This is a genomic window from Vibrio neonatus, from assembly GCF_024346975.1.
In the GTDB taxonomy this organism is placed as follows: domain Bacteria; phylum Pseudomonadota; class Gammaproteobacteria; order Enterobacterales; family Vibrionaceae; genus Vibrio; species Vibrio neonatus.
Window position 1 is genome coordinate 692,058 of record NZ_AP024886.1, and the last position, 115,343, is coordinate 807,400.

Genomic DNA, 115,343 nt, shown 5'->3' on the forward strand with positions numbered 1-115,343 from the left:
AAATCTGGGCGTAAGCTCTGTTTTCCCAGAAATTGTCGAACATCTTCTTTATGCATTTTTACTGTTTTATTGATGACATCATGATTTGGAAATGCCGCAAGAGCATTAGTAGACATACATCCATGAGGTGCATTGTGTTGCATCCAATATTTGAGTTTATTGAATATATGTATCACTGCATCCTTGCTAGGTTTCGGCGAATCTTCAAGTAAATAAGCAAGATAGCGCTGATGTCGATGCTCTAATGCTGCGACGATCATCTCTTCTTTTGATGGGTAGTGTTTGTAGAGGGTGCGTAAACTGACGCCGCACGCTTCTTTTAAAATAGCGACACTTGGCTCAGCAAACCCTAGCTCACTAAAGGCTTGTTCTAAACTGGCTGCGATGTGATCTTTTAACATAGATTCTTTTCTTTACCCTAAGGGTAGAATGATTGCTCTACCTCTAGGGTAGAGTGTTTGTTCTACCTCTGTCAATAAATTTCGTTTTTCGACAAAGCGTGCCATCAATGAAAGATAAATCGAACAACTAGGGTCTTTAAATAAACAGTCAGCAGAAGGAGTCTCAGATGCGGTTTATTATATCGGCGCTATTTTACCCCTTAGTCATGCAAATAATGATGCTAGGCACAGCTAATGCGAAAAGCGATTATCAGGTGTGGTCGCATCAAGGAAAGCCGGCGCGCATTATTGAGCTTTTTACCTCGGAAGGCTGTTCGAGCTGTCCACCAGCGGATGCGTATTTGTCGCAATTTTCTACTAGTGAGGATTTGTGGCAGGGGATTATTCCCTTGGCCTACCATGTTGATTATTGGGATTATATTGGTTGGAAAGATCGCTTTGCTCATCCCTCTTTTAGTCAAAAACAACGTCTTTATCGCAGCTATGGGGTGGTTGCGAGTGTCTATACGCCGGGTTTTGTAGTGGATGGCAAAGAGTGGCGAGGTTTTTTCAATCCACTTAATCGCACTCTGCCACAAGCGACAGGGTTATCTGCTGTTAGAGCGTCGTAATGATAATTACAGTGTCACGTTTTTAGGCGAGGGGACTTATACCGCTCAAATCGCATGGCTGGCGATGAATGAGAAAACATCGGTTAAAAATGGCGAAAATAGGGGTAAAATCTTACATCATGACTTTATTGTGCTGGAACAACAAATAGAAGGTCAGCAAGCTCAAGGTCAATCGCAGTGGACGTTTTCGCCTAATGATGAAGAGAATAATGCAGAGATTGACGCTGTAGCCGTTTGGCTGAGCAAACCGGGAGAGTTTGCTCCTTATCAAACGGTTGCTGGTTGGGTTCGATAGACTCGTTGAAATAGATTTGTTGCATTTATGACATTGTTTTGTCTTGTTAGTTTGTTACAGTGGTAAAAACACCTAATTTAAAGAGAGCAGACGGATGCAGCCAAAATTTGAAAAGTATCAAGGCCTTATTTTTGATATGGATGGAACTCTTATCGACACTATGCCCGCGCATGTGGCGGCTTGGCAGAAAACAGCCGATGAATTTGGTTTCGATTTTGATCCTACTTGGCTACATAGTTTAGGTGGCATGCCTAGCCATAAAATCGTGTTAGAGGTGAATCGTCGTTTTGGTTTAGAACTCGATCCTGTTCTGGTCTCTGGCTTTAAAATGCAGCAGTTTGCTCAAAGCGAAGTAAAAGGTGAGTTGATTGCGATCACCCATCAAGTGCTGTTAGATAATATGGATGACAAGAAAGTGGCTATCGGCACGGGCGCGCAGCAACAAGGGGCGCACGAGCTGCTAAAATCACGTGGCGTATTTGATTATTTTGATGCAGTTGTCACTGCCACTGAGGTTAATAACCATAAGCCGTTTCCGGATACGTTTTTATTGGCCGCAGAGCAGATAAAGTGTGAACCAAGTCAGTGCGTTGTCTTTGAAGATACGCTGTTAGGTTTACAAGCGGCACATGCTGCAGGAATGGATTGCTATTTAGTGACTAAGAGCGGCTTTGTATTTAAACCGGTGACTGAAGCGGCATTTACTGAATAAACTGCTGTGCTTGGCAATGTATCGGTAATGTAAGTGCCGATATGTAACTGAGCGAAAAACAAAAAGGACTTCTGTGAGGAAGTCCTTTTTTAATGCCTATTAATTATTAGCTATCAATTAATACAGCTGCGACTATTTAATATTCAGTAGCTCAACATCAAAAATAAGGGTTGCCGAACCCGGAATTGGGCCTGTGCCGCTTTTGCCATAAGCAAGGTTGCTAGGAATATAGAAGCGGAATTTGTCACCCACCACCATTAATTGTAAGCCTTCTTGCCAGCCGTGAATCACGCGATTAAGTGGAAATTCAATCGGTTCATTACGCTCAATCGTACTGTCAAATACGGTGCCGTCGATCAGTGTGCCGTGGTAGTGCACTTTGACTATGCTGGTCGGTTGTGGGTGGATCTCACCATCACCTTTGACCAATACTTCGTATTGCAGGCCGCTGTCTGTAGTGACTACGCCTTCACGTTGTCCGTTTTCTTGCAAAAATGCCTGACCAATAGCGATGTTTTCTTTACCTGTTTTATGATTGGTCCAAACGCGGTAAATCATGAATGAAGCCAATAGCACGACTATGGCAGGAATGAGAAACTTAGACATGTGAGGCATTATCCTTTAGAAATTAAGAAGTTAATTGTGTTGGCAATCGATTGAACATCATCATGAGCCGACGTGATCACCATATATTTACCGTTAATGATAAAGGTAGGTACTGAATTAATCATGCCTTTACCGGTAATATCGGCTGCGTTTGTGACTTCAGCGAACAGTTTTTCTTTCTGCGCTTGGTTTAGATCATAAGGTGAGGTCATGCCTTTGTTGTGAAATGCGTCCTCTAATTTTTGTTTTCTCTGATCAGAGGTTAAATCGTCACTGGCATGATAGAGGTTAAATAGCTCTGTCATCATCTCTTGATCAGGCTTACCCGAATCAGATTGCATGGCAGCAGCATAATAGAACATGGCCGCAGCTTGTGCGCTTTCGTTGAAGGTAACGTGAACTTTACCGATAGGTTGTCCAATGCCTTGTTCTATTTCAGGTAGAAATTTTTCCATTTGTAGGCAGTGCCCACAAGTTAAGGAAAAGACCTCGACTACAGGTTCTTGTATCAAGCTACTGATGTCGTTAGGCAGTTCAGAATATTGCTTGTTTAATTCTGGTGTTTGATTTTCACTGCAGGCCGTCAGTAAAACCAAAGAAGCAAACAGCAGGCTAAGTGTTTTGATTATTTTTATCATAGTCTGTTAAGTCTTTATTGTAGGGTGGGTTGGATGGGCGATAGAGACTATCGCCTTTAAAGTTATTTGCTTATCTGTCCCAGTACGCTTCCTCTAGGCTGTCTTCTCGCTCTGGCAGTGTTTTTGAAAGACGAGGAGAATGTTGAGTGAGCAATTCATAGCTGACACGGTTTGCGTATTTGCAAATTTGTGATAAAGATGAATAGGTTAAATACGGCGCATGATGCTTTTGTGACACCGGCACATTTCTTTTATGGTAAGTATTAGCCGCAATATCATGCAGCAGCGCAGATAACGCGCCATCGCCCGCGCCATTGGTATTTTTAATCTCTAGCGGGCCGCCTAAATACGGTGAAATGTGCGAATAAATGCGTAGCGGATCTTGGCAGTCGCTAAAGCGCATAGGGCGGCTGTACTCAAATTTATTAAACTCAGGAATGTTTCCTGGCAATAAAATTGACTCTGTTGTGCGTTTACGATCGTTTTCAGTGTAACCCGCCATATACAGGCCAACAGATCCCGCAGTGCACAATACTAAGTCTGCCCATTGTAAGGTTTTGTCTGCCGCTAACAGAGGATCAGATTCACCAGTTAAGGCTTCACCTTCTTCTTCATTCATCGCCACTATGGTGACATTGGCTTTGATAAATTGTTGCCACCAATCGCTGTTGCCTTCGATAACGTATTTGGTACCTAAGGTTAAAACCACCGGAACATTCTGCGCTTTAGCAAGTTCAACCGCTCGTTGCACCGCTTTTGGCATTGGATCTTCAGGTTTACCACGCATTAAGTAAGAAGAGACAACCAGCGCACTGGCTTTTTCAAACACATGTTCAGGGATGCTTTCTGGAAGCAGTTGATTCATGTGCCCTTCATTGATTGCAAAGGTGCGCTCGCCATCATCGGAGATCAAGGTGTAGCAACGACCAATAGGGCCGTCTACTTTTTGCAGGTGATTTAGGTTTACTCTAGAAGAAGTTCGACATAAATAGCGATAGGCATAACTGCCAACATCAATGTTCTTCGACATCACGCCCAGTAACACGGATTTACTGTCGGCTAATACGGAATAATTGTGCAAGGTATTGCCAATGGTATCGCCAGGATGTTCATGGGTAATGAGCTCTTTTTCTACCAATTCTTGATAAAGAGCGTCCGCCACTTCTTGCTCAACCACTAAAGAATGGCCTTTGCTCAAAGAGTATCTTGCCAAAAAGTCATCACTTACGCGCGCTTCAATATCTACAATCGTTTGTCCCACACCCACAATGGTTGGTCTTGATAACTTAGGGGTTTGACGGATCTGATTTACTAGTGGATCGCGAGAATGGATCGGGAAGTAATGCTTTGACTTTCTTTGACCTGGAAACTTCATAAATTCGTAATATAAAATATAGATATGCGGAGTATATCACATAGGATACCCCGCACTTATCTATAACTGGCTAATTTATAGGCAGTTAAACCTGCATAAATGAGCCTTATACTAATCACACTAAGTAAGTGATCAGAACTAGCGCAGGAAAAACGCTCGAGAACAAGGCAGAATTTTTCGATAAGTAGTTATTCTACAATCAAAAATTCTAACGCCGTTATCGAGTATTTTAACAAGCTAGAATGACTCGTTATTTAGTACGATTAGTATTAGTAGGACACATCGCTATTTTTCGCAGTGGCATCACCGACCGTCATAGGTTTGCTTGGCTCGGCAGCGCTACTTTGACTTGGTGATACTGGTGTTGGCGCTGTGCCTGCAGAATATTGATAGGCCGCCGTGCCCCACAATGGAACCGTTGATAGGCTGTGTTTATAACTGCCAGAAGTCTCTTTAGTAGAGTAGGACACATACATTAAGGTTTGTGAACTCTTATCCAAGATACGACGAATTTTCATCGTTTTAAAGAAGACACTTTTTGATTTCTGAAAAACGATTTCTCCAGATTTTGATGTATCAATTTTGGCAATCATATCTGCGGTAATTTCGCCGGTTTGTCGGCAAGAGATAGCTGAATCAGAAGGATCGGCAAGATCCAGATTGGCTTCAATGCTCGCCACATGACAGGTGACACCTGTGACAATAGGGTCAATTAAAATATCAATTTTAATATCTTTAGTGGTAAAAAGACCAAGCGAGACATCACCCACTTCGTTTCTGTCACATCCAGCAAGAGCGAGTGCAAGCAGTGGAGCTAAAAGAGCAATTTTCTTCATTGCGGTTTTCCGAGAAATTATACAGCCGATTAAGTAAATTAGAGTCTAACACATACCGTCAGTCTTGTTTAAATAAGCGTTTGTTTGATAAAGAATTGTTCAGGCGTTGTTCCAGGTGTATCCTTTAATCAAATTTCAAAACGAGCGCCATTATGAGTATTGAGAAGTCAGAATCTAACATTGAACAACTGCAACAACTAAAGAATCAGTGGCTTTTTTCTCAGGTGGACGTGGACTTTCCTACACGTGAAAGCGTATTGGGAAAGGCGTGTTATCTTGATCTCATTGAAGCGCAAAATAGTATTCAAGCAATTGAGCGAGCAAAGATTGAAGCGCAATCTGCAAGTGCACAATTAGAGTGGATAAAGGCCGACTTTCATAAATTGACGGTGCTCTTTTCACAATTCTTTGCCAGCCATAGTCAGGTTCCCGTGGCATCGAAAGAGTATCTACAAGAGTTCTTTGCGCAGATTATTTTAGATGAACAAGCCCCGCATTCTTTGTGCTTGGGTTTCTCTGGTACTGAGGTGGCAGGTGTGGCCATTGTTTCTATAGCTGAAGATCCTCAATCTCAGGTAAGTGTACTGATCTCAGATTTGTTGATTGATGACGCGTTAGACAGCCACGCTGAAGTTTCATCGATACTCAATATTTTTTCCACTGAGTTAGCTAAAGTTGAGCTTAATCAATGCATTTATGTGCACAGAGCGACATGTATAAAGTGATCTGAGTCTGTAAATGAAAAACTTATTATGCCTTAGCTAACAGTAAGTAAAATCGCCTTTTCCCACCGGACAAATTGTTGGCTATAAAGGAACATATAATCAGTAAGATGCTATGGATAGGCAATCAATGAAATGTGTGATTTTTGACTGTGAAGGGACGTTAGTTGATAGCGAAAAGCTATGTTGCCAAGCTTTGGTGAGTGTATTTAATAGCTTTGGCGCGCAATTGAGTATGGAAGAGACGCTCAAGCATTTTAACGGTGGCAAGCTCACTGATATTTTAATGGAAACCTCTGAGCGATTGGGCGTTAAAGCCGATATTGATGAATTGGCAATGATGTACCGTGAGAAAAGTAAGGTACTTTTTCAAGATCAATTAAACCCTTCTAAAAATGCCATCATGGTATTAGACAAGCTCAAACAAAAGGGCATTGAAGTGTGCGTCGTGTCAAACGGCCCGCTGAGTAAATTAGAATATAAATTAGAAATCAGTGGCTTAGCCGGTTATTTTAAAGATGCAATGTTCAGCGCCTTTGAAGCGAATAGCTGGAAGCCCGATCCTGATTTGATCCAATACGCCGCAATGGGCATGGGGTTTCAAGGTAAAGACTGCTTATTTGTTGATGACACCCTGCAAGGGGTGCGTGCAGGTTTGGCGGCCAACATTACCACCTTACATTATCGTCCCAATCACTTATCACCAAAATCGACCGAAGAAGGCGCGATCAGTATTCATGATTTAAGCGAAATTTTGCAATTTTGTACTGCAGACTCAATTAATTAGCACTTGATTGAGTACTTTATTTAGGGCTTAGCGTTCCTGTTTAAGTCGAGTATACTCAGTTAAAATTTAACTGAGGTTTCCTACCTATAATGAATCAGCCTACGCCTAAAAACCAAGTGGCTATTTTTGCGGACGTGCAGAATATCTACTACACCACTCGCGACGCTTATCGTCGAAACTTTGACTACAACGCGTTTTGGGCATTGGCGATGGAATATGGGGATATCGTTTCTGCACATGCCTACGCAATTGCCAGCCAAGATCCTAAGCAACGACAATTTCATCATATCCTTAGAGGGATTGGCTTTCAGGTAAAATTAAAGCCTTATATTCAGCGTGCCGATGGCAGTGCAAAAGGAGATTGGGATGTTGGGATCACCATAGATATTATGGAAAAAGCCCGCGACGTCGATACCATCATTTTACTCTCTGGCGATGGTGATTTTGAATTGTTAGTAAAGCACGTTGCGCAGTGTTACAACTGTAAGGTGATTGTATTGGGCGTACCACAACTGACCGCCAATGGCTTGATTGAGGTAGCAAGTGAATTTATTCCAATTAAAGATGGGCTTTTGAGGTAGGGTTATTTGCGCTAGAGCTATTTGAAACAGCTGTTGTGTAATAGAACTCTTTATAATACAGCGCAAAATAACCAGAGCGCCCGCCAAGGAATACACGGACGAATACCGCTAAATACACTTACGCATGTTTAGCGTAAGTCAGGCGCTCTGCTAGGTAATCTTTAATCTTCTTTTTGTTCTGACTGCGCGGCAGTTTCAGTAGTGCTTTGGTCTGCTTGCACTTCTGTAGCTTGCGCTGCTTCTTGTTCCATCTTCGCCCGTTCACTTTTTGAAATGTACTTTGGCTTGTTTGAAGTGTGCAGTTTAGAGTTCTGCTTCTTTATTTTCTTCTTTAGGATCTGGTTGATCTTCTTCTTACGGTTCATTTTTTAACCTTAATTCGCATGACGGCGCTAAGACTAACATAAACGGTTAATGCGCGCTGTAAATTGGTGAAAGAAGGTGAAATTTGTCTTTGGGCTTAGGGAGTGAGCCGTTAAAACCTTTGTACCTCGGTCACGGTTTACGAAAAACAAAATACACGGCAGCTGCAATTACTTTCGCATTTTGGCAATGAACGTATACTCTTAAAATACATAACAAAATTCATTAGAAGCAGGCTATATGACGAAAACGTATGCAGAAATTTCAGGCTGGGGAAAATGCTTACCACCAACAGTATTGAGTAATGATGATCTGGGTACATTTTTAGATACCTCAGATGAATGGATAAAGCCTAGAACAGGAATATCGGCGCGCAGAATTAGTCATGTACAAACCTCAGACTTGGCCACAGTTGCGGCGCAAAGAGCGATGGATTGTGCTGGTATTGAGCCAAGTGATTTGGATCTTATTATTGTCGCGACTTGCTCTCCTGACACGCTCATTCCCAATATTGCATCTAAAGTACAAAATAATTTATCGGCATTTAAAGCCGCCGCCTTTGATTTAAACGCGGCTTGTACCGGCTTTGTGTACGGCTTAGAGACTGCAACGCGCATGATTCAAGCGGGTAGTTATCAGCATGTATTGGTGATTGGCGCAGAGAGACTGAGCTTTTTCATTGATTGGACACAGCGCGACACCGCGGTGTTATTTGGTGATGGCGCAGGTGCGGTGGTGCTGTCAAAAACTGAGCAAGAAGTCGGATTACTGCAAAGCAAACTAGGTTGTGATTCTGAAGGGCGTGACATCTTAGCGGTGCCAAGCTTTGGCACATCTATGCAAAGATTCGCCGCCGATAATGGCTATTTCACCTTTAACTTTGTGGGGCGTGAGATCTTTAAACGCGCGGTCAAAGGCATGGGCAGTGCCGCACATCACGTATTAAACGAAGCGCAGTTATCGACCTCTGCTATTGACGTGGTGATTCCGCATCAAGCCAATGTGCGCATTATCCAAACTTTGTGCGATATGGCAGGGATTGAGCAAGAAAAAGCGTTTATCAACATCCAAAATTACGGAAACACGTCAGCGGCGACTGTGCCGATTGCTCTGTGTGAAGCTGCCGAGCAAGGCGTGATAAAGCCGGGCTGTGAAATATTAACTGCCGCCTTTGGCGCTGGATTGACTTGGGGAGCAGGGCGTATTCGTTGGGGTCAGCGAGTCACGCCAATAAAACAGAGCGATGCAACGCTGCCTGAGTGTGAACAAACGGCGTTACAGCTGCTAGAGCAAGCCATTTTGCATTGTAAGAACAATCCCAATAGAGGTTAATCGGCTCTCGCTGTATTCACCTTATTCCCTATCTCTGTTTATCTTGCGATAGCATTCAGCAACGCCTGTTGAATGCTATCGCTAGTGTTTTAAGCCATAGAGCAGGACAGGCCACTTCCTTCCCAGCCCCTTATTTCATTGCTTCCTTCGCTAATTTTAGTCAGTCCCAAAATGCTCATCATTGCGCGATCAATGTTATGCAATGAGTTGCGAGTGATTTGTGCAATATAAAAATGTGACCCACTTCTCAGGCTATTTGTTTGCTAACGTAACGCGCGTGCTAGAAGACTTTTCTACCACCAAGACCTAGCTTTGCTGGTTTAGATATTCTAACCGTTTTAGAGATAAACATTTTGCAAACAATATCGAAAACACCAACACCAGAGAAGAAGCTCATTCGCTCTCAGGTATTTAACGTAACAACGATTACGTTCTTTGGGCAGTTCGCCTCTTACTCCATCATGTCAATTTTCATTCTATTCCTAACCTTGCCAATGGCGCGTGATGGGCTAGGGATGACAGAGAAAGAAGCGTACGAATTCATGGGTGTAACCCAAGCTATCGGTTATATGATGCCAATTATTGGCGGTTATGTTATCGATAAATATCTCGGTATTCGCCGTGGTATTACTTGGGGTGTATGTTTAGTCGCACTGGCTTATTTGATTATTTATATCGGCAGCTCCAACGTACACACGCTAGGCACACGTGCCTTTATTATGGCGTATGCGCTGCTTCCTGCTATCAACTCATTGGTAGCATCGCCGACTTCTGCACTTGTGAGTCGCATTTATAAAGGCGATGATGCAGGCAGTAAATCAGGCATGACCTTTTACTATATGGCAATTAACGTAGGCTCACTTATTGGTATTGGTCTGGCGCCAATGCTAATGGACAGTCCTTACGGCGTCATGTCTGTGTTAGCGTTAGTGGTTTTAGGTAAATCAGCCGCCGCAATTAACTTCATTGTTAAACGCAACATCTACACCAATGTAATTGATGATCTGGATAAGCAACCAATGACGATTGGGCGTTTAATTCCAGTGGTATCTTACATCGTTGTAGGTTACGCGATTGCGTATTACTCATACCTTAATCCGCACGTAAGTACCTATTTGATTGGTATTGGTTGTACTGCTGGTATTTTGGCGTTTTGTATTCGTACTATGTTGCTAAAAGGTGTGGACCGCACTAAACAATTAATTGCCGCATTTTTGATCTTGGTCGCGATTGTATTCTTCGTATTATACAACCAAATGGCCACCACAATGATCATGTTTACTAAGAACAATACGGACTTTTCCTTGTTCGGTATTATTCTGTCTCCAGCTCAGTTCCAGTTGATTAACCCATTGGTTATCTTAGCTATTGGTTCGCAATTGCCTAAGTTCTACAACCGCTTTGTTCGCTTTAGTATTCCTTATCAATTCGCTGTAGGCGTGGTGCTTTCGGGTCTGTCTATGCTTGCGCTTTGGTATGGAGCATCAACCGGTTACGAAACAGGGATTGCTAGCGCAAACTATGTAGGTCTTTCATACCTAATCGTAACCATTGCTGAACTGTTTGTGAGTGCGGTAGGTCTGTCTATGATTGGTCTCTATTGTCACCCTAAAATGATTGCCTTTGCGATGGGCGCTTGGTACTTAGCTTCTTCTATGTCGAACCTGATCTCTGGTCAGTTAGGTAAGATCGTTGCGATTCCACAAGGTGGCGAAGACAAAATTGCAAGTATCCACGCTTACGGTGATTACTTCTACTCTATGGGTTGGAGCGCTGTGATTGTAGGTGGCGCTCTGTGTGCAGTGATGTACATGTTGCACCGCTCACTGGCTAAAAAAGGCATTACTGTCGCTTAATGTGGATTTTCTCTTATTAAGGGAAACCTTAGTGGAATAGAAAAAATGGCAGCTTAGACCAAGGTCAGCTGCCATTTTTTATGTCGTCAATTTGCTACCTTCACTTGCGCCTTTTAGCTTTGTTTGAGCGCGGCAATAATAGGGTCATCTTTTGCTTTCATAACGCTAGGATTGACGCCGTAATGACGAGTGGTAAAGGTAAAATCTTGTCCTTTAGTATCGATATTATTTTTGGCAGAGTCTCCACAGTTAAAAGAGACAGTGATCGTGCCGTCTTGGTTGGTATCCCAAGTATTTGAGCTAATGTGACGTACGCCTTCCATTAGGTATTTGTCAGAATCATAGGCGGTAATCGAGGTGAAAAATTTATTTTGTGGATCGTTAAAGGTTGCGCTGTAACAGACGTTGGCTTTTAACTTAGCGCTGTTGGCGTATTTGTTCCCCACAAAAGCCTCTGGGCTTGCGCCGCCCCAGCCAGCTGCGTTTTCTAGGTTCCACTGATGCAAGTCAGTGACTTGTTCACTGGTGCGAGGGAAGGTATAGGTGAATTTATCCATAGAGTTGACCTCTTTGGTGTAGTTTTGCACCCAAGTTTCCACTTCGTCATAGTTATACGGCTGAACTTGGTAATCTGTGGCAAAGTTAAAATCAGCGACATTGACCTTGTCTAATTGTTCAACCGCGTGCTGGATACCTTTTTCCGTGCCTGAGCGATAAATCAACATCGCATACTCTGACTCAACAGTAAGTTCATACACACCATCTTCAACCACATAGTGCTGCCCATGACCACGCTCGGTCACCACTTGCACGGCTAAATAGTTGTCTGTCTCTGGTATCGAAAAGCTCACCTTGCCATTTTCGGCTTTAACGATAGCCACGCCATATAAGGTATCGTCGTTCATCTGCACTGTTGGCGCCGCTTTGCCGCGTGGAGGCAGGTTCTGCATGATCACAAATTGAGAGTTCGCTCTTTTGCTTGTCCAGTTACGATAATTACGTGCGGTCTCAGCGTGCGAGAAGTTGTCCGCGGTGATGGTGAGTGTTTGTGCTTTTGAACTGTGCGTATTTTCAGCTGCCATCACGTTTGGTGCTAGCGATACTGCAGTAAGCACGGCGGTAGCGAGTACTACATGAGAAGAAAGTGCACGAGAAATAAATTTATTTGGGCGAGCGTTAAGCATGGTTGTAACCTCTAAAGTGAAAACAGAAAAGATGCGTTTTTAAGTCAATAAAACAATCGGTGAGTCACAAGCTCCGTTTGTCACTGTGTTGCTTTAAAGAGACTTTAAGAGGGTTTAGAAGGAATTTGAAATGACGTTAATCAATAGCAGATATTCGATATGTGGATATGGGCTTGAAATCAATGACCTAGGAGTGAACTCCTAGGTCATAAAACAATTAGGCGGTGGCGATTTTGTAGGTGCGATAGCCACCGAGCAAGTTTTTCGCTTTATAGCCATTATTGACTAGCTGGCGATAGGCAACGTTGCCACGCAGGCCAACTTGACAATAAATGATGATCTCTTTGTCTTTTGGCAATTCATGCATGCGTTGACGCAGTTGATCAACAGGAATATTGATATCCCCTGCAATATGATTGCCGTTTTTGCGCTCAGCTGGGTTTCGCACATCAAGCAGTAACTGCTCATCAGTTAAGTGTGCAATTTCATTAAAGTGAATAGGGGTTGCGTCGCCCTCTATGATGTTGTTTGCCACAAAAGCAGCTTGGTTAATGACGTCTTTAGCACTGCCAAAAGGTGGCGCATAGGTGAGCTCTAAATGTTGCAGTTGCTGTACGCTCATGCCTGCGCGTTGAGCGACCGCCATTACATCAATACGTTTATCCACGCCGTCTTTGCCCACCGCTTGCGCGCCGAAAATTTTGCCTGATTGTGGGTCAAACAACATTTTAAAGGAGACGGTTTCCGCCCCCGGATAGTAGCTAGCATGACTTGCTGTATGCACATACACTTTTTCATAAGCTGTGCCGCTTTGCTGCAATTGTTTTTCGTTCATGCCGGTTGAGGCAACGGCTAAGTCAAACACCTTACATATGGCGGTGCCTTGCGTGCCTTGATAGCTTTGCTCTCTACCTAGCATATTATCTGCGGCCATGCGCCCTTGACGATTAGCCGGACCTGCAAGGGGTACAAGGGTGGGGTTACCTGTGACAAAATCTTGCTCTTCAACTGCGTCTCCCACAGCGTATATAGAAGGGTCGCTGGTCTGCATTTGTGCATTGGTGTAGATACCGCCAGTAGCGCCGATGCGAAGCCCTGCTTGTTTAGCGAGCTGAGTTTCGGGGCGGACGCCAATCGCCATGATCAAAATATCGGTATCAAGGGACTCACCATTGCTGAGCTGAAGTTTTAGTGATTCGCTGTTTTGATGATGAAGGTGCTCGACCGATTGCAAGGCCACGCCAAGTTTAAGATCGATACCTTTATTGCGGATCTCTTCATGGACAAAGCCTGCCATTTCGCGATCTACTGGCGTCATTACTTGCTCGGCCATTTCAATTAAACTGGTTTTGATGCCAAGTTGCTGGAATGCTTCCATCACTTCAAGGCCGATGAATCCGCCGCCGACCACAGTGGCGTGCTTGGGTTTATTACTGCGTAGCGTATTTAAAATACGATCCATATCGGGAATATTACGCAAGGAGTGGGTGAGAGGGTTATCAAGCCCTGCAATAGGCGGAATTATTGGCGCAGCACCGGGACTAAGCAGTAGGAAATCGTAGCGTTCGGTATATTCACTGCTATCGATGAGATTTTTAACCGTGACGCTTTTTGCTTGGCGATCAATGGCAATCACTTCGTTCATCACGCGCACATCAACATTAAAGCGAGCTAAAAAACTGTCCGGTGTTTGCAGTAACAGTTTACTTCGATCCTTGATGTCACCACCAATATGGTAGGGTAGACCACAGTTGGCAAAGGAAACAAATTCGCCCCGTTCAAACATGATGATTTCTGCGTCTTCACTTAAACGACGTGCACGAGCCGCCGCTGATGCACCACCTGCTACGCCACCGACGATGAGAATTTTAGTCATTGCTATCACTCCAAACTTAGGGTTGATTAATGTTGTGTAGTTATAATATAAGTTAATTCTAATATTAGTCCAGCTAAATTCGCAATTACTTATTTAGGGTTGACTAATATAAGGAATTAACTAGACTAATCCAATGTTGCTATCCAACCCTAAGCTGAGTTTATCGTATGAATATAGAAGATAAATTAACCTCAGAGGCCACCTCAATGAAAGTGCTCAAAAGCAAAGCGGACAATGTCGCGTCTGTGCTAAAAGTGCTTTCACATAGTGAGCGTTTGATGGTGCTGTGTCAGTTGATGGAAGGGGAAAAACAGGTCGCTGACTTGCAAAATGGCTCTTTGCTACATCAATCTGCACTCTCTCAACACCTTAAAGTGTTACGAGATAATGAGCTTGTACAAATAAGAAAAGAATCGCAAAAAGTGTTCTACTCACTAAAGAATAAACAGGTAGAGCAACTCATTACATCCTTATATCAAATCTACTGTCGTTAGGGAGAAAATTGTGGAATTTACTGTGCCTTGGGCTTCATTGTTTGGCGGTATGCTGTTAGGTGTATCCGCTTCGATATTGCTGTTATTTAACGGGAAAATAGCAGGAATTAGCGGCATTGTGTCTGGTTTGTTAAAAAACAAAACTGGTGATAAAGGTTGGCGCTGGCTATTTGTATTGGGCATGATTGCGGGTGGATTACTAGGGACAACGGCGTTTGGCGCCATGATCCCAATCAGCTATGACAGTCAGTTGTGGGTGCTATTGCTCGGCGGTTTGCTGGTGGGGTTAGGCACTAAAATTGGCAATGGCTGCACATCAGGCCACGGCATTTGTGGCATTGGTCGTTTATCTAAACGTTCGCTAGTGGCGACCTGTGTCTTTATGCTGGCAGCGGGTGTTACCGTGTTTGTTCGTTTGCATTTGTTGGGGTAGATCATGTTTAAAATAGTGTCTTTAATCGCTGGCGTGTTGTTTGGTTTAGGTATGGCGGTATCCGGTATGGTCGATCCGGTTAAAGTGATTGGATTTTTAGATGTAGCGGGCAATTGGGACCCAAGTTTAGCCTTTGTTATGGGCGGTGCGCTTAGCGTATTTTTGCCGGTCTATCTTCTAGTGATAAAGAAACGAGAAAAATCAGTGCTTGGTTTGAGCTTTTCGTTAGCCACTAACAACGCCATTGATAAACGCTTGCTCACTGGTGCGAGTATTTTTGGCGTTGGTTGGGGATTAGTGGGGATTTGCCCTGGACCGGTTATTTCATCATTAGGCAGTGGCAATATTCAGGCAGTGTTGTTTGTGGTTGCAATGCTAACAGGGTTTGCCTTTGGTGACAGGGTCACTAAATTAAAGTGAATAATGCTAGACGCACATCAATGGCGAGACTGAGTAGTGAGCCTTGAAAATGTGAAATAAAACGTTTATTAGACAACAGCTTATGATCCTTGAGTCACACATCAAACACTACTTATGCTAAATTACCGCCTAGAAATATGATATGCGGAAAGTAGACATATCCTGATGTGTAGAGGGTTTTATGAAGTGGGATCAACACCAAAGGTTTAGGCTAATAGAGTTAATTGCCTATTGGGAAGGTCGCTTAACGACCAAGCATTTGTGTGAAAGTTTTGGTATTGGTCGTCAGCAAGCCTCAAGGGATATCAATTTTTATATCCAACATATCTCTAAAACCAATCTTATTTATGACAGCAGTCTGAAAGGCTATGTGCCCAGCGAGTGTTTTTCTGCCAAGTTTATTACTGGTCATGCTCAAGAGTTTTTGAATCTGTTGGCAAGTCAGGAAGCCAATGCCAATATCTTCGCGCCGATGGAGTTTACGGGCGGAGCGGCATGTTCGTTGCCTATCCCTGTGCGCGAAGTCAATGCTGAACATGTACGGAAAATTTTGCTAGCCGCAAAAGGGGAGCTAAGGCTAGAGATCGCCTATCGCTCTATGAGCCAACCCGTTGCCGAAAAACGTGTCATCACGCCTCATTCTATTGTGTGTACGCCATTGCGCTGGCACGTTCGTGCCTATTGTGAAAAAAATCAACAGTACCGAGATTTCATTTTAAGTCGATTTGAAGGGACATTGACGCTTCTTGATGGATCACCATATAACAAACAACAGGACACTCAGTGGCAACGCAGTGTCGATATTGTATTTGCGCCCGATCCGCGTCTTTCAGATAAGCAAAAAGCGATCATTCAATATGAATATGACATGCAACAGGGCACATTTACTGTGCCATGTCGTGTGGCGCTGCTTCGCTATACCTTGTATGCGCTGAATGTATACCTAGATTATGAGGACACGCTTGTCGGTCGCCAGCAATTGATTGTGGTGAATCGCGATGAGATCCTTCGGCATATGGGTTAGCGTATTTTTATCTTCTTTCACATCACTTGTATAAACGCCCTGTAAACAAAATAGGGCGCACTTGCTAGCCTCTATTTAATCCGGCAAAGAAAATTAATCCAGCAAAGAAAACGACACAGGACAGTGATCGCTAAGCTGGTAGTTCAGCACATCTTGCTTAGCATACACATTCTGCTTCGGCAGCGAATAGCTTAAATCCGAACTGACGATGATGTGATCAATCAAGCTTCTAAATCTATGGGTTTGATTTGGGTTACGGTTTGAGCGTATTTCACATTTAGCTTGGCTGGTTTTACTGGCAAGTTGCGCTTTGTGGGTGTGTTGGGTGAGGGTTTTCCACAACCAGTCGCCTTTATAAGCAAGGTTATGATTGAAATCCCCCAAAATAATATAAGGCTGCCCGTGACTTTCTCGTTGTACTATCCATTGGTTTAATTTTTGTGCTTGCTTTTGCACTATGTCGCAAGAGCGATTGCGGTTCTTCTTGCCCTGACAACCTGCTTTGAGATGCACTGAGAGCAGGTGAATGCTTGTAGGTGCTTTCGCGGATGAAATTGCTGATCTGATTTCGATATAGGTAGCAAATCGCAGTTTACCGCCTCGCTCCACATTTAAATCTAGGTCGGGGTGTTCAACTACATTGAGATCTTTTTTAAAGGCAACTCCAGTGTACTGATTGATATCACTAAATTGCTTGGCGGAGTGTTTGGCAAGCGCACGCTCAGAAAGCAGCACAGTATATTGCGAATCCACTACGCGCTGAATGGCCTCAATACTGTCGACTTCTTGAAAAGCGAGCAGATCGGGCTCGATGTTTTGCAGGTAACGAGAGAGGGTGGAAAAGTCACTTTTGTCACGCTGACTCTCCGCAAACTGTGGATAACTTTGCGTAGAAAGCCAAGCTAAATTCCAAGTGGTTAATTTTAAACCGGCCGCATAAGCACCTGCGGGCACACAGAATAGAAGCAATATATGGCAAGTAAATGCAAGCGCTTTTTTTCTAATTATTTTTTTCAAAAGTTGTTGTTCCCGTTCATCGCCCATCTCAAAAGCACTTTAAAAATTGCAACCCAAACTAAAAAAAAAATACGTTTTTTTTTGTTCTGTGAGTGGAGTAATTTACACGTAAAAGATCGTTCCTAAAATAGTAGACTCGACCTTTATCTTGATCTAGATCAATAAAAATAAGTGGCGCATCTCGTTAAATACGCCCACAATATGTAGTGTCGAATATTCAATTAAATACCCTATATAGTGTATCTGTGTATATACTGTGGGTAAGGAGAAATTGTGAAACCAGTTGTTTTAAAAAGAGACGGTTCTCTTGCCCCTTTCGCCAAAGATCGCATCGTCGCGGCTATCAAAAGTGCAGGATCAGATGTTGATCAAAGCTTGTCTGATTATGCTGAAGACGTAGCAGAACAGGTTGAGGGACAACTGGCGGGTAGCCAAGAAGTGGATATCCAGCAAATCCAAACGTTAGTCGAAAATGAACTGATGCAGGGTCCATATAAAGGACTGGCTCGTTCTTATATCGAGTATCGCCATGATCGCGATAAAGCGAGAGAGAAGAAAAGTGTTCTCAACCAAGAGATCCAAGGCCTTATTGAACAATCAAATGCCGATCTGTTGAATGAGAATGCCAATAAAGATGGCAAAGTGATTCCAACTCAGCGCGATCTGCTTGCGGGCATCGTGGCTAAACACTACGCCAAAACACACATTCTTCCTCGTGATATCGTACAAGCTCATGAGCAAGGCGATATCCATTATCACGATCTCGATTACGCACCGTTTTTCCCAATGTTTAACTGTATGCTTATCGATCTTAAAGGCATGTTAACACATGGATTTAAGATGGGTAACGCTGAGATTGATACACCAAAATCAATTTCTACAGCAACAGCGGTAACCGCGCAAATCATCGCGCAAGTGGCTAGCCACATCTACGGCGGCACGACCATCAACCGTATCGATGAAGTGCTTGAACCGTACGTGATGAGCAGTTACGAAAAACATTTAGAAGTGGCGCAAGAGTGGGATATCCATGATCCAAAAGCATTTGCACGCTCTCGCACGGAAAAAGAATGTTACGACGCATTCCAATCTTTAGAATACGAAGTAAACACACTGCATACCGCAAATGGTCAAACTCCATTTGTGACCTTTGGCTTTGGTTTAGGCTCTTCTTGGGCGTCTAAATTGATCCAAACTTCGATTTTGAAAAACCGCATTGCAGGTCTAGGTAAAAACAGTAAGACCGCTGTTTTCCCTAAATTGGTCTTTGGCATCAAAGATGGCTTAAACCATAAAGCAACCGATCCAAACTACGACATTAAGCAATTGGCACTTGAGTGTGCGACCAAGCGTATGTACCCAGATATCCTTAACTACGACAAAGTGGTTGAAGTGACAGGTTCATTTAAAACGCCAATGGGTTGCCGTAGCTTCTTAAACGTTTATGAAGAAAATGGCGAGATGATCCACGACGGTCGTAACAACCTTGGTGTGGTAAGCCTTAACCTGCCACGTATCGCGCTACAAGCGCAGGGCAGTGAAGAGCGTTTCTACGAGCTATTGGACGAAAAACTAAGCACCGCACGTCGTGCATTAGAGACTCGTATTACTCGTTTAGAAAACGTCAAAGCGCGCGTTGCTCCTATCCTATACATGGAAGGCGCGTGTGGCGTTCGTTTGAAAGCGGACGATTCCGTTTCTGAAATCTTTAAAAATGGCCGAGCTTCTATTTCTCTTGGTTATATTGGCGTTCACGAAACAATTAATGCCCTATACGGCACTGAGCAACATGTGTTTGACGCCGCAGAGCTACGTGAAAAAGCCGTGGCTGTTATCGCTTACCTAAAACGTAATGTCGATGCATGGACAGAAGAAACAGGCTATGGCTTTAGCTTGTACGGCACACCAAGTGAAAACTTGTGTAGCCGATTCTGCCAAATTGATACTAAAGAGTTTGGCGTAATCAAAGGCGTAACAGACAAGGGTTACTACACCAACAGCTTCCACCTAGACGTGGAGAAAAAGGTTAACCCGTACGACAAAATTGACTTTGAAATGCCATATCCAATGATCTCAACCGGTGGCTTCATCTGTTACGGTGAGTTCCCGAATATGCAGCGCAACGTCGAAGCATTAGAGAACGTCTGGGATTACGCTTATACCCGCGTTCCATACTACGGGACTAACACACCAATTGATGAGTGTTATGAATGTGGCTTTAACGGTGAGTTTGAGTGTACGAGTAAAGGCTTTACTTGCCCTAACTGTGGCAACCACGATTCAGCCAAAGTATCGGTAACTCGACGCGTATGTGGCTATCTAGGTAGCCCAGATGCACGTCCGTTTAACTTTGGTAAACAAGAAGAAGTGAAACGTCGCGTAAAACACTTATAAGTAAGTGACTATAGCAATACCATTTAAACAATTAGCACGAGCAACACACTGATGAACTACCACAATTATTACCCAGTTGACGTGGTCAACGGGCTAGGAACACGCTGCACCTTGTTTGTTTCTGGATGTATCCATCAATGTCGTGGCTGCTACAATCAATCGACTTGGTCGCCAAGCTCAGGGCATTTATTTACCCAAGAGATGGAAGACCAAGTGATTGCTGATCTCAACGATACCCGCATCAAGCGCAAAGGGTTGTCACTCTCTGGTGGCGATCCGCTTTATCCGGGTAATCTTGAAGCAATCTTTAAGCTGGTAAAGCGAGTAAAAGAAGAGTGTCCCGGAAAGGATATCTGGATGTGGACGGGTTACGTTCTCGCAGAGCTTAGTGAAGAGCAACAACAAGTCGTTAACTACGTAGATACTTTGATTGACGGCAAGTTTGAAAAAGACTTAGCCGACGCTCGTTTAGAATGGCGAGGCAGCTCAAACCAAGTCATTCACCGCTTTACATTAGATTAAGCGCCTGCAGGTTACTTAGCGTCTCGTTATGAGATGTTGAGTGATGTCTGTTATCAAAACGACCTATTAAGGGACAGATTTTATAATCTGTCCCTTATTTCATTTGGCTATGCGTTATATACTTGTTATTAATAAACAGTTAGTTAGCGCTATGAAGTATCTGATAATTGGATTTTAAATAAGCAGAGCGTGAAGACCAACTTTACTTCAAACATGTACACAGAAGCTCACTAATAAAGAGTCTATACATATTGTCATGGCGCCCAAAAGGACAGGTGAATACGAAATCATTGAGTTATAACCATATGGCGTCAACAATTGGTGTCGTGATAGCGTAGTGAGTTCCACTTTCATCTGGCGTTTAGCTTCGAGGGATTATGAAAGAACATCATTTAAAATTAAATGTATTGGAAAATAGCCAAGCATTTTTAATAGAAGCTGTAAGTAAGGCAATTGTCGCTGAAAATGATGCAAGGAACTGGCAGTTTGCAATACTTAACCTTGTGCAGTCGTTAGAGTTGAGTCTGAAGTCAATTTTGGCAAAAAAGCACCCTCTTTTCTTATACGAGAATATTGATAATCCTAAGCATACCGTTAGTGTTACGAAAGCTATTGAGCGTTTAGAAAACCCTATGATTGGAGGTGTTAAGTTTTCTGAAAAAGAAAAAAAAGGAATGTCGTCGGCGATTAAACTTAGAAATGATATTACACACCATGAATTTGATTTTTCAGTAGAATATGCAAAAGCTCAATTCCTTCGAGTTTTCGGCTTAATTGTCCATATGTTTCGTCATCACTTTGATATTCAGATTACGGATTACATTGATAGCAATTTCATTGAGAGCTTATTAGAAATAGAGAAGAGCCGTGTTGTGCTTATTGAACATGCAAATACTAGAATGCAGGAGGAAGGCGTTGATTCTTCATTAGTATGGGAATGTTCAAATTGTCTCTGTGATAGTTTTGTCGCGGATAAATCAAAGGAGACTTGTTATGTGTGCGGATACCAAACAAGTGTTGAAGAGTGTGGGAAGTGTGAGGATTATTTTTATTCTCATGACTTGAGATCCATTGAACATCTATTTGAAACTGATTTCTGTGAAGGTCAAACAATAGTTCATAATTCATTTGGTTATGAGCCTATATCTATATGCAGTGATTGCTATGTTGCGGTTCAACGTGATATTGATGAGCAGTGGCAGCAGCGCATTGAAGAAGATGAGTATTATCACTGGTCAGTCGAATAAAAATAAATTTTCTTAGTCATTGCTAGAGACTGTCCCAAGATGAGTATTAACGTTGTTGTCATATTCCCCTAAATTGCCTCGAATTTAACTGGCTTGAATGGTACGGCTAACACTCTCCAATCACCTCAATCCCAATAAATTACCCCAGCAAGCCAGTTTAACCCCGATTAACAGTTTCGATTTCTCTGCGCAAATGATAACGTGACACTATCCAAATGAATTTCAAAGGGTTGTGACTTTCATGTTCTCCAACTTAACTGCACCTAAACAGGATCCTATCCTGTCTCTTTCTCAAGCTTACCGTTTAGACCAACGTGATAATAAAGTTGATCTTGGTATTGGCGTCTATAAAAACAGTGACGGTGTCACTCCGGTTATGCAATCGGTACTTACCGCGCAAGCGCGAGTGCTTGAACAGCAAACGACCAAGGCATACGTAGGTATGGCAGGGGACGAGGAGTTTAATGCTGCGGCATTAAGCCTTGTATTACCTGATGCTGCGGTGGCTTCTCGTGCTAGCTCAATTCAAACTCCGGGCGCAAGTGGTGGTCTACGCATGTTGGCTGAATTGATAGCCTTTAGTAACCCAGGCGCCACGGTTTGGCTGAGTAATCCAAGCTATGTAAACCATCAACCTGTGATGGAAGCAGCGGGTCTAAAAGTTAAGCATTATCGCTATTTTGATGTGGCGACTAAACAAGTTGATACATCAGCACTGCTGGAAGATTTGGCAAAAGTGAAAGCAAAAGATGTGGTTCTTTTGCATGGCTGTTGTCATAACCCAACGGGCGCCGATTTAACGCCAGAGGCGTGGAAGAGCGTGACTGAATTAGCGCAAAGAAACGGCTTCTTGCCATTTATCGACATTGCTTATCAAGGTTTTGGTGATGGGTTAGCGCAAGATGCGTTTGGCGTGCAGCATATGGCGAGCAATTTACCTGAGCTACTTGTGACCAGTTCTTGTTCTAAAAACTTCGGTTTGTACCGAGAAAGAACCGGTAGTGCGATTATTGTGGCGGATCAAGCAACGCATGCCACAAATGCGCGCGGCAAATTATTACAGATGGCAAGAACAACTTATACTATGCCTCCTGCTCATGGTGCGTCTATAGTTAAAACTGTGTTGTTAGACAATGAGTTAAAAGCGGCATGGCAACAAGAGTTAGAGCAAATGCGCCTACGCTTAGTCAACTTACGCGCTAACTTGTGTTCAGAGCTTGTAGAGCGCACAGGCTCGCACGATTTTGACTTTATTCAGCAGCACAAAGGCATGTTTAGCGTGTTAGGTTTCGCGCCTTCGCAAATGCTTCGATTGCGTGAAGAGTTTGGTGTGTACGGTGTTGATGATGGACGTATTAACATTGCCGGACTAAGAGAAAAAGATTTAGCGTATGTTGCATCATCAATTGCGGCGGTGCGTTAATGTGCGACTGAGCAACTAAAAATATAACAAACTAAAATTGTACAGGTGGATAGGATGAAACATTGGAAAATTTTAAGTATCGCGTTAGCAGCAGGCTCTATGGCTGCATGTTCAACAACAGCGCCACCTGCTCAGGAAGAGCAACAAGAGGTGAAGTTTGAGCAGCCGGTTATGGAACAAGAGCCTGAAGAAGCGATTGAAGAAGTCGTAGAAAAAGAAGAGCCAAAAGCTGAAATGGTAGAGAAGGAGGTGAAGCCTGCTCCTTTACCAACTAAAACAGCCGACGGTAAGTTGATTCTTGGTGAAAGAGAATGGATTTACTTTCCTGAATTTAAAGCGACCGTTAAGGCGCGCATAGATTCAGGTGCGACGACTTCTTCATTGTCTGCTGTCGAGATAAAACAGTTTGAACGTGACGGTGACCAATGGGTTAAGTTTAAGCCGTCACACAATGGCAAAATAGGCAAAGAAATTAGCTTGCCTGTGGTACGTTTTGCCAAAATAAAACAATCGAGCACCGAGGATACGGATAAACGTCCTGTGGTTGCTGTATGGATACAAATCTCAGATCTGAAAGAAAAAACAGAGTTTACTTTAGTGGATCGTTCTCATCTTGATTTCCCTGTATTACTTGGCCGTAGTTTTGTTCGAGACGTTGCCATTGTCGATGTAAGTCGACGATATGTGCAGCCTAAAGCGAGCAAATAACTCATGATTTGGTGCCCTAAAATGGGCACCTTTACGATAAGCACATTATGTCCCGTTTCCTCACTCTTCTGTTACTGACCCTTTCTTGCAATGCATTTGCCAACTCTTCGCAAACGGTTTATGTCTATGCCGCATCGTCTATGACGCAAGTGGTGCAAAATCTGGCGCAAATTGCCGCTAAGCACAATATTGAAGTAAAAGGTGTATTTGGCTCGTCCTCATCATTGGCTAGACAAATTGCCAATGGCGCACCTGCGGATATTTTTATTTCGGCGAATACGCAGTGGATGAGTTATCTAGAGCAGCAGCAAGATAAAGGCGTTCAACCTGCGCATGTGATAGCGGGAAACGAGCTGGTGGTAATCAGTGGTGATGATTTACCGCTTATCCCGACACTTTCCGACACTATGGTTTGGCAGACGCTAATAGGTAAAGGTAGGATAGCCATTGGCGAAACCAATACGGTGCCAGTGGGGATCTATGCCAAACAAGCATTAGTGTCGCTTGGCGTGTGGTCGTCATTATCGAAAAAGACCGCACCGATGAAAAATACTCGCGCGGTATTGGCAATGGTTGAGCGCAAGCAAGTACCTGTTGGCATTGTGTATGCCACCGATGCTAAACAATCGAAGATGGTGAAGGTTCTGGCTCACATACCTGCGAAATATTACGCACCTATTCAATACCCAATGCTATTGCTGACTGACAAACCAAACGCAAGTCAGGTGTATACGATGATGCAAGAGCCACCAATGCAAGATGTATTGAGTGAGCTAGGCTTTAGTCCTGCGCCGAATACAGAGGCGCAGACGAATTAGTTTAAAGCTCCGCAGATAAACGCCTTACAAGCATTGAATTAGAGGACCCTCATGCTTACCGAGATCGAATCCATTGCTCTTATTCTTAGTTTGAAAGTGGCACTTGTGGCCAGCATTTCAATCTTGCCTGTGGGTATAGCGTTAGCATGGTTATTAGCCAAGAAAGACTTTTACGGTAAAAGCCTGCTTGATGGATTAATTCACCTGCCGTTAGTGTTGCCTCCTGTGGTTATCGGTTACGTACTGCTTATTATGTTTGGTAAGCAAGGCGCAGTGGGTCAATGGCTAGATACCTATCTGGGTATAGATTTCTCATTTAGCTGGAAGGGCGCAGCCCTTGCCTCGGCGGTAGTGGCGTTGCCTCTTATGGTGCGCTCTATACGGCTGAGCATTTTGTCTGTAGACAGCAAATTAGAACAAGCGGCGATGACGCTTGGCGCAACCCCGATCACTGTGTTTCGACGCATTACCTTGCCACTGATTATGCCAGGGGTGATATCGGGTTTGGTACTGGCGTTTGCTCGCAGTCTTGGCGAGTTTGGCGCGACCATTACCTTTGTTTCAAATATCCCCGGTGAAACGCAAACCATTCCTTTGGCGATGTTCAGCTTTTTGGAAACTCCCGGCGCCGAATTTCAGGCCATGCGCTTGTGCATCATAGCCATTATCATCGCTTTACTGTCACTATTTTTCAGTGAATGGCTATCGCGTCGCTCTCAACAGAAATTGGGGTTAATTGAATGACTTTACAATTTTCATTTACCCATCAATTCGATAGCCAGCATTTTGATATTCAAGGTGAATTGCCAGCCAAGGGCGTAACGGCTGTATTTGGGCGTTCTGGAAGCGGTAAATCAACCTTGTTGAATGTACTGTCAGGCTTGTTAACACCGCAATCAGGGCACGTGAAATTAAACCAGTTAACTATGCTCGATACGCAAAATAACACCCATATTCCGGTGTGGAAGCGTAAAGTGGCGGTGGTTTTTCAAGACGCGCGTTTGTTTCCTCATCTTTCTATCAAAGATAATTTGTTATTTGGCGCGGCCAAGCATAATGCTGATGTTCGTCTTGCAGAGCTCACGGCATTATTAGGGATCGATCATCTATTGCAGGCTAAGCCGAATACATTAAGCGGCGGTGAAAAGCAACGCGTGGCGATAGCACGCGCCTTGCTAAGCGATCCACAGTTATTGTTAATGGATGAGCCGCTTGCTAGTTTAGATATTCCGCGTAAAAGAGAGGTTATTCAATACCTTAATCAGCTTTCGGCAAAGATAGAAATCCCCATTGTGTATGTGACGCATAGCCTAGAAGAGGTGATGCATTTAGCCGATCACTTGTTGGTGCTTGAGTCAGGCAAAGTGGTGGATTTTGGTAATGTGGAAACGGTATGGAACAGTGGCACTCTTGCCTTGTGGCAAGAAGGAGAAAGACACAGCACTTTGCTTAATGCCAAGGTTGCAGAGCGACATGAAAGCTATGCGATGCGCAAAATGAAAGTGGCCGATCATTGGTTGTGGGTACCAGATCAAGGATTGGAAGACAAAGTGGGCCAGTGTATGCGTATTCGTATCAATGCGCAGGATGTATCAGTGACATTGTCACAAAATAGTGACAGTTCGATTAGAAATAGGCTACCGGTGTCAATTGTGGATATCAGCGCCATCAATGCCCATTCAAACTTGATTACATTAAGGCTCGATGAACAGTTGCTACTAAAATCAACCTTGACTCAGTGGGCTACTGAAGAGTTGAATTTGACGCTAGGAAGTCAAGTCTACGCACAAATTAAAGGGGTCAGTTTTACCCAGCAAAATTTGGCGTCATATTAGTAGTTCACTTAGGTGTAAGGGTTAGGATCTAAGAGTAAACGAGATAAGCAGAAAGGGGCAGCAAAAGCCCTAGCAGTTAGCAAACTCACTAGGGCTAGATAAGTGTTTTAATCTTTTTTAAACACGTTATTAAAGTCACGTTTCAAGATAGGGTCTCGACGCGCTTTTTTCATTTGTTTAACCATATCTTTAATGCAGTTAAATAGCACTTGGTCTAGCAACTGCGCTTTATAGTTATTGGTCTCTTCTTCGGTCATGTTTTCCGGAATGTTCAGGCTAGGAAATTCTTCCAATAGCCCCACACCTGCAAAAGATTGGCTTACCGAAGTGAGCGCATGAAATTGTTCAAAGTTATCGACAACATTTTGCGCACTGGCTGGAAGCTCATTCCACGCTTTACGCACTTCTTCTTCACCGGCCTCATGTATGGAAACAACCATTTGGAACATTTGCTCAGGCACTTCATCGAACTCGATAACCTGGCGTAATTCCGCTGAAACTTCACTTAGATCGATGGTTTGATCTTCAATTATTTCTGACATAAGTACATACCTAGTTGTAATGGTATTTTCATCGTAAAAAGTTACTGAGAAATGTCAAACTATTCGGCTCTATTGGGTGATGAATCTATAATAAATAAAGAAGCCGACAATTTTGCTGGTGGAATTGACAACTTTTTGTTTAAAAAAACATCTTATGCTGTCATTTTGTATGCTCACTCTTTCATTTTGCAAGATCAAATATTAATCAGTTAGAATTTAAAACAACTTAAAACCTTAAAATAGTTAGTGAAAGCAATGATTAAACTAGCTATTGTTTACTGCAATGGATTGTTATGTATTTTTACGGGGTAAGTTTGAATCGTTGTTTACTATGCCTGACGGCGCTGCTATTGACAGCATCGGCAAACGCAGATGAAGTATTACGCGAAATACTGGAGCAAAATTTTGCTACTGCGGTTCTGCTCAGTGATAGTGAAGCCATCTCTTTTGGTTTTCAAGATTTCGATCCTAACAGTTTTCTTTCAGACAACAACGACAATATAGGCAGTGAAGAATCGCTAGAACTGCGTAAACAAATCACGGTTTATACCATCCCATACACGCTCGATCTGCCCTCGGTATCTTTGTCCAACGGTTCGAGTATCACTCAAGATGTCACCTTTATTGGCTCGTATTTAGAAACCAAACGCAACATTTCTTATGGTGATGATCCGCTAGAGCCAGAAGACACAAGTCGAGAACAAAACTACACCTTTGCCACCAAATATGGCGCGGGTTACGCCTTTACCGATCACTTAACGTTAAACACCGGTATTGGCACCAACTTGATGTATTACCGCAACGATTACACATATCGCAACTCATTCAGCAGTAACTTTAGAGAGCAGTTAGATGGGCGTGCGTTTAATACCGATGCATGGGCGTTTACCATCAAGCCTAATATCGAACTGCATTACACCAAACCTCAGGATTGGGGGCATTGGGAAACGTTTACCGAGCTGAAATTCTTCTACGGCGTGGGTTGGGGTGAAGCAAACGACGGAGATGTGGGTAATCCTGGCGGCTGGTATTGGATCAATGGCATTAAAGGCTTTTACGATATCGGTCATTTAGGCGGATATGGACAGACGGTATTTACCAGTTTGCGCCGCATTGATGTGGGTGGCGATCTTGAAGATCCTATGGGCACCACCAATTATTATGAATGGAGTGCGGGCTGGATAATGACGGTGCCATTCTTGAAAGACTACATTGATAACATTGGCTTAGGGTTAAACATTAACTACGGAAGTAGCTTAAAGGGCGGCACTTTGGTCTTCCTGATTAACGAACATTAATCCTTTCGCTCGCGGGTTAGCGCCTGTTGTCTGCATGACACAAAGGCCATAGTTTGCACTGTGGCTTCACTTCATTATTTTTTCATTTTGTGTTTCTTCTCTTAAATTTACCCGTTCTGGGTTTTTAATCGCATAAGCTTGTGATGCATAACGACAAATTCTTACGAATAGTGCTCGCCTTTAAACTCTGTTTAACATAGATTTAGTAGCAGTAAGTCTAAGATTTTTGGAGAGTTTATGGGTTGGTTTAGTCGTCTTTTTGGTTCATCAGACACTCAGAAGCAAGAAATTGTCGAACCAGTAGAATATAAGACGTTTTTAATTTATGCAGAGCCAATTGCCGAAGGTGGTTTGTTTAGGATTGCGGGTCGCATTACTAGTGGCGAAGGTGATTCGGTAAAAACTCATCGCTTTATTCGTTCGGACGTTTTGGGCAACAAAGCGGATGCGAATGAACTCATGATTAAGAAAGCGCAGATGTTTATTGATCAAATGGGTGAGTCAATCTTCGATAAATAATCATTCCATCTAGTCTGATGAGTGCTTTATAAGACAATGATCTGTTGTTTTATAGTAAACAATGATGATAACTTTTTGTGATTGCTTGGTAACGTTTCTGCCAAACGACAGGGCAGTCGAGCCAAGATTTTTAATTTTGTATTTTTAATTTGTGCCAATAGTAGGGAATAGCTATGCAGATTGGTGTACCTAGAGAAAGTCTCACGGGTGAAACACGAGTAGCCGCCACACCTAAAACGGTGGAGCAGCTTATAAAATTGGGATTTGAAGTCTCAATAGAAGAGGAAGCGGGCGCGTTAGCCAGTTTTGATAATCAAGCGTTTGTAGCGTCTGGGGCAACCATTGTTGACCACAGTACGGTATGGAATGCTGATCTGATTTTGAAGGTCAATGCACCATCAGATGAAGAGATTGAACTGTTAAAAGATGGAGCAAGTTTAGTCAGTTTCATTTGGCCAGCGCAGAACCCAGAATTGATGGAAAAGCTTTCCAGCAAAAACATTAACGTAATGGCGATGGATTCAGTGCCACGTATCTCACGTGCGCAAGCGCTAGATGCATTGAGCTCAATGGCGAATATCGCAGGCTACCGCGCAGTGGTAGAAGCGGCGCATGAGTTTGGTCGTTTCTTTACCGGGCAAATTACCGCAGCTGGTAAAGTGCCACCGGCTAAAGTCTTGGTCGCAGGTGCAGGCGTTGCCGGTCTTGCGGCGATTGGCGCCGCTGGTAGTCTTGGCGCGATTGTACGCTCGTTTGACGTTCGTCCTGAAGTAAAAGAACAAGTGGAATCAATGGGCGCAGAGTTCTTGGAAGTGGACTTCCAAGAAGATACTGGCGCCGGTGACGGTTACGCTAAAGAAATGTCAGATGAGTTCAACAAAAAAGCTGAAGAGCTGTATGCTGCTCAAGCGAAAGACGTTGATATCATAGTCACAACCGCACTTATCCCAGGTCGCCCAGCGCCTAAGCTTATCACCAAAGAGATGGTTGATAGCATGAAAGCGGGTAGCGTGATTGTCGATCTTGCCGCGGCAAACGGCGGTAACTGTGCTTACACCGAAGCCGATAAAGTGGTGACTACGGCCAATGGCGTAAAAGTCATTGGTTATACCGACATGGTAGGTCGCCTGCCAACTCAGTCTTCACAGCTTTACGGCACCAACCTTGTCAATCTTCTAAAACTGCTTTGTAAAGAGAAAGACGGCACCATCAACATCGATTTTGAAGATGTTGTACTGCGCGGCGTTACTGTAGTTAAAGAGGGCGAAGTCACTTGGCCTGCGCCACCAATTCAAGTTTCAGCTCAGCCACAAGCTGCTCCTAAAGCTGCGCCAGCTAAAGCGGAACCTAAAGTTGAAGAGCCTACGTCTCCTGTGAAAAAACTGATTGGATTGGCGGTAGGTGTTGGCGCATTTTCTTGGGTTGCATCTGTGGCTCCAGCGGCGTTTTTAGCGCACTTCACTGTATTTGTGTTGGCATGTATTGTCGGCTACTACGTAGTTTGGAACGTAACACACGCATTGCACACGCCACTTATGTCGGTAACGAATGCCATCTCAGGCATTATCATCGTCGGCGCGTTGCTCCAAGTTGGGCAAGGGGATGGTGTTGTCACCTTCCTTGCATTTATCGCTGTATTAATTGCTAGTATCAATATCTTCGGTGGCTTTACGGTCACTAAGCGTATGCTAGAAATGTTCCGTAAAGACTAAGGAGTAACGAATGTCTGCAGGATTAGTTCAAGCCGCATATATTATTGCTGCTGTCTTTTTTATCATGAGCCTGGCGGGGCTTTCTAAACAGGAAAGTGCGCGTGCAGGTAATTACTATGGTATTGCAGGTATGGCGATTGCCTTACTTGCGACTATCTTTGGTCCACACTCTAGCGGCATCGCATGGATTCTGTTAGCCATGGTGATCGGTGGTGGTATTGGTATTCACTTTGCTCGCAAAGTAGAAATGACCGAAATGCCAGAATTGGTGGCAATCCTACACAGTTTTGTGGGTATGGCTGCAGTGTTAGTGGGTTACAACAGCCTTATTGACGCGCCAATTTTAACCACTCACGCTGAGCATATGATTCACCTCGTTGAAGTGTATATCGGCGTATTCATTGGTGCAGTGACCTTTACCGGTTCCATCGTCGCCTTTGGTAAATTGCGCGGCGTAATTTCATCATCCCCTTTAAACCTACCGCATAAGCACAAGCTAAACTTGGCAGCCATTGTTGTCTCAGCATTGCTAATGAAATGGTACCTAGGTAGCGACGGCGGCTTATTGCCACTGTTCTTGATGACGCTAATTGCATTTGCTTTTGGCTATCACTTGGTGGCGTCAATTGGCGGCGCCGATATGCCAGTGGTTGTGTCCATGTTGAACTCATACTCTGGTTGGGCAGCAGCAGCAGCAGGTTTCATGCTCGCTAACGATCTATTGATTGTAACGGGTGCATTGGTAGGTTCTTCGGGTGCAATTCTGTCCTACATCATGTGTAAGGCAATGAACCGCTCATTTATCAGTGTCATCGCAGGTGGCTTTGGTCAAGAAGTTGCAGTCTCTACAGGTGATGAAGAGCAGGGCGAGCACAGAGAATCCAGCGCTGAAGAAGTGGCAGAAATGCTGAAAAACTCGAAGTCAGTAATCATCACTCCGGGATACGGCATGGCCGTTGCGCAAGCGCAATACCCAGTGCACGAAATCACTGAAAAGCTTCGCGCGCAAGGCATTGACGTTCGCTTTGGTATTCACCCTGTAGCGGGTCGTCTACCAGGACACATGAACGTACTGCTTGCTGAAGCAAAAGTGCCGTACGATATCGTTTTAGAAATGGACGAAATCAACGATGACTTCCCTGAAACGGATACCGTGCTTGTTATCGGCGCAAACGATACTGTAAACCCAGCCGCACTTGACGATCCAACAAGCCCAATTGCAGGCATGCCTGTACTTGAAGTATGGAACGCGCAAAACGTGGTGGTGTTCAAACGTTCAATGAACACTGGTTACGCGGGTGTACAAAACCCATTGTTCTTTAAAGAGAATTCTTCGATGCTATTTGGCGATGCGAAAGAGTCGTGCATGAAGATTATTGAGCATCTTTAATGAGCTAAATGAGAAAACATAAGCCGACATTAGCGTTTATCGCTGTGTATTAAAGCTGAGTTTGCTAAAAATCCGATAAACTTTGTTTATCGGATTTTTTATTGTCTATTTAATTCCTGATCCAATTGATCACCTAAATAACTGACTAATCAACCATATCATCTATGTATGGAAAGCGTTTTGTAAAAGACTGTTCAATTTTTGTGTCGTTAAGGCAGAGATCTGTCATTTCGTTGTCAATATTGGTGTTGGATTTGGAACGCATGATGGTTTGGGAGTATAGTGACACAATTCCAGTTAAAACATGTTGTACTCTTTGAGAACTTTACTTCTATTCATCAGCTTACTGCTAGTAAGCCCTGTATTAATGGCGAAAACACTGCCCCAAAGATTAGATGCTTTGGTGGGTTTGTTCGTCTTTAAAGATGCTAAAGATGTGTACGATATGCAGGTCATCCAAGCGGATTTCCCAACCGCTTTAATTGATCCTAATTCTATGTTGCCGCAAACCAGTAAGTATCCGTTAAAGGATATTCAATTGCTGTATCGTTTGGAGCAAAACTGTAAAGGAAAGCTACCTCTTAGCCCTGCAGTTACCGAACCATTGGTATTTACGCGAGCCATGTGTCGCGGTACCAAACTGCCTTTAAAATGGTTTGCTCGTTCAAACCCTATTCACCCAGGTGGCGGTACATATGCCGCTCGCTATGTAAAAGCACATCCAGAGCGAGCGAAAGAGCTTGAGCCTTACATGCACATCAGTGAGAGAAAACTGGCTGAGCCAAGCTCGCTGCTTGGTCGCTTGCAAGTGATGCACAGTGATGGCATTGCCTCTTTGTTATCTGGCGCTCCTATGTTCTTACAAGATAAAGAGTTTTGGCTTCGTAAGGGCGATAGTTACTTTGTGTTTGATATTAAAGTGTTAGAGCAAAATGCGACTCAAGCTGAGTTGAGTTTTATGCCCATTTCTCAAGTGAGCGAATGTTTCTTCGAAAGGGGCAATATTTGTTGGAAGCAACACGATAATAGCCACCTTATCAAGAAGTTAGTCTATGTATTAGTGTTCTTGAATGTCACCTTGATTGTGGGTTGGTCTATCTACCGCTGGAACAGCAAGCGTGAAGAAATGCGTAGTCGCATGTTGATATTACAGATCCTTACCCATGAATTACGCACGCCGATTGCCAGTTTATCTATGACGGTTGAAGGTTTTCGTCGCGAGTTTGAACACTTGCCTGAATCGGTATATGACGAGTTTAGACGTTTGTGTGAAGACTCACGAAGGTTGCGCCAGTTAGCAGAGGCAAGTAAAGATTATCTGCAATCGGATAACCAAGCGCTGGCAACCGAGCATCTGCCGTCGATGCAAGAATGGCTCGAATATAAAGTAGAAAATTATCCAGGTGACGTTGAACTAAAACTGGATAAAGACATTGAAGTACAAATCAACATTTATTGGCTAGGTACGTGTATCGATAACTTGGTCAACAACGCTATTAAGTACGGTGTAGGTAAAGTAGAACTTTACGTACATAGAAGTGATAATACGCTCACTATTGAGGTTCAAGACCAAGGTCAACTCAGCGCTAAAGATTGGAAGCAAGTACGCAAACCTTTTGTTAGCGAAGCTGGCTTAGGCTTAGGCTTGACCATTGTTGAATCTATGGTGGGCAGAATGGGGGGCAAGATGAAACTTATTGGCCCACCGACAAAATTCGTGATGGAGATCCCTTGTGGAACAGACACTACTACTCGTTGAAGATGATAAAAACTTGGCCGATGGCCTATTAGTGAGCTTGGAGCAAGCTGGCTACACCTGTCTGCATTCTGAAACTATTGCTGCGACGACTGAGTTATGGTCAAAAGCAGATTTGGTTATCTTAGACAGACAATTACCCGATGGTGACTCTATTTCGCACCTTGCGGAGTGGAAAGCAATCAAATCTGTACCAGTTATTTTATTGACGGCACTGGTGACCGTAAAAGATAAAGTATCTGGCCTTGACGCTGGTGCAAATGATTACCTGACCAAGCCATTTGCCGAAGCTGAGCTATTTGCTCGCATTCGCGCAAACTTACGTGTGGTTGATGGTGAGTCTCAATTTGATGACTCAAAAGTAATCACAGACAGCTTAGTGATTGATAAAGCGACTCGTGAAGTGTATTACCACGATGAAAGCATTTCGCTCACTCGTACCGAGTTTGATTTGTTGATGTTCCTAGCGAGTAATCTTGGTCGTGTATTCACTCGTGACGAATTGTTGGATCACGTATGGGGTTACAACCATTTCCCAACAACGCGTACGGTTGATACTCACGTACTGCAACTGCGTCAAAAACTGCCGGGTATCGATATCGAAACCTTACGTGGTGTTGGTTACAAGATGAAAAGCTAATGAAGCGATTGTTAGCGACGTTATTATTATTACCGCTTGCCACGCCAGTAACGGCGAATGCTCAGTGGTTTGAAGAAAATAATATCGTCACGCAAATGCATCAAAAACTGCTAGAAGATGATCTCAATGGAATGTTTGAGCTCATGGTACAAGTGTGGCAACAGGAATCGACCGATAGCCTAGCGTCACACTTGGATTCATTGCTAAAACAAGCCACGGAAAAAGACTGTGGGAAAAGCTTAATTGCTGAGGGTTTCCCAAGTTGGATTGACTCAATCACTATCGAGAAAGTGTCACTGCAACGCCCAGGTCGATTGTCTAACAAACTGGCTTTGAATATTTTGACCGATAAACCGTTGGTTTCGGTCAAACTGATCGCATGGCCAGATTCGAGCATCTCGAATAACGTTATCGACCAACGCAGTTACGAAGAAACCACCGATGATAACCGTACCTTGCAACATACAGAAGCAACGTACAGTTTAAATAAGCCGTTAAAAGCAGGTTTGTATCAGCTTGTTTTAGAAGATAATACACAACGACTCTGGACGCATTGGTTAATTATGAGTGATGCCGATCCTGTACACGTAGTGCGATGGGATTCTCAAGACAGTTGGGCGGTCGATAAAAAACGATTGCTGAATCGTTACTGTCCATTGCCAGTGCAAAAAGTCACTGTCTATGACTATAAGGATGGTAAGTACAATACGGTTTGGAATAAGTCGTATGAGTCTACCTATCCTGTTAGACTACCTGCCAACGCAGTACCGCCTGATCGTTATGTTGTAAGTGTCTCGATGACACAATCACAATGGCAAGGGCCAATCCTATTTCAGGACAAGCGTATAATCAGTAAGACTGTCGACTTCGCAGACGAGTAGGGCAGAACCAAAGGAAACACTATGTTTGATGATTTACCTCCGCTGACTCACGAAGAGCAGCAGAAAGCGGTTGAACGCATTCAAGAACTAATGGCCAACGGCATGAGCACCGCCCAAGCGATTAAGCAAGTAGCCGAAGATATACGCAAAGAGTTCAAAAAAGACCAAGAGCAGTAATGCTCTTGTTTTTTAGATACCTAACGCACTATAACTAATTACTTTTAAAGGCGTAAATTAGCTTAATCTATGAAAAAGACAAATAATCTGCGTGAAACCAGTTGAGCTAAAGTAATGATTTATATCTAATTTAATTTATTTATCAATAGCTTATTATTTAATGCGATCATGCGGTTTCGTTCGAGGCTTTTCAATGGTTATGTCGTCAGTATTTTATGCTGTGTGAGGTTTGTTGTTCGAAATGACGATAAGAACAAGCGTAATAAAGAAACAAAACACGCGATTTGGCATGAAATCAAAGAGCGTGATAGATAAAGTGAGTTGGGTTATTGGCCTGATTTAGGTCATTGGTTACGTCTAGTCAAAGAACTGACTGTGTGACATTGTCACTAACAATGAATCGAATCCATGGGTAAACCATGCATGCGAATTCCTTTGTTATGTGCGGATAGCAAGAGCAGCCTTAAACCAAACTTGATAACTGGCTATAGTCGTTATTTCATTGTTGTTTTCAAGAGATTGTATCGAGCGATGGCATTTGATTAGCTTTTAAAGAGATAGGCTTTAGAATATGGTTGGAAAGCGACATGCAGATTTCAGATTAATGTTTATGAGATATCGGAACGGACGTAATCGAGTTTTTGTTGTATGTTGGCTTTAGTCATAAAATCCGACAGTACTGGTTGTATATACAGTAAATTTGTAGTGGAAGTACTACATTAACATTTGTACTTCATGTCAATCCAATTTAAAAATGTCTCTCTATTTTTCTAATTAGAAATGTCACTTTTTAAAGATTGACTATTCTTTGGTATTGGAGGATTTGAATAACTCAGGATTGGTTAGAACTGGATTAATAGCCCTGAGTTGTTCTTTTAAAGCTCGTTGTTGGGCTTTTCGTCTTGGTGATTTTTTACTTCTACTGCGTTTTTGTTGTTCATCAAAGTCATCTTGTTTTTGCTTAGCAAACTTCAGTACATTGCCTAAACGTTTGTTATCGACTATTTGAGCTTGATTTACATTTTCTAACTTATCGAAGATTTTGAAGTTAAGCTTTTTGTAGCCATAACAAATGGCAATATGTCCATCTGGATAGTCGAGTACTTTCACTGTTTCATGAACCAATCGAGCGTTTTCTTCAGTGTTTTCAATTAGGTAAACAACCTTGTCATACTGGAATGTCAGTGCATTTGAGAGCTTTCTTGTTTCTTGCCAACTAAAGATATCATCAAGTTCTTCAGAAGATTCGCGAACCTTACGGTGCATGTCTTTTGGGTAGTTTGCAGGCTTACTAAAACGGAGGTTAAAGTCGTCAATAAAGTAGGGCAACCATGTATTAGCTTCCTCAATGGTATTAATACCTTGTAGTCTCATTTCCTTAACTAAACGATCTTGAAGCGTCAAATTAGCTCGCTCAACACGGCCTTTAGCTTGAGAGCTATTAGCACATATTAACTCAATGCCAAGCTCTCTAAGAATACGGCCATATTGCGTTTCACCAACACGTTTATGTTTTTCTTGATTTACACGAAATATCGAGTGTTTATCGCTGTAGAACGCAACTGGTTTTCCGTGTTCATTCAGGTATTCACGAGTCGCAAGCATATAGTCAAATGCAGACTCAGTTTCACTGAAACGAAGGTTCATTAGGCGACCAGTGGCATCGTCAATAAACACCAGAAGACAACACTTATCACTGCGTCCTTCAAACCAGTCATGGTGAGAGCCATCAATTTGAATTAGTTCACCAAGGCAATCTCGACGATAACGTGGTTGGTAAACTCGGGGCTTACGTTGAGAATGAGGGATCCAGAGGCCATCAGCTATCATCCATTGCCGTAAAGTTTCAACAGATACTCGGAGGTTATGGATTTCAGATAATTTTTCATGAGCCAACGAAGGACCAAAATCAGGATAATACTGAGTAATAGTATCTAAAATATAACTTCGATAATCCGATGGGAGTTTATTATTGCTGGGTTTACCTCGTGACTTATGAGACAAACCGGCTGCGCCATATTGGCGTAGCCGATTCATCAGACGTTGAACTTGTCTAACACTAAGATTTAAAAGTTCAGCCGCATCAATACGGCGGAGTCGGCGTTCACATACATCTTGAATTACTTTAAGACGATCGATTTCATTATCACTCATAGCTATCAACATTCCTAAGCCTCCAAAACTAAGTCAGATATTAAAACGATAGTTCAAGACTCAGTTATAGTGACATTTTAACTTTGATAAAAAGTGACATTACAACTTTGGACTTACACTCTAAGTGCGCATTATCAATGTTATGTTAAATAAGGTTTATTAGAACCATCAATCTCTATTACTTCTAGTTTTGTATCCCCTTTTTATAACGCATACGTTACATAACAAGCTTAGTGGTCCCTTGAACAGTCTGTATTAGAGATTCTTTTTAAATCGTAGTGTTAAAAATTTAGATGGTATTAATTACCTACGAGCGGAAAACTTCGAATCACTATCGATCAGTCATCGCTACACTGAATTTGTATAGGATCTTATAGCGAGTCTCAATGTGATAACTTTCGGCTTTTACGCAGTTAGTTCATTAGTATCTTCTACTACGTGTAATTACAGTCATTCGAGAACCCACATCATTCAATGTTTCTTGCTCGCATGCCAGTTGCATTTGAAGTTAATAGTCCAATATTTTCGCTGATAGATGCACCTCAATGATTTAGCAGACTTGTCAGCTAATTTTAAACAGAAGTCACCCGTAGATAGAAGCAGCGCGTTTGGGTGGTTTGTTGGTAGATGTTAGCTTTAGAATAATCTGTTAGATACCATCAGGCCACTTAATGAGTTGGACTAGAAGCGTTCTCTATTATCTTTCACCACAAAACAAAGAGTTCAATCGTAAATAGCAGACTATCTACGATTGAGTATATGAAAATACTACCTACATTTTCACCTTATACTGCAAATCCCGAGCTTCATCACCTGTCATGCCACGAAATCCCCAACAATGTGCTGGTTGTTCTTTGATGGTAATTTCGATATCAATTGGAGATATGCCTAATTCGGCTTCGATATCTTTAAATAAGGTTTTGATGAGATTCTTTTTGGTATCAATTTGACGGCCTTCCATCATATTGATTTCTATCACTGTGTAAGCTGCTGTTCTTCCGCCAGGAAAGAAGAAATCATCTTGGTTCATTGGAATAAAACGATGAGCACGTTTATCATCGGGCAAACTAAGAGATTTACTCATCGCACATTGAATGATGTCTGACAGTTGTGCCTTGATTGGGTTTAAATGCTCTTTGATGCCGTAAATTACTATCATTGCGTGACCTATTTTTGATGATGTTTATGAGAAATTAAAACGTGATTCTGTGGTTGATACACGCTTATAGGTGTCGCAATCATACGCTTAATCTCAGGTCTTAGTAGTAAATCATTGTTTTTTAATGGCTTATGAAATTTTAATATAACGGACGGCGTTGGTATTTTAGTATTTTAGATTGGTAATCATATTTAGTTATAGTGCGTTAAAAGCTATTTTAAAAGCCCGATTATGATCTCGGGCTCAACGAATATACACGTATTGCCGTTAATATTAACCGCCAGCAAGCTTAACTGTATGTCCTTTCTTCTCAAGATGAGCTTTGATCTTATCTCTACTATCACCTTGTATTTCGATAACGCCATCTTTAACAGAGCCGCCACAACCACATACTTTCTTAAGTTCTGCAGCCATCAATTTCAGGCCTACATCATCAAGGTCGAGACCGGTAACTAAACAGACTCCCTTCCCTTTACGACCTTTGGTTTGTCGTTGAATACGGACAATACCATCACCTTTAGGGCGTTCAATTTTTTGTTCTTCAGGCTTAATGCGCCCTACGTCGGTTGAATATACAAGAGACATACGTCTGCCTTATCTTAGAAGTTATAGGGATGATTTTAACACTTAACCCAGCCAATATTCACTATTGGTTTTGCATTACCTAAAGAATATTTTTCACTAACTCTTTCCAATCAAGTGGTTAGCGTCTATTATTCGTTTAATTGTATTTAGTTATAGTGCGCTAAAATGAGAAAGAAATGTATCCCAATCACAGATCCAGTGCTAAAAAAGCAAAGCTGCGCCCGTTTCAATAACAAAGTGAGCATTGAAGACTTCGATACGCTGACCCAACGCCAGTACAGTCGTAATTCATTGTTATCTATGTATAACGACTGGAACCACTTTGTAGAATTCTGCGCCAGCAAAAAGGTCTCAGCTATTGTGGCATCGACTATGGCCGTGCGTCTGTTTTTAGAGAAACAAACTCAAACCAGAAAATATGCCACTATCAAACGAATGGCGATCACTATCGGTTTAGTGCATAAGTTTCATGAGTACCCCGACCCTTGCAACCACCGTCAAATTAAAATGTTACTCGCTCAATTACGTTTGGATAAAAAAGGCGATGCAAAACAGGCTGAAGCGTTTAACTCTGAGCATCTACATCTTATTCAGCAACAGTTAGACGCAGAAAGTAGCCTAAAGCAATTGCGCGACGCTGCTATATTATCGGTAATGTTTGAGTGTGCGATGAAACGTAGTGAGCTAAGAACGCTACATTTTCATCAACTGACCTTTGATATTATCGATGATAATCCGATTCAGTTGAGCATCAATGACAACAACTATCAGTTATCTGAGCAAAGCAGTGAAATAGTTAAACGTTGGCTACTAATGTTACCCGAACATTTAGGTCCGGTGTTTCGACGGATAGACAGACACGGCAATATTGGTGACGAGCCTTTAGATTCATCTTCAATTTATCGAGTATTTAGAAGCGCAGAGACGCAATTGGATATTCCACTGAAACTGTCGGGTCAGTCAGCTCGAGTGGGCGCAACCAAAGAGTTGGCGAAACAAGGTTATAGCGTGCGTGATATTACAGATTTTGGACGTTGGTTAAGCCCAGCAATGCCTGCGCAATATCTTGGTAAACAAGTATTGGCAGACAGTGAAAGGCTTAAATTTAAATCGATAAAACCTTGGGATTAAAGTGCAGATTTTACCGCTTGAGCAAGGTAGTCAGAGAAACAGTGACCGTTATTGCTGAGCATTTTAGGGAACATTGAAATCGGCGTCATACCTGGGAAGGTATTCACCTCGTTCAAATAGATTTCACCATCTTCCGTTAAGAAAAAATCGATTCGAGACAGATCTTTCAACCCCATTTGCACAAAAACTTTGTGTGAGTATTCTTCAATCTTCTGACGTTGGATATCGGTCAGATCTTTAGCTTCAATTTCAGTGGTTGAATGGCTATCAGAGCTGTATTTCTCTTCATAAGAATAGAAAGTACCCGATGGCGCAATCACTTCACCTGGAGCGGTAATGTACAGCTTACCTTGGTATTGATAAGCGGCAACTTCGAGCTCTCTCGGCTTCACTGCTTTCTCAACCAATACTTGTTCAGAGTAGTTAAAAGCATCAGTCACCGCGCGTTGTAGTTCTGATATTTCCGTTACCTTGTAACAACCAACTGAGGAACCTTGACGCGCCGCTTTGACAAATAAAGAACCCCAAGTATCAAGGGCTTGCTGAGTCTTTTCGATGCTTTGTGAATTATTTTCCGTTAGGAACAAATATGGCGTATTTTCTACGCCAATAGCGTCATACCAAAGTTTAGAGGTGATTTTATTAAAACTATTGCTACTCGCTTCAGGACCACAACCAAAATAAGGAATACCAGCAAGTTCAAATAGAGATTGAATGTCGCCAGTTTCACCCGGATAACCATGAATACACGGCACGATGTAATCGATATTCGACCTTGCACCGCCAGCCACTAAATCCCCAGAATGAATATCTAAGTAGCATTCTTGCTTTTCATTGTTAAGCCATGAATTGTTAACGATTTCTACGCGAATTACGTTGAATTCGCTGGTGAGTTCTAATTGTTGCTGCACATAATCAGCGGAAACTAAAGACACCTCATGCTCTGAAGAACCACCACCACAAAGCAAAAGAATATTAATGTTCGACATCTTGATAAACCCAATAGATCTTATACGTAGTTATTTTAACAGCAGAAAGTGATCTGTTGCTGCCAATTCTTTGTCAGTAAAATTCTTAACAAACGGTTTTAGCTTTTGGAAACGCTCAGGTAGAGCCACAACGGCGGCTTTGGCGTGATCATAATCGCCATAATCGCCCATTACCACCGAGTAAACCACTTTGTCATTGATACTTTTAGTTTGTAACCAAAGTGTTGACTCTGTTTGCAGCCCCTCGGCGAAGGTTTGCGCTTTTTCTTTATCTGACAACGTTGCCAGTTGGATTGAAAAGCCTTTACTTGGTGCGTTTAGCGATGCGGTTGCAACAACAGGCGTTACGCTCGAAGCTGTAGACTGCACGCTGTCGTCTTGCGCATTCGTCATCGTTTCGGCGTTTGCTGTCGTATCATCTGTAGTTACATCGCTTGTGGTCGTATCTTGTGCAATTGGCGTCGCCACAGGTGTCAAATCTTGCTCTTCAATTTGAGGATTTTGCGCATCCACCTCAGCTTGAGTTGTTTGATAATTCTCTTGATAACTTTCCGATTGTATATCTGTTTCGTACTCGCTTGAGCTACATGCAGCTAACAACAAAGCAAGTGAAACTATCGCCGTCTTTTTCATCATAATTCTCATTCACACTCGATTATCAAAATCATGCCCATCATCCTTTGCATAATCAAGGAAAAGCCTTTGCCTAAGCGCAATTAGACGTGATCAAAAGCTCACTTTTCAGCCTTGATGCTATAAACAGGTTAAATTTGTCACACTGATGATGTAAACAGCTTTAAAATTAAACAGATACTTCTTTTAGGACACACACCTATGAGCCCTATGGATTCATTGTTTAACCCAAGTGCCATCGCCATTATTGGAGCGTCAAATAGACCCATGTCTCCGGGAAAAGTCATGGTAGATAACCTACTTCTTTCTGGTTTTAGTGGCACAGTGTTACCTGTTAACCCTAAGCATACCTCCGTATCTGGCGTATTGTGTTATCCCAATATCGACGCCCTACCCCTGACGCCAGAATTGGCAATCATTTGTGTCGACCATCAAGAGTTGCCTTCTTTATTTAAAGATTTAGATGACAAAGGGATTCGCGCAGCCATCTTAATTGCCAATTCATTGTTTGATGAGCAGCAACATCAAGCCCTTAAACAGCAAGCTAAATTGCACAACATCCGCATTGTGGGGCCAAACAGCTTAGGCTTGTGTATGCCTTGGGCTTCTATTAATGCCTCCTTGTCACCGGTTAAGGTACTACCGGGTAAAATCGCGTTTATTTCTCAATCGGCAGCCATCGCCACAACCGTACTGGATTGGGCGAATGACAAACAAATCGGTTTTTCAGCCTTTGTTTCTATTGGCAGTATGGCCGATGTTGGCATCGCTGAAGTCATTGATTATTTGAGTATGCACAGTAAAACTGAGGCTATCTTGCTGTATGTGGAACATATTCAAGATGCAAGACGCTTTATGTCAGCGGCGCGCGCGGCATCGCGCAACAAGCGAGTTTTAGTGTTAAAGGGAGCGCGTTCTGAGGTAGGCAAAGATCTTTCCATGCTCCATCACGGCGGCAGTAAATCTTTGAATGTGGTTTATGACTCAGCATTTGATCGCTGTGGATTACTTAGGGTGCATTCTACTCATGAATTGTTCGCGGCGGCTGAAACCCTGACGCATTCTATTCCACTGAAAGGTAAACGTTTAGCCATGATCAGCAATGGCTCTGGCCCCGCAGTCATTGCCAGCGACGTACTGCAACACCTTGGAGGAAAGTTAGCTGAGTTTTCGGATGAGATTCTAGGGAAACTAAAAACAGTGTCGAACGAATGTGCTGTTAACCCAATCGATTTATCAGGGGACTGGCAAAGTAGCAAGTTATTAAAAGCATTTACACTGCTGTTAGACAGCAAAGACATCGACGCCATCTTGGTGCTCTACAGCCCATCAGCCATCTCAGATCCTCTCAGTACCGCTTCGCAGCTTCTTGAGATCTACCGCAAACACCCAAACAGAAAACGGATTAATTTATTAACCAACTGGCTCGGTGAAACCTCGGCAAAACCAGCGCGCAGTTTGTTTTCCAAGCACGGCATTCCTACTTATCGAACGCCAGAAAGCAGCATAATGGCGTTTATGCATTTGGTACGCTATCGTGCCAGCCAAGTTCAATTGATGGAAACACCTTTATCAATCGAGCATATTGCGCAAGCCGGAATTAAAGCAAAAAATCTATTGCGGCAACAAACTGAGCCTGAGCTGAGCATCGATAAAATAGCGCAGTTACTGGATTGCTACCAAATCCCTACTCTTAGCCATGACAAGGCGAAAGAGACAACAGTGAGCTTACACCTTAACTGCGACCCCACTTTTGGGCCGGTTATTTTACTGGGTAACGAGCAACATCAACTACAACTTAAAGAGCACCAATTCAATACACAACAATTGAACGACCAACACTGTGTGGCTGGCTTCCCGCCCTTAAACGATAAACTCTCTAAGCTGTTGATCAAAAACGCGCTACAACGACGTAAGCTATCACCCATATCAAGCACACAATTTGAGTCTTTAACCCAAATATTAGTTCGCTTTTCTCAGCTCATCGTTGACCAAGGGTGTATAGAATCGATGCATCTCAATGTCAGCTTTAATCACCTTGGGCATTGCCAAATCACCCCAATCCACACACGTTTAAATAATGCTATCGAGCGTCCTTTGGCAATACTGCCGTATCCCATTGAGCTTGAATCAACCGTCACCTTAAAAGACAACACTCAACTGCTGTTGCGCCCAATCCGCCCTGAAGATGAACCCTTGCACGCGCAGTTTATTAATAATGTCAGCAAGGAAGATCTTTATAAGCGATTTTTCAGTGACGTCGGCGAGTTTGATCATCAAGCTCTTGCCAACCTCACTCAAATTGATTACGACCGTGAAATGGCCTTAGTGCTGGTTAAAGATAGGCAAATCTTAGGCGTAGTGCGCGCGATTACCGATATTAGAATCAATAGCGCTGAGTTTGCGGTACTGATTCGCTCTGATATGAAAGGCAAAGGACTGGGGCGGATTTTGATGCAATCAATCATCGATTATTGCAAACATAAAGGTATACAACGTATGGATGGGATGACGATGCCATCGAATAAAGGCATGGTCACGTTGGCACAAAAATTAGGGTTTTCAGCTAAAGTAGACTTTGAAGAAGGCGTGGTTGAGATGGAACTTAACTTATACCAATCGTACTAAATAACTGGTCATTCTAGCTTGTTAAAATGCTCGATAACGACGTTAGAATTTTTGATTGTAGAATAAAGCGGTTAATTCTGTTCGGATCAGTTATCCGTCAAACACTAAAAAGCCAACTCATTTGAGTTGGCCTGCGTATTTTGCAATCAAAAAGACAAACAAAACTGGATTATTGCAAAATAATCGCAGTTATTTGCCTGCTTTGATCTCTTTAATCACCATTACCGTTGAAGCAGCAATAAATGTGACGATTAGCGCTAGTTCCATATTTCTTCCACCCGTTATCAGTACATTACGTTAAAGACACAAACTTCAACACAATTGTAACAACAAGTGACGGAATGTATAGCTTTTATTCGGATTTATTCAGGGTAACCCTTCGGATTTTCCGATTGCCAGCGCCAAGTATCTTCGGTCATCTGTTGTAAAGTGCGGTTTGCCTTCCAACCTAACTCGTTTTCAGCCTTGGCAGGATCGGCCCAACACTCTGCAATATCACCCGGTCTGCGCGGTGCAATTTTGTAAGCGATGCTTTTACCGCTAGCTTGTTCAAAGGCTTTCACCATATCAAGTACACTGGAACCATTGCCTGTACCTAGGTTAAAAATATGCAATCCAGACTTAACGCCAACGCGCTGCAGTGCGGCAATATGACCGTCTGCTAAATCCATCACGTGAATGTAATCACGTACGCCGGTGCCATCTGGTGTTGGATAATCATCACCAAACACAGATAGATACTCACGACGTCCAACCGCAACTTGCGAGACAAAAGGCATTAAGTTGTTTGGAATGCCTTGTGGATCTTCGCCTAACTGACCACTTGGGTGAGATCCCACAGGGTTAAAGTAGCGCAGTAACGTGATGCTCCAATCTGGATTTGCCTGTTGGAAATCCGTTAAGCACTCTTCTACCATAAGTTTACTACGACCATAAGGGTTGGTCGCACTGGTTGGGAAATCTTCAGTAATTGGCACGGTATGCGGGTCGCCATACACAGTGGCTGATGAGCTAAATACTAAACGATTCACGCCAGCGTCACGCATTGCATCTACAAGCACCAATGTGCCATTCACATTGTTGTCGTAATACTCTAACGGCTTAGCCACTGATTCGCCGACTGCTTTCAATCCGGCAAAATGAATCACAGCATCAATATCGTATTGTTTAAGCGTTTTGACTAATAAGGCTTTATCGCGAATATCGCCTTCAACAAATTCAACCGTCTGCCCTGTTACCAAGCGAATACGCTGGTTCACACTGGCCTTACTATTGTATAAATTATCAAAAATCACAGGCGTGAAGCCTGCTTCTAAAAGCTGGATGCAGGTATGGCTACCGATATAGCCCATACCGCCAGTTACAAGTACTTTCATGAGTTTCGCCAACTGAGTTAATTACCCGCCAGATTACCTTATTTTAGCCCTTTTGAAAATTTGTCAGGCGTTAAATTCTGGTGAAGATTATCGGTAATTAATCAAAAAACCGTTTTATATCAAATGGATTTATGCAGGCGAATTGCTATTATCGAGTTTGTTTAATGAAGGGTAACTACATAAAGTTACTTATGCCACGCATTATACTTGCGCTAAGTGCTTTAAAAAGGAGATAAACAATGAAACTCAATTGTGATGTCGGTGAGAGCTTTGCTTCATGGAGCAAGGGTGATGATCAGCTGATCATGCCCTACCTCGACATGGCCAACATTGCCTGCGGTTTTCACGCCTCCGACCCAGATACTATGTCCAAAACAGTCGCTTTAGCAAAAGCGCATAATGTTTCTATTGGCGCACATCCCGGATACGCCGATCTGCAAGGTTTTGGTCGCCGCTCAATAGCGCACAGCCAACAACAAATTGTGCACCTTACGCTTTATCAAGTTGGTGCTTTGCAGGGGATCTGTCGCCTGCATCGCACGCAGGTTGACTACATCAAACCCCACGGCGCACTTTATAACGATATGATGCAAGATATTGAGCTATACAGCGCCATGTTACAAGCGGCCAGTATCCTAAATTTACCGTTAATGATATTGGCTACCGAACGCAGTGATTATGTGCAATTAGCCAAGCAAGCGAATGTCACTTTGATTCATGAAGGGTTTGCTGACCGACGCTATGGCGCCAACAAACAACTTGCGCCTCGCTCATTGTCTGGCGCTGTGCTTGAAGACGTTAAGCACGTCGAACACCAAGCAAAGGCAATGCTCAATAAGCAAAGCTTTAAAAGTATCGACCAGCAAGATATTCGTCTGCACGCCGATTCTTTATGTCTACATGGCGACAATGCCAATGCACTGGTTTTTGCGAAATGCCTGCGCCGCTTAATTGACGATCAGCAACAATGAATAACTGCAAAGCAACTATCTATTCAAAAACAGATGTGCCCAACCTGGATATGCCCACAATTGCGCGCGTAGGCGAATGTTGTGTCCTAATTGAATTTGCTAAAGATATTACGCCCAGTCTGCCAGCGGTAATCAATAGCGCAGTGCATCGCATCAAACAAACACTGGTGCCCGCGCCAATTAATTGCGTTCAGTCCTACACGACTCTATTACTGGAATTTTCACCGCTGAGTTTTGATTGGTCACACATTACAACCCAGCTCACCCGTTTGTTGGCAGAGCATACGACAACGGATAACTGCACTGCGCACCCCATTATTGAAATCCCTGTTTATTACGGCAAATCGGTGGCATTGGACGCCGAGCGCTATCAACGCCTGACAGGGCTTTCACTATCGGAAATCCAAACGCTACACAGCAGTGTTACCTACCAAGTGTACGCTCTTGGCTTTTCGCCAGGATTTGCCTTTATGGCCGATGTGCCTAAAGCTTTGCAACTTCCACGTTTAGATTCGCCGCGAGCCGTGGTGCCACAAGGCAGCGTCGCAATTGCAGGGCCACAAACGGCAGTTTATCCGCAAGCAAGCCCCGGAGGATGGAATGTGATTGGCAGAACGCCAATCGAACTGTATACACCCAATAAATCGTCGATGTCCTTGTTATCGGCCGGCGACAATGTTTGCTTTGTACCCATCTGCGCAGCTGAGTTTAAGTTACTCGGAGGCACGCTCTAAATTGCACAAGGTAATGACAATTTTAAAAGCCAGCCCACAAACGGGCATTCAAGATGGCGGCCGCTTTGGTTTTGCCCATTTAGGCATCACCCAAGGTGGCGTCGCCGACGAATACTCCTATCACTGGGCAAACAAGCTGTTAGGCAATCCATTTTCGAGCGCAGTCATTGAAGTGACACTAGGCGGTTTTGAAGCCGTGATACATCAAGACACTTGCATTGCGATTACCGGAGCCACCAGCCCAGTACTGTTAGATGGCGCGGTTGCCCCAACTTGGCAATGCATTAAGGTCAAAAAAGGCCAACATATTTCCATTCCCTTACCTCGCAATGGGTTACGCTACTATATTGCCCTGCCCGGCGGTATAGACGCTCCATTGCACCACCGCAGTCTCTCTACTGTACACAAAGAAGGATTAGGTGGCTTACAGAGCAATGGCGAACACTTAGTTAAAGGCGACTTAATTTACGCTCGCTTACCATACGCAAACAACGCTAAACAAGTAGCAGTGGCTGCGAGGTACATTCCAAAATTCAAACCTTCACACAGCACTAATCTAAATGTCATATTAGGGTCTCAGTATCGTACTTTTAGTCAGCAAGCATTAGATGAGTTATTTCATTCTCACTATTGCGTTGGCAAACAGAGCAACAAAATGGGATATCAAATGTCAGGAAACGCGATCGACTCGCCAAAGCAACATTTGATTTCAGAGGCCATCTCTTTAGGCGCGATTCAAATTCCGCCCAACGGGCAACCCATAATTATGCTTTGTGAAAGACAGACCATTGGTGGCTATCCGAAAGTAGGAAATGTCGCACGAATGGATCTAGGGAAACTGGCACAGCTTAAGCCGGGAGACAAAGTTAACTTTGTTAAAAGTGATGTGGATAAATGTATGCGTGAATACACACAATGGTTAAGGTTTTTCCAAAATACAACCTCGTGATAACAGGTAAAATAATCAAAAAAATTCTTGACCTGTTTCGAAAGAATTCACGTTGCATTGATATTGTGAATAACGAAGTTTCGCAATCCCCGAATAGCTATAGCCTAAGACCAGATCGCTGTAATTCTGCCAAAAACTTATCCAAGTAGTTATCCACAATTCGTGTGGATAACCGAATCCATCGAAAGCCGGTTACTAATAAACATTGCGTGGATTATAACTATCAATAGTGGAGAAATAGTCCCCACTATTGATAGGTTAAGATGTGATCAATAACTAAAACTCAACATAAAAAATGTCATAGACCGCGTGCACCTACACACATTTCATCGATTTTGTTCTATTACAGAGCGCCATTTTTCACCGGTTGTAACAACTGATTTATCAAGCTGTTAACCACCAATCCTAAGATAACAAAAGTCAACAATGGCAAAGCAAGCCATAACTGTGGATGAACGCGAGCGGGTAAATCAAATCCCCAATACAGCAATCCGCTGACACTCGCCTCAGCGCCAAGACTTGCCACCACACCGGCAATCAGTGCCATCAAACCATACTCACACCACAATGTGGATGAAATGCGTTTCTTGCTCGCGCCTAATGTGCGATAGAGGCGAATTTCTAATTGGCGCTGTGAAATACTCAAACGCAGCAGGGTAAATATCAGCAGTAAACCGGCAATTACCCCAAGCCCAGCCAAAACAGTAATTGACCAGACAATTTGCGACAGCAAAGTTTGGATTTTATCGCCCATTTTACGAATATCCAGCAAACTGACCGTAGGATATTGCGCCGACAGTGCTTGCACCATCGCATCGTTTTGCGGCTCAATTCGATAAGAAACCATAAATGCGCCCGGCATTTTATCGGCGTATTTAGGCGAAAAAATAAAATAGAAATTAGGCTTCATTTCGCGCCATTCGACTTTGCGAATGCTATTAACCACCGCTAGCACTGTTTGTCCGCTAATAGAAAAGCCCAACTCATCACCCAGTTTCAGCCCTAATGCTTCCGCTACTTCCGATTCTACCGACACCCCATTCTCACTGCCCCATGTGCCGCTAAGAGTATCGTTATAATCGGGCAATTGCTTTGCCCACGTCAGATTAAGCTCACGGCGCACCGCATCAGTTTCTTGATGTTCTTCAGAAACTTGCTTGGCATCGCGACCATTTACCGTAACCAAACGACCGCGAATAATAGGATAAGCTTGCGAACGTTCAATATTATCTTGGTCTAACTGCTTTAAATAATCATCGACTTCATAAGGAGCGATATTAATAGCAAATGCATTTGGCGCGTTCTCCGGTAAGGTGTTTCGCCAATCGCCTAATAAATCGGTTCTTACTAGCCAAACAATGGCAAGTAGCATCAAAGACAGTGCCAATGCGCCAAATTGCAAACCACTGGCAAGTGATGAGCGATTTAACCGACTGACCGCCAGCGCCATTGCCGGACCGAGTTTAAGTTTACCTATGCTCCTTGAAATCAGCACCGCCACTAACGCCAGCACTGCAAACAACGCCACCATACCCGCCAATACAATCCACACTAACGTATTGCTACCATAAACAATAAACATTGGCACGACAGGCACCGCCACCAGCCACAAGGCTTTGCTTTTGCCTTGCGTTTCGGGTTGTAAAACCGCACTTGCAGAGGTATTAAGCAAGTTAATCATTGGAATACCAAGCGCAGGTACACCAATCAACAAACAAGTGATAATAGACAGCACCGCAGGAGTGACACCGTAACCTGGTAGTGGGTCAGGCAGTAAATCGGCAAGAGGAATTCGCAGCAGCACTTCCAATAAGTAGCCGATACTGACTCCAAACAGTGCGCCGATAACAAACAGCAATAACACCTGAATCATCAGCCAGCGCCCTATCCACTTCTTGCTCGCACCGATACTCTTGAGCATAGCCACCGTTTGACGCCGTCCGGCGACATAGTGCTGACAAGTCAGAACTAAGGTGGTCGCAGCCATAATCACCACAATTGCTACCGTTAACGACAAGTATTGGGTGGTGCGCGTAAACATATCATTCGTGCGACTTGGGCTATGTTGATCTCGCCAGCGATCGCCAGAACCTAACGTTATGCCTTGTTTTAACTGCTGTAAATCGGCATTGTCGCCACTAAAATACTGCAGATATCGAACCCTAGAGCCAATTTGTAAAGCGCCCGTTTTTTCAATGTCACTGTGATGAATCATCGCTGTTGGCATCTGCTGGAAAGGATTAAAGCTCAGCCCAGGTTGCTGCTCAATTTCACCACTGACCACAAAATCAGCATCACCAATAGAGACCACATCGCCTATGTTGGCCTCTAATGCCAACATGGCGCGTTTTTCTAACCACAGTTCGCCTTGTGAAACATGAGATGCAAGGGTTTTACCCTTTGAAAGCTGTAAATCACCGCGCAGTGGATAAGCATCATCCACCGCTTTTACTGTCACCAACAACATATCTTGGTCGCTAAATGCCATAGTGGCAAAACGCACCATTGAAGCGGTTTGGATCTGTGATGGTAATGAATGACGGCTCAGTGTCTCTGGAATTGGGCTATCAGAGCGATATACCAGATCGGCGGTAAGCGCATCCGCGCCCTGCTTCACAATCACTTGTTCCATTCGCTCCGCTAGTGCTGACAGCGCAAACACACAAGCGATGATAAGAGTCAGCGCCACCGATATCGGCCATAACTGCCCATGGCGAATCTCTTTAAAGCTCCACGCCAATAAACGGCGATTGAGCTTAGGGTTGCTAGGCGCGAGACTTTCTGTATGTGCTTGAGTCATATCCCCTCCTAATTGCTATCAGGAGAAGATTGTGTCGTCGCCACCTGCAACTGACCGGACTGCATGCTCAGCACTCTATCGCACCTTGCCGCTAACGTATTATCGTGGGTAACCATGATTAAGGTGGTGCCGTGTTGCTGGTTTAAGCTAAATAACTGCTCAACGATATTTTGCGCAGTTTCATGATCAAGATTTCCCGTTGGCTCATCGGCAAACAAAATTTGTGGACGCAACATAAATGCGCGCGCCAGTGCCACCCTTTGTTGCTCACCACCAGACAATTCAGAAGGCAAATGATGCACACGCTCTTTCAGCCCTACAGAATCAAGCAGTTGCATAGCTCTTTGTTTATCTTCTGCCTCTCCGCGAAGCAAACACGGCAAAGTCACATTTTCTAAAGCACTTAAACTGGGGATCAAAAGAAAGCTTTGGAACACAAACCCAATGTGTTGACTGCGCAGATCCGCCCTTTGCTCATCGTTTAAACTTGATAACGAATGCCCCAACAATTGCACATCGCCCTCACTCGGCACGTCCAAACCGGCAAGCAAGGTCATCAGCGTAGACTTACCCGCACCAGAGGCACCGACAATGGCAACACTTTCTCCTGAATCTATCTCCAAATTTACATTTTGTAGGATTGTTAAATGTTCTTGTTTGGTAGAGACTGTTTTAGTTAAAGATTGAGCCTTAATTACGGATGTGGTCATGATACGTTTGCTTTCCTTACTTTTTGTCTGTTTTTCCATGAATGTCAGCGCGGCGACACTGCTTGTGCTCGGCGATAGCTTAAGTGCGGGTTATCAAATGCCCATAGAAAAAGCCTGGCCAACATTATTACCCGATGAACTGGCACAAAACGGTCATCAAATGAGAATCATTAACGGTAGCATATCAGGTGATACTACAGGTAATGGTTTAAATCGACTTCCAGCACTATTGCAACAACATCAACCGGATTACGTGCTGATTGAATTGGGTGCTAATGATGGTTTACGAGGCTTCTCGCCTAAACTGGTCAAAAATAACTTAGTGAAACTGATTGATTTAAGCCAAGAGAGCGGCGCAAAAGTGATTTTAATGCAAATCCAAGTGCCGCCTAATTATGGTAAACGTTATACGCAATCATTTGCACAGGTTTATCCTACCGTAAGTCAAGAAAAGAACGTGGAATTGATTCCATTTTTTCTGGCCGAGATCATCACTTCTAAAGATTTAATCATGCAAGATGGTTTGCACCCTACTCAAAAAGCTCAGCCTTGGATTGCGAAGTTTGTGGCGCAACAACTGACTCCAATACTGTAAAGGACAAGTAAATCATGAAGATTGAACCGGTAATCAATGGCGTTGTCGCCCGCACTGCGCATCCTGCAGGATGTGAGCAAGCAATCAAAAACCAAATAGAACTCGTTTCTCGTTCAAAGCCCATCAGTGATGGGCCTAAACGGGTATTAATTCTCGGTGGCTCATCAGGATTTGGGCTTGCGGCGCGCATTGCGCTTACCTTTGGCGGAGCTAACGCTGACACTATTGCCGTTTCTTTTGAACGAGGCCCGTCGGAAAAAGGCGTAGGAAGTGCTGGATGGTACAACAACATTTATTTTAAGCAGCAAGCACAAGCGAAAGGCGCAGAAGCGGTAAATATCATTGGCGATGCCTTTTCAGATTCAGTGCGCCAGCAAGTATTAGACGCCATTGACACGCAATTTGATGGACAAGTCGATTTAATCATCTACAGCCTAGCCACTGGCGTGCGCCCTAAACCGAATTCAGATGAACTGTGGCGCTCATCAATAAAACCCATTGGCGAGTCTTTAACAGGCGCAAGCATTCGCCTAGAAGATGATACTTGGCAAGAAACTCAATTACCTGCGGCCAGCGAACAAGAGATCCTAGATACGCAAAAAGTGATGGGCGGTGAAGATTGGCAAAGCTGGATTGATTTACTGATCAACAAAGACGCCATTGCGCCAAATTGCCAAAGCATTGCTTTTTCTTATATTGGCCCAGAGTGTACGTACCCTATTTACCATCAAGGGACATTGGGACGCGCTAAGGTCGATTTGCACCAAACCAGCCATGCCATTAATTTGAAATTGGCCCCTTTTAACGGCGGTGCGTACGCCTGCGTTTGTAAAGCATTAGTGACTAAAGCCAGCGTATTTATTCCCACCTTTGCCCCTTATGTATTAGCGCTCTATAAAACTATGAAAGCGCAGGGACTGCATGAAACTTGTATTGAGCAGATGCAGCGCTTATTTAACTCTAAGTTATACCCACAACCCATTGTGGATGGAGAGCGACTGATTCGGATGGATGATTGGGAATTAAAGCACAGCGTACAACAAAACGTCTCCGCACTGCTTCCTCAGTTAACGGCGGACAACTTTAGCCAGCTAGGCGACTATCACGGTTTTAAAACCGAATTCTTACAACTGAACGGGTTTGCCATTGATGGTGTAGATTATCAGCAAGAGTACACCCTAGAGCAATTGCAGGCTTTACGCCCTTAACCTTTAACCCTTAACAATACAAAACGCTTCCCACTGCGGTTATCTTGCAAGATAACCGCGAATCCCTCTGCACTTCAGGCAAACTACGACTATTCTTATATCTATTACAGTAATTAAGTGAGTCTTTGTCTGGTTAATACAGGTGAACTGTATAAATACACAGTACACCTTATCAAGTTCTGCCCTAGACCACTCGCAAGGAATACTGATTCGTTTTTTGCATAGTCCTGCTATTTAGTTCTATCTCGCACAATCATGAACACCTTACCTGTACGGCATAAATAGATTTAGCCAAAGTTCACTCAATTTTCACCAATGGCAAAGTAATGGATTACGTATGGCCAGAGTTAATACCCAACAGCTAGAAGTCCCTAATAAGATCTACTGCTCATGGCAAGATATGTTAGAGATCCTAGCGAAGTTTTCGCATGTGCCTGTGGCCATGATAAATCGTTTAAATCAACATCAACTGGATGTATTTTGTTGCAATCACAATATTGATAACCCTATTCGAGTAGGCGATACCTTTGCCCTTGGCGAGCATCACTTTTGTGAAACCACTTTAAAGACCGACTCTATTTTGGTGGTTCCCGACCGAACCTTAGATCCTAAATGGCAACATTTATCCAAACCCCTGACCGATAAAACCCGTTCTTACTTGGGTGTGCCACTGCACTGGCCAAATGGCACTCCTTTTGGCACCTTATCGATCCTCGATAATAAAATTAATCACTTTAAGATTTCTATTCGAGAATTGTTGTCGGTGTTTAAGGATTCAGTCGAAGCGCAACTCACCGTTATCTATCAAAACCAAAAGCTACAGCTGGTCAACAAAGAGCTGCAATCGCGCATACAAAACCGCACTGTAGAGCTGGCTAACCTTAGCTATCAGCTTGATAAAGAATCGACCAAACGTAAGCAACTCGAGCGCGAAATCCACTACCAGCAGCATCACGATACTGGAAGCGGACTGTTAAATGCTAAAGCGTGGGAGCTAGAAACCAATCGCATTGTCAATCAAGCCGATTTACACAATCAAGAAGTGGCGGTTTTCTATCTTGGCATCAGTAATGGGCAGCGAATCCAAATTGATATGGGCGCAGAAACGCTCGATCAGATCATCAAACAAATCAAAGACAAGCTCGGTGAACTGGGGCCAAAAACTCAATTGAGTGCTCGCCCGCGCTCAAATGACATCGCTTTTACCCTATTATCGAATAACGACAACAAAAACTACGATGCGATTATCCGTCACATCATGGACGTAACATCGCAAGACTTTGATGTGCCATCGGGTAAAGTGCGCTTGCAAGTGTATGTCGGTGCTTCTATTAGTCATCCGCAACGAAACCCACAAAATATGGCATTAACGGTGCAAGCCTATCAAGCGATGCAAAATGCCCGCGAATCAGGTAAACGTATTCTGTTTTATGATGATAACCAGATTGAAGGCGGCACTAAGCTCAATCGCCTTGAGAGTTACTTTATTGAATCTATTCGCGACAATGCCATTAAGTTGTTTTATCAACCGCAAATCGCACTAAAAAATGGTCAATGGTACAGCGCCAGCACCTCGATTCGTTGGGATCACCCCATTTTAGGTAATGTGTCTGAGCTCTCTATTAGTCAGCTGTGCGATCAACCAGAAATTGCCGATGCTCTGTGCCATTTTGTGGTCCGAAAATCCATTTATATCGCCAAGCAATGGCGCGCCATTAAACCCAACTTTAGAGTGGCGATTAAACTCAATGCTTGTCAACTTGCCTCAAAAGACTTAGCCATGTACCTGCATTTATGGCTTAAAGAAGCACAAATTCCCGGTGCAGCGCTCGAAATCGAAGTCTCCGAGAAACAACTGTTTGCCAACGAATCCACCCTGCAAGCCACATTAGAACAAATTTCTTCACTGGGCATTAATTTAACCCTATGTGATTTTGGGCATGGGCACGCCTCATTTAGTTATCTAAAACACAGCCCGTTTAAGCGCATTAAAATCGATAAATCCTTTACCGATAATTTGCAACACAGCTCCGAAGATCGCAGCTTTTTACATTCTTTAATGCAAATTACCACCCGTTTAGGCTTAGATACCGTACTCACAGGCGTTGAAAGCAAAGAGCAAGAACAATGGTTATTGCAGTTTGATACCCCGTATGCCGAAGGTAAAAAGTATCACGGCCCTATGACGCGCAAAGACTTTGAGCAGTTCTTATATAAACAAAGTGAGATAAACCAGCATTAGCATGGCAATTAGATAAACATTTTTATGAACATTTTTATAAACATAGTCACCAAAGGGTTGTTATAATCCGCCAATGCTTGAAATCTAGGGTTCCCAAATGGATCTGCTTACCGCAAAACTGAAAAAACTCGAAAAACAAAACTACAGCGCATATCAACAGATCAAGGGAAGTTATGACTTCACCGACTTCACCTTGCACATCGACCATGTTCAAGGTGATTCCTACGCTTCCCCTTCCCGATTTAGAGCCATTCGTCCGTGGTCTGTAACGGGTTTAGATTTCATAAAAGAAACCTCAGAGGCGTATCAATTAGCGGCGCGTGATTTTATTGGGCGCACCCTTGCCGAGTTTGCTAAACAAGATAATGCCATCTCAGTCGCCACAACGGCGCAGGTAGTGTTAGATAACACCGCAGTCTTGTTTACCGAACAAGGCATAGAATTGCGTTTTAGAATTAATCTTCCGGCCGATGGACGCTCTATTCTGGCTAAGAAAGCGCTCAATATCATTACTTTCTATTTGCCGAAATACATTCGTAAAGCCACCCTGTGGCGCGAACTTGACCAAACCCGCTTTGCTAAACATTGTGAAGTGATTGAAGACCAAAGCGCGCTTAGAGAGCAACTTGCCGAGCACAATTTAGTCAGCTTTATCGCCAACAACAGTGTATTACCGCGTCTATCTGGTGAAAGTGATATGCCAATGAAAGACGCCCTGCCAATGAAAGCGCCGTCTGAGCTTGCAGTGACATTGCACACGCCTAATAGAGGTTATGTCACCGGTCTTGGCATTAAAAAAGGCATCACTTTAATTGTCGGCGGCGGTTTCCACGGTAAATCGACGCTATTAAACGCCATTGAAAAATCCATTTACGATCATATCCCCGGTGACGGTCGCGAATATTGCGTCACCGATCCATTAAGCATGAAGATCCGCGCTGAAGACGGACGTTGCGTACACAACCTCAACATTGCCAACTTTATCAATCATCTGCCAATGCAGAAATCCACCACTGATTTCTCCACCCAAGATGCTTCTGGCTCAACCTCACAAGCGGCTTGGTTGCAAGAGTCGATAGAATCTGGCGCTAAATGTTTGCTTATCGATGAAGATACCTCAGCAACCAACTTCATGATCAGAGACGAGCGCATGCAAGCGCTAGTGGCAAAAGACGCCGAGCCTATCACTCCTTTGGTCGACAGAATTGCTGAATTGCGCGACCAAGAAAGTATCAGCTCCATCATAGTGATGGGAGGATCAGGGGATTATCTTGACGAAGCGGACAATGTGATACAAATGCATGAGTATCAGCCTGTTGATGTCAGTGAAAAAGCCAAGCAAGTGATTGCGCTGCACCCTTCTGCGCGTAGTCATGAGTGCGAACAACCGCTACAAGAAAGCAAGCCGCGCTCGTTTAATCGTGCTTGTCTGCAAACCTTACTTGCAGAAGGCAAATTTAGAGTCGGCGCGAAAGGGAAAAACGCTTTGCGTTTTGGTAAAGAATTTATCGACATCTCGGCCCTAGAGCAGCTACAAACATCCAATGAAATCAATGCCATTGGCTGGACACTGTTTCAATTGGCTCAGCAACCGGGTTGGAGTTCAGATCTCAGCCTTGAGAGTGAAGCGATACTAGAAACCCTAGATTGGCATGCCGCTATGCCAAATAATGGTGATATTGCTAAGCCGCGAGTATTAGATTTACTGGCAACCTTAAACCGCTTACGCAAAGCGCAATTTAAAGCCTCCAAATAAGACAAAGCGCTCCCTTAACTCAGTAAGGGAGCGCTTTGTGCTTGCTTTGAGTTGTTTCAGCGATCACAGCTTCTTAATAAATCGTCCCATCAACCCTGGATGATAGCTCCAATGATGGCTAAAGATATCAAGTAATTCGGGGTTGCCATATTTAGAAAGGCAAAGGGCATGGAAACGATTATGCCTAGCTTGTAGCTCAGCCACCTTATCCACCATCTCTTGCGACTGTTTAGGCGCAATAAAGTCTGACAGCACTACCATATCTGCATTTAAAAATTTATCGGTGTGCATTAAATCGATGCATTTTTGCAATACAGGCTCAAAGTCTGTGCCGCCATGAAATGTGTACGAAAGAAAATCACTCGCTTCACGCAAGCCATCTTTTTTGGTTAATTCATAGGTGATTTGTTCGGTAGAAAACATGATTACAAAGCAGTCTCGCTGCTCAGCGAGCGCAATTTGCATCAAAGCATACGCCATTGCTTTGGCGCACTGCTCAGGGAAACCGCTCATTGAACCTGAGGCATCCACACAAACAATAAATGGCCCTTTTTCTAAATCTAACTCACTAGAGTTTGGCGTATGCGCATTCACTTTGCGTAACTTACGAGACTTACCTGCGGTGCGATAATTCATCAAGCGTTTATCAACTAAATGCTGGTAGAAAATCACTTCCAGTTCAGGGTAAGCCAAAAACATGGTTTCGTTGGGCAGCAGTTTGCTCAAATCGTCACTTTCATGAATGCCGACAATATCATCGGTTGCTTCATCTGACTGCTCTTCGACCAATTGCAATTCCACCGCAGGTCTTTTTCTCAGCGCAGGGTCGTCAACTTGACTTGCCATGCGCCCAAGTTCATTGGCAATCTCTTTTAAGCCGCTGTGCTTGCGCAAAAAGGTGGCGTATTTTGCCATGGTTGCAACATCGGTGCGGCTTAGCTTAGCGGCCGCCATATCCCATAGGCGACCCAATTGCGCTTCGTCTCCCGCATCGCCGATTTGACGCATGTTTTTCATGTTTTCCATACGATTATACAAATCGTCCAAAAACTTTTGCTTGTCAACTTCTAGCTCATCAAGTTGCAACTGCTTCACCGAACGATACAAAGATTGATACCATTGATCGCAGAAAAAATGCGCAAACATAGGGTTGGGCGCACTTTCTTGTCGCTCTAACAAGCGCTTTGCGGTGGAGTAGAAATTGCTATTGCCTTTTAGCTGACGAATCGTCGATTTTATCTGCGCTTCAAACTGAGCTTCATCCCAATGAATTACGGTTTGATAAAGTGCCAACTCTTGGCGAATTTGTTCCGACTCAGATACTTTGCTAATGCGTCGTTTAACCGAACCTTTCCACTTACGCAGATGGTTGGTAACCGACGCTTGCATGCCGGGTTTTTCCGATGCCATCAATACCTGACTGCGGCCAATCAAATCATTGACTGCCGTTTCAACCATACCCGATTCGGCGACCGACATTGCCAGATTTAACGCATCAACTCCAAGCATCGCGCTCTCCTATTCGGTAAAGAAATCGGCAAGCATACCGATCCTTTGCGCCACTTTCTTCGATCTTTGCTGTGACTCACTTAAGGTCACAGACAGTTGCTGCAAACTTGACTCCATCGCAGTCGGTAATTCAGGTTCAATAAAGTTATGCGGCAAAGCGCCGTGAAAATCTGAACGCACTTTGGTAAACAGCAGTTCGGCTTGCATCAATTGATTCACCGCCTCGTTGGCACGCGCATGCCAAGTTTGATGTTTTTCCACATCTAACCCTGCGTTGGTGACCAAACCTAGTAATACAGAGCGATTCGCAATATCTTTAATAACAAGGTGATTTTCGCCATCTAATGCAAATTTGAGAGACATCAAATTAGGGTTGTGATTGACATAGCCATACACATCACCACCACCATGGTTAATGGCATTAACTAACTCAGTGTGTGGCACGTACACATAACGGGTATCGCCTTTGTCGTGCTCAGAGACAGACTGATTACTTTGCAATAGCACCAGTTTCACTAAATTACGGGCATTGCCCACACTGTGCGAGCGCCAGTCATCAAGATCAACCTTAAAGCCTTCCTTACCCTTACGCAGCAGTCCAGAGGTATGCTCGGACTCTACTTGCATGACGTTAGCATCTTCAATATCAGCTTGAATATCAGCGAGTTCTTCATTGCTATCTTCGATGATCTGTAAAATTTCTTTTTGATTAAAGGCGTGTTTTAGCGCAAATTCATGCATGACTTCTCTAACGATAAGGCGCGATGCAGGGCTGTTCCACAAACAATCTTGAATGAGCAGTAAATCAAGGGCATTGATTTTTTGACGGCCATTAAAAAACGCACTCGCTTTTAATAGTTTCACCGCTTTTTTCCAGCGACGATCTGACACATACAACTCATCTGAGTTAAGTTTGTCTTCGTTTTCTTTGTGGCGAGTTTCGAGCATGGTTTTTAGCTGATACAGCTTGTTAAATACTTCATCAGATAGTGGCATGCTGTCAAGCTCACTTAACCACTGAGTATACTCTTGGTTTGAAATAGTCAGATCTTCAGGCACTTGCGCCTCTTGCGGCGTGCCAACGGTGAGCATGCTATGGAAGTTTTGTTTATCTTGAATTCGATTGACGAACACGCGCACCAACATGCGATCGTACAGTGCTTCCAAACCGCTATCTTGATCGGGCAGTTCATTGGACGCGGAAATTAACAGGCGCATCGGCACTTTTTCAATTTCACTGCCATTTTTAAAGGTCTTTTCGTTCACCACGGTCAACAAGGTGTTTAAGATTGCCGGACCTGCTTTCCAAATCTCATCAAGGAACACCACGTTAGCAGTGGGCAAATAACCTTTGGTTAAACGAACATAACGCCCATGATCTTTTAGATCTTGAATACTGAGCGGCCCAAACACCTCTTCAGGGGTTGAAAAGCGCGTCATTAGGTACTCAAAGTAGCTGCTACTTTCAAAGGCTGAAATGAGACGTTTTGCAATCAGACTTTTGGCAATTCCCGGCGGTCCCAGCAAAAACACGCTCTCACCGGATAAGGCGGCGAGTAAGCAGAGTTTAATGGTGTGTTCGCGTTCATAAACACCTTCCGAAAGCACTTTAACTAATTTATTAATACGTTCGGAACGTAATGCGCGCTGCGCATGAGACACACGGGTGTTTTCCATTCTAAAATTGCTCCATTAAACTGCTTATTGACCCTGTTTGAGTCTAGTAAAAGTATATGCCACCGCTGGGCTCTTTTCCCTAGTAGGTCTAATAACTTAGCGAGATCTGGCTCACACTGCAAACTTAGTTTGTAAATGTGTTGTTTAACCTATTCATTCAATACGTTAGTTTGAATGCATGTGCGTTTTTAACGCCAGCGCATTCACCATGATTGTAAACACGAATGCCGAAAAATAACCTTAATTGAGTAACAAATCATGCATAAAACTCTGCATAGCTGGAAGAATCTCTCTCTCATTGAAGAACCGTTAACTCTGCCCAACGGCGTAGAGGTTGAACACACCTCAATTGTTCACCCTGGCGCGGTGGTTATTTTGGCAAAAACATCACAAAATAAGCTGTTATTGCTCAATCAATACCGCCCTTCATTAAAAGACTGGCTTCTAGAAATACCCGCAGGCACGCTCGATCCAAATGAAGATCCACTGACTGCGGCCAAGCGTGAACTGGAAGAAGAAACCGGATATAGCGCCAAAAAATGGCAAAGTTTTGGCAAACTTACCCCAATGGCGGGATTTTGTAATGAAGTCCAATATCTGTATCTTGCGCAAGACTTATCATTGACCCAAAGTTTAAGCCAAGATACTGACGAAGTTATCGAGGTGCTTGAGGTTTCCATTGATGATCTGCTGGCTTGGATTCAACAAGATAAAATCACCGACGCTAAAACAATCGCAACGCTGTCAAAAGCATTACTCAACGGAATATTAAATTAAAAGGAATAGTCATGGACTTTCGCTCAGATACTGTCACCCAACCTACCCAAGCAATGCGCGACGCCATCGCTAACGCCCCTGTAGGTGACGATGTTTACGGGGATGACCCAACCGTTAACGAACTGGAAGCTTGGGCGGCAAAAACTCATGGGTTTGAAGCTGCGCTGTTTACCTCATCGGGTACACAAGCCAATTTACTGGGCTTAATGTCGCATTGCGGACGTGGCGATGAGTATCTTTGTGGTCAGCAAGCGCACAACTTTCGATACGAAGCTGGCGGCGCGGCAGTATTAGGCTCAATTCAGCCACAACCTATCATGAACGAACCTGACGGCACTTTGTGTTTTAAAAAGCTTGAAGCGGCCATAAAACCAGACGATTTTCACTGTGCGCAAACTAAATTACTCAGTTTAGAAAACACCATTAATGGCAAAGTACTGCCGCTTGAGTATTTAGCCCAAGCACGTCAGTTTGTGGATAAACACGGTTTAAAACTGCACCTTGATGGCGCACGTGTTTACAATGCAGCAGTGGCGTTAGGTGTTGATATTAAAGAAATTGCTCAGCATTTTGACACTATGACAGTGTGCTTATCTAAAGGCTTAGGCGCACCGATTGGCTCTCTTCTCTTAGGTGACACTGTCACCATAAACAGAGCGCGTCGCATCCGTAAAATGCTTGGCGGCGGCATGCGTCAAGTAGGTTTGCTGGCGGCCGCTGGCAAATTAGCGCTCACTGAACAAGTCGCGCAACTGTCGGTCGATCATGCAAACGCGCAAATTCTGGCGCAAGGTTTAGCTAAGCTAAAAGGCTTTCACGTTAAACCTGAACTGGTACAAACCAATATCGTGTTTGCCAAGCTTGATGATGCGGTTGATATTGACGCTATTTGCGCCGACTTAGAAAAAGAAGGCATTTTGGTGACCCCAAGTAACCCTATTCGCTTTGTGACCCACAAAGACATCAGCGCGGATGATATCAAGCTGTTATTAGAACGTTTGGCAAGCAAATTGAATGATTAAGCTCTAAGAAAATAATAAATAAACTATTAATAAATAAGAAAAAACCGTCGTTATCTGCGATAGATAACGGCGGTTTTATTGTTTTTATAGCCAGATGCTATGCTCGACGCTATTAGTTAACCCTATTAACGGCGGCGATTCTTACCACGATTTTTATGAACGCCTAATTTTGCTTTCAGCTTACGTTTTTCAGAGCTGCGACTGCGACGAGGCGCATTTTCTTCAAACACTTCTGAATCTGGGCTTGGCTCAAATCCGGCTAACCACTCTTGCGGTAATTTCTGATCCAGCAATCGCTCAATGGCTTCTAAAAGATATTGCTCGTTGTGACTCATCAAAGACACCGCATGCCCCACATTGCCAGCACGGCCACTGCGACCAATGCGGTGCACATAATCTTCGGCTTTGTATGGCATATCATAGTTGATGACGTGTTCTAACTCTTTAACATCAATGCCACGAGCGGCCACATCCGTTGCCACCAGCGCGCGCACTTTGCCTGCTTTAAACTCATCTAACGCGCGCTGTCTTGCGCCTTGGCTTTTATCACCATGAATGGAAGCAGCTTGGATGCCATCCAGTTTTAGCTCTTTTGCCAGTGCTTCGGCGCCCTCTTTGGTTCGAGTAAACACCAGTACTTGTTGCCAATTACGCGAACCAATTAGATACGACAACAATTCACGTTTACGCTTTTTATCTACGGGATAAACGATTTGTTCAACACTGTCCGCTGTTGAGTTGGCAGGGCTTACTTCCACTTCAACTGGGTTATTTAAGATTTTGTACGCAAGATTTTTAACCGCTTTTTTAAAGGTTGCGGAGAAAAACAGAGTTTGACGGTCACTGTTTAGCTTTTGCAGAATGCGTTTAATATCGGGCATAAAACCCATATCCAACATGCGGTCTGCTTCATCAAGCACTAAATACTGGGTGTATTGCAAAGTGAGGTTTTTATTAAACAGATGATCAAGTAACCTTCCGGGAGTGGCGATTAAAATATCACAGCCACGATTAAGATTAGTCACTTGCACATTAAAGCTTGTGCCGCCGTACACCACCACGGTTTTTAGCTCCGTCGGCTTAGCATACTCAGTAATAGCATCAAACACTTGCTGCGCCAGCTCACGCGTTGGCACTAAAACGAGAGCTTTGACTTTGCATTGTGACTGCGGATTATGAGCGGTGATCTCACCCATCAGCTTTTGAATGATCGGCAATCCAAAAGCGGCTGTTTTGCCAGTACCTGTTTGCGCCGCGGCTAATACGTCTCGTCCCTCAAGTACATGCGGAATGCCTTCGGCTTGTACCGGTGTTGGTGTCACTATGTTCAGTTTCTCTAAGTGTTCAACAAGAGATGTTTCAAGACCAAGGTCGGCAAATTGGGATGCAGGCATACAGGATTCCGTTGGATGTTTTCTTTAAGGCAGGGATTCTACTTTAATTTAGCCTCAGTTACAGCCTCTATCACCTCTGGATAAAAATCGAGAAAGACTTGGTCAAGCGTTTGATAGTGCTGTTGTAATGTTGCAAAGCAATCAGCCAATGGCGCCATTCTAACACTGCGTAGCGACATGCGGCTAAGGGCAAAGCCGATGTTGTCCAGATCTTGATAAGAATAAATCCAACCGCCGTCCCACATGCTAGTGACCACTTTTTGATAACGCTCAGGAAGAATGATATCCGGCGCAGAATGAATGAACTTAGGATGCGTCAATTGCTCGGCATGCTCACAAAACTGAGTTAGTGAATGTTGATGAAACTTATCCCAATGCCGCACAAGGCAGTGATCCCAAAACACATCTAGTGCTATCGGTGAAAAGCGGCGACGTTCGCCAAACAAAGGCTTGATGGCGACAATTGCAGGGTGACTGTCGGTATAACTGTCGATAAATCGATGTAAGCGAATACCATGAGTCACCTTTGGCGGATAATGCCTTTGCGGGTTACCGCGCACAAAATCCCCCAGCAGGTTGCCTAATAGACTGCTATTGCTCACATGCGCTAAATGTAAATGGCCTAAAAAGTTCATTCTTTGACTTTATTTCCTTAGATTACTGCCACTTTAAAGCCAACAGCAGGTTATATCTATGTCGATACCTAGAGACGCAAGCACAACCTACTTAATCAAACAGTTCGATGACCAACTTGTTGTCTCTAATCACCAGATTAGGTTCAGCCGATTTAATCAGTGCTTCTTGCAGTACGTGGCTATCGAGCTTATACACCGGCTTTTGCGATAAGCCATAGCCAATCATAGAAACCGCAGGCTTGATAAGCCGTTTAATGTCTGCCGGTAATGGCGTGCCATTTTCGGTAAATTGTTCAAGCCGGATGGATTGTAGAAAGACCTCACCTGTTTTGGCATCGTAATGTGGCACTGCGCTAAATTCGAGATCCAAATCTAAACGTTGTTTTGGCGAATCAAACAGTTGAACGTTCGCCACAGTATTGGCAAATACCGCGACTCGGTCGGCATCACTGCGCCCAATTTTGACCGCAAGATCTGTCACCGAAACTTGCGCATACATTAGGTTTTCAACGCCAACCGATTGATTAAAGCTGACGTTATCGTGCAAATAATCGGTCATTTCTTGCTCCGTTACGCTATAACTGGCACACCCGCCCAGCATAATGCTGAAGATAAGTAGAAACATCTGCGACATAGAAAGACGCACTTTTTGCAAACTTTTGAATCGCGACCATCGCGACCTTGCTAATGGCAACCTTGTTAATGGCAACCTTGCTTTGCGTAGCAATATCAAAGGCAACTGTGATAGCCATTGGTACTGATGTTTTCTCTTTTTATTCATTGATATTCGCTCTATCGTGCCATCGCAGATCTTTACAGCTAAGTGTTAATCTCAATAACTGTCAAGGAAGGTTATATACTTTGCTCGGTGATGGTTAAGTTACACCATCAAATAAAGGACTTAGCCTGATAAAACTGGCTTGGTATTGACAATAACAGAGCTTAATTTCAGGTATTCTCCGTGCACACTTTAAAATAACATGTGAAATAACGAATAATTGTCCATATAACAAGCATCTGAACGAAATGTTAGTTTCTGTTTTACGTGCTTACTTTGCGTCACGTTACACTATTCAAATCAACATACTATTTATACGAATACATTAAGAGCTATAGGCAAGATGAATTTACAGTACTGGAAAAATAATATTAGTGGTCTTTTAGTGGTGGGCGTTTTTCTCATTGCCGTTGCCATCTTTACCTCATTAATTCCTTCAATCGATCTATTAAGCTCAGATTCAAGTGTATTAGGGGCGATATTTACCTATCTAACCTACTCTGCAGGCTCACAAGGATTCTTAATTACGCTGGCTATTTTAGTCATTGCTATTGCGCTAAAAACGCCAACTAAAAAACGTCTGTTCATTTTAATGGTGCAGCTTGGCGTATTACTGGTGCTCTCTTTTGGCGCAAAATCACTGCTTAAAAAAGTGACCCAAAGCCCTCGACCTTACACCGAAGCAATAACACAACTGCATTTGGTCGATTCCCCGCAAGATTTTTATCATCTGGATATGCCAGATCAAAATGCGGTCATTGAGCAAGCCTCAAACAGCGGCGTATCGCACTGGCGCACCATTCACTGGCAAGGTGAGACAGATTACTCGTTCCCATCTGGGCATACTGTATTTGTGGCGCTGTGTTTATTCTTCTTTGGCGGTTTATTTGTGCAACGTAAACAATATCTTGCCCTATCTATTTTATTGCTATGGGGATTAGGCGTTGCGTACAGTCGTTTGTGGCTTGGCATGCATAGACCCGAAGATCTTATTGGCTCTGCGCTGGTGGTTGGGGCGATCGCAATATTTATTCCCGCTCCTTCATCGCGTAAACCTTCGGCTTAATTTAGGTTACTTCACAATAAAGAAGGTTAAAGGGCAATTTGTCACTAAGTTACCCTTTTTCATCGATTAAAAAGCGCTGTTGTTCTCTACAGGATAGATTCTTATTGATGTATCCGCTGAAAGAACGCAAAATAGCGCTCCTTCCCAAGAAGGTGAGCGTTTTGTACTTTATACCAATCGTACTAAATAACGGGTCATTCTAGCTTGTTGTGATTGGTATTATTCAACTACGCTCCTACTAGTTTCTTAGTTTGCAGGCAAATCCGCCTCCACCCTTTCACATCGAGAACATCTATGAGTTTTGACTCCCTTGGTCTATCTGCCCCTATTCTTCGCGCTATTGACGATCTAGGTTATACAAAGGCATCTCCTATTCAAGAGAAAGCCATCCCTGCCATTATTGCAGGTAAAGACGTCATGGCAGCAGCGCAAACCGGTACCGGTAAAACCGGCGGTTTTAGCTTGCCATTGTTAGAAAGATTAAGCTCAGGCCCAAGACCTAAGGGAAATCATGTACGCGCGTTAATATTGACCCCGACTCGTGAATTAGCGGCGCAAGTGCATGACAGTGTTGTTCAATACAGCGCGCACCTAGAAACCACATCTACAGTGGTATTTGGCGGCGTTAAAATTAACCCGCAAATGCTCAATCTGCGCAAAGGTTGTGATGTTTTGGTGGCAACGCCCGGTCGTTTGTTAGATTTGCATAGCCAAAACGCGGTGAAATTTTCGCAGCTAGAAGTGTTAGTGCTAGATGAAGCTGACCGCATGCTGGATATGGGCTTCTTTCGCGACATAAAGCGAATTCTTGATTTACTGCCAAAACAGCGTCAAAACTTGCTGTTTTCTGCCACTTTCTCCCCAGAAATTCGTGATTTGGCACGTGGCTTGGTTAATAACCCTGTTGAAGTATCAGTAAACCCGCCTAACTCAACCACTCAACTGGTTGAACAAAGTATTTATGTTTCTGATAAAAAACAAAAATCAGCTATCTTGGCGAATTTGATCAAACAAGGTGATTGGCAACAGGTGTTGGTGTTTAGCAAAACTAAGCACGGCGCAAACCGCCTCGCACGCTTTTTAGAAGCAGAAAACATCTCTGCATTGCCTATTCACGGCAATAAGAGCCAAGGCGCTCGTACCAAAGCGTTGGAAGAATTTAAAACAGGCAAGATCCGCGTATTAGTAGCGACCGATATCGCTGCGCGTGGTTTAGATATCCCTCAATTGCCTCAAGTGGTTAACTTTGATTTACCACATGTATCTGAAGACTATGTACACCGCATTGGTCGTACTGGTCGCGCAGGAGAAACAGGCAAAGCTTATTCACTGGTGTGTGCAGACGAAGCCAAAGAATTGTTCGCTATTGAACGCTTGATTGGCAAAGTGCTTGAGCGTCACGTTATGCCAGGCTTCCAACCCGTCAATCCACTTCCTGAATCCAGACTGGATACTCGCCCTATTCGCCCGAAAAAGCCTAAGAAACCAAGAACCGGTCATAAAGATGGACAACGCTCGGCGGACAATGCCAGCGGACATAAGCCTGCCAATAAAAACAGACGTCACTCGTCGGCGCGTAAACCGCAATCTGCTGGGCAAAATAGTGCACAAACTAACGCACCTGCAAACAAAAATTCCGGCAACGGTAATTCGGCATCGACAGCTAATGAGGGTGCAAATAAGTCAAGAAGAGGCCGACGCCCACAACGTAATCATAATGCGTCAGGCAATCAAGCAAATAGAAGTAACGCAAATAAGAGCGGTGCAAATAATCATCGCTAAGACATACGCCCGACTAGCGTAACAGTTGCCGTTATTTTTGTTGCTATTGCTGTTATTACTTGGCCTGCTTTCTTAAGTGTCGATTCGAAACATTTTGTTTTGGCACTTCAGGGGCAGGCTTTTTTTCATGCCTTAAATGTCGAATAGCTAATAGAGGATGCTTTAATAGCATTCGAGGGCCAGAAAAACGCATCACCGCTCTCATCTGCTCTTTTTGCTCAGGTCGATAGCAATGCACAGGACATCGATTACAAGTCGGTTTATTTTGTCCAAATACGCAGCGATCTAATTTTGTTTTTGCGTAGTCACTAAGTTCGTTACACTCACCGCATAAGCCATGTACCGTTTGGTGGTGTTTTGCGCAGTAGATCTTAATCATGGCATGCACAGTTTTGTGCTCTTTTAGCAACTCACCGCTTAAAATCTCGTCTAACTGTTTTTGCATTGCCAAATCTCATACCGATACATACATTTAGTATATACCTTTAACCTTCTTAAAAACTATCAACCACTTCCATTTTTGCTACAGGCTCATGCCATAACTGTTCAATAAACCCTCACCTAAGCCTTTTGTACACAGCGCCTCTGCGTTTTAATCAAAAATTAACGAAATATTTATCACTATTATTGAAATACTTAGCTGTGTTTTAGCTAAGATAATAGGATAATAAGCACAACTGGTTGCGTATAAGACTCATCATCAATACGCAGATTTTTAGGGAAACGGAGAGCGACATGCTAGAAAGGACGCTGATCATAGCTGCTATTTTTTGTTCACCATGGCTTCACGCGCAGGTGATTGAATCTACTCATTTATCAGGCTTTGGCGAGGCTAAGTATCCTGCTAATTTTACCCATCTTGAATATGTAAATCCTAATGCGCCAAAAGGCGGCCATGTAACCTATGGTGCAATCGGTACCTATGACAGCTTTAACCGCTACGGTTCGCGGGGCAAACCTGGAGCTATGACAGGTGAACTGTACGATACCTTGATGTTCTCACCGACCGACGAAATCAATACCTCCTATCCGTTAATCGCTGAAAAGCTGCGTTACAGTGACGATTACACATGGATGGAAGTGGATATTAATCCCAAGGCAAAGTTTCATGATGGCGTCGCGATTACTGCAAAAGATGTGGAATTCACCTTCCAAAAGTTTGTGGATCAAGGCGTGCCACAATACAAAACTTATTATAAAAACATTAAGTCCGTCAAAGCGTTAAACGATAAAACCGTACGCATTGAAATGAAGCAACCCGACAGAGACGTATTGTTTTCATTTGTACAAGGAAGCGCTGTATTACCCGCTCATTTTTGGCAAGACAAAGATCTAAGTCAGCCACTGTCACAGCCGCCTGTGGGCAGTGGCCCGTATAAAGTTGACTCATTTAAACCTGGTCAAAGTATCACTTACACTCGCGTAAAGGATTATTGGGCGCAAGATCTGGCGGTGAATATCGGCAGAAACAATTTCGATACCATTCAATACGATTACTATCGTGATGACACTGTAATGCTAGAAGCTTTTAAAGCCGGTGAATACGATCTTAGGCAAGAAGGCACCGCCAAGTTTTGGGCAACCTCTTATACCGGAAGCAATTTTGACAAAGGTTATATTGTTAAGGAAGAGATCAGCAATACCATGCCACGCGGCATGCAAGGCTTTATCTACAATACCGAGAGCGACATTTTTAACGATCCAAAAGTGCGCGAGGCGCTTACCTATGCCCTGGATTTTGAGTGGATGAACAAGAATATGTTCTACCAACAATACACTCGCACTAGCAGCTATTTCCAAAACACTATCTACCAAGCAAAAAACGCGCCCAGTGCTGCAGAGCTTGAAATATTAACGCCACTGAAAGAGCAAATTCCTGCGCGCGTCTTTGGCAGCGCCTACGCGCCTCCGGCAAGTGATGGCTCGGGACGTATTCGCACCCAAATGCGCACTGCGCTCAAGCTATTAAAAGAAGCGGGTTGGGAAATCCAAAAAGGCGTACTGACCAATAGCAAAACGGGCAAACCGTTCGAGTTTGAATTGATGGCGTATAGCCCAACCACAGAGCGAATTGCCGATCCGTTAAAGAAAAATCTGAGCAATTTGGGCATCAACATGAAAATCCGTACGGTTGATACCACGCAATACCTCAAACGTTGGCATGAGCGTGATTACGATATGATTTTCTCCTCCTATTCGGCCAACGCCTATCCAAGCAATAATCTAAAAATAGCTTGGCACAGCCACTTTATCGACAGCACTTATAATCAAGCGGGCGTAAACAATAAAGCCATCGATTATTTAACCGAGCAAATTGACATCCACCAACAAGACCCGGAAAAACTCAAAGCGTTAGGACCGGCATTGGATCGCGTGCTGACATGGAACTTCTACGCAATTCCGGCGTGGCACACTAGTCGCTTTCGCGTTGCCAGTTGGGATAAGTTCTCGCGCCCAGAGGTTCGCCCTGAATACGATCTTGGTTTAGATACTTGGTGGATTGACAATGACAAAGCGCAAAAACTGCCCGCTAAACGTCGTTAATAAAACCTAACGCTTTGATAAACGTAAATATTTGGCAAAGACCCGATACGTAGGGGGAATCATTCCCCCTTTATTTCCATTTCACACATAGAGTAGCAATGTCAGCCTATATCATCCGACGCCTTTTGCTTGTCATCCCTACCTTATGGGCGATCATCACCATTAACTTTTTTGTCATCCAAATTGCGCCCGGCGGCCCTGTAGAACAGGCTATTGCGCAGATGGAAGGCTTAGATTCTGGCGTGATGGAGCGCTTTACCGGAGGCGGTCAAGAAGTTGAGCTTAGCGCGGCGAATCAAGACGCTCAAACTACTGGTTATCGCGGTTCAAGAGGCATGGATCCTGAAGTGATCGACGCCATTAAAAAGCAATTTGGCTTCGATAAGCCTTTGCATGTTCGCTACTTTGAAATGCTCAAAAATTATATTACTTTCGATTTTGGCGAAAGCCTCTTTAAAGGCGGCGACGTCATAGATTTAATTGTCGAAAGACTGCCTGTCTCCATCTCCCTTGGCTTGTGGAGCACATTAATTATCTACTTAGTCTCTATTCCTCTGGGCATTGTAAAAGCCATTCATCACGGCTCACGCTTTGATATTTGGACCAGTGCGTTGGTGATTGTCGGATATGCCATCCCAGGATTCTTGTTCGCGATTTTGTTGATTATTGTCTTTGCTAGTGGCAACTATTTAGATTGGTTCCCTCTGCGCGGCTTAGTGTCATCCGATTTTGACTCGCTCAATTGGTATCAAAAAGTCATCGATTATTTCTGGCACTTAGCGCTCCCTACTTTAGCTATGGTAATTGGCGGTTTTGCCACCTTAACCATGCTAACCAAAAACTCTTTTTTGGATGAAATTAACAAGCAATACGTGGTCACAGCCAGAGCAAAAGGCTTGGATGAAAAAAGCATTTTATATAAACACGTTTTTCGTAACGCCATGCTCATCATTATCGCAGGGTTCCCGAGCGCCTTTATCAGCATATTTTTCACCGGTTCTATGTTGATTGAAGTGATGTTTTCGTTAGAAGGCATCGGCCTACTTGGCTTTGAATCAACCATTCAGCGCGACTATCCTGTGGTGTTTAGCTCGCTGTATATCATGACCTTACTGGGGCTTTTGCTGAGCATTATTTCCGATCTCACCTATTCATGGGTCGACCCACGCATTGATTTTGAGGCCAGATAAATGAATCCACTCATTAAATTACGAATAGAGCGCTTTAAAGGCAATCGCCGTGGATATTGGTCGCTATGGATTTTTACCATTTTGTTTACTGTCAGTTTATTTGCCGAATTGGTCGCCAACGACAAACCGCTGTTTATTAGCTTTGATAACGGCTGGTACTTTCCTATCGCTAAGCATTATTCAGAGACAGATTTTGGCGGAGAATTTGCCGCAGAAGCGGATTATACCGACCCGTATGTACAAGATTTAATTAACGAAAAAGGCTATATCGTTTGGCCTATCATTCGTTTTAGCTATGACACCATCAACTATGATTTGCCCACCCCCGCTCCATCTGCGCCCGATAGCACTAATTGGTTAGGCACCGACGATCGCGGGCGTGATGTATTGGCACGCATTATTTATGGTTTTCGTATTTCGGTTTTATTTGGCGTCGTGCTGACCATCGTCAGCAGCATTATTGGAGTGATTGTCGGTTCAACGCAGGGCTATTACGGTGGCAAGCTGGATCTGATTGGTCAGCGATTTATTGAAGTCTGGTCAGGCATGCCAACCCTTTTCTTGCTGATTATTTTATCAAGCTTCGTTGAGCCAAACTTTTGGTGGCTACTTGGCATCATGGTGCTGTTTAGTTGGATGAGTTTAGTCGGTGTAGTGCGCGCTGAATTCTTGCGCTGTCGTAACTTCGATTACATTAAAGCGGCGCATGCGCTTGGGGTGAGTGATAAACGCATTATCAGCCGACATATGTTGCCTAACGCTATGGTGGCAACGCTGACCATGATTCCGTTTATTTTATCGGGTTCGGTAACGACCTTAACCTCTCTTGATTTCTTGGGTTTTGGTTTACCAAGTGGGTCGCCGTCATTAGGGGAATTACTCGCGCAGGGGAAAGCCAATTTACAAGCGCCTTGGCTCGGGTTTTCAGCCTTTATTGTACTGTCGATCATGCTCAGCTTGTTGGTATTCATTGGTGAAGCTGTGCGAGATGCCTTTGATCCGCATGCGCAAGCGTAAAATCTGGGAAAACTCTTAATAAAAACAGTAAAAACCGTAGCGCAGAAAACAAAAAAGGCGCTAACAGCGCCTTTTAACAATACGAGCAAAACGAATTTAAACGGCTTGCTCTGAAAGTTTAGCTTGAGCAATAGCTTCACGCAGTTCAGTAGCAAGCTCAGCAGTTGCAGAAAGGCTCGTTGCGCTTTGCGCAGAAATGTTCTCAATCATAGAAGTCGCTTGAGGCAACGAATCGTTGATAGTGACGTCTAAAGAACGCAAGCATTTTTGCAGCAACTGAAGGTGTAATTCAGCTTCTTTTGCGAGGCTGTAAGCTGATTGGTAGATTTCTTTTGGCATTTTAGCCTCCTGAGTCAGTTTAGGGGGATCACCAGACAAAGTTTTGAAATTTGCGGTTTGTATTTAAATACTACAAATAACCATATATCAGTTTTTTTGATAGAGCTACACATTATTTGAGAAATTGAGAGCTAATACGCAATTATTGTTTAGTAAGTGTACATTTTGTTACTCAAATGAACCTGAGTTTTCACTTACTCGATTCAACATTTTTAGTTTGTAGCCTTCACATGGCACAAAGAATAGGACATTCACATGACTGAGCCGCTTTTAAATATTCGTGATCTTTCAGTGGCATTTGGCGGAAAAAACAACCCAAGAACAGTAACTTACAATGTAAGTTTAACCGTAAATAAAGGCGAAACCTTAGCTTTAGTGGGCGAAAGTGGTTCGGGTAAGTCGGTCACTGCTAATGCCATTCTTCGTCTGTTGCCCAAAACCAGCACCGTCTATCAATCTGGCACCATTCATTTTGATGATCAGGAATTACTGTCTTTGTCCGAACGCCGCATGCGAGGTGTGCGTGGCGGGCGCATTGGTATGATTTTTCAAGAGCCGATGGTGTCGTTAAACCCTTTACATAAAATTGGTAAACAGCTCGTCGAAACCGTTGAAATTCATCGCGGACTGCGTGCAAACAAAGCTCAAGCATTGGCGCTCAATTGGCTAAACAAAGTCGGAATTCGCCATCCCGAACGTAAAATTAACGCCTACCCTCATGAGCTCAGTGGCGGTGAAAGACAAAGAGTGATGATTGCACTGGCCTTAATTAACGAACCTGAACTGCTCATCGCCGATGAACCTACTACTGCTCTTGATGTCTCCGTTCAAGCGCAAATACTGGACTTGTTAAAAGAGCTGCAACAAGAGTTAGGAATGGCAATGCTGTTTATTACTCACGATCTGAGCATTGTAAAACGCATCGCCAATCGTGTGTGCGTTATGAAAGAAGGAAAATTGGTAGAAACCGCCGATTGTCATACGCTATTTTCAAGCCCTAAACACCCTTACACCAAGATGCTCATTGACGCTGATCCTTCTGGCAAACCGGTAACCGTTGATGCTAATAATGCACATCTGGTACAAACTCATGATTTAAAAGTATGGTTCCCAATTATGGGCGGCGTATTTAAGCGCGTCATTGATCATACTAAAGCCGTCACTGGAGTGAATTTCACACTTAAAAAAGGTCACACTTTGGGGCTGGTGGGTGAAAGTGGCTCTGGGAAGTCGACTACAGGTATGGCGATTTTGCGCTTGGTTGAAAGTGAAGGTGGCATCGTCTTTGATAAAGAAGAGCTCTCACAATTAGATCGCAAACAGATGCTGCCTCTAAGACGTCGCATGCAAGTGGTGTTTCAAGACCCTTTCTCGGCGCTTAACCCTAGAATGTCAGTGGCGCAAATTATTGGTGAAGGACTGCGAGTGCATCAACAGCTTAGCGAGCAACAAATTGATGAGCAAATTTGTCAAGTAATGGAAGAAGTCGATCTGGATAAACAGACTCGACATCGCTACCCCAACGAGTTTTCAGGTGGGCAAAGGCAACGAATTGCCATCGCCCGAGCGCTGATATTAAAGCCTGAATTTATTCTATTAGATGAACCAACCTCATCATTAGATAGGACCGTGCAAGCGCAAGTTCTACAATTACTAAAAGAGTTACAGGTGAAATACGGCCTCACCTATCTATTTATCAGTCACGATCTGAATGTGGTGCGCTCACTGTGCCACGATACTATGGTGTTAAAAGAAGGCAAAGTGATTGAATACGGCGCCACAGAACAAGTATTTAATGCGCCGCAGCATCAATACACCAAACAATTAGTGACATTGTCACACCTGTAACGTACTCATAGTTATGAATTAAGTTCAGAAACTTCAACCAAGGATTGGTTTTAATGAAAAGTTTAGCGCAATTAGAGTATTTACATGATCACCCATACAGTTACGCTAAATTAGGCGCTTCGCTCTCCACCCCTGTGATGCCAGAGCCTTTAACCTATCCTTATCTTATTCATATTAACCAATCTTTGGCTAAACGCCTCGGTATCGAGCTCCTAAATACTGAGCAAGAGTTACTGACTTCACTGCTAACAGGCAGTGACGTTTTACCAAACTGGCAACCTTTGGCAATGAAGTACACAGGGCATCAATTTGGCCAATACAATCCCGATTTAGGTGATGGACGCGGTCTATTATTGGCGGAATTTATAGCGCCAAATAGCGCTGATCTGGACAGTAAAAAGTGGGATTTTCACCTAAAAGGCAGCGGACAAACCCCCTATTCTCGAAATGGAGACGGTCGCGCAGTAATACGTTCCACCGTAAGAGAGTATCTTATCAGCGCCGCTATGCAGGGCCTGCGCATCCCCACCACGCAGGCATTAGCGATGTTAGGCTCAACAACTCTAGTGCAAAGAGAAGAAACGGAGTGCGCCGCTACATTATTGCGAGTCGCCCCCAGTCATATTCGTTTTGGGCACTTTGAATACCTGTTTTACAGCGGTCAAGACCAGCAACTGAAGTTGCTTGCAGATCATGTAATGCATTGGCATATGCCCGAAATCGACCTGCACGCATCTGATAAATATGAGCAATTTTTCACGCAAGTAGTCTCTCGCACCGCTAGCACCATAGCTCAATGGCATGCTTATGGCTTTTGTCATGGGGTGATGAATACCGATAACATGTCTATTTTAGGGCTGGCTTTCGATTATGGGCCTTTTGCATTTTTAGACACTTATCAACCCAGTTATATTTGCAATCACAGTGATTACAGCGGGCGCTATGCCTTTGATAAACAGCCCGGCATTGGGCAGTGGAATCTATCCGCGCTGGGTTATGCCTTGTCTAAACTTATCGATACTGACGCTATCGAAACCGCCTTGCACCGTTATTCTTCACTCGTACAAAATGAATATCGCTGTTTAATGCGTGCACGTTTTGGCTTGATTAGTGAGCAAGATGGCGATCCTGAGTTGATCAATGAATGTTTATTGCTAATGGAAAAGCTCGAACTGGATTATCACTATACCTTGCGCTGTTTGTCAGAGCAGGATTGCGCGAAATGGCATAGTGACCTAGCCCACGATATTAATAACGCTGAATTTAGTGAATGGTTAACTCGCTATCAAGCACGCCTCGCCATTGACTATAATCACGAGCGCGATAACAAAGACAAGCAACGACAGCAAGCAATGCAAGCTGTAAACCCTAAATATCTACTGCGTACTCACCTTGCTCAAGAAGCCATTACGTTAGTGGAAAATGGGCAATATGAGGTGATAGAGCAATGGTTAAAGGTATTGGACAACCCCTTTATTGCGCACGATTGCCCGCCACATTGGTCACAACCACCAAGTGACGAGCAAAAAGGCCATTGTTTAAGTTGTTCATCCTAGATATTTACTGATGTGACAAACACTCAGGATACTCTGGCATCACCCATACTTTAGAGAAATCAAACCAACCCAGCGCATTGCATTTGGCATTTTGCAACGCGCCGCAATGATCTTTACTCACTCCAAGCCAGCAATGAAACATAGGAATAATCAGCTTATTTTCCACAAGATAGCGCCCGATTTCTCTTGCGGGAAAAGCGGCATTTGGCAGCTGTTGCCAATGTTCGATGCTTTGCTGAATATGACCAAATTGCTCCGCGGTGCTTAACTGTTCAATATCGCTATACCCAAGTAGCCAGCCGCGCAGTGTGTCATCGCGATGGGTGCCCAAGCCCATAGGTTTTATCCACAAATCAATATCACTCACATCATCGGGGATATGCTCGTAGCGGATAAACCTCACCGCTAGTCCATCTTGTTTTAACAATGACGCGATGGCTTTCGCTAAGGTAGGGAAAACTGGATGTTCGCTATGATAAGCAATACTAATGGTCTGTATTGCAGGCGGTGTCAGCGCTTTTTGCGGATGACTGTGATACCAACCAGGCTTTAAGCCATGTGCAGGCAGCAGACCTAATTCGACGATGGCCTCTTCTGACAGCTGAGAAAACAAGTTAAAGGTATTTAATTTGGCTGCAAAATAGTTTTGCCAGTCGCTGTCTACGCCCAAACCAGAGGCTTGGTTGACCGCGATGTAGGTACAGCCGGGATCAAGGGCGACATCGTCATCGGTTCTTTGAGTTGAGATAATTGGTTGTGACAGGCTTGGATAGACCATACTGGAATGGATTTCATCGATAACCCAGACTTCGACTCTGTCCACCAGCGGACGAAATCCAAAGTAGCTGTCAAAAGCTTCAAGAATCAGCCTTTTATCATTATTGACCGAGACTCGATAGGGACCGGTACCTGACGGCAATCGATCAAAGTCGTCAAGTTCGGCGCTATTATAAGGCAGCACCTTAGCGGCGGTTTCCGCTAACAACACATCGAAGTAATAATCAGCGCGGGTTAATTCAATATCAATCACCAGTGGTGATGGTGTCGACGCTTTTTTAATATGCGCAAACATTGGCAATGTCGACAGCGTCATCAAATGATTGACTACGTGTTCGGTTTCTAACAGTTGACCGTTATGAAAACGCACTTTCGCGCGCAGATAAAAGCGCCAGTGACGCCCCTCTATATTCTCCCAAGTGTGGGCGAGATCGGCAATCAGGTGATCATTTTCATCCAGTTGGGTCAGTCCGCTAAACACTTGTTGGATAATATTTTGCTCTGAGCGGCGATGCGGTTTACTCGGGTTTAGCATTGCCAGTGGGCGGTAATAAGGCAGGCTAACCACTTGCTGGCCTTGGCGATGCTGTACACCCAGATAGTCTTGAATGACTTGGGTTAAACGGTTGGCATCTTGGTTAAGCACTTGTAGCGCTTGACCTATACGCCCCTCTTCAAGGTATCGCTTCGCCAAGCCCTCGCCCACATCTTGTCGGTTTTGCTTAAAGATAAGCTGTGATTGCTTGCCACGCCCCGCTGACGGATGCCACTCAATCCATCCCTCTTCACTCAATTTATTGAGCACTATGCGCGCATTACGACGAGTACAAAACAAGATCTCGGTGATCTCTTCGATACGAGTGTCACTATCTTGACCTTTAAAGTGTTCAAACAGGGTTTCAAACTGAGTTCTAAGACGAGGGCTACTCATAAAGAGGAAATTCCAATTTCAAAAATAAGTGGGTATTTCCTCATTTTAGCACGAAATATTGGCCCATTACGTGACCGGTATACCTGTAGTTTGTGAAATTTCTGCAATAACTGCTTCAGGAAGTTTTAATGAGAAACGACTTTGTGCGTCAGTCACCACTAGCACTTGCCCTAGTAATTGAATCGCATCGGTTTGTGCGTGCAGTGTTAAACGTTGTTCACCATCAATACGAATCATTAATTCGTGCGCGTTGACAATGATCTTGCCCAATTCAAAATCTAGGGTCATTGTTGTTCCTTAGCGTCTATTATCTGTTTCTTTTCTAGCATTTGTTTGCCTTTTTTGGTCTTCCTTACCATTACGGTATGGCGAGAAATACACACCAAATCACCAGCTTCGTCGCGAATTTCGATCGACCAAATTTGAGTGGTGCCCCCTAGATGTATCGGTAAAGCAACCCCAGTAACCACCCCACTGCGCGCCGCTTTTAAATGATTGGCATTAATTTCTAAGCCAACACAAAAGCTATCTGGCGCACAGCAAAAGTTTGCCGCCACTGAGCCTAATGATTCTGCTAGCACCACTGAGGCCCCGCCATGCAACAAACCAAACGGTTGATGGGTATTGGCACACACAGGCATAGTCGCGGTTATCGAATTATCGGAAATATCGGTATATACGATGCCTAAATGCTGCATAAGGGTATTGTTTGAGGTGGCATTGAGCGTTTCTAAATCAATATCGCGCTTCCATATTGTCATTGAGGAACTTCCTAATATTGTGGTGTGCTTTATTTGTATTATTTGCCGTTCATGCTATGCAATTTTTGCGCTATCTACCACACTTATAAACAGATAAATACACTCATAATTACGCAAAGATCGAAAAGGATAACCCTTCAATGCGATTTAAAAGCATCGTGCTTTCTATAGCCACAACTTTAATGATTTCTGCTTGTTCCAGTTCGCCTACAGGGCGCAATCAAGTGGTGTTATTTTCCGATACGCAAATGTCGAGCTTAGGTCAGCAATCATTTTCAGAAATGAAAAATGAACTGCCTATTAGTAAGGATACAAAAATTAATGCTTATGTGCAGTGCGTTACCAATGCCATTTTGGATTATGTGCCTATTCAAGGCAGTTTTAGTCAATGGGAAGTGGTGGTCTTTGATAGCCCGCAAGTTAACGCCTTTGCCCTGCCCGGCGGTAAGATTGGCGTCTATACCGGATTACTCGATGTTGCGGTAAATCAAGACCAACTGGCAACGGTCATTGGTCACGAAATAGCACATGTGCTTGCCGATCATAGTAACGAGCGCATGTCACACGCGCATATTGCGAATGCTGGGTTAGAAATCAGTAATATCGCACTTGCAAGCCAAGACTACCGTAACGAAATCATGGCATTAATGGGCGTTGGCGTACAATACGGAGTACTGCTTCCCTATGGACGCACCCAAGAGAGCGAAGCCGATGTTGTCGGGTTAGAGTTAATGGCAAAGGCAGGTTTTGACCCGTATCAAAGCGTCGAGTTGTGGAAGAATATGGCAAAAGCCTCTGGCGGAAACCACACACCTGAGCTTTTATCGACACACCCATCCCACGACAATCGAATTAAAGAACTCACCGCTAAAGCGCAAGCATTGCCAGTCTTTTCCGGTACAAAACCCCACTGTGCTAAGCCCGTTTAATTGATGGGAAGGTGGCAAATTTAGTGGCTATTATTGCTGCCGATAATGTTAAAAAGAAATAAGGAACTTATCTTAAATCAACATTCATCGGGTTCTACTTTCATTAAGGCGCCGAAATATGGATAATGTCGCCAAATACAAGAGATAAACAAGGTTAATACATGTCTATTGAATCAACATTGCGCCAACGTAGCGGCGACAAATGCGAGCTTTGCGGCGCAACTCACGATCTACAACCTTTTGCTGTTGCACCTCATACTCAAGCCACCGTTGACCATGGTGCACTGCTGTGTGAAACCTGCCGCACTCAAGTTGAAGACGCAGACCAAATGGATGTGAACCACTGGCGCTGCCTAAATGACAGCATGTGGAGCCAAGAGCCACCAGTACAAGTGCTAGCATGGCGTCAACTGACCCGCCTAGCTCGCAGCGAAGGTTGGGCACAAGACCTACTTGATATGATGTACATGGAAGAAGAAACTAAGCTTTGGGCTGAAACTGGCATGGAAAACGACGGTAAAAAACACGTTGATTGCCACGGCGCACCACTGGCTAAAGGTGACACGGTCACTATCATCAAAGACCTACCTGTTAAGGGGTCTTCAATGGTCGTTAAGATAGGCACAATGGTAAGAAACATCAGCCTTGCGCAAGATGACCCTGAATTGTTCTCAGGTAAAGTTGAAGGTCAATCTATGTGGTTACGTTGCGAGTTTTGTCGTAAAAAATAGACTAATAATCGCTATTTTATTAAGGCTCTTTAATGAGCCTTTTTTATACCTGTTATTTATGTATCGGCAATATATAAACCTTGGTTTTCTTTTATTATCGATAGACTCCCCAACACTGTAGACTTATTAACCATTTGATTTTATTGGCTTATTATTAAGCAACTCAGTCATCTACACGCAATATTTCTGACTTATTGCCGTCACAAAAGTGGATTAATCTCATCCTAAATTTATTCACTAAGACACATAAAAAATGAAAACAACAATTTTAAAGTTAGCCGTTCTAGCAGCAATGACAGGTGCAACTTCAGCACACGCCGCTCTTGATCTTTTCCAACCTGAAAACAATAAAACAGACGATTTAGTTTGGGTTGGTCACATGAGCCCTGATACTGATTCTGTTGTGGGTGCAATCATGGCATCTCACCTTTACGGCGGTACGCCAACAGCAGCTGAAGCCATTAATCCAGAAACAACTTTTGTTCTTAACTACTGTAATGTTGAGAGCCCAAAAGTGACTTCAGACTACTCTAAGTTCCAAGTAGGTCTTGTTGACTTCAACCAAAGAACTCAACTAGCACCAACGATCAAGCCGGAATCAGTAGTGGCTATTATTGACCACCACGCTATCGGCGGCGCGCCAATCAATGCTCCACAAGTTATTTCTATGGACGTTCGCGAGTGGGGTTCTACTGCTACTATCTTGGCAGCAAACGCAGAATCACTAAACGTTACTCTGCCTAAGTCTATTGCTTGTGTTGGTCTTGGTGCTATTTTGTCTGATACTGTTGTATTCGATTCTTCTACAACAACTGACTACGACCACCACTACGCTGAGAAACTGGCTAAACTGGCTGGCGTTACAGACATCAATGATTTCGGCCAACAAATGTTGATCGCAAAATCAGATCTGAGCCACCTGTCAGCTGACGCTATCCTAACTATGGATTACAAAAACTTTGAATTTGGCGGTAAGAAAGTGGGTATCGGTGTAGCTGAAACGCTAACTGCTGATCAACTTATCGAGCGTAAAGCTGAATTCCATAAAGCAATGAAAGCGTACAAAGAAGCGGAAGGTCTTGATTACTTGTTCTTCTCTATCACAGACACTAAGCACAAACGTGCTAACCTTCTTTGGGTAGACGGCGCTGAGAAACAAGTTCTGAAAACAGCGTTTAACACAGACGTTACTAGTGATATCCTAACGCTAGACGGCGTAACATCACGTAAACGCCAAATCAGCCCTTCAATCCAAAACGCGATTGAAAAATAACCCCTAAGCGGGATAAAAGCGGGGTCAGGTCTTGAAATTTGCACTGAGTAAATTTAAACCTGACCCATTTTTGTTTTTAGCTTATTTCTTCCTAAAACTGCATTTTCTTATATATCTGATTGATAAAGAATAGCTAGATATCAACATCTTAAACATAACCTGCAAATTTCAAGACCTGACCCCATTCGCATTTGTTTTTAGCCTATTCCTTCCTAAAACTGCATTTTCTTATCTATCTTATTGATAAAGAATAGCTAGCTATCAATATCTGAATATAACCTGCAAATTTCAAGACCTGACCCCGTGCGTTATCTGACCCCTTTGCCTTTGCGGATGCCGTTTTTGAAGACTACGCAGAAGTTGCCACGGCGGGTGCGACATTTGGAGCAGCGTTCGCATTCAACTGGGTTATTGACCCCTTCTTTCCAGCGTTTTACTAGGTGGGGTTCAGCGAGTAAAGGTCTAGATAGTGCAAAATATTGGATATTGGTTTTTTTAGCTATGGTCTCAATGGCGTTGATGTCACTTAATCCGCCTACGGTAATGATAGGAACATTGACCTCTTGGCTGATTACATCGCCATATTCGTGAAAATATCCTTCGCTTTGTAAGGTATATCCATCGAACGATTGACCGACCATGTCACTGGCTTTGCCGTGAATATTGCCTGATACCACGATCGCATCGACACCAATTTCTTCTAGTTTTTTACAGATTGTTCGTGTTTCAGCGAAACTTTGTCCACCATCAAAAAATTCAGTAGCGGTTAATTTAACTAGGATAGGAAAATCCTTGCCCACTAATAGTCGAGTTTGCTGATAGATTTCCACTAAGAAGCGCATACGGTTTTCTAAGCTGCCACCGTATTGATCGTCTCGCTGGTTGTAATAAGGACTTAAGAATTGATTAATGAGATAAGTGTGCGCTGCATGGATTTCTACGCCATCGAAACCTGATTGTTTAGCGCGTAAGCTGGCTTTGGCGAAAGCCTGAACAATAAACTCTATCTCTTCAGTAGTCATTGCTTTGCCTTGCGTTTGAGTACCACGCTCAGGAATGTCACTTGGCGCAAAGATCGTTCTCTCGCCTAAATTGTAAGTGGTTTTTGTACCGCCATAAGCAATTTGCTTTACGATTTTAGAACCATATTGATGGACTAAATCGGTGAGCTTTTTGTATCCCTCAATAAAAGAGTCGTTATAGATCCCCATCATGCCAGCGTTAGGTTTTTCATCTGCCACAATGTTGGCGTAACCTGTCACAATAAGCCCAACCTCTCCCTTGGCTAACTCTTCATAAACGTCATACAACTTATCGGTCATATAACCTTCTTCTGTGGCCATGTTTTCCCACGTTGCACTGCGGACAAAGCGGTTTTTCAGGGTCATGCTACCAATTTTCGATGGTGAAAATAAAATACTCAAGGGGCAATCCTCTATATAGAAGTTGCTAAATAATCAAATAGATACAAACTCTGATAAACAAACGTTCAACAACAGCTGCAAGGCAACCTGCAAAAGAAAAATTGCTTATCGAAATAAATAACCAAAGATTTAAATTTAACGATTAAGAACACAAAACGCACAAAATCAAAATAATCTTGTGCGTTGATAATAGATTTAACAGGCTATTGCTTAGATATAGAAAGCTTCAACAGTGCCTTTAAGCGTAATCAAAATAGGTTGACCACGGCGATCCAGCGCCTTTGGTGAAGGGATTTTAACCCAACCTTCACTGATACAGTATTCTTCTACATCGGTACGCTCTTTACCGTTTAGTCGAATACCAATTCTATGATGAAAGCACTCTTCCACATAATGTGGGCTGCGAGGGTTACCAGAAAGGTGATCCGGAAGAGTTGGCTTTTCGTTAGTGTCGCTCATGTTCATGACCTGAATTATAGATAGAGAGCGCCATTGTAGACAATGCGGGCTCTGCGCTCAAGAAAACTCATCATTCATCGACTCACTCTGCCACCAAACTACACGCCACTAAGCCACGCACCACTATTTTAAAATACTTACCATTAGCTGACAGTAACAGCACATAAAACTAAACCAATGCCGACACTCCCCTAACCATGTCAATTGAAGCTCGCTTTATTATTAACGTATTCCGTACCAATACTCTCAAGGAAGGCGCAATGACTAAGGCTCCACTATTAATAGCTTCTTTATTACTGCTTGTTCAAGGCTGTAGCTCTACACAGAGCGTGCCTTCTGCAAATGATTCAATAGTGAACGATCATCAATCTAAAGATGAAGCATCAAACACTGCCCAAACACAGCCTATACAAAAAAATACTATCCAAAATCCAGAATTTTCGGAAGAGAAGCAAGCGTGGTTTGACAGTGAAAAATGGAACTATCATGGCGATGGCATGGTCAAAAATGTCGGTTGGAACGATTTAGCGCACAAAGGTGACCTAAATTTTGTTGCCAGCTACAGCGCGAATCCTAATGATTGTCACGCTCAGCTATATATTACCGGCCCTTTTTACAGCAACCGAATTAGTGGCATCTTTAATATCAACGGACAAGATGTACACTTTAAATATGTGCATAAGGTAAATGACAGCACTCGCATGTATCGCGCCAAGAACCCTAAAGGCCAAGAGTTTTTGATTGATCAGTTTCAACAAGGCACTCCCGTGATCATAAAATCTGATATTGGCACCACAGCCACATTCCCAAGCCAAGGATTTAAACAAGCTAAGATTGCCTTAGATAAAGAATGTCTTGTAAAACTGCAAAGAGAGCGTAATGCATTATAATATGATTAATGGGGCTTAAATTGCCCCAAATCGCATAATAATGCGTCAAAGTTCACATTTAATAATCAAAATCAGTTAAATACAGATTTGAATATTAAAATTTCTGGGATGCCTCACAGTGTTGAAATTAAGTACAAACGTGACATTAATACACAACTAAATAAGCACTGTTTTTATTTCAATTAAGCCAAAACAATTGAACTTTACCTATAACAAAAAGTCTTAACACCAACGATATTTGACGAATTTCTATGCAATAACCACCTTTAAATCCCATATGATAAGTAAGGGTAAGTTATTCGTTTATAAGAAAAATCGTCGAACAATTCCGGAAAGTTTATTCTTTAATCAAGAGTTTATATTTTAATCACCCGCCACACTGCAATTCATTTGTATGCATTCTATTGCTCAATAGATATTCAAAATTAGATTCTATTAATGCACCTTATATCTACTCAGCAAAATATATAGTCTTAGTTCCGTACTCAATCATATTTTTTGTACTTTGTACGATACACTCAAGGATGTAACAAAAATGAATAAACTGACCCTAACAGCCCTCGCAATTACTTCCGCATTCGCAGTTAACGCAAATGCAGCTGATGTTTACAAAGGAGACAACGTATCTCTTGCACTAGGTGGTCGTGTTGAAGCACGTACTCAACTATCTGACCAAGGTAAAGACAAATCTGTTGAAAAACAAAAAGACGCGTCACGTGCTCGTTTAAACTTTGAAGCAAAAACTAACATCACTGATGATATTGTTGCTCGTGGCTTTGTTGAAAAAGAATTCACTCAAAACGATGCAGATGAAACTCGTTATTTATATGTTGCAGTCGGTAATGACAACAATGAGTTGCAATTTGGTAAAACAGATGGTGCTCTAGTTCAACTTACTAACTATACTGATATCCTAAACACGTTTGGCGCTGAAGCATCAAATAAATCAGTAACTGCTGACCGTGCCGACAACCAACTACTTTACATTGGTAATTACGGTGGTTTAACTGTTAACGCTGCATTTAATGGTGGCGGTGAAACAGTTGCGACTGATACTACAATCGATAAAGGTTACGGCATTTCTGCTAGCTACGACTTCGGCGTGCTAAAAGCAGGTGCTGGTTACGCTAAAGAAACTCACACTGGCGTATCAAGCAAAGACAGCGACAACCTACTATTGAGCTTAGGTTCTGATATCACAGATCAGCTTTATGTTGGTGCATTGTACGTTAACGGTTCTAAATTCGGTGATGACTTCAACGGATTTGAACTTGCAACTTCTTATGACTTTACAGAACAGTTGACACTATCTGGTACTTACACAAGTGCTAAATTCGATTCTGAAAGTGATGATCGTAACACGGCGTCTCTAGACCTTGGCTACAACTTCACTGATTACTTCCTAACCTACGTTGGTGTAAGCAAGCAATTTACTCAAAACGAAGAACTTAAAAGCTTGCTAGGTGCTAAAGTTACTTTCTAATTAAACACTACCATTTGTTTAATTAGACAAAATTTAGGGTTCTCATTGAGAACCCTTCTTTACGTCTGCTCATACGGCCTTGTTGCAGAAAACAAGCATTTCTTAATATCGATAATTTAAGCTAGAAATAAATTGCTTCTTATCGCTGCTTTTCTGACCATACTCTACCGACAATGACCATTCGCGGTTGAAGTTATAATTCATTCCAGCCAGCGCCATCCATTTGTCTAAGTTCTCTTGTTCCAGCTTATAATCAATGGTTTGTAGAGTACTTCCCGCCCCTGGTACATCCACACTTCCGGTAATAGTCAACCGACTATCAAGATAAGTGGCACCGACAAATACCGCGATAGATTGGCTTCCTTGTAAAGGAAACTGTTTACCCAAACGAGGCGAGATGTTCCATACATCCCCTTTGGTTACGCTACCTTGCATATCGGCGTACGAATAACTGATCGGTAATACAAAAAAGTAATCGTTCCAGCCGGCAGCCAAAACAGTACCGACGGTATAATTTACGCCATTAATATCAATTTCTGGAGTCGCTACCGTTAATGATTTATCTTCAAAGGCACAAACAGGTTCTATCGGTAACCGTCCACAGTTAGCGCCCGCCATATCAATGATTCCATTCCCATCTAGAGTGAAATTCACCAATGCATGACCATTAATCGCGCCCACTGACGCAAACACGTTCATAAATGGAAATAACCAAGCATCAAGTTTTAGCTGAGGAGTATAAGTAACCGCTGAGTTATCACTAAACGACACAAATGGGGTTGGCGTTTTATCTCCACCATTAAAACCGATTTCCAAATCTCGAAGCGTCATTGCCTGCTCTGTTTGCACATAGATAATGCTTACCCCAAAAGGCAGAGGCAAATCAAAGCCTTGTTCAACGACATTTTGTGCAAAAAACGGCAATGCGCGATCCCACACTTTAGGATCGTCAGACGGGGAAGAATCACTTACTGGATCGTTATTGATAGTGTGATTGATATTCGCAACCCGATTACTGCCTAATCCAGTGTTGGTCAAATCATAATTGGTAGAGATTGAAACCAGTCGAGCAGACCCCTGCGCTACTGCGCCAGAATTAGAAGCTACATACAAAGACACATCATAGTTCGAGTGCCACACATCCGTATAAGCACTTGAACCTGCTTCATTTACGTTCCACTGCGCACCAACCGAAGTGCGCCAATTACGTTCCTTATAACGTTGCAGTGCATCTTCATCATCAAAAATAGCCAACACATCATAGGTGCCTAAGCCTAAACCCGCGCCTAAATCATAACGCTTCACGTCAAGATAAGTGATTGAACCATCTAACTTGTTCTCAATCATGCCTCGGCCATAACCGCCGCCTAATACGACGACGTTAACACCCGACATACTGGCCGTCGCATAACCCACAGAGTTCGATAATTCTTTTTCTACCTCTGGATAGAGAGAGGCCATTTTTTCAATTAATGCCGAAGATTCTGCTTTAATCGCTTTGCGAGTCGGCTCAACGTCTTCAATTGGGATATGAGATGCGCAACCTGCCGATAATAGAGATAATGCGCCAATACTTGCGGAAAAGATTTTGTACATTAATGCCATCCTAGCTTATTAATGTTTTTAAAAACAATTACCTATGAGTGTAGATGATAAATAGAAAACTGGATGCTCAATAAACAAAAAGCCCCACACAAACTGTGCAGGGCTTCGCATAATCTAAGGCATAGCCGATAATGACTATCGCGTCATACCTAAATCTTTTTGCATGTGATCAGATAGCTCAGATGCATAATACGTCTTGCTAGTGTGTCCTTTGCCGACCAAAATATCGACAAGGTGCATAATCAGTCCTTTGAAATCAATAGAATAGCTCTTACCTTCCTGAGAGCTTGGTACTGCTATGGTGTTAATTTGCATTACTTGTGCCATACGTGCCTCTTTAAATTCTGTAAGTTTCAATAAGTTATGGCGCAAATATAAGCAAACTGAACTAAAGAATAAAACGAGTAAATTTACACTTTCGCATTAGTTTTTCTAATTTTACAGGCGGGCAACATTTATGAAAATCAACACATAATATAAGTGAATAATTCAGCGTATGGCACTGAATATTCGCATAAACATGCGTATGGTAATTTCACGCCTGAATATGATCACATTTCATTTACAATATTAAAATGTTGATTATGTGATTAGACCTAATTTAGCTTGGGTTTCAATTCTCAGCTCATCACGAGAAACAAACTCTAAAAAACAATCGGCCATCGACATTTCAGTTACCACCCAATCATCACCACAATTTAAAATAGCGGAATAACCTTCCTTGCCTTTCATTGAGTAGGCAGAAGAAGTTCCCCAATAAATTTGTTGTTCATTGATTGGCATCCAACCTCTAACGTCATCATAAATTCTAAGATTTTTTACCCTATTCCCTTTTGGCGCATCAAGTACCACTTGGTAGTCCAATTGATAACAATAAGGATAACTGCCACTGCCTGTACCGTTGGCATCAATGGCATTGTCTATTGCGCCCTCTAAAATCCCTTTAATATAACGTCCCTGTATTGAATAGACGCCAATAGGAACGGCAAAAGGTAGCAATCGACCTGCTATATCGGCTTTGCTGACAGGGCCTGCATTTAATGAGCAGCGCACGCCTCCCGCATTGTGAATAGCAAAATCAATGTCGTGACCACGATAGCGCATAGCGTGATAAAAAGACTCTGCAACTAATGAACAAATTTCACTGGCGCCCTTTTCATCCGGCACTCGCACATGTCTTAATGGTGATTTCAAGTGTCCAACGATGCTACGCTGTAAGGCAAACACTTCAGGTTTGTAGGTGTTTGTTATTAACCGATTCACTTGTTCGTCTTTTTTACAGCGCACAACGTTCGGATGCGCGGTTAAATAATCAAATACATCCTGATATTCGCCTTCACAATCGCAATTGCTCATAGTGGCATCAAAACAGACTCTGCGCCCTACCAACAACTCATTGCGCCCGTTAAAGGCAATTACTTTACCTGATTCATCAAAATCAATATCACAATGACCCAATGACTGCGCGTGCATACCCGCTTGTACAATGTAAGTGTCATTCACGCGGCGACCATAATCATCTTTGCAATTGATGCCTAAATCGGAAAAGTCCCCTTGCAGCACATGTGAATGTCCGCCAACGATTAAGCTAATGCCGTCAACCTCTTTGGCTAAGGCTAAATCAGCCTCATACCCAAGATGGCTTAATAGAATGACCTTGTTGATACCAGATTTCTGGATCTGCTGTACGGTATTCTTGGCGGTTTGCAGTGCATTAACAAACGGCGTATCAACATCTGGATTGGCGATATCCACCATTTTATCGATAGATAGGCCAAAAATAGCAATGCATTCATCTCCAACTTGATGTTGCATCCATTTTGCACATTGCTGCTGTGCTTGGTATGGATACACATTATCTGCATCACTAATTTTTACTGTTTTGCTTGCCGACTCTTGTGACAAATCCCAGTTGCCACACAGCAAAGGAAAGTTTATTTGATTGACGAAACTGGCCACAGGAGCATTGCCCATATCCAATTCGTGGTTGCCTAATGTCATCGCCGTTAGGCCAAATTGATTTAATAGCCTTGAGTTGGCTTCACCTTTAAAAAGGGAGAAATACAGCGTACCTTGAAAGCAATCACCCGCATGTAAAAAAAGAAACTCTCGACCCTGTTGATCGGCTTGATGTCTTAGTTGTTTGGCTCGCGTTTGTATGCGTGCAAATCCCCCAACGCTGACATAGGGAGAAATGGTTGCATGCTCTGCTACGTTATTTGCTGCATCTATTGTTGTACGGTTTGTCGAACTGTTGATATTGAGTGACAGTTGAACCGTGGTAGGTTCAAAATAAGAGTGTGTATCATTGATATGGGCGACCCGTATCCTTGTCGCTTTTTGCATTCTATTCTTCATATTATCTTCTCTGAGTTCACCGCCATTGTAGTCGCCACGATATGACAAACCAATGAAAGTTTTTTTGAACAGAAAAATAGTTTGTATATGGCGGATTTGAAATGAAGCAACAGGCATAACAGCAAGGTAAATTACTGCTTCAATAACAGAAACTTGCCCATCTTCTCAGTGAAAGCTGGCTCTCTTTTCTATAATAATAACAAGTGCAGTAATTAACTTATCATTCAAGCGAGTTAACACGCTGACCAACGGCATTACCTCTGATCACTCAATAGTTGTGATTGGCATAAAAAGCAAAGGGAGAGTGTATGCAATTAGAGCGGATCGAAATCTCAGGCTTTCGTGGTATTAAGCGCCTCTCACTGCCCTTTGAGCAGCTAACCACCTTGATTGGCGAAAACACTTGGGGCAAGTCCTCACTGCTTGATGCATTATCGGTCGCCTTACCTATCAATGGAGAACCGTATCAATTTGAAATGCGCGACTTCCATGTTGATTACGCAATTTCTCATCCGCAAACTCAGCATTTGCAAATCATCTTAAAACTTCGTTCAAGCACTCATAAAGAAGCAAAATCAGGACGTTACCGGAAAATAAAGCCCATTTGGAACGAATCCTCTAACGATCATTCAGAAATCATCTATCGTCTGAGTGCAACCTTAGAAGGCACTAAAGTCACCACCCACTACGCTTTTTTAGACAGCCAAGGTCAGCCAAAACAGCTACATCACCCCGAAAAACTCGCCAGACAATTGATGCTGTTGCATCCGGTTATTCGCCTGCGAGATTCCCGACACTTTCAGCGCATAGAAAAACCTAAAGAGCAACGCACGCCTAATTCAAAAATAGAACAGCGCATAAAAAACACCTGTCGTCGCCTAATCGCTCACCCCGGTCTAGTCAGTAAAGACGAGATGAAAAGTAGCGTTAAAACCATGCATGATTTGGTTGATCACTATTTTTCTTATAAAACTCATGTGCGGCACGATCCAAGAGCCACCAGAGATGGGTTATTTACCCCTAGCTTGGGGCAAAAAATGTCTCTAAAGCAGTTTGTCGACCAAACCCAAGATAAACAAACCCGCTTGTTATTGATGGGACTTCTTAATAATTATTTACAAGCAAAAGGGAATACAGAGCTCAGAAGATGCGCTCGCCCGCTGCTGATTGTGGAAGATCCTGAAGGGCGCTTGCACCCTACCCACTTATCACGAGCATGGGCGCTTTTACAAATGATGCCGATGCAAAAGATCTTAACCACTAACTCGGCAGTATTACTTAGCGCTGTGCCCCTTAGAAGCATCAAACGTTTAGTGAGAAAGTCGGATCGCACTGAAGCAAAATACATTCGCCCAGAAATGCTTTCCGCCGATGAATTACGAAAGGTCAGCTTTCACATTCGTTTTCACCGCTCTAGTGCCTTGTTTGCACGCTGTTGGTTATTAGTCGAGGGAGAAACTGAGGTATGGCTATTTAACGAATTAGCCAAATTGTGTGGCTACGATTTAGCCTCAGAAGGGGTGCAAATTGTTGAATTTGCTCAATCTGGCTTAAAATCCTTACTCAAAGTGGTCAGAGCGTTAGACATAGATTGGCATGTGGTCACCGATGGCGACGCTGCCGGTAAAAAATATGCCACTTCAGCGCGCGCAATGCTGCATGGTGAACAAGAACGACATCGAATCACGGAACTGCCTGATAAAGACATCGAGCATTACCTTTACAACAATGGTTTTGAGAAGTTCTTTCGTGATATGGGTAAAATCCCTTACGATCACCCTATTCCACCTAAGAAAGTCATTATGCGCGCCCTTAAAAAACACGCAAAACCCGATGTAGCAATCGCCATTGTTGAGTATTGTGAAATTCATGGCGACGACATCATTCCGATACTGATTCGTTGGACCTTAAAGCGGGTGATCAGTATGGCAAACGGCAATACTTAAAGGGTGTAAGAATTAAAAAAGGATCTCGCGATTATCACAAGATCCTTTAGGGGAAGTAAAATAATAGCGATAAGCTATTTTTTCATTTTACCTTCGATATGCAGCTCCATATCGACATAGCTAGATGCGCCCATCACCGGGATATTAAAGTCAGCTAATTCTAAACGGGTTGTGCCCATAAAGCCGGCGCGTTGTCCGCCCCACGGGTCTTTACCTTCACCAATAAAATCAGCGGAAATCGTAATAGGTTTCGTTTGTCCGTGCAGGGTTAAGTCCCCCATAATGTCAAACTTACCATCGCCTTTATCCATCACTTTGGTGCTGGTAAATACCGCTTCTTTGTACTTGCCAGCATCAATAAAGTCGTCACTGCGGATGTGTTTATCACGCTCGGCATGGTTTGAATCAAGACTTGTGGTATCCACCGTTACTGTGACTTTTGATGCATTTACGTCTTTAGGATCGTAACTGAATTCACCTTCAAATCGATTAAAGCGACCTTTAATAAAGCTATAACCTAAGTGACTCACCTTAAAGTTAATTGAGGCATGCGCGCCTTTGGTATCAATCACATAGTCCGCGGCATTAGCGTACAACGGCGTCGCCATTATCGCCGCTAACCCTAGTATTGTTGTCCATTTCTTCATTTTGAGCCTCCTGTCATTTTACGTAGCGTATTGTCTTTATCGATAAAGTGATGTTTTAACGCCGCTAATGCATGAATGATCGCCAGTGCAATCAAGGCATAAGCCACATAGTAGTGAACGTTACCCGCGATATCCGCTTGCCCTTCAAACAACTTACCCAAGGCAGGCACATTAAACCAATCAAACACCGAGATGGCGCGACCATCTTCCGTAGAAATTAAATAACCGGACACGAATAACACTAATAGTAGTAAATACATTAAATGATGCGCTGACTGGGCCGCCTTAACTTCAAACGCACTCCCGTCAAGTTTAGGTGCGCCTTTCCATCTCTTCCAAATAATGCGAAACAGCGTGACAAGCGCTAAAATGATGCCAACCGATTTGTGAATAAATGGGGCGGTTTGATACCACTGGCTATAATAGTCTAAATCGACCATCCACCAGCCAAGGGCAAACAAACTAAAGATGGTGATTGCTGAGCACCAATGAATGATGCGAGAGGTTAAGTTATAACTATTCACTTAATAATCCCTCAATAGCCGGTTACGTTCATTCAAAACAACAAACTAACCAATGGGTAAATAATTTAACAACTAGACTACAAGATACGCTCGCTACAGGTAAATAAATTTCATTCGGGTTTAGGCTTATTTATCTATTCAAATCAAAAACTTTGAACAGACGCGACTATTTACTCTTAGTTACAATTTAAACTATATTAGACTCATCAATACTAATCTGTATTTATTGGAGCGATTTTTGCTAAAAGACATCGTTATTCAGGCACTTAAAGCGGTTCAAAACGACTGTCTTTCCCTCTCTAAGCAGCACTATCCTACCGTGCACAACCGCGGTATTAGTAATCACCACTTAACCTCTTTGGTCGAACGTCGCTTACAAAAAACAGCGCAAATATTTGGCTCTTCCATTGTTATTGAGCCAATAGACACCAGCAAAAATTCACACGCACACAATACCGTCTATCGACGTATTACCTTGCAATATGGCAGTGTATGGCTTTTCCCATATTCAATAAAAACTGCTAATAAAGTGTTTAAATCACACCTATTTACGACTTTAGCCACTTGGCGCAGTGAATTTAGTTACGCCATTCAACCTAATGATTGTGTGGTATTGGTCTGCGATCATTGGCTTAATCGAATAAACACCAGTCAACAACTCATCGATTGGTGGCACAATCGCTTACCTGATGATCTTAGCGATTACACGCAACGAGGCATTCACCTTGCACCATCACAAGCGCCGAAACTTGACCACATGATGCAAGAACTTCAATTACAGCCTTGTTATAAAACTCACACCCATCCCCTAAAACGACAAGAGGACGGATCTTTTGTGAAGAGATACGTCCACCTGTATGCTATTTTCGAGTGTAAGTAATCCACTCGAATACTGGAATGAATAAGGCTACAATGAATAAGGCTAGTTAGTCACTTCCGCTAATACTTCATTAAAACGGTTCCATGATTTTAGATCAGCATCTTCTCGATAACGATCAGAGCCAAGCACAGTAAATGCGTGTGGCGCTCCGCCGTAAGAGATCATTTCATGTTTAATGCCAGTGCTTTCCAGTTCATCGGCTAGCATGGCAAAGTCTGTCATGCTAACGACTTTATCGGCAGTGCCGTGGAAAATGACCACTGGTGCTTTCGTCATCTTGTAATCTTGACCTTGCGGCGTTTTTAAACCGCCATGGAAACTGATAAAGGCTTTCGCGCTATTGCCCGCACGAGCAGATTCAAGAACCGCAGCTCCGCCAAAGCAATAACCGGCTACCACGGTATTATCTTTGCTGCCATTAAGCATTTCTGCTTTCAGCTGGCTTTCTGCCATTAGCTTTTGCAATTTTGCTCGGTCTTTATACAGCTCACCCGTGTGTTGCTTTTTATCTTTCACTTCGGTTGGGCGAATGCCTTTACCGAACAGATCAGCGGCAAAAACGTTATACCCCACTTCATTGAGCATTTTAGCTCGCTTAATTTCGTATTCGGTTAATCCATCCCAATCGTGAACTAAGACCACCAATGGCGCAGAATCAGAAACCTTAGACCAGTAACCTTGATATTGTTTTCCATCCACTTCATAAACAACGTCTTCTCCCGCTAACACACCGGTAGAACCCGCTAGCAACGCTGCATACAAAAAATAGCGCATAACACTCTCTCCTTCCTTATGAGTTCAATTGAGTGTAGTAGGCTCTCATGAAAATAATAACTATTTCTATTTGATTTTTTTGTTATAAGTATTAACTATTTGGGTAAGTAAGATTTTTCCAATGCAAACTTTGTAACCTATTTATTTATAAGCATAATTTTGCAACGGCTAACACTGTCTATACTTACCGAATATGATACAAATTATTAAAACGCCGTCAGATAATGCCAATTAGCCCTAACGTGGACACATTGATTTGAGCCAGAAAAATGCTGAGTTGCCCGCAACACAAGAAAGCAACGACGATATCGCCAAAGCCATCCCTTTGGTGCGTGCAGACATCGTCAACACCATCATCGTGCAATTTGAAAAGCAAGGCATCAATATGACCGACGCTTTGCTGCATGCCAATATCAGCCGAGAGATGCTACTCGATTCAAGCAATATGATTGTAAACGGTTCCGTTAGAAGTATTTTTGGCAAGGTTTATGAGGATGAAGGGATCTTCGCCTTTGTTCAGGCGGTGGTTCATACTCAGCGAACGCAATTGATCCCACATTTTGTAAAAACGTTAACTAAGAATCTCACCATTCGAGAAGTGCTCACCAAGTTCAATTTATTGATTCGTGAATCCATCCCTGTTGCGTCACAGTATCTAGAAGTTGATGATAAAAGTGCGTGGTTTTGCTCCGCTATGCAGCATAAAGAGATCAATGATTGGCAAGAGATATTTAACGTTTTGTATTGTGTTGAGCTGATTCGTTCCCTAACCAACAACGAAGCATGGCGACCGAAAACGGTCGCGCTTACCCAAAGTCGAACGGGACAATTTGCACAAAACATTCCCAGTGATATTCAGGTGCTATTTTCACAAAAGCACACCAAAATCAGCGTCGATTTAGAGCTACTAGACCAAGAAATTAATACCGCCTATCCAGAACCCGCGCCAAAAGAAGTGGTTTGGCACAGCACTTTCACTGACACCTTATACACTGCACTAATCCCCTATGTTCATGAACAGACTTTAGACATAGAACTTGCCGCCAACTTATTGAACATGAGTACCCGAAGCCTGCAACGCAAACTACTGCAAGAGAAAAACTCATTTCGAGCGATTAAAAACAGCCTAATGTTCAATACCGCCTGCGACTTAATGAATCAAAACCTCAGCCTAACTCAAATCTCAGTACAACTCGGCTACGCCGACATCGCCCACTTCTCCCGCGCTTTCAAACGATTTAGCGGCATCACCCCAAAACGCTATCAAGTACTTTTAAGCGGGGTGCGATAATTGCGGGGTCAGGTCTTGAAATTTGCACAAAGTGCAAATTTCAAGACCTGACCCCGCAATTACCCCGCCACTATTACAAATATGGGAATAAGGCTTTTCTTTGTTCGGTGGTGAGGTTGGTGACGCGTTCGATGTTGTTTTCTGGGATCGCCTCTGGATCTGGGTAGTGTTTTAGTACCCTTTCCATGCTCGCTTCTCTGATCAAGTGGATCACTGGATATGGTGAACGGTTGGTGAGGTTCTCATCGTCGTCGGGATGCGTGCCGGCAAAGCAATAATCGGGATGGAAGGTGGCGATTTGAAACTCCCCTTCGTAATCTTGCTGTTTGATGAGCGCATCAACCCAATCTAAAAACAGATTGTAATCCATAAAATCATCTAAGAAATTAGGGATAGTGACCAAAGTCGTTTCTAGCTCTTCGACGTCGGTGCTTTGCAAATGCATGAACTCTTGCAAGATAAACTCTAGCAATTGTTCTTCATTATCCGCTTCTGTGACGGCAATTCTGATCTGTTTATTGCGATTAGGTTTTGCGGCAAACGGACACAAATTTAGCCCAATCACCACCTTTTCTAACCATTCTCGGGTTTGATTTTCTACCTGCTGTAAATTGATAGTCATATTACTTTGTATTAAACCCTTGGCGTTGTAGGAATTCTTGCATAAACGGGCGCGCTTCTTTGCTTAGCGTTTGCGTAATTTGTTCAGACCAAGACGCGGCTTTCTTATTGTCTGTGCGAGTTGCGTAGTAGGCTTGAATGTGCGCGTCGTACTTTGCTAACACTTCTTTATCTAGTGCTTGGTAGGTTTCTTGATGAACCACAATGGATTTAGGTAAGCGAGGTTTGATCTCTGGCGTTTGCGCAGGATGACCCAAGCACAAACCAAATAGAGGGATAACATGCTTAGGTAGGGCTAAAAGGTCAGTGACAGGTTGCGGGTTGTTTCTCAGTCCGCCGATGTACACTCCGCCTAATCCTAGTGATTCTGCCGCCGTCAGACAGTTCTGAGCAACCATAGCCGCATCAACAGCGCCTATCAGCGTTTGCTCGGTAAACCCTAGCTGAGCTTGTGGATGAATTTCTTGATGACGATGAAAATCTGCGCAGAACACAAAAAACTCAGCGCTAGTTTCCACATATGGTTGCCCACCCGCGTATTGCGCTAGTTTGGCGCGGCTTTCTTTATCTTGCACGCGAACAATAGACACACACTGAATAAAGCTAGAGCTTGATGCAGCTAAACCACAATCTAAAATGGTATCGAGTTGCTCGGGTAAAATACTTTGCTCGGTAAAAGAGCGAATTGAACGGTGTGAAAGAAGCGTCTCTATAGTGCTATTCATCAGGCTTTCCATAACAAGTTGTTGATGTTTAGGGTAGCAATAATGCGCCTTTGAGCAAAGAGGCTTTCAGCAAATAGCCTTAGCGATAATAATTTAAATGAAGCGACTAATAACGACTATTCATCCCACTGCGATTCGATATGTCGTCATTCATGCGCCCTCCTTTCCAAGCGCCCTTGCCGAGTACATTTAACACATCACTGGCGTTATAGTCATCACAGGCAAAGAAGTCACGCGCTATGTCCTTACGCAGCCGATTAAATAAAGGAGCATCACCTAAGTCTTGAGGGTGTGCAAACAAGGCCAGCGCACACTGCTGCTGACGTTGACTCAGTGCTTTACTGCTGGCTTGTATTTGTCCGATAGAGAAATGATCACGCCTGCCATAGCCTTTTAGCAATACTGGCGACAGCAACTTAATCACTTTTGCAATTCTGCGACGTTGAATATACCCAAACATACGACTCCTTGACTTTACAGCTTTTAAATCACCTTAGCTTAAGCTAGAAAACCTTGCCCCTCATTCGCATACCCATGTTAGCACTCGGCTCGACATTTATCGTGCTTGTAGTCGCTAAACGCTATCCTTTTATAGGTATGCCATGATTGACACTATGCCTAAAACTTCTCTTCTTCGCTGATAAAACGAGAATTTATCATTAAAATAGACTTAATGAATAATTATAAAAGAAACAAAATAGTAAATTACCCAAGACATAGAAATGAATGTAAACTATTGAAATGTAAGTAATGTCGTTACCGTGTCGTCTAAATGCCGTTATCTTTTGTTTAGGCTACTGATACTTTTAGTGTCGATGCAGCGTTAAGGAATTTGAAATGATAATCAGAAAACTCAGACTTAAAAACGGTTGGTCACAAGAGCAACTTGCAGAGCTTAGCGATCTCAGTATTCGCACAATACAACGGATTGAAAGAGGTCAAAAGCCAAGCCTTGAGTCATTAAAATCTCTTGCTGCTGTGTTCGAAACAAGTGTATCTCACCTTCAACAGGAGCCAGCAATGACCGACAAAGTAGAAATTACCAATGAAGAGCAAATTGTCATTGATCAGGTAAGAGCCATTAAGAGCTTTTATTCTCATCTAATGACGTACTTAGCAGTGATGGTGGTCTTATTTGCCATAAACCTAATTACAGATTCAGGCTATATTTGGGCGTGGTGGCCCGCTCTAGGTTGGGGGATTGGCGTTGTCAACCATGGATTAAACGCTTTTGAAGTGTTCGATTTCTTTGGCGTTAAATGGGAAAAGCGTCAAATAGAAAAACGCCTAGGTCGAAAAATGTAAATCAAAAAAATAGGGGCAATCGCCCCTATTCAAATCATCACATCAATTACGCTTTAGCGTTAAATACCACTTGGTACTCGCCGATGCCTGCGTAATTTACTGTTGTAGGCTTGTCGAATTCAACTTCAACGATGCCACAGTAAGAACCGGTAATGATAGTCTCGCCTGCTTTGAACGTTACGCCGCGACGAGTCATGAAGTTAATTAGCCAGTAAACAGGGCTTTGCGCCGATTCGTTTGGATGTGTGCCATCAAAGTTTTGAACATTGTCACCTTGAGTCACTGTCACGTTAACTTTAGCCGCATCAAAGGCTTTTTCACGAGCAATTTCAGGGCCAACAAACAGACCTTGGTTTACCATGCAGTCAGCCAGTTTTTCGTTGAACTCAGCATCGCTGTCTGCAGCAAAACGTGCTTGCATTAGTTCAAGTGCCATGTGGCATGAACCGATAGCGTCATTGATTTGCTCTTCAGTGTAACCTTCTGCGTTTGCAGGAAGATCTTTGCCCAGTTTAAAGCCAATTTCTGGTTCAATGCGCGCAGCGCCATTGTCCATAAATAATTCACACGTGTCGCCACTGTGTACGCTATCAGCAAAGATAGGTGCAACAATGTATTTGTCTTCGGCAAGTGGGTTCAAACATTTCCAGCCGCCTACAGCGCCATTTTTCAGTTCAATCATTGCCGCTTGAGTTTGCAGAGCCTCTTCTAGAGTCGTTGGACGAATGTTTTCTGCAAGACGTGGCGCTTTAGTACCCGCTACGCGGCGGCTTAAAAGCTCTTTTGCCGCTTCCGTATATAATGTAGTCATATTGTATTACCTGATGATTGTTTTGTTTGATGATATAGCAATTTTTATATTCTGAATAGGTCGCCCAATCACGAAAAAGGGTGACTTGAATAACAAGTCACCCTTAAATTACCTAGTTAGATCAACCTTTGTCTTGTTAGTAAAAAAGACAGTCACAGACGATTAAACGTCGTAAGTTGTTGATGCTGTGTCGCCGCCTGTACCCGTCCAGTTAGTGTGGAAGAATTCACCACGCTCACGGTCAAGACGCTCATAAGTGTGAGCACCAAAGTAGTCACGTTGCGCTTGAAGAAGGTTTGCAGGCAAACGAGCCGTTGTGTAACCATCAAGGAACGAAAGAGCAGACGTTGTACAAGGCATTGGGATGCCTACTTCTAGCGACTTAGCCGCCACTTTACGCCATGCACCTAGACAGTTTTCTAGGATAGCTTTAAAGTAAGGATCAGAGCCTAGGAATGCAATTTCTGCATCGTTTTCAAACGCATCACGGATGTTACCTAGGAATGCAGAACGGATGATACAACCGCCACGCCACATTAGTGCTACGTTACCGTAGTTTAGGTCCCAACCATTTTGGTTTGATGCTTCACGCATTAGCATGAAACCTTGTGCGTAAGAGATGATCTTAGACGCAAGCAGTGCTTGGCGAAGTGCATCAACCCACTCTTGCTGATCGCCTTCAACAGGTTGTACTGTTTTACCAAACAATTTCTCAGCCGCTACACGTTGATCTTTCATAGAAGATAGGCAACGAGAGAATACAGACTCAGAGATAAGCGTTAGTGGAATACCTAAATCAAGGGCATTGATACCAGTCCATTTACCCGTACCTTTTTGACCTGCAGTATCAAGAATTTTGTCAACTAATGGCGCGCCATCTTCGTCGCGGTACTTCAAGATGTCTGCTGTGATTTCTACTAAGTAGCTGTCTAGCTCAGTGGTGTTCCAGTCAGCGAAGACTTTTTGCATATCGTCAGCCGACATGCCAAGACCGTCTTGCATAAATTGGTACGCTTCACAGATAAGCTGCATGTCACCGTATTCGATGCCATTGTGTACCATTTTAACGAAGTGACCTGCACCATCGTTACCTACCCAATCACAGCAAGGCTCACCTTTATCAGTTTTCGCTGAGATGCCTTGTAGGATTGGTTTCACGGCTTCCCATGCTTCTGGAGAGCCGCCTGGCATGATTGAAGGACCAAAACGTGCGCCCTCTTCACCACCAGATACGCCAGTACCGATGAAGTGAATGCCTTTTTCACGTAGGTAAGCTACGCGACGGTTTGTGTCAGGGTAGTTAGTGTTACCACCATCGATGATGATGTCACCTTTGTCTAGTAGTGGGATAAGTTGTTCGATGAAACTATCAACCACATCACCAGCACGTACCATAAGCATCACTTTACGTGGCGTTTCTAGCTTCTCTACCATTTCTTGTAAAGAGTAAGCACCAACGATGTTAGTGTCTTTTGCTGGACCTTCTAAAAATTGGTCAACTTTAGCCGCAGTACGGTTATGTGCTACCACTTTAAAGCCATGATCGTTCATGTTTAAGATAAGGTTTTGACCCATTACTGCGAGTCCAACTACACCAATATCACCTTTCATTTTGTCTCTCCTACTATTCTTATCTTAAGCAATCTTACTTGCTGCGTCTGAGTCTAAAAACCATTCTGTTTCACCCGCATTGGAGTGAATTTTTGCTGCTGGATAGGGAAGATCCTCAGCTGGCGTATTGTAGATCTCATGTACGATATCTTGTTTGCCTGCGCCTAACACTAAATAGCTAATGCGTTTGGCCGCTTGTAGCACTTTTGCTGACTTCGAAATACGCTGCTGTCCAGATTCTGGATGCGAAGCTACGATAGCCAGTTTTTCTTCATTGTAATTTGTTTGCTCTGGGAACAAAGAAGCGGTATGCCCATCAGCACCCACACCTAACAAGATCCAGTCAAACACTGGAACGCCATCTTGGGTGTCAATCACATCACTCATTTCTGTTGCGAAACGAACGGCTTCTTGCTCGGGATCATTTTCACCCAAAATGCGGTGAATATTGGCCTCTGGCACACCAGCAGGAACAAATAGCAAAGCATTGGCTTCGCCAAAGTTACTTTCTGCGTCAGTTGGTGCTACGCAACGTTCGTCGCCCCACCAAAAATGCAGGTTGTTCCAGTCAATGCTACTGGTATAAGGTTCTGTCGCCAACAACTTGAATAGCATTTTGGGAGTGCTGCCACCAGATAAAGAAATATGTACCGCTCTACCCTGATGACTAAAGCTTTGTAACTCTTTGGCTAACTGCTCAACCACTTGAGTTGGCGTACTAAAGATTTTGGTATTCATCATAATTCGCAATAATCTGTATCAGTTAAGTTTTTGCAAGGGAAGCGCCACGCTCTTCCATCACGCTCTAATAGATCATGAGACTCTTTTGGTCCCCATGTGCCACAGGCGTAACCAAATAGCGCTTGCGGACGTTCTTTAAAGTCTAAAATAGGCTGAACATATTCCCAACAGGTTTCTACTGCATCTGAACGAGCAAATAACGTTGCATCACCATTTAACGCATCTAGCAATAAACGTTCGTATGCAGTTAGCATATGAGCTTCATTTAAAGACTTGTAATGGAAGTTCATTTTCACTTCTTTCGCGTGGAAACCAGCACCTGGTTCTTTCAAACCAAAGCTAATCTGAATACCTTCATCCGGCTGAATACGAATAATCAGTTTGTTTTCAGGCGCATCCTGTCCAAACACTGGGTGTGGCGTATCTTTAAAGTGGATAACCACTTCTGTTACGCGAGTCGGCAGACGCTTACCAGTACGCACATAAAACGGAACCCCATTCCAACGGCTATTGTTAATGTAGGCTTTCAGTCCAATGTAGGTCTCGGTGCGAGAATCTTCTGCCACACCAGGTTCGTCGCGATAACCCGGTAAAAACTCACCACGAACTTCAGATTCAGTGTATTGACCTAATACAAGGTTGTTCACCAAGTCATGCTCTTCAAGTGGTTTTAAGCTTCTTAGTACTTTTACCACTTCATCACGAATTGAATCAGCATTGATACGCGGAGGTGACTCCATGCCTACCATTGCCAATACTTGCAATAGGTGGTTTTGGAACATATCACGAACTGCACCAGAACCGTCGTAGTAGCCACCACGCTCTTCTACGCCAAGGAATTCAGAACCAGTGATTTCTACGTAGTTGATGAAGTTACGGTTCCAAAGCGGTTCAAACATGATGTTTGAAAAACGGAATACCAACAGGTTTTGTACCGTTTCTTTACCAAGATAATGGTCAATACGGTACAACTGAGTCTCTTCGAAATGCTCATGGATTTGCGTATCGAGCAGTTTTGCCGACGCTAAATCGTAACCAAAAGGCTTTTCAACAATAAGGCGTTTCCAGCCATCATCTTCTTTGTTTAGACCGTGAGCGGCAAGGCTTGCTGGAATAACAGAATATAGGCTCGGTGGTGTCGCTAAGTAATAGAGAACATTGCGCTCTTCTAATTGATAGTGAGCGGCAAGTTCGTCTTGTCGAGCAACCAGTTTGGCATAATCTGCAGTATCAGAGGTATTGATCGCTTGATAGTGAAGATGATCGATAAACGCTTCTAGTACAGATTCTTCTGTTTCTTCAAACTCTAGAAGTGCTTTTTTCAGTTTTTCGCGATAAGACTCATCACTGTATTCAGTGCGGCTTACGCCTAAAATATAAAATGATTGGGGAAGTTGACCGCTTTGGTACAGTCTATATAAAGCGGGAATTAACTTACGGTAAGTTAAATCTCCAGAAGCACCAAAAATTACTATGCTGCTTTTATCAGGTATTACCATCATTTGTCCTTCAAGTGCCTTTAAGGGTTGCATACATCCATCGCGTCGCGGGGGAATCCACGTACGAATGGTTCACAATGCACCATGAAAAGAATTCTACACCGAATAAGGCGAATTAAAATAATTTGTCACATTTTCACAGTGAGTAATTGCAATCTATAGGCAAAAAAAATCTCCGCCTTGTTAACGGAGATTGCCTGCGTCTATAGTTTAGCTTTATGACGCTTTAATATAAACATTTTTCATTCGCATACTTATTTTTGCTTTTTGCCTGCATAATAATTAAGCATCAATAAGGCCATTGCATTAACAATGCCCCATTAAAATTGACATTATTCGCCACCACCATAATCACAACGATTCATATTTAAGCAGTTATGCTAACCAAGCAAGGAATCGTCTTCCCTGCCCGGCAAACGTTAAGGACGCAGTTTTAACACCTTATCAATATCGCTCGCGCAATGCCTTTCTGCTAGTTGTTCCCATTTTTCGCCAAACGCACGATTCACGATGCGACCACGTTGCCCCCCTTCTCGCTCGGATACTTGGTTCGCCCAGCGCAGCACATTAGTGTAGGACTCAACTTGTAAAAACTCAGCCGCATCATATAACTTGCCCAGCACAAGGTTGCCATACCAAGGCCAAATTGCGATATCAGCAATCGTATACTCATCGCCAGTAATAAACGTGTTATTCGCCAATTGCTTGTCTAACACATCTAACTGACGCTTGGCTTCCATGGCAAATCGATTGATTGGATATTCTTGTTTTTCGTCTGCGTAAGCAAAGAAATGCCCAAAACCACCACCTAAGAAAGGCGCTGAACCTTGTGCCCAAAACAGCCAATTAAACGTTTGAGTGCGAGCTGGCCCACTGCTTGGTAAAAAGTGACCAAACTTTTCGGCTAAATGAACAAGAATAGAGGCAGATTCAAATACGTTTACTGCATCTTCACCGCTTTTATCAACCAATGCGGGGATTTTAGAGTTTGGATTGACCGCCACAAATCCAGAAGAAAACTGATGAGAGTCGCCAATATTGATCAAGTAAGCATCGTATTCGGCTTCTTTTACGCCCGCGGCTAACAACTCTTCAAGCATAATGGTGACTTTTTGCCCATTCGGCGTACCTAAAGAATAGAGCTGCAGCGAATGTTCCCCCTCCGGCAATGCCTTTTCATATCTTGCGCCCGCTTCTGGGCTATTAATATTGGCCCATTTATTGCCACCACTGGTATCATTAACCCACACTTTAGGTGGCACGTATTGCTCACTCATGGTCTCTCCTTCTACCCATTTATTAGAAACCGCATACGCAATTTCTATCGAATACTTATCCGCACTGTCGCACTCTTATCACTTCCGCAGACAGGAATGAACGGCCCATAGTATTTGTCCGTAATATTTATCCATAGAGCCCTAAAATCGACGGCTGTCTTTTAACGGTTTCACCACCGAATCTAGCCCTTCAACTTTCAATGCTAGACAGAGCTGTAATAATCGACCCAACTCTCCATCTGGCCACTGTGCTTTGTTTTGAAACCACAATAGATACTCTTCAGGAAGATCAATCAGCACACGCCCTGCGTATTTTCCATACGGCATTTTCATGTGCGCAAGTTTAAGTATATTTTCTTTATCAAACACTTTTTAAAACCAAATCAAACACTTTGTGACATTATGTAATGCATCTACCATAATAGAAGTGAGCGAAACAAACAAAGGATCGTTTTTGCACATCACCACTTCTATTCAGCTGTTTTTGTTTACTTTGCTGATAATCTTCTCACTGCCAACACAAGCGCAGGACAGCGAAGAAAAATGCTTGAGCAAACCTGACGATGATAGGCCAATTTCGCGCGTTTATCACTTTCTCAACACCAAGTTTTGCCAGCCCGCCGTGTGGTTCGATGACTTCTTCGCCGATGACCGCGTCACCGAAGACGCCCGTGCAGGTACTTCTGTACGTTGGAAAAACGACTTTTCATACTTTGAACATGACGGCTTCAAATACAAAAGTAAAATTGACGCAAAATTTAACCTGCCGAAAGTAACCAAGCGACTAAAACTCATCATTGAATCAGAAGGCGAAGATTCTCTTTTCGATCTGTTCCCTAAAAATTCAGACGAAGTAGAAAACAACCTCGGCCTGAGATACGACATCTACGCTAAGGGCTACAGCAGTTTTAATATCAAAGCCACATTTAAGCCAAAAATCGAAGCACGTTACCGCTTTACCTACCCAATCACCGTCAATACGGTAAGCCGTATTACACAAAAACTTTACCAACAAACAGAGTTAACCGGCGAGTCGACCCAATTTGATATCGACCACGCGATAAACACAAACTTTCTACTGCGCTGGACATCTTTCGCCGAATTTGAAAGAGATCATGCCGACGACACCAGCATTTGGAATATGGGAACCGGATTTATTCTTTACCAATATATCTCCCCAACCCAAGCCATTAACTACACCATCAGCACCACAGCAACCGACACCCCTCGCAGTTTTATAGACAACACCTTAATCAGTCTCACCTACCGACAAAATATCTTCTTTGATTGGTTCTATTACGAAATTACACCTGAATACAACTGGTATCGGGAATATCAGCAAAGCTTTGAGAAAGAAGCGAGCATTCGGCTTAGGTTGGAGGTTCGATTTGATAATTTTTAGGGGTGAGAGGTTCCTTCTTTCTATAATGTGCGCTAAACCTTTAGTTTAACGTCTGCTAGTGCTGTTTTTACATTCTCTATCCCGAGGTTAACCCAAAAATTAGTTTTATTACCGCGTTTAGGCTTAAAACGTTTAAATTCAGCAGTGGCCATAGCAGTCCTCTCACCTAAGCTCATATGACCTCAACATATCAGATCAAATGAGCTATTTATGCAATAAATTACTCAATTAATAGCCTTACCCTACTTACGTCTCATCTTCCTAGCCAGTTTGCGCTTACGTTTGTTCTTCTGTTTGTCTACGCCTGTTTTGTGGCTATTTCCAAGAGTGGTGTAACCGATTTTTTTCAATACGGCTTTGCCCTCTGGGCTGTTTATAAAGGTACGCGCCTCGGCATGACCTGCGTCTGCGGCTTCCGTTAGCAGAGTCGGGATTGGGCTAGGCGTTTTAACGCCGCGGCGGACTTTTGATTTATCAGCAGCAACATCTAACGCAAGTTTTGCCAAGCGGTACTTTACATCCGCCTCTTCGAGTTCATTGGCAGATTGTCTTAGTGCCTCTTTATAAATCTCACGCATCAAGCTGTAATACTGTTTGTCGTTTGCGATTTGTTTAAATAGGCGCAATTCAACATCTAGGTAATATGGCATGCATTTGTAGCTATCGACCATTTCCTGTACCGATTTTTCAGTATCCTGCGTCTGGTACACGGTAATGTCGACATAGGATTTAAAGAACGCCATAGCGGGAGCGCGACGTGCTTGTCCGCCGACAATAGCCGAGCGTAGTGCTTTTAAAGACTCGTCTGTTTGCTCTGTTTCATACGCTTCCAACTTGGTAAGAGTATCTACGGTAAACGCTTCAGGTAAGCGGTGCTCTAGCGCACAAGCTAACCACTTTTCTTTTTCTGAGTCGCTGCTAAATGCGTTGCTCAAAGCAAACGACAGTGCTTTGGAGTAACCCTTTTTTGCCGCTTGATGAATATGATTTATACCTAATTTGCGCTCTTCATTTTTAATAAGATGCGCGCCAAATTCAAAGTGCGCCTCCCCTTCTTCATCAGTGGTTAAGGCTTGTTTAAAACAGTATTTAGCATCACGATTACCTTGTTGTTGCAGTAGCTTATTTGAGTAGCATTTAGCAAACAACAGCCAACTTTGCGGATGACCTTGGCGATGAGTTTTTTCTAGCCAATAGCTGACATCTGTCTGTTTATCAAAATACGCATCCTTACTCCATGCTCGTGACTCGCCTGTCTGCTTGCTCATATCGAGCAGTTCACTATAAAAGTGATTGGCGAGGTAAAAACTGGCTTCTTTGCAGCCTTTTAGGGCATCGGTTACAAATGAGGTTAACTCACACGACATTGGCTCTTGCCAAGTGTACGAGCATTGCGAAGGAGTTTCTAAAATCGTGCGACCAACATAATGAGCGATTTCATACAAAGCGTTCATGTGCTTTTGCATGCGTGAGCGAGAGATAGACAACTTAGCGATATACTCACCGTTTACCTCTGTCATATGCACTGAACGGTTGCCGTCGTGACGCAGGGCGTTCATCTCCTCGATCACCCAAGATTCTATACATCCAGACGATTGCAGCATTTTGATTTTGTTTGATAATTCTCCATGCACTGGCGGTCGCAACTTAAAGTGCTTACCCAGCTCATGACAGGCAAGTTCTACAAACAAACGAATTTTAACCATACTCGACTGTGGGTCAGTAAAGTAATAACGCTCAGCTAAGGTCGCTTGGTTATAAAGCTCACCTAGACCCTGTTTCAAAAACTCAAAATTGTCGTGTTTATTGTGCTCGAAATTTGCTTGAACTTGCATCATAACGCTCCTATTTTCGCCATCTGGAGCTTATGTTAACCATGTGGGCGACAAATTGTGTCGCTAATACATTACTTGTGAAAGGATGGAAAAATTAGCAGACGAGGTGAATGGAAATCTATTGAAGTCAATCAAGAAATTAAGGGAAAAACACTCAATTTCACAAATCAATTTTTTTGTTCTTTAATTAACCGCCCTACTAATTAATAACTTTATGCCATTGATTTAATAAATAAATATAACTCTTTATGGGTGATTTTTATGACTAAAATCGGTAGATGAACGCTATTACTAGCATTTGTTATTAAATTCAGGAAACAGAGTTAGTATTGACCTTATCCTGACATTTCTTGTTACATTCTAATCAAAATGACGCCGCGCAAACCAAAATTGTACGGAAGCAATCCATGAACAAGAAACTATTAGCTATTTTAGTCATTAGCTCATTCTCCATTACAGCCCACGCCGCTGACGACAAAGACTCAGGACGTATCACCGTTTTTGCTGGTGCTAGCAATATCTCTTCTAACTTTCATAACCCAAGATTTAGTGTCTATGGTGGCACATTGGGAGCTGAATTTGGCTTCAACAAATACGCCAGTATCAACTTAGCGGGTACCTACGCTTCTTTTGATGAATCTAATTTCCATAGCAACTCACAAGGTGACACTGCTGATGGTTGGGCAATCAACACCCGATTAATGGGTAAACTTGGCTACCCTATTGAAAACCTATCAGGGAAAGTAAGGATGACACCATACGCCATGCTAGGTCTTGCTGTTGAATCCTATAAACTCGAACAAGATCACGCGGCAAATAGCACCTTCAATACTGACGATGGTAAAAAGATAAACAGCCAAGCAGGTTTAGCCTACGGTGTCGGCGCAGATATTATTATCGAAGATGTCTACGTGATTGGCGTGTCATACAACCGCTCGAACCTAGATACCAGTCATCAACAAACGTCACTGACATTAGGTTATCGTTTTTAAATAGACATCACGTAAAATTTGTTAGCTGATGATCAAATAAACCATCACTGAATACCCACCTCTCCCGATAGGCAATATTCAGCGATGGTTTTTACTTACAGGCAGTAGAAATATCAAAAAGCGCCCTTCTAACAGCGCTTAAATCCCCTCTATCTTGTTTACGCTTTCTCAGTATTGTCTAATGCAAAGTAGATCTTGGACACCGTTACCTCAGCAATCAGTATGACAAAGACCACCGCGAAAAAGGCCACAACGCCATTAAATGGGCCGGAGAACTGTACTTTTTCACCAAAAATAATGTTGATGGCTTCTAGCATTACAAATTTAGAGCCTACAAGGATGATATAGGTAGAAACGCCTCGGTAGATTTTTGGAGCCGTGCCGGGCTTAGATTTAAAATAGTTTGCGAGCTTATGTTCCAATCCTATGGATAATTTAAGCAATAGCTGCAGCAAGATTGCGGCAATGAAAGAGATGGTAAACGACTCAATGTTGACGTACTGGCAGTATTCGTCAAAGAAATTCAGTACGGTTAAATCCACTAACACAGCCAACGTATAACCGACAAACAAACGTTGCGGTGTATTAAAATTATAGCTCTTTCCTTCTGTGCTCATAATTACTCCCTTAATTACAAAAACAATAGATTAATAACAATTGTAAAACATCATCACTCAAATATAGTTCGTATTTTCAGATAAAATTCAATTAATTACCGTTTGAAGGTGTGCAATGTGAGAAAAGAAGAAACTGGCTATCGGAAGATCGGTATAAGAAGATATCTCGTCGATAAAACAAGAAATGTAGAGGTAAAACGAAAAATGGCCCCAAAAAATCTTTGGGACCATTTTGAAGTCACTGAAATCTTAGACTGTGTCAGTGATGAAACCACACAGCAAAAGAGTGATGCGCGTTATTCCCAATCAAGAATAACTTTACCAGACGCCCCGCTACGCATAGCGTCAAAGCCTTTTTGGAAGTCATCAATCTTGAAATTGTGAGTGATGATTGGTGTCAAATCTAAACCTGATTGAATCAAGCTTGCCATCTTATACCAAGTTTCAAACATTTCTCTTCCGTAAATCCCTTTGATCACTAGACCTTTGAAGATCACTTGGTTCCAATCAATGCCCATGTCTGATGGTGGAATGCCCAGCATTGCAACACGACCACCGTGGTTCATCGCTTCTAGCATGCTCTTAAATGCCATTTGAACGCCTGACATTTCCAAGCCCACATCAAACCCTTCGGTCATATTAAGCTCAGCCATCACGTCTTTTAGGTCTTCTTTAGCCACGTTCACAGCGCGAGTCACGCCCATTTGACGCGCTAAATCAAGGCGATATTCGTTCACATCGGTAATAACTACGTGACGTGCACCAACGTGTTTGGCAACGGCAGCAGCCATGATACCAATTGGGCCTGCGCCTGTGATCAGAACATCTTCACCCACCAAGTCAAATGACAACGCTGAGTGTACCGCGTTACCAAATGGGTCAAAGATTGCCGCAAGATCATCAGAAATACCATCAGGGATCTTAAAGGCGTTAAACGCTGGGATCACTAGGTATTCAGAAAAAGAGCCAGTACGGTTAACACCCACACCGATGGTGTTACGACAAAGGTGCGTACGACCACCGCGACAGTTACGACAGTGACCACATGTGATGTGTCCTTCGCCTGATACGCGATCGCCTATTTCAAAGCCGCGAACTTCTTGACCAATCGCGACAATTTCACCCACATATTCGTGGCCCACAACCATAGGCACAGGAATAGTGTTTTGTGACCATTCATCCCAGTTGTAGATGTGCACGTCAGTGCCACAAATTGCGGTTTTCTTAATTTTGATAAGAAGATCGTTATGCCCCATTTCAGGCATATCGACTTCATTCATCCAAATGCCTTCTTCCGGCTTTAATTTAGATAAGGCTTTGATTTTCATTATTTAATCAGCTCCATATCACGACCTACTTCGATAAATACATCGATAGCACGGTCTAGCTGCTCACGTGAGTGCGCCGCTGACATTTGAGTACGAATACGCGCTTGGCCTTTTGGTACTACAGGGAATGAGAACCCAACTACGTAGATGCCTTTTTCTAGTGCGCGCTCAGCAAATTCTGCAGCCACTTTTGCATCACCTAGCATGATAGGAATGATGGCATGATCCGCGCCGCCCATAGTAAAGCCTGCCGCTTCCATACGAGTGCGGAAATGTGCTGCGTTGTCCCACAGTTGAGTACGAAGATCGCCACTTTCTTGTAGAAGATCGATAACGCGCAATGACGCCGATACAATCGCAGGAGCCACTGAGTTAGAGAATAGGTATGGACGAGAGCGCTGACGTAACCAGTCAATCACTTCTTTTTTGCCAGATGTGTAACCGCCTGAAGCGCCACCCATTGCTTTACCAAGAGTACCAGTGATGATATCGATGCGATCCATAACATTGTGGTAGTCATGAGTACCAGCGCCTGTTTCGCCCATAAAGCCTACAGCGTGAGAGTCATCAACCATCACTAATGCATTGTATTTATCAGCCAAATCACAAATAGCTGGCAAGTTAGCAACAACGCCGTCCATTGAGAATACGCCGTCAGTAACGATAAGCTTGTGACGAGCACCCGCTGCATCAGCATCGATAAGTTGTTGCTCAAGCTCACTCATGTTGTTGTTTGCATAGCGGAAACGCATCGCTTTACACAAACGCACACCATCAATGATTGATGCGTGGTTAAGGGCGTCAGAAATGATGGCATCTTCTTTACCAAGAATGGTTTCAAACAAACCTGCGTTAGCATCAAAACAAGACGTATAAAGAATGGTGTCTTCCATACCTAAGAAAGCAGATAGCTTGTCTTCTAGTTGTTTATGAATATCTTGCGTGCCACAAATAAAACGTACAGAAGCCATACCAAAACCGTACTCATCCATACCTGATTGTGCTGCTTTGATAAGTTCAGGATGGTTTGCAAGACCTAAGTAGTTGTTTGCACAGAAGTTAAGTACATCTTCGCCTGTTGAAATAGACACTGAAGCTTGCTGTTGAGAGGTAATGATTCGCTCAGACTTATACAAGCCTTCAGATTTCACTTCTTCGATTTGTTGTTGGATTTGATTATAAAACGCAGAAGACATAATACTATCGGTCCTTTAAGTAGAGGTAAGCAGGAAAATTGGACTGCTTAAATTAAGGTTATTGTTATTATTTACACTGTAAATAGATTTTAGTTGAAACCCTGTGCGAGTATAATCCCCTTCATGGAAAATCATTTGTGAATCATAGGCACATATAATGAAGACAACTCAGCTTGTGGCACTGCTTCCCGATCTCGCTACCTACACTTTAGTGGTGCAGCAAGGCAATTTCACTAATGCAGCCAATAGTTTATCTATGACGCCGTCTGCGGTTTCAAAAACGATATCGCGCTTAGAAAAAGCATTAGAAGTGAAGTTGATTGAACGTACCACGCGTAACCTTCGCATTACCGAAGAAGGACAAAAGGTTTACGAACAAGCCGTGCAAATGCTGTATGCCGCAGAACAAGCGGTCGAGCTTTCGTCAAACCGTCACTTAAAGCCGCTAGGTAGCATTATGATCTCTGCGCCAGAAGCGCTATTAAGTATTGTATTACAGCCTTTGATTATTGAATTTTTGAAGAAATATCCGCAAATCCAAATCAAAGCGCGTGCCATTGATGGCGCGGTTGATATACAAAAACAAGGCATTGATATCGCCTTTCGCCTTTCAAAACACCCCGATGAACACTTAGTGTTAAAAGAGTTAGGACAAACGCATCTTTTATTATGTGCATCCAAGCCCTACCTGATGAAAAACGGCACGCCACAGCAACCAAGCGATCTCGAACACCATAACTGCTTATACTTAGCCGAAACTGAGCACGATAACCTCTGGACGTTTCAGAAAGACGAGGAATCTCAATCGGTAAACGTGTCCGGTCGATATGCCGTCAACCAAGCACAACTGCGATTTGAGGGAGTGAAATCGCATTTAGGAATTGGGCTATTTCACGACTTTGTGGTGGAAGATGCGTTAGAAAACGGCGAGGTGGTGCAAGTATTAGAAGATTGGACGCTAACCGGTAATTATCACGGCAATATTTTGATGCAATACCCGCAGACAAAGTACGTTCCTGAACGATTGCGATTATTTATCGATTTTATCAGCGAGGCGCTAGGGGCTTAGTTCTTAGTTAAATAAATGCTCAAAAACTAAATCTTGCCCAAAGACGAAAAAAGCGAGCCTAAATAGGCTCGCTTTCATTTATGCGGTAAGCAAAAGTAGACTAGATACGTTCTACTGATTCTTTAGCAATAACAAACTCTTCGTTTGTTGGGATAACCAATACTTTAGCACCAAGAAGTGCAGACTCACCGATTTGACCAGCAGCGCCAAAGCGTGCCGCTTCGTTACCCGCTTTGTCTTCAGTGAAGCCTAGTAGGCTTAGGTTCTCAAGGATTTCACGACGGATATCCAATGCGTTTTCACCGATACCACCAGTGAAGATAACAGCATCTAGAGCGTTAAGTGGTACTAGGTAAGAAGCGATGTATTTCGCTACACGGTAAGTGAACACTTGGAATGCAAGAGTTGCACCTTCGTGACCTTCAGCCATTGCTTCTAGGATGCCACGAGCATCAGAAGTTAGACCAGACACACCTAGGAAACCAGATTTTTTGTATAGAGTTTCGAATACTTTCTCTTGAGTCCAACCTTTCTTAAGTAGGAACTCGATAACGCCTGGGTCAAGGTCACCACAACGAGTACCCATCATTAGGCCTGCTTGTGGAGTGAAGCCCATTGAAGTATCAACAGATTGACCGTTTGCAACTGCACATACTGATGCGCCGTTACCTAGGTGAACTGTGATGAAGTTGCTTTCTTCTACTGGTTTGCCAATCACTTTTGCAGCTTCGTGGCTAACAAAGTAGTGGCTAGTTCCGTGGAAACCGTAACGACGGATACGGTATTCGTCGTATAGTTCGTGAGAGATAGAACCAGTAAATGCTTTCTTAGGCATTGTTTGGTGGAATGCAGTATCAAATACAGCAAACTGAGGAAGAGAAGGATAAGCTTCCATTGCTGCTTTAATGCCTTTAGCGCCTGCTGGGTTGTGAAGAGGTGCTAGGTCTGAAAGGCTTTCGATTTCTGCAAGTACAGCATCATCGATACGAACAGTGCTAGTGAATTTCTCACCACCATGAACGATACGGTGACCAACTGCAACGATAGTCTCTTTTAGACTTAACTCTTCCATCAACTTAACAATACGGTTGATAGCTTCTTGGTGGTGATTACCCGGTGCTGTGATAGCTTCTTGGGTTTTTTCACCGTTAAATTTCCAGCCGATAGTCGCTTCTGGAAGGCCGAAACACTCACCTAGTCCGCTTACTAGTGCTTCACCAGATTCAGAATCGATAACAGCGAACTTCAGAGAAGAGCTGCCTGAATTGATAACGAGTACGTTCTTGTTTGACATGAGTTAAATCCTAAAATTAGATGAGGGGCATTCAATCTTTAGTAATGATTATCAAATAATTTGAAAAATATTCAAATTTTTTTTAACCGAATAGTCATACAAAATAAGATACTTTGATCTAGATCATTCTGCAAATTTTTTTAGTGCTTAAATTTTTT

Annotated in this window: 105 protein-coding genes and 2 pseudogenes (1 of these 107 only partly in view); 57 read left to right on the forward strand and 50 right to left on the reverse strand. The window is 43.2% G+C overall.

The genetic code is table 11. The features are described from left to right. On the reverse strand, window positions 1-401 hold the 5' portion of the coding sequence (locus OCU38_RS15380; RefSeq protein WP_261824388.1) for a TetR/AcrR family transcriptional regulator. 121 nt of this gene lie to the left of the window's left edge; the window shows 401 of its 522 coding nt (coding positions 1-401); the start codon lies at window positions 399-401; its stop codon lies beyond the left edge, outside the window. A gap of 206 nt (window positions 402-607) precedes the next feature. Here OCU38_RS15380 and OCU38_RS15385 point away from each other — a divergent pair. Together OCU38_RS15385 and OCU38_RS15390 are read left to right on the forward strand one after the other, a co-directional pair. After that, window positions 608-1,307: pseudogene (locus tag OCU38_RS15385) on the forward strand (DUF1223 domain-containing protein). A gap of 94 nt (window positions 1,308-1,401) precedes the next feature. Beyond that, window positions 1,402-2,019, forward strand: coding sequence for a beta-phosphoglucomutase family hydrolase (locus tag OCU38_RS15390; protein WP_261824389.1), 618 nt, complete (start codon window positions 1,402-1,404; stop codon window positions 2,017-2,019). A gap of 132 nt (window positions 2,020-2,151) precedes the next feature. Here OCU38_RS15390 and OCU38_RS15395 read toward each other — a convergent pair whose 3' ends face one another. The 4 genes and pseudogenes from OCU38_RS15395 to OCU38_RS15410 form a co-directional block, all read right to left on the reverse strand. Beyond that, window positions 2,152-2,625, reverse strand: a complete 474-nt coding sequence (locus tag OCU38_RS15395) for an FKBP-type peptidyl-prolyl cis-trans isomerase (protein ID WP_261824390.1) — start codon at window positions 2,623-2,625, stop codon at window positions 2,152-2,154. An 8-nt stretch (window positions 2,626-2,633) separates the two neighbouring features. Then, a complete protein-coding gene (locus tag OCU38_RS15400) occupies window positions 2,634-3,263 on the reverse strand; it encodes a thioredoxin domain-containing protein (RefSeq protein WP_261824391.1) in 630 nt (209 codons plus the stop codon). Between the two features lie 70 nt (window positions 3,264-3,333). Next, window positions 3,334-4,638, reverse strand: coding sequence for an inosine/guanosine kinase (locus OCU38_RS15405; protein WP_261824392.1), 1,305 nt, complete (start codon window positions 4,636-4,638; stop codon window positions 3,334-3,336). Between the two features lie 386 nt (window positions 4,639-5,024). Next, a pseudogene (locus tag OCU38_RS15410) lies at window positions 5,025-5,474 on the reverse strand (CreA family protein); the annotation flags it as partial. A 152-nt stretch (window positions 5,475-5,626) separates the two neighbouring features. On the opposite strand from OCU38_RS15410, the gene OCU38_RS15415 reads away from it, so the two are divergent. From OCU38_RS15415 to OCU38_RS15425, 3 genes are all read left to right on the forward strand, one after another. Then, a complete protein-coding gene (locus OCU38_RS15415; RefSeq protein WP_261824393.1) occupies window positions 5,627-6,199 on the forward strand; it encodes a hypothetical protein in 573 nt (190 codons plus the stop codon). 127 nt (window positions 6,200-6,326) lie between these two features. Further along, complete coding sequence (locus OCU38_RS15420) at window positions 6,327-6,983, forward strand: HAD-IA family hydrolase (RefSeq protein WP_261824394.1); 657 nt, start codon at window positions 6,327-6,329, stop codon at window positions 6,981-6,983. Window positions 6,984-7,072: 89 nt separating this feature from the next. Beyond that, window positions 7,073-7,564, forward strand: coding sequence for a LabA-like NYN domain-containing protein (locus OCU38_RS15425; protein ID WP_261824395.1), 492 nt, complete (start codon window positions 7,073-7,075; stop codon window positions 7,562-7,564). A gap of 161 nt (window positions 7,565-7,725) precedes the next feature. On the opposite strand, the gene OCU38_RS15430 is transcribed toward OCU38_RS15425, so the two are convergent. After that, window positions 7,726-7,929, reverse strand: coding sequence for a DUF2986 domain-containing protein (locus tag OCU38_RS15430; protein ID WP_261824396.1), 204 nt, complete (start codon window positions 7,927-7,929; stop codon window positions 7,726-7,728). Window positions 7,930-8,167: 238 nt separating this feature from the next. On the opposite strand from OCU38_RS15430, the gene OCU38_RS15435 reads away from it, so the two are divergent. Both OCU38_RS15435 and OCU38_RS15440 read left to right on the forward strand, forming a co-directional pair. Further along, a complete protein-coding gene (locus OCU38_RS15435) occupies window positions 8,168-9,259 on the forward strand; it encodes a ketoacyl-ACP synthase III (RefSeq protein ID WP_261824397.1) in 1,092 nt (363 codons plus the stop codon). A 353-nt stretch (window positions 9,260-9,612) separates the two neighbouring features. Further along, window positions 9,613-11,115, forward strand: coding sequence for a peptide MFS transporter (locus OCU38_RS15440; protein ID WP_261824398.1), 1,503 nt, complete (start codon window positions 9,613-9,615; stop codon window positions 11,113-11,115). A 113-nt stretch (window positions 11,116-11,228) separates the two neighbouring features. Here OCU38_RS15440 and OCU38_RS15445 read toward each other — a convergent pair whose 3' ends face one another. Both OCU38_RS15445 and OCU38_RS15450 read right to left on the reverse strand, forming a co-directional pair. Continuing rightward, on the reverse strand, window positions 11,229-12,299 hold the full coding sequence (locus OCU38_RS15445; protein ID WP_261824399.1) for a DUF1254 domain-containing protein: 1,071 nt from the start codon (window positions 12,297-12,299) through the stop codon (window positions 11,229-11,231). 217 nt (window positions 12,300-12,516) lie between these two features. Then, window positions 12,517-14,175, reverse strand: a complete 1,659-nt coding sequence (locus OCU38_RS15450) for an FAD-dependent oxidoreductase (RefSeq protein WP_261824400.1) — start codon at window positions 14,173-14,175, stop codon at window positions 12,517-12,519. Window positions 14,176-14,342: 167 nt separating this feature from the next. Between OCU38_RS15450 and OCU38_RS15455 the strand changes: the two genes are divergently transcribed. From OCU38_RS15455 to OCU38_RS15470, 4 genes are all read left to right on the forward strand, one after another. Next, a complete protein-coding gene (locus OCU38_RS15455) occupies window positions 14,343-14,669 on the forward strand; it encodes an ArsR/SmtB family transcription factor (RefSeq protein WP_021713562.1) in 327 nt (108 codons plus the stop codon). Window positions 14,670-14,679: 10 nt separating this feature from the next. Next, window positions 14,680-15,102, forward strand: a complete 423-nt coding sequence (locus OCU38_RS15460) for a YeeE/YedE family protein (RefSeq protein WP_261824401.1) — start codon at window positions 14,680-14,682, stop codon at window positions 15,100-15,102. Window positions 15,103-15,105: 3 nt separating this feature from the next. Then, window positions 15,106-15,522 (forward strand): YeeE/YedE family protein, encoded by a 417-nt coding sequence (locus tag OCU38_RS15465; protein ID WP_261824402.1) that lies wholly within the window; start codon window positions 15,106-15,108, stop codon window positions 15,520-15,522. Between the two features lie 181 nt (window positions 15,523-15,703). Beyond that, window positions 15,704-16,546: a WYL domain-containing protein gene (locus OCU38_RS15470; protein WP_261824403.1), complete on the forward strand. Its 843-nt coding sequence runs from the start codon at window positions 15,704-15,706 to the stop codon at window positions 16,544-16,546. 93 nt (window positions 16,547-16,639) lie between these two features. Here the strand turns inward: OCU38_RS15470 and OCU38_RS15475 are convergent, their stop codons facing one another. Next, a complete protein-coding gene (locus OCU38_RS15475; RefSeq protein WP_261824404.1) occupies window positions 16,640-17,563 on the reverse strand; it encodes an endonuclease/exonuclease/phosphatase family protein in 924 nt (307 codons plus the stop codon). Between the two features lie 273 nt (window positions 17,564-17,836). Between OCU38_RS15475 and nrdD the strand changes: the two genes are divergently transcribed. The 8 genes from nrdD to modC all read left to right on the forward strand — a co-directional run bounded on the left by nrdD (window position 17,837) and on the right by modC (window position 26,510). Next, window positions 17,837-19,957: an anaerobic ribonucleoside-triphosphate reductase gene (nrdD, locus tag OCU38_RS15480; protein WP_261824405.1), complete on the forward strand. Its 2,121-nt coding sequence runs from the start codon at window positions 17,837-17,839 to the stop codon at window positions 19,955-19,957. Between the two features lie 51 nt (window positions 19,958-20,008). After that, window positions 20,009-20,479 carry an anaerobic ribonucleoside-triphosphate reductase-activating protein gene (nrdG, locus tag OCU38_RS15485; RefSeq protein ID WP_023403766.1) on the forward strand — a complete coding sequence of 157 codons (471 nt, stop codon included), beginning with the start codon at window positions 20,009-20,011 and terminating at the stop codon, window positions 20,477-20,479. A 377-nt stretch (window positions 20,480-20,856) separates the two neighbouring features. Beyond that, window positions 20,857-21,726, forward strand: coding sequence for a hypothetical protein (locus tag OCU38_RS15490; RefSeq protein ID WP_261824406.1), 870 nt, complete (start codon window positions 20,857-20,859; stop codon window positions 21,724-21,726). Between the two features lie 241 nt (window positions 21,727-21,967). Then, window positions 21,968-23,149 (forward strand): amino acid aminotransferase, encoded by a 1,182-nt coding sequence (locus OCU38_RS15495; RefSeq protein WP_021713571.1) that lies wholly within the window; start codon window positions 21,968-21,970, stop codon window positions 23,147-23,149. Between the two features lie 54 nt (window positions 23,150-23,203). Then, complete coding sequence (locus OCU38_RS15500) at window positions 23,204-23,857, forward strand: ATP-dependent zinc protease family protein (RefSeq protein ID WP_261824407.1); 654 nt, start codon at window positions 23,204-23,206, stop codon at window positions 23,855-23,857. Window positions 23,858-23,904: 47 nt separating this feature from the next. Then, the gene (gene modA / locus OCU38_RS15505; RefSeq protein WP_261824408.1) at window positions 23,905-24,675 is read left to right on the forward strand and encodes a molybdate ABC transporter substrate-binding protein; all 771 of its coding nucleotides are present in this window, start codon (window positions 23,905-23,907) and stop codon (window positions 24,673-24,675) included. 51 nt (window positions 24,676-24,726) lie between these two features. Continuing rightward, window positions 24,727-25,419, forward strand: coding sequence for a molybdate ABC transporter permease subunit (gene modB / locus OCU38_RS15510; protein ID WP_261824409.1), 693 nt, complete (start codon window positions 24,727-24,729; stop codon window positions 25,417-25,419). Further along, a complete protein-coding gene (gene modC, locus OCU38_RS15515) occupies window positions 25,416-26,510 on the forward strand; it encodes a molybdenum ABC transporter ATP-binding protein ModC (RefSeq protein ID WP_261824410.1) in 1,095 nt (364 codons plus the stop codon). The genes modB and modC overlap by 4 nt, the downstream gene beginning before the upstream one ends. A 107-nt stretch (window positions 26,511-26,617) precedes the next feature. Here modC and OCU38_RS15520 read toward each other — a convergent pair whose 3' ends face one another. Further along, window positions 26,618-27,052: a DUF3069 domain-containing protein gene (locus tag OCU38_RS15520; RefSeq protein ID WP_261824411.1), complete on the reverse strand. Its 435-nt coding sequence runs from the start codon at window positions 27,050-27,052 to the stop codon at window positions 26,618-26,620. 314 nt (window positions 27,053-27,366) lie between these two features. On the opposite strand from OCU38_RS15520, the gene OCU38_RS15525 reads away from it, so the two are divergent. The 8 genes from OCU38_RS15525 (at window position 27,367) to OCU38_RS15560 (ending at window position 35,425) form a co-directional block, all read left to right on the forward strand. Beyond that, window positions 27,367-28,350 (forward strand): Solitary outer membrane autotransporter beta-barrel domain, encoded by a 984-nt coding sequence (locus OCU38_RS15525; RefSeq protein WP_261824412.1) that lies wholly within the window; start codon window positions 27,367-27,369, stop codon window positions 28,348-28,350. A gap of 237 nt (window positions 28,351-28,587) precedes the next feature. Then, window positions 28,588-28,869, forward strand: coding sequence for an HlyU family transcriptional regulator (locus OCU38_RS15530; protein ID WP_261824413.1), 282 nt, complete (start codon window positions 28,588-28,590; stop codon window positions 28,867-28,869). Between the two features lie 173 nt (window positions 28,870-29,042). Next, window positions 29,043-30,581, forward strand: a complete 1,539-nt coding sequence (gene pntA / locus OCU38_RS15535; RefSeq protein WP_261824414.1) for a Re/Si-specific NAD(P)(+) transhydrogenase subunit alpha — start codon at window positions 29,043-29,045, stop codon at window positions 30,579-30,581. 10 nt (window positions 30,582-30,591) lie between these two features. Beyond that, window positions 30,592-31,971 carry a Re/Si-specific NAD(P)(+) transhydrogenase subunit beta gene (gene pntB, locus OCU38_RS15540; protein WP_023403778.1) on the forward strand — a complete coding sequence of 460 codons (1,380 nt, stop codon included), beginning with the start codon at window positions 30,592-30,594 and terminating at the stop codon, window positions 31,969-31,971. 304 nt (window positions 31,972-32,275) lie between these two features. After that, window positions 32,276-33,730, forward strand: a complete 1,455-nt coding sequence (vxrA, locus tag OCU38_RS15545; protein ID WP_261824415.1) for a sensor histidine kinase VxrA — start codon at window positions 32,276-32,278, stop codon at window positions 33,728-33,730. After that, entirely contained in the window at window positions 33,705-34,367 is a 663-nt protein-coding gene (gene vxrB, locus OCU38_RS15550; RefSeq protein ID WP_261824416.1) for a response regulator transcription factor VxrB, read from the forward strand. Before vxrA ends, vxrB begins: the two co-directional genes overlap by 26 nt. Then, the gene (locus tag OCU38_RS15555) at window positions 34,367-35,248 is read left to right on the forward strand and encodes a DUF2861 family protein (protein WP_261824417.1); all 882 of its coding nucleotides are present in this window, start codon (window positions 34,367-34,369) and stop codon (window positions 35,246-35,248) included. The genes vxrB and OCU38_RS15555 overlap by 1 nt, the downstream gene beginning before the upstream one ends. Window positions 35,249-35,269: 21 nt before the next feature. Next, window positions 35,270-35,425 (forward strand): YoaH family protein, encoded by a 156-nt coding sequence (locus OCU38_RS15560; RefSeq protein ID WP_021713585.1) that lies wholly within the window; start codon window positions 35,270-35,272, stop codon window positions 35,423-35,425. An 801-nt stretch (window positions 35,426-36,226) separates the two neighbouring features. Here OCU38_RS15560 and OCU38_RS15565 read toward each other — a convergent pair. From OCU38_RS15565 to yciH, 3 genes are all read right to left on the reverse strand, one after another. Continuing rightward, complete coding sequence (locus OCU38_RS15565; protein ID WP_261824199.1) at window positions 36,227-37,579, reverse strand: ISNCY family transposase; 1,353 nt, start codon at window positions 37,577-37,579, stop codon at window positions 36,227-36,229. A 772-nt stretch (window positions 37,580-38,351) separates the two neighbouring features. After that, window positions 38,352-38,738, reverse strand: a complete 387-nt coding sequence (locus tag OCU38_RS15570; protein ID WP_261824418.1) for a tautomerase family protein — start codon at window positions 38,736-38,738, stop codon at window positions 38,352-38,354. Between the two features lie 273 nt (window positions 38,739-39,011). Beyond that, window positions 39,012-39,323, reverse strand: coding sequence for a stress response translation initiation inhibitor YciH (gene yciH, locus OCU38_RS15575; RefSeq protein WP_021713801.1), 312 nt, complete (start codon window positions 39,321-39,323; stop codon window positions 39,012-39,014). A gap of 165 nt (window positions 39,324-39,488) precedes the next feature. On the opposite strand from yciH, the gene OCU38_RS15580 reads away from it, so the two are divergent. Beyond that, window positions 39,489-40,454: a tyrosine-type recombinase/integrase gene (locus tag OCU38_RS15580; RefSeq protein ID WP_261824419.1), complete on the forward strand. Its 966-nt coding sequence runs from the start codon at window positions 39,489-39,491 to the stop codon at window positions 40,452-40,454. Here the strand turns inward: OCU38_RS15580 and OCU38_RS15585 are convergent. Together OCU38_RS15585 and OCU38_RS15590 are read right to left on the reverse strand one after the other, a co-directional pair. Then, window positions 40,451-41,443: a D-alanine--D-alanine ligase gene (locus tag OCU38_RS15585; protein ID WP_261824420.1), complete on the reverse strand. Its 993-nt coding sequence runs from the start codon at window positions 41,441-41,443 to the stop codon at window positions 40,451-40,453. The genes OCU38_RS15580 and OCU38_RS15585 overlap by 4 nt on opposite strands. Window positions 41,444-41,473: 30 nt before the next feature. Further along, the gene (locus tag OCU38_RS15590; RefSeq protein ID WP_261824421.1) at window positions 41,474-42,079 is read right to left on the reverse strand and encodes an SPOR domain-containing protein; all 606 of its coding nucleotides are present in this window, start codon (window positions 42,077-42,079) and stop codon (window positions 41,474-41,476) included. Window positions 42,080-42,277: 198 nt separating this feature from the next. Between OCU38_RS15590 and OCU38_RS15595 the strand changes: the two genes are divergently transcribed. Further along, on the forward strand, window positions 42,278-44,704 hold the full coding sequence (locus OCU38_RS15595) for a bifunctional acetate--CoA ligase family protein/GNAT family N-acetyltransferase (RefSeq protein WP_261824422.1): 2,427 nt from the start codon (window positions 42,278-42,280) through the stop codon (window positions 44,702-44,704). Between the two features lie 362 nt (window positions 44,705-45,066). Here OCU38_RS15595 and galE read toward each other — a convergent pair whose 3' ends face one another. Then, window positions 45,067-46,080 (reverse strand): UDP-glucose 4-epimerase GalE, encoded by a 1,014-nt coding sequence (gene galE / locus OCU38_RS15600; protein ID WP_261824423.1) that lies wholly within the window; start codon window positions 46,078-46,080, stop codon window positions 45,067-45,069. A gap of 239 nt (window positions 46,081-46,319) precedes the next feature. Between galE and OCU38_RS15605 the strand changes: the two genes are divergently transcribed. The 3 genes from OCU38_RS15605 to OCU38_RS15615 are packed head-to-tail and all read left to right on the forward strand — an operon-like array spanning window position 46,320 to window position 48,734. Next, complete coding sequence (locus tag OCU38_RS15605; protein WP_261824424.1) at window positions 46,320-47,051, forward strand: 5-oxoprolinase subunit PxpA; 732 nt, start codon at window positions 46,320-46,322, stop codon at window positions 47,049-47,051. Beyond that, window positions 47,048-47,785 (forward strand): 5-oxoprolinase subunit PxpB, encoded by a 738-nt coding sequence (gene pxpB, locus OCU38_RS15610; protein ID WP_261824425.1) that lies wholly within the window; start codon window positions 47,048-47,050, stop codon window positions 47,783-47,785. The genes OCU38_RS15605 and pxpB overlap by 4 nt, the downstream gene beginning before the upstream one ends. A 13-nt stretch (window positions 47,786-47,798) precedes the next feature. Next, window positions 47,799-48,734, forward strand: a complete 936-nt coding sequence (locus tag OCU38_RS15615) for a 5-oxoprolinase subunit C family protein (RefSeq protein ID WP_261824426.1) — start codon at window positions 47,799-47,801, stop codon at window positions 48,732-48,734. Between the two features lie 343 nt (window positions 48,735-49,077). On the opposite strand, the gene OCU38_RS15620 is transcribed toward OCU38_RS15615, so the two are convergent. Both OCU38_RS15620 and OCU38_RS15625 read right to left on the reverse strand, forming a co-directional pair. After that, window positions 49,078-51,534, reverse strand: coding sequence for an ABC transporter permease (locus OCU38_RS15620; protein WP_261824427.1), 2,457 nt, complete (start codon window positions 51,532-51,534; stop codon window positions 49,078-49,080). An 8-nt stretch (window positions 51,535-51,542) separates the two neighbouring features. After that, window positions 51,543-52,244 (reverse strand): ABC transporter ATP-binding protein, encoded by a 702-nt coding sequence (locus OCU38_RS15625; protein WP_261824428.1) that lies wholly within the window; start codon window positions 52,242-52,244, stop codon window positions 51,543-51,545. Here OCU38_RS15625 and OCU38_RS15630 point away from each other — a divergent pair. From OCU38_RS15630 to OCU38_RS15645, 4 genes are all read left to right on the forward strand, one after another. After that, complete coding sequence (locus OCU38_RS15630; RefSeq protein ID WP_261824429.1) at window positions 52,243-52,839, forward strand: arylesterase; 597 nt, start codon at window positions 52,243-52,245, stop codon at window positions 52,837-52,839. The genes OCU38_RS15625 and OCU38_RS15630 overlap by 2 nt on opposite strands. Window positions 52,840-52,853: 14 nt before the next feature. After that, window positions 52,854-54,047: an enoyl-ACP reductase FabV gene (gene fabV / locus OCU38_RS15635; protein WP_261824430.1), complete on the forward strand. Its 1,194-nt coding sequence runs from the start codon at window positions 52,854-52,856 to the stop codon at window positions 54,045-54,047. Window positions 54,048-54,384: 337 nt separating this feature from the next. Further along, entirely contained in the window at window positions 54,385-56,289 is a 1,905-nt protein-coding gene (locus OCU38_RS15640) for a sensor domain-containing phosphodiesterase (protein WP_261824431.1), read from the forward strand. A 97-nt stretch (window positions 56,290-56,386) separates the two neighbouring features. Further along, window positions 56,387-58,045 carry an ABC-ATPase domain-containing protein gene (locus tag OCU38_RS15645; RefSeq protein WP_261824432.1) on the forward strand — a complete coding sequence of 553 codons (1,659 nt, stop codon included), beginning with the start codon at window positions 56,387-56,389 and terminating at the stop codon, window positions 58,043-58,045. A 63-nt stretch (window positions 58,046-58,108) separates the two neighbouring features. Here OCU38_RS15645 and viaA read toward each other — a convergent pair whose 3' ends face one another. After that, window positions 58,109-59,554, reverse strand: coding sequence for an ATPase RavA stimulator ViaA (gene viaA / locus OCU38_RS15650; protein WP_261824433.1), 1,446 nt, complete (start codon window positions 59,552-59,554; stop codon window positions 58,109-58,111). Between the two features lie 9 nt (window positions 59,555-59,563). After that, window positions 59,564-61,231, reverse strand: coding sequence for an ATPase RavA domain-containing protein (locus tag OCU38_RS15655; protein WP_261824434.1), 1,668 nt, complete (start codon window positions 61,229-61,231; stop codon window positions 59,564-59,566). A 258-nt stretch (window positions 61,232-61,489) separates the two neighbouring features. Between OCU38_RS15655 and OCU38_RS15660 the strand changes: the two genes are divergently transcribed. Further along, the gene (locus OCU38_RS15660; protein ID WP_261824435.1) at window positions 61,490-62,008 is read left to right on the forward strand and encodes an NUDIX hydrolase; all 519 of its coding nucleotides are present in this window, start codon (window positions 61,490-61,492) and stop codon (window positions 62,006-62,008) included. 11 nt (window positions 62,009-62,019) lie between these two features. Further along, the gene (gene ltaE / locus OCU38_RS15665) at window positions 62,020-63,030 is read left to right on the forward strand and encodes a low-specificity L-threonine aldolase (protein WP_261824436.1); all 1,011 of its coding nucleotides are present in this window, start codon (window positions 62,020-62,022) and stop codon (window positions 63,028-63,030) included. A 125-nt stretch (window positions 63,031-63,155) separates the two neighbouring features. Here ltaE and OCU38_RS15670 read toward each other — a convergent pair whose 3' ends face one another. The 3 genes from OCU38_RS15670 to OCU38_RS15680 all read right to left on the reverse strand — a co-directional run bounded on the left by OCU38_RS15670 (window position 63,156) and on the right by OCU38_RS15680 (window position 65,693). Next, the gene (locus tag OCU38_RS15670; RefSeq protein WP_261824437.1) at window positions 63,156-64,424 is read right to left on the reverse strand and encodes a DEAD/DEAH box helicase; all 1,269 of its coding nucleotides are present in this window, start codon (window positions 64,422-64,424) and stop codon (window positions 63,156-63,158) included. Between the two features lie 38 nt (window positions 64,425-64,462). Continuing rightward, window positions 64,463-65,059 carry an acyl carrier protein phosphodiesterase gene (locus OCU38_RS15675; protein WP_261824438.1) on the reverse strand — a complete coding sequence of 199 codons (597 nt, stop codon included), beginning with the start codon at window positions 65,057-65,059 and terminating at the stop codon, window positions 64,463-64,465. Window positions 65,060-65,150: 91 nt separating this feature from the next. Next, window positions 65,151-65,693, reverse strand: a complete 543-nt coding sequence (locus tag OCU38_RS15680) for a DUF1439 domain-containing protein (protein ID WP_261824439.1) — start codon at window positions 65,691-65,693, stop codon at window positions 65,151-65,153. A 487-nt stretch (window positions 65,694-66,180) separates the two neighbouring features. On the opposite strand from OCU38_RS15680, the gene OCU38_RS15685 reads away from it, so the two are divergent. Together OCU38_RS15685 and OCU38_RS15690 are read left to right on the forward strand one after the other, a co-directional pair. Beyond that, window positions 66,181-66,903, forward strand: coding sequence for a phosphatase PAP2 family protein (locus OCU38_RS15685; protein WP_261824440.1), 723 nt, complete (start codon window positions 66,181-66,183; stop codon window positions 66,901-66,903). A gap of 294 nt (window positions 66,904-67,197) precedes the next feature. Then, window positions 67,198-68,685, forward strand: coding sequence for a DEAD/DEAH box helicase (locus OCU38_RS15690; protein WP_261824441.1), 1,488 nt, complete (start codon window positions 67,198-67,200; stop codon window positions 68,683-68,685). A 55-nt stretch (window positions 68,686-68,740) separates the two neighbouring features. Here OCU38_RS15690 and OCU38_RS15695 read toward each other — a convergent pair whose 3' ends face one another. Beyond that, a complete protein-coding gene (locus tag OCU38_RS15695) occupies window positions 68,741-69,130 on the reverse strand; it encodes a nitrous oxide-stimulated promoter family protein (RefSeq protein WP_261824442.1) in 390 nt (129 codons plus the stop codon). Window positions 69,131-69,420: 290 nt separating this feature from the next. Here OCU38_RS15695 and OCU38_RS15700 point away from each other — a divergent pair, with 290 nt between their 5' ends. The 3 genes from OCU38_RS15700 (at window position 69,421) to OCU38_RS15710 (ending at window position 73,436) form a co-directional block, all read left to right on the forward strand. Then, the gene (locus OCU38_RS15700) at window positions 69,421-71,229 is read left to right on the forward strand and encodes an extracellular solute-binding protein (protein ID WP_261824443.1); all 1,809 of its coding nucleotides are present in this window, start codon (window positions 69,421-69,423) and stop codon (window positions 71,227-71,229) included. A 98-nt stretch (window positions 71,230-71,327) separates the two neighbouring features. Next, the gene (locus tag OCU38_RS15705; RefSeq protein ID WP_261824444.1) at window positions 71,328-72,419 is read left to right on the forward strand and encodes a microcin C ABC transporter permease YejB; all 1,092 of its coding nucleotides are present in this window, start codon (window positions 71,328-71,330) and stop codon (window positions 72,417-72,419) included. Continuing rightward, on the forward strand, window positions 72,420-73,436 hold the full coding sequence (locus OCU38_RS15710; protein WP_023405410.1) for an ABC transporter permease: 1,017 nt from the start codon (window positions 72,420-72,422) through the stop codon (window positions 73,434-73,436). A 96-nt stretch (window positions 73,437-73,532) separates the two neighbouring features. Here the strand turns inward: OCU38_RS15710 and OCU38_RS15715 are convergent, their stop codons facing one another. Next, a complete protein-coding gene (locus OCU38_RS15715; protein ID WP_261824445.1) occupies window positions 73,533-73,775 on the reverse strand; it encodes a hypothetical protein in 243 nt (80 codons plus the stop codon). Window positions 73,776-74,030: 255 nt separating this feature from the next. On the opposite strand from OCU38_RS15715, the gene OCU38_RS15720 reads away from it, so the two are divergent. Both OCU38_RS15720 and OCU38_RS15725 read left to right on the forward strand, forming a co-directional pair. Next, window positions 74,031-75,623 (forward strand): ABC transporter ATP-binding protein, encoded by a 1,593-nt coding sequence (locus OCU38_RS15720; protein ID WP_261824446.1) that lies wholly within the window; start codon window positions 74,031-74,033, stop codon window positions 75,621-75,623. Window positions 75,624-75,676: 53 nt separating this feature from the next. Beyond that, window positions 75,677-77,179, forward strand: coding sequence for a protein adenylyltransferase SelO (locus OCU38_RS15725; protein WP_261824447.1), 1,503 nt, complete (start codon window positions 75,677-75,679; stop codon window positions 77,177-77,179). 4 nt (window positions 77,180-77,183) lie between these two features. Here OCU38_RS15725 and OCU38_RS15730 read toward each other — a convergent pair whose 3' ends face one another. The 3 genes from OCU38_RS15730 to OCU38_RS15740 all read right to left on the reverse strand — a co-directional run bounded on the left by OCU38_RS15730 (window position 77,184) and on the right by OCU38_RS15740 (window position 79,648). Further along, a complete protein-coding gene (locus OCU38_RS15730) occupies window positions 77,184-78,887 on the reverse strand; it encodes an SgrR family transcriptional regulator (protein ID WP_261824448.1) in 1,704 nt (567 codons plus the stop codon). Window positions 78,888-78,953: 66 nt separating this feature from the next. Continuing rightward, window positions 78,954-79,175 (reverse strand): DUF3389 family protein, encoded by a 222-nt coding sequence (locus OCU38_RS15735; protein WP_023405405.1) that lies wholly within the window; start codon window positions 79,173-79,175, stop codon window positions 78,954-78,956. Continuing rightward, window positions 79,172-79,648 (reverse strand): hotdog fold thioesterase, encoded by a 477-nt coding sequence (locus tag OCU38_RS15740; protein ID WP_261824449.1) that lies wholly within the window; start codon window positions 79,646-79,648, stop codon window positions 79,172-79,174. The genes OCU38_RS15735 and OCU38_RS15740 overlap by 4 nt, the downstream gene beginning before the upstream one ends. Before the next feature lie 140 nt (window positions 79,649-79,788). Here OCU38_RS15740 and OCU38_RS15745 point away from each other — a divergent pair, with 140 nt between their 5' ends. The 3 genes from OCU38_RS15745 to OCU38_RS15755 all read left to right on the forward strand — a co-directional run bounded on the left by OCU38_RS15745 (window position 79,789) and on the right by OCU38_RS15755 (window position 82,581). After that, window positions 79,789-80,577 carry a M48 family metallopeptidase gene (locus OCU38_RS15745; RefSeq protein ID WP_261824450.1) on the forward strand — a complete coding sequence of 263 codons (789 nt, stop codon included), beginning with the start codon at window positions 79,789-79,791 and terminating at the stop codon, window positions 80,575-80,577. 161 nt (window positions 80,578-80,738) lie between these two features. Next, window positions 80,739-81,308, forward strand: coding sequence for a PhnA domain-containing protein (locus tag OCU38_RS15750; RefSeq protein ID WP_021713767.1), 570 nt, complete (start codon window positions 80,739-80,741; stop codon window positions 81,306-81,308). A 253-nt stretch (window positions 81,309-81,561) separates the two neighbouring features. After that, window positions 81,562-82,581: a manganese-dependent inorganic pyrophosphatase gene (locus tag OCU38_RS15755; protein WP_152822694.1), complete on the forward strand. Its 1,020-nt coding sequence runs from the start codon at window positions 81,562-81,564 to the stop codon at window positions 82,579-82,581. Between the two features lie 308 nt (window positions 82,582-82,889). Here OCU38_RS15755 and OCU38_RS15760 read toward each other — a convergent pair whose 3' ends face one another. Both OCU38_RS15760 and OCU38_RS15765 read right to left on the reverse strand, forming a co-directional pair. Beyond that, window positions 82,890-84,005 (reverse strand): NADH:flavin oxidoreductase, encoded by a 1,116-nt coding sequence (locus OCU38_RS15760; protein ID WP_261824451.1) that lies wholly within the window; start codon window positions 84,003-84,005, stop codon window positions 82,890-82,892. Window positions 84,006-84,215: 210 nt separating this feature from the next. After that, the gene (locus OCU38_RS15765) at window positions 84,216-84,464 is read right to left on the reverse strand and encodes a DUF3297 family protein (RefSeq protein ID WP_023405399.1); all 249 of its coding nucleotides are present in this window, start codon (window positions 84,462-84,464) and stop codon (window positions 84,216-84,218) included. A 260-nt stretch (window positions 84,465-84,724) separates the two neighbouring features. Between OCU38_RS15765 and OCU38_RS15770 the strand changes: the two genes are divergently transcribed. Further along, window positions 84,725-85,354, forward strand: a complete 630-nt coding sequence (locus OCU38_RS15770; RefSeq protein WP_261824452.1) for a hypothetical protein — start codon at window positions 84,725-84,727, stop codon at window positions 85,352-85,354. 535 nt (window positions 85,355-85,889) lie between these two features. After that, window positions 85,890-86,837 carry a porin gene (locus OCU38_RS15775; RefSeq protein ID WP_261824453.1) on the forward strand — a complete coding sequence of 316 codons (948 nt, stop codon included), beginning with the start codon at window positions 85,890-85,892 and terminating at the stop codon, window positions 86,835-86,837. A 102-nt stretch (window positions 86,838-86,939) separates the two neighbouring features. Here the strand turns inward: OCU38_RS15775 and OCU38_RS15780 are convergent, their stop codons facing one another. The 3 genes from OCU38_RS15780 to OCU38_RS15790 all read right to left on the reverse strand — a co-directional run bounded on the left by OCU38_RS15780 (window position 86,940) and on the right by OCU38_RS15790 (window position 90,800). Beyond that, a complete protein-coding gene (locus tag OCU38_RS15780) occupies window positions 86,940-88,433 on the reverse strand; it encodes a porin family protein (RefSeq protein ID WP_261824454.1) in 1,494 nt (497 codons plus the stop codon). Window positions 88,434-88,577: 144 nt separating this feature from the next. Next, window positions 88,578-88,769, reverse strand: coding sequence for a hypothetical protein (locus OCU38_RS15785; RefSeq protein WP_261824455.1), 192 nt, complete (start codon window positions 88,767-88,769; stop codon window positions 88,578-88,580). Between the two features lie 255 nt (window positions 88,770-89,024). After that, window positions 89,025-90,800 (reverse strand): bifunctional metallophosphatase/5'-nucleotidase, encoded by a 1,776-nt coding sequence (locus tag OCU38_RS15790; protein ID WP_261824456.1) that lies wholly within the window; start codon window positions 90,798-90,800, stop codon window positions 89,025-89,027. Window positions 90,801-91,108: 308 nt separating this feature from the next. On the opposite strand from OCU38_RS15790, the gene OCU38_RS15795 reads away from it, so the two are divergent. Next, window positions 91,109-92,746: an ATP-dependent endonuclease gene (locus OCU38_RS15795; RefSeq protein WP_261824457.1), complete on the forward strand. Its 1,638-nt coding sequence runs from the start codon at window positions 91,109-91,111 to the stop codon at window positions 92,744-92,746. Between the two features lie 74 nt (window positions 92,747-92,820). Here OCU38_RS15795 and OCU38_RS15800 read toward each other — a convergent pair whose 3' ends face one another. Both OCU38_RS15800 and OCU38_RS15805 read right to left on the reverse strand, forming a co-directional pair. Next, on the reverse strand, window positions 92,821-93,393 hold the full coding sequence (locus tag OCU38_RS15800; protein WP_261824458.1) for a YceI family protein: 573 nt from the start codon (window positions 93,391-93,393) through the stop codon (window positions 92,821-92,823). Continuing rightward, window positions 93,390-93,917 carry a cytochrome b gene (locus OCU38_RS15805; RefSeq protein WP_261824459.1) on the reverse strand — a complete coding sequence of 176 codons (528 nt, stop codon included), beginning with the start codon at window positions 93,915-93,917 and terminating at the stop codon, window positions 93,390-93,392. Before OCU38_RS15805 ends, OCU38_RS15800 begins: the two co-directional genes overlap by 4 nt. Window positions 93,918-94,155: 238 nt before the next feature. Between OCU38_RS15805 and OCU38_RS15810 the strand changes: the two genes are divergently transcribed. Then, window positions 94,156-94,797, forward strand: coding sequence for a hypothetical protein (locus OCU38_RS15810; RefSeq protein WP_261824460.1), 642 nt, complete (start codon window positions 94,156-94,158; stop codon window positions 94,795-94,797). A gap of 42 nt (window positions 94,798-94,839) precedes the next feature. On the opposite strand, the gene OCU38_RS15815 is transcribed toward OCU38_RS15810, so the two are convergent. Further along, window positions 94,840-95,571 (reverse strand): dienelactone hydrolase family protein, encoded by a 732-nt coding sequence (locus OCU38_RS15815; protein ID WP_261824461.1) that lies wholly within the window; start codon window positions 95,569-95,571, stop codon window positions 94,840-94,842. Window positions 95,572-95,827: 256 nt separating this feature from the next. Here OCU38_RS15815 and OCU38_RS15820 point away from each other — a divergent pair, with 256 nt between their 5' ends. After that, on the forward strand, window positions 95,828-96,862 hold the full coding sequence (locus OCU38_RS15820; RefSeq protein ID WP_261824462.1) for a helix-turn-helix domain-containing protein: 1,035 nt from the start codon (window positions 95,828-95,830) through the stop codon (window positions 96,860-96,862). Window positions 96,863-96,935: 73 nt separating this feature from the next. Here OCU38_RS15820 and OCU38_RS15825 read toward each other — a convergent pair whose 3' ends face one another. From OCU38_RS15825 to OCU38_RS15835, 3 genes are all read right to left on the reverse strand, one after another. Further along, window positions 96,936-97,496 carry a DUF1415 domain-containing protein gene (locus OCU38_RS15825; protein WP_261824969.1) on the reverse strand — a complete coding sequence of 187 codons (561 nt, stop codon included), beginning with the start codon at window positions 97,494-97,496 and terminating at the stop codon, window positions 96,936-96,938. After that, window positions 97,486-98,208, reverse strand: a complete 723-nt coding sequence (gene nfsA / locus OCU38_RS15830; protein ID WP_261824463.1) for an oxygen-insensitive NADPH nitroreductase — start codon at window positions 98,206-98,208, stop codon at window positions 97,486-97,488. The genes OCU38_RS15825 and nfsA overlap by 11 nt, the downstream gene beginning before the upstream one ends. A gap of 106 nt (window positions 98,209-98,314) precedes the next feature. After that, window positions 98,315-98,668, reverse strand: a complete 354-nt coding sequence (locus OCU38_RS15835; protein WP_261824464.1) for a DUF6559 family protein — start codon at window positions 98,666-98,668, stop codon at window positions 98,315-98,317. A 377-nt stretch (window positions 98,669-99,045) separates the two neighbouring features. Here OCU38_RS15835 and OCU38_RS15840 point away from each other — a divergent pair, with 377 nt between their 5' ends. After that, window positions 99,046-99,513, forward strand: a complete 468-nt coding sequence (locus OCU38_RS15840) for a 2TM domain-containing protein (RefSeq protein WP_261824465.1) — start codon at window positions 99,046-99,048, stop codon at window positions 99,511-99,513. A gap of 46 nt (window positions 99,514-99,559) precedes the next feature. Here the strand turns inward: OCU38_RS15840 and OCU38_RS15845 are convergent, their stop codons facing one another. The 6 genes from OCU38_RS15845 to OCU38_RS15870 form a co-directional block, all read right to left on the reverse strand. After that, on the reverse strand, window positions 99,560-100,324 hold the full coding sequence (locus tag OCU38_RS15845) for a hydratase (protein ID WP_261824466.1): 765 nt from the start codon (window positions 100,322-100,324) through the stop codon (window positions 99,560-99,562). Between the two features lie 162 nt (window positions 100,325-100,486). Further along, window positions 100,487-101,935: a decarboxylating NADP(+)-dependent phosphogluconate dehydrogenase gene (gene gnd / locus OCU38_RS15850; RefSeq protein ID WP_021713748.1), complete on the reverse strand. Its 1,449-nt coding sequence runs from the start codon at window positions 101,933-101,935 to the stop codon at window positions 100,487-100,489. Window positions 101,936-101,959: 24 nt separating this feature from the next. Beyond that, window positions 101,960-102,676: a 6-phosphogluconolactonase gene (gene pgl, locus OCU38_RS15855; protein ID WP_261824467.1), complete on the reverse strand. Its 717-nt coding sequence runs from the start codon at window positions 102,674-102,676 to the stop codon at window positions 101,960-101,962. Next, complete coding sequence (zwf, locus tag OCU38_RS15860; RefSeq protein ID WP_261824970.1) at window positions 102,673-104,175, reverse strand: glucose-6-phosphate dehydrogenase; 1,503 nt, start codon at window positions 104,173-104,175, stop codon at window positions 102,673-102,675. The genes pgl and zwf overlap by 4 nt, the downstream gene beginning before the upstream one ends. A gap of 419 nt (window positions 104,176-104,594) precedes the next feature. After that, window positions 104,595-105,452, reverse strand: coding sequence for a glutathione-dependent disulfide-bond oxidoreductase (gene yghU / locus OCU38_RS15865; protein ID WP_261824468.1), 858 nt, complete (start codon window positions 105,450-105,452; stop codon window positions 104,595-104,597). A 141-nt stretch (window positions 105,453-105,593) separates the two neighbouring features. Beyond that, the gene (locus OCU38_RS15870; protein WP_261824469.1) at window positions 105,594-105,821 is read right to left on the reverse strand and encodes a DUF3820 family protein; all 228 of its coding nucleotides are present in this window, start codon (window positions 105,819-105,821) and stop codon (window positions 105,594-105,596) included. 115 nt (window positions 105,822-105,936) lie between these two features. On the opposite strand from OCU38_RS15870, the gene OCU38_RS15875 reads away from it, so the two are divergent. Beyond that, on the forward strand, window positions 105,937-106,854 hold the full coding sequence (locus OCU38_RS15875) for a hypothetical protein (protein WP_390625275.1): 918 nt from the start codon (window positions 105,937-105,939) through the stop codon (window positions 106,852-106,854). A gap of 242 nt (window positions 106,855-107,096) precedes the next feature. On the opposite strand, the gene OCU38_RS15880 is transcribed toward OCU38_RS15875, so the two are convergent. After that, the gene (locus OCU38_RS15880; RefSeq protein ID WP_261824471.1) at window positions 107,097-108,692 is read right to left on the reverse strand and encodes a DUF4145 domain-containing protein; all 1,596 of its coding nucleotides are present in this window, start codon (window positions 108,690-108,692) and stop codon (window positions 107,097-107,099) included. 404 nt (window positions 108,693-109,096) lie between these two features. Here OCU38_RS15880 and OCU38_RS15885 point away from each other — a divergent pair, with 404 nt between their 5' ends. Further along, a complete protein-coding gene (locus OCU38_RS15885) occupies window positions 109,097-109,681 on the forward strand; it encodes a porin family protein (RefSeq protein ID WP_021713742.1) in 585 nt (194 codons plus the stop codon). A gap of 158 nt (window positions 109,682-109,839) precedes the next feature. Here OCU38_RS15885 and OCU38_RS15890 read toward each other — a convergent pair whose 3' ends face one another. The 3 genes from OCU38_RS15890 to OCU38_RS15900 all read right to left on the reverse strand — a co-directional run bounded on the left by OCU38_RS15890 (window position 109,840) and on the right by OCU38_RS15900 (window position 112,822). Continuing rightward, complete coding sequence (locus tag OCU38_RS15890; RefSeq protein ID WP_261824472.1) at window positions 109,840-110,298, reverse strand: hypothetical protein; 459 nt, start codon at window positions 110,296-110,298, stop codon at window positions 109,840-109,842. 296 nt (window positions 110,299-110,594) lie between these two features. Continuing rightward, window positions 110,595-111,626, reverse strand: coding sequence for an L-threonine 3-dehydrogenase (tdh, locus tag OCU38_RS15895; protein WP_261824473.1), 1,032 nt, complete (start codon window positions 111,624-111,626; stop codon window positions 110,595-110,597). Beyond that, entirely contained in the window at window positions 111,626-112,822 is a 1,197-nt protein-coding gene (locus tag OCU38_RS15900; protein ID WP_261824474.1) for a glycine C-acetyltransferase, read from the reverse strand. The genes tdh and OCU38_RS15900 overlap by 1 nt, the downstream gene beginning before the upstream one ends. Before the next feature lie 157 nt (window positions 112,823-112,979). Here OCU38_RS15900 and OCU38_RS15905 point away from each other — a divergent pair, with 157 nt between their 5' ends. Further along, entirely contained in the window at window positions 112,980-113,891 is a 912-nt protein-coding gene (locus OCU38_RS15905; RefSeq protein WP_261824475.1) for a LysR family transcriptional regulator, read from the forward strand. Window positions 113,892-113,991: 100 nt separating this feature from the next. On the opposite strand, the gene OCU38_RS15910 is transcribed toward OCU38_RS15905, so the two are convergent. Then, window positions 113,992-115,185, reverse strand: a complete 1,194-nt coding sequence (locus OCU38_RS15910; protein WP_261824476.1) for an acetate/propionate family kinase — start codon at window positions 115,183-115,185, stop codon at window positions 113,992-113,994. Between the last annotated feature and the right edge of the window lie 158 nt (window positions 115,186-115,343).

Excerpts from the sequence above, each read along its gene's own strand:
- OCU38_RS15585 (WP_261824420.1), bottom strand. The coding sequence starts at position 41,443 with ATGTCGAACATTAATATTCTTTTGCTTTGTGGTGGTGGTTCTTCAGAG.
- OCU38_RS15750 (WP_021713767.1), top strand. The coding sequence starts at position 80,739 with ATGTCTATTGAATCAACATTGCGCCAACGTAGCGGCGACAAATGCGAG.
- OCU38_RS15490 (WP_261824406.1), top strand. The coding sequence starts at position 20,857 with ATGAAAGAACATCATTTAAAATTAAATGTATTGGAAAATAGCCAAGCA.
- OCU38_RS15625 (WP_261824428.1), bottom strand. The coding sequence starts at position 52,244 with ATGACCACATCCGTAATTAAGGCTCAATCTTTAACTAAAACAGTCTCT.
- OCU38_RS15730 (WP_261824448.1), bottom strand. The coding sequence starts at position 78,887 with ATGAGTAGCCCTCGTCTTAGAACTCAGTTTGAAACCCTGTTTGAACAC.
- OCU38_RS15495 (WP_021713571.1), top strand. The coding sequence starts at position 21,968 with ATGTTCTCCAACTTAACTGCACCTAAACAGGATCCTATCCTGTCTCTT.
- pxpB (WP_261824425.1), top strand. The coding sequence starts at position 47,048 with ATGAATAACTGCAAAGCAACTATCTATTCAAAAACAGATGTGCCCAAC.
- OCU38_RS15690 (WP_261824441.1), top strand. The coding sequence starts at position 67,198 with ATGAGTTTTGACTCCCTTGGTCTATCTGCCCCTATTCTTCGCGCTATT.
- OCU38_RS15795 (WP_261824457.1), top strand. The coding sequence starts at position 91,109 with ATGCAATTAGAGCGGATCGAAATCTCAGGCTTTCGTGGTATTAAGCGC.
- OCU38_RS15395 (WP_261824390.1), bottom strand. The coding sequence starts at position 2,625 with ATGTCTAAGTTTCTCATTCCTGCCATAGTCGTGCTATTGGCTTCATTC.
- OCU38_RS15500 (WP_261824407.1), top strand. The coding sequence starts at position 23,204 with ATGAAACATTGGAAAATTTTAAGTATCGCGTTAGCAGCAGGCTCTATG.
- OCU38_RS15800 (WP_261824458.1), bottom strand. The coding sequence starts at position 93,393 with ATGAAGAAATGGACAACAATACTAGGGTTAGCGGCGATAATGGCGACG.
- OCU38_RS15790 (WP_261824456.1), bottom strand. The coding sequence starts at position 90,800 with ATGAAGAATAGAATGCAAAAAGCGACAAGGATACGGGTCGCCCATATC.
- OCU38_RS15430 (WP_261824396.1), bottom strand. The coding sequence starts at position 7,929 with ATGAACCGTAAGAAGAAGATCAACCAGATCCTAAAGAAGAAAATAAAG.
- OCU38_RS15590 (WP_261824421.1), bottom strand. The coding sequence starts at position 42,079 with ATGATGAAAAAGACGGCGATAGTTTCACTTGCTTTGTTGTTAGCTGCA.
- viaA (WP_261824433.1), bottom strand. The coding sequence starts at position 59,554 with ATGCTTGGAGTTGATGCGTTAAATCTGGCAATGTCGGTCGCCGAATCG.
- modA (WP_261824408.1), top strand. The coding sequence starts at position 23,905 with ATGTCCCGTTTCCTCACTCTTCTGTTACTGACCCTTTCTTGCAATGCA.
- OCU38_RS15655 (WP_261824434.1), bottom strand. The coding sequence starts at position 61,231 with ATGGAAAACACCCGTGTGTCTCATGCGCAGCGCGCATTACGTTCCGAA.
- OCU38_RS15770 (WP_261824452.1), top strand. The coding sequence starts at position 84,725 with ATGACTAAGGCTCCACTATTAATAGCTTCTTTATTACTGCTTGTTCAA.
- OCU38_RS15675 (WP_261824438.1), bottom strand. The coding sequence starts at position 65,059 with ATGAACTTTTTAGGCCATTTACATTTAGCGCATGTGAGCAATAGCAGT.
- OCU38_RS15405 (WP_261824392.1), bottom strand. The coding sequence starts at position 4,638 with ATGAAGTTTCCAGGTCAAAGAAAGTCAAAGCATTACTTCCCGATCCAT.
- OCU38_RS15695 (WP_261824442.1), bottom strand. The coding sequence starts at position 69,130 with ATGCAAAAACAGTTAGACGAGATTTTAAGCGGTGAGTTGCTAAAAGAG.
- OCU38_RS15880 (WP_261824471.1), bottom strand. The coding sequence starts at position 108,692 with ATGATGCAAGTTCAAGCAAATTTCGAGCACAATAAACACGACAATTTT.
- OCU38_RS15570 (WP_261824418.1), bottom strand. The coding sequence starts at position 38,738 with ATGATAGTAATTTACGGCATCAAAGAGCATTTAAACCCAATCAAGGCA.
- pntB (WP_023403778.1), top strand. The coding sequence starts at position 30,592 with ATGTCTGCAGGATTAGTTCAAGCCGCATATATTATTGCTGCTGTCTTT.
- OCU38_RS15595 (WP_261824422.1), top strand. The coding sequence starts at position 42,278 with ATGAGCCCTATGGATTCATTGTTTAACCCAAGTGCCATCGCCATTATT.
- nfsA (WP_261824463.1), bottom strand. The coding sequence starts at position 98,208 with ATGAATAGCACTATAGAGACGCTTCTTTCACACCGTTCAATTCGCTCT.
- OCU38_RS15640 (WP_261824431.1), top strand. The coding sequence starts at position 54,385 with ATGGCCAGAGTTAATACCCAACAGCTAGAAGTCCCTAATAAGATCTAC.
- OCU38_RS15905 (WP_261824475.1), top strand. The coding sequence starts at position 112,980 with ATGAAGACAACTCAGCTTGTGGCACTGCTTCCCGATCTCGCTACCTAC.
- OCU38_RS15435 (WP_261824397.1), top strand. The coding sequence starts at position 8,168 with ATGACGAAAACGTATGCAGAAATTTCAGGCTGGGGAAAATGCTTACCA.
- modB (WP_261824409.1), top strand. The coding sequence starts at position 24,727 with ATGCTTACCGAGATCGAATCCATTGCTCTTATTCTTAGTTTGAAAGTG.
- OCU38_RS15785 (WP_261824455.1), bottom strand. The coding sequence starts at position 88,769 with ATGGCACAAGTAATGCAAATTAACACCATAGCAGTACCAAGCTCTCAG.
- gnd (WP_021713748.1), bottom strand. The coding sequence starts at position 101,935 with ATGAAAGGTGATATTGGTGTAGTTGGACTCGCAGTAATGGGTCAAAAC.
- OCU38_RS15890 (WP_261824472.1), bottom strand. The coding sequence starts at position 110,298 with ATGAGCACAGAAGGAAAGAGCTATAATTTTAATACACCGCAACGTTTG.
- tdh (WP_261824473.1), bottom strand. The coding sequence starts at position 111,626 with ATGAAAATCAAAGCCTTATCTAAATTAAAGCCGGAAGAAGGCATTTGG.
- OCU38_RS15400 (WP_261824391.1), bottom strand. The coding sequence starts at position 3,263 with ATGATAAAAATAATCAAAACACTTAGCCTGCTGTTTGCTTCTTTGGTT.
- OCU38_RS15530 (WP_261824413.1), top strand. The coding sequence starts at position 28,588 with ATGGGTTGGTTTAGTCGTCTTTTTGGTTCATCAGACACTCAGAAGCAA.
- OCU38_RS15755 (WP_152822694.1), top strand. The coding sequence starts at position 81,562 with ATGAAAACAACAATTTTAAAGTTAGCCGTTCTAGCAGCAATGACAGGT.
- OCU38_RS15680 (WP_261824439.1), bottom strand. The coding sequence starts at position 65,693 with ATGTCGCAGATGTTTCTACTTATCTTCAGCATTATGCTGGGCGGGTGT.
- OCU38_RS15685 (WP_261824440.1), top strand. The coding sequence starts at position 66,181 with ATGAATTTACAGTACTGGAAAAATAATATTAGTGGTCTTTTAGTGGTG.
- OCU38_RS15645 (WP_261824432.1), top strand. The coding sequence starts at position 56,387 with ATGGATCTGCTTACCGCAAAACTGAAAAAACTCGAAAAACAAAACTAC.
- OCU38_RS15390 (WP_261824389.1), top strand. The coding sequence starts at position 1,402 with ATGCAGCCAAAATTTGAAAAGTATCAAGGCCTTATTTTTGATATGGAT.
- OCU38_RS15565 (WP_261824199.1), bottom strand. The coding sequence starts at position 37,579 with ATGAGTGATAATGAAATCGATCGTCTTAAAGTAATTCAAGATGTATGT.
- OCU38_RS15560 (WP_021713585.1), top strand. The coding sequence starts at position 35,270 with ATGTTTGATGATTTACCTCCGCTGACTCACGAAGAGCAGCAGAAAGCG.
- OCU38_RS15835 (WP_261824464.1), bottom strand. The coding sequence starts at position 98,668 with ATGTTTGGGTATATTCAACGTCGCAGAATTGCAAAAGTGATTAAGTTG.
- OCU38_RS15745 (WP_261824450.1), top strand. The coding sequence starts at position 79,789 with ATGCGATTTAAAAGCATCGTGCTTTCTATAGCCACAACTTTAATGATT.
- OCU38_RS15700 (WP_261824443.1), top strand. The coding sequence starts at position 69,421 with ATGCTAGAAAGGACGCTGATCATAGCTGCTATTTTTTGTTCACCATGG.
- OCU38_RS15455 (WP_021713562.1), top strand. The coding sequence starts at position 14,343 with ATGAATATAGAAGATAAATTAACCTCAGAGGCCACCTCAATGAAAGTG.
- OCU38_RS15605 (WP_261824424.1), top strand. The coding sequence starts at position 46,320 with ATGAAACTCAATTGTGATGTCGGTGAGAGCTTTGCTTCATGGAGCAAG.
- OCU38_RS15420 (WP_261824394.1), top strand. The coding sequence starts at position 6,327 with ATGAAATGTGTGATTTTTGACTGTGAAGGGACGTTAGTTGATAGCGAA.
- OCU38_RS15630 (WP_261824429.1), top strand. The coding sequence starts at position 52,243 with ATGATACGTTTGCTTTCCTTACTTTTTGTCTGTTTTTCCATGAATGTC.
- OCU38_RS15415 (WP_261824393.1), top strand. The coding sequence starts at position 5,627 with ATGAGTATTGAGAAGTCAGAATCTAACATTGAACAACTGCAACAACTA.
- OCU38_RS15445 (WP_261824399.1), bottom strand. The coding sequence starts at position 12,299 with ATGCTTAACGCTCGCCCAAATAAATTTATTTCTCGTGCACTTTCTTCT.
- yghU (WP_261824468.1), bottom strand. The coding sequence starts at position 105,452 with ATGAGTGAGCAATACGTGCCACCTAAAGTGTGGGTTAATGATACCAGT.
- modC (WP_261824410.1), top strand. The coding sequence starts at position 25,416 with ATGACTTTACAATTTTCATTTACCCATCAATTCGATAGCCAGCATTTT.
- OCU38_RS15740 (WP_261824449.1), bottom strand. The coding sequence starts at position 79,648 with ATGACAATATGGAAGCGCGATATTGATTTAGAAACGCTCAATGCCACC.
- OCU38_RS15840 (WP_261824465.1), top strand. The coding sequence starts at position 99,046 with ATGATAATCAGAAAACTCAGACTTAAAAACGGTTGGTCACAAGAGCAA.
- OCU38_RS15710 (WP_023405410.1), top strand. The coding sequence starts at position 72,420 with ATGAATCCACTCATTAAATTACGAATAGAGCGCTTTAAAGGCAATCGC.
- OCU38_RS15450 (WP_261824400.1), bottom strand. The coding sequence starts at position 14,175 with ATGACTAAAATTCTCATCGTCGGTGGCGTAGCAGGTGGTGCATCAGCG.
- ltaE (WP_261824436.1), top strand. The coding sequence starts at position 62,020 with ATGGACTTTCGCTCAGATACTGTCACCCAACCTACCCAAGCAATGCGC.
- OCU38_RS15520 (WP_261824411.1), bottom strand. The coding sequence starts at position 27,052 with ATGTCAGAAATAATTGAAGATCAAACCATCGATCTAAGTGAAGTTTCA.
- nrdG (WP_023403766.1), top strand. The coding sequence starts at position 20,009 with ATGAACTACCACAATTATTACCCAGTTGACGTGGTCAACGGGCTAGGA.
- OCU38_RS15775 (WP_261824453.1), top strand. The coding sequence starts at position 85,890 with ATGAATAAACTGACCCTAACAGCCCTCGCAATTACTTCCGCATTCGCA.
- OCU38_RS15470 (WP_261824403.1), top strand. The coding sequence starts at position 15,704 with ATGAAGTGGGATCAACACCAAAGGTTTAGGCTAATAGAGTTAATTGCC.
- OCU38_RS15580 (WP_261824419.1), top strand. The coding sequence starts at position 39,489 with ATGAGAAAGAAATGTATCCCAATCACAGATCCAGTGCTAAAAAAGCAA.
- yciH (WP_021713801.1), bottom strand. The coding sequence starts at position 39,323 with ATGTCTCTTGTATATTCAACCGACGTAGGGCGCATTAAGCCTGAAGAA.
- OCU38_RS15815 (WP_261824461.1), bottom strand. The coding sequence starts at position 95,571 with ATGCGCTATTTTTTGTATGCAGCGTTGCTAGCGGGTTCTACCGGTGTG.
- OCU38_RS15555 (WP_261824417.1), top strand. The coding sequence starts at position 34,367 with ATGAAGCGATTGTTAGCGACGTTATTATTATTACCGCTTGCCACGCCA.
- OCU38_RS15735 (WP_023405405.1), bottom strand. The coding sequence starts at position 79,175 with ATGACCCTAGATTTTGAATTGGGCAAGATCATTGTCAACGCGCACGAA.
- fabV (WP_261824430.1), top strand. The coding sequence starts at position 52,854 with ATGAAGATTGAACCGGTAATCAATGGCGTTGTCGCCCGCACTGCGCAT.
- OCU38_RS15900 (WP_261824474.1), bottom strand. The coding sequence starts at position 112,822 with ATGTCTTCTGCGTTTTATAATCAAATCCAACAACAAATCGAAGAAGTG.
- OCU38_RS15715 (WP_261824445.1), bottom strand. The coding sequence starts at position 73,775 with ATGCCAAAAGAAATCTACCAATCAGCTTACAGCCTCGCAAAAGAAGCT.
- pgl (WP_261824467.1), bottom strand. The coding sequence starts at position 102,676 with ATGATGAATACCAAAATCTTTAGTACGCCAACTCAAGTGGTTGAGCAG.
- OCU38_RS15705 (WP_261824444.1), top strand. The coding sequence starts at position 71,328 with ATGTCAGCCTATATCATCCGACGCCTTTTGCTTGTCATCCCTACCTTA.
- OCU38_RS15465 (WP_261824402.1), top strand. The coding sequence starts at position 15,106 with ATGTTTAAAATAGTGTCTTTAATCGCTGGCGTGTTGTTTGGTTTAGGT.
- OCU38_RS15425 (WP_261824395.1), top strand. The coding sequence starts at position 7,073 with ATGAATCAGCCTACGCCTAAAAACCAAGTGGCTATTTTTGCGGACGTG.
- pntA (WP_261824414.1), top strand. The coding sequence starts at position 29,043 with ATGCAGATTGGTGTACCTAGAGAAAGTCTCACGGGTGAAACACGAGTA.
- OCU38_RS15885 (WP_021713742.1), top strand. The coding sequence starts at position 109,097 with ATGAACAAGAAACTATTAGCTATTTTAGTCATTAGCTCATTCTCCATT.
- galE (WP_261824423.1), bottom strand. The coding sequence starts at position 46,080 with ATGAAAGTACTTGTAACTGGCGGTATGGGCTATATCGGTAGCCATACC.
- OCU38_RS15780 (WP_261824454.1), bottom strand. The coding sequence starts at position 88,433 with ATGTACAAAATCTTTTCCGCAAGTATTGGCGCATTATCTCTATTATCG.
- OCU38_RS15620 (WP_261824427.1), bottom strand. The coding sequence starts at position 51,534 with ATGACTCAAGCACATACAGAAAGTCTCGCGCCTAGCAACCCTAAGCTC.
- OCU38_RS15725 (WP_261824447.1), top strand. The coding sequence starts at position 75,677 with ATGAAAAGTTTAGCGCAATTAGAGTATTTACATGATCACCCATACAGT.
- vxrA (WP_261824415.1), top strand. The coding sequence starts at position 32,276 with ATGTTGTACTCTTTGAGAACTTTACTTCTATTCATCAGCTTACTGCTA.
- OCU38_RS15615 (WP_261824426.1), top strand. The coding sequence starts at position 47,799 with ATGACAATTTTAAAAGCCAGCCCACAAACGGGCATTCAAGATGGCGGC.
- zwf (WP_261824970.1), bottom strand. The coding sequence starts at position 104,175 with ATGGTAATACCTGATAAAAGCAGCATAGTAATTTTTGGTGCTTCTGGA.
- OCU38_RS15910 (WP_261824476.1), bottom strand. The coding sequence starts at position 115,185 with ATGTCAAACAAGAACGTACTCGTTATCAATTCAGGCAGCTCTTCTCTG.
- OCU38_RS15660 (WP_261824435.1), top strand. The coding sequence starts at position 61,490 with ATGCATAAAACTCTGCATAGCTGGAAGAATCTCTCTCTCATTGAAGAA.
- OCU38_RS15845 (WP_261824466.1), bottom strand. The coding sequence starts at position 100,324 with ATGACTACATTATATACGGAAGCGGCAAAAGAGCTTTTAAGCCGCCGC.
- OCU38_RS15670 (WP_261824437.1), bottom strand. The coding sequence starts at position 64,424 with ATGCCTGCATCCCAATTTGCCGACCTTGGTCTTGAAACATCTCTTGTT.
- OCU38_RS15765 (WP_023405399.1), bottom strand. The coding sequence starts at position 84,464 with ATGAGCGACACTAACGAAAAGCCAACTCTTCCGGATCACCTTTCTGGT.
- OCU38_RS15720 (WP_261824446.1), top strand. The coding sequence starts at position 74,031 with ATGACTGAGCCGCTTTTAAATATTCGTGATCTTTCAGTGGCATTTGGC.